Below are 110,727 nucleotides of genomic sequence, written 5' to 3'. Positions count from 1 at the left end.
AGGGCGAGCCATCTGCTCATCGGTCAGGTGCGCAAGATGAGCACCCTGGTCGGCGGCGTGAAGTTCGCGGTCATCGACCTCGATACCAACCGACCGACCTGCGACCGCTTTCTCAGCTACCGGGGCGATACGGACGAGGCATGGAGCCGCGCCGCGGCTTACGCGGCGCAGGATGTCGCAAGGCACTGCCTGCCGGGGCCCTGAGGCTGTCGATCAGGGCTGCTGAGGGATGCGGGCGATCACCTTGATCTCGAAGTCGAAACCGGCCAGCCAGTTGACGCCGACCGCCGTCCAGTTGGGGTAGGGGGCTGCGGGGAAGACCTCGTTCTTCACGGCCATGATCGTCTCGAACTGGTTTTCCGGATCGGTGTGGAAGCTCGTGACGTCGATGATGTCGTCGAAGCTGCAGCCGGCGGCCTCCAGGACCGCGGAAAGATTGGCAAAAGCGCGTTCGACTTGCGCCTTGAAGTCCGGCTCAGGGCTCCCGTCCTCGCGGCTGCCGACCTGGCCGGAGACGAACAGGAGGTCGCCGGAGCGAATGGCGGCGGAATAGCGGTGCGCATCATAGAGCGCGTGCCTGTCGGTCGGAAAGATTGCCTGGCGCTGGGTCATCCCCCGGCTCCTTTCTTGATGGTTGTTGAAAACGGCCGAGCGCGGCCTTCACTCCGGCCACGCACGCTGGTATACGGTTCGTATGTGAAATAGAAACATACGTGGCGTATGTCAACTCAAATACGTCTCGTATGTGAGATTGTAGGGCAGCCATGGCGAACAAGCGCGCGCAGACGATGGAGGAGAACCGTGCACGGCTGATCGCTGCTGCACGAAAAGCCTTCGCCGAGCAGGGCTATGCCGCCGCATCGATGGACGAGCTGACCGCGCAAGCGGGCCTCACGCGCGGGGCGCTCTATCACAATTTCGGTGATAAACGGGGACTGCTCGCCGCCGTCGTCAACCAGATCGACGCGGAGATGGCCGCGCGGGCGCAGGAGATTGCCGCAAAGGCAGGTAACGGCTGGGAGGCTTTGCTGGCGGAGGGCGCCGCCTATATCGAAATGGCGCTCGAGCCGGAAGTGCAGCGCATCGTGCTGCTGGACGGGCCTGCGGTTCTCGGAGACCCGTCGCGTTGGGACAGCCAGAACAAGTGCCTGGAGGTGACGATAAGCACCCTCGAGCGTCTGCTTGCCGAGGACGTGGTGAAGCCGGTGGATCCCGAAGCTGCGGCCCGGCTGATCAACGGGGCGGCGCTGAATGCCGCGCTCTGGGTCGCTGCGTCCGATGAACCGCGCGAAGTGCTTGCCAAGGCCATCGACGCGTTCCGTGCTCTGGCAACGGGCCTCCTTGCCAAGCCGGCCTGATCTCGCGCCGGCCGCCTGCATTCGTCCAGCTGTATACATTGTGGGCGCCAACCTGCGCCGTCACGCAAATATGAGATGCTTTTCCCATTGCGTGCCGGTGTGGCTAAGAGCAGGATGAATACACGCGGGAGGCGGAGAGGCTTCCCATTTACGGCTGTCGGGAAACGGGGAGGAGAAGTTTTTCGCGCCGGATTTTCACTGTCTGCCAGAGGAGGAGCACGCATGAATGTCATGGCCACGCCCGGGACGGCGTTTCGCGCCCCGGAGAAATTCTTCATCGGCGGCGAGTGGGTGGCCCCCCGCTCGTCGGCCACGCTCGACGTGGTCTCGCCGGTCACCGAGGAAACCATCCTGCGCTATCCCGAGGCCTCGGTGGAGGATGTCCATCTCGCGATCGCGGCCGCCCGCGAGGCGTTCGACAAAGGACCGTGGCCACGCATGTCGCCGCGTGAGCGGGCGGGCTATCTGCGAAAGGTGGCGGAGCACCTGAGGGGCCGGCTGGACGAGATCGCTCGTGCCTGGACGGTACAGGTCGGCGCGCCGATCATGATAACCTCCAAGCTGGTCGGCCAGAATGCTCAGCTTTTCGATTTCTACGCCGATCTCATCGACGGCAATGCCTATGCCTTCGAGGAGGAGCGCACGCGGCCTGGCGGAGGCAGGACCCGGATCGTCAAGGAGCCGGTCGGCGTCTGCGCGGCGATCACCCCCTGGAACGCGCCCATGGTGCTCCTGAGCTACAAGATCGCCGCGGGCCTCGCAGCCGGCTGCACGTTCGTCGCCAAGCCGTCCCCGGAAACGCCGCTCGAAGCCTATATCCTGGCGGAGGCGATCGAGGCCGCCGGGCTGCCGCCGGGCGTCTTCAACCTCGTCCCGGCAGGACGGGAGGTCGGCGACCATCTGATCCGTCATCCGGCCATCGACAAGGTGGCCTTCACGGGCTCGACGCCTGCGGGACGTCACATCGCCGCTGCCTGCGCCGAAAGACTGACCCGCGTCAGCCTCGAACTCGGTGGCAAGTCCGCCGCCATCCTGCTCGATGATGCCGATTTCACGGCGGCACTGCCGAGCCTGATGGTCTACACCATGCCGATCACCGGGCAGGTCTGCTTCGCGTTGACCCGCATCCTCGTGCCGGAAAGCCGGGCACAGGAATTCACCGACCTCTATGTCGGCGCCGTCGGCAATATCAAGGTGGGCGACCCGTCCGACCCGAGCGTGCACATGGGCCCGCTCGCGCTTGGCCGCCAGCTCGACCGGGTCATGGATTATATCGAGACCGGCCGCAAGGAAGGGGCGAAGCTCGCCTGCGGCGGCGGACGGCCGGAGGGGCTGGAGAAGGGCTATTTCGTCCAGCCGACGGTGTTTACCGACGTGACGCCGGAGATGACGATCGCCCAGGAGGAGATCTTCGGCCCTGTCGTCTCGATCATCACCTATGCGGACGAGGAGGATGCGATCGCCAAGGCGAACGACAGCATCTACGGGCTGAACGGTGCGATCTATTCGGCCGATCCGGAACGGGCCTACGGGGTGGCGCGGCGCATCCAGTCAGGGCATCTGTCGATCAACGGCAATATCGTTGATATCACCATGCCCTTCGGCGGCGTCAAGCAGTCCGGCCTTGGCCGCGAGGGCGGTATCGAAGGGCTGGACAATTATGTAGAAGTGAAGACCGTCAACTTTGCCTGACCAGACGGCTGCGCCCCGTTTAGCACGGGACGCAGCCTTTAGCTCTATGGCGCATGAAGCGCGGGAGTGGCGGGCCCTAGAAATCCTGCCACTGGTGGGCGGCTGCCGCAGCGCTTGCGCCCATGCCCCGCCCTATCCTCTGCGTCAGCTGGTGCACGGGGGAGGCGGCAGCGGCACGATGATTGTCCTGCGCAGGTGAGGCCGCAGCCGGTTCGCCGGCCTCGACGCGGAATTGCGCGAGCAGCTGGAACAGCGCCTGGGCTTCGCTCGCGAGGCTGTGACTTGCCGCGTTCGACTGCTCGACCATGGCGGCATTCTGCTGCGTGCCCTGGTCCATGGTGTTGACGGCGACGTTGATCTCCCGCAGGCCGACAGACTGTTCGCGTGCACCCTCGACGATGGCCGCGACGTTGACGTTGATCTCCTTGACCTGCTCGACGATCCGCGCAAGCGCTTCACCAGTCTCACCGACCAGGCCGACGCCGGTCTTGACCTGTTCGCCGGACTGGCTGATCAGCGCCTTGATCTCCTTGGCGGCGGTGGCCGAACGCTGGGCGAGTTCACGCACCTCCTGCGCAACCACTGCGAAGCCCTTGCCGGCTTCCCCCGCGCGCGCCGCCTCGACCCCGGCATTCAGGGCAAGCAGGTTGGTCTGGAAGGCGATATCGTCGATCACGCCGATGATGTTGGTGATCTCCTTCGACGACTTCTCGATTGCGCCCATGGCGTTGATCGCCTTGCCGACGATCTCGCCGGAGCGTTCCGCATTCTGCCGTGCATCGATCACGAGCTTGCCGGCTTCGTCCGCGCGGCGGCTGGAATCGGCAACCGTCTGGGTGATCTCCTCCAGAGCTGCCGCGGTTTCCTCGACGGAGGCGGCCTGCTGCTCCGTGCGGCGCGACAAGTCGTCGGCTGCTGACTTCATTTCACCCGACCCGGCCGCGATCGCCTTGGCGTTCTCGCGGATACCGCGCATCGCCTCCCGCAGGCGGGCTGCTGTCTGGTTGAAGTCGACGCGAAGCTGCTCGAGGCTCGGGATGAAGGCACGGGGGATGTCGCAACAGAGATCGCCCGATGCCAGCGACTGCAGGCCGTTGCCGAGGGTGGTGACGCTCTCGACCCGGCCGGTGACGTCGGTTGCAAACTTCACCACCTTGATGACCTTGCCGTCGGGACCGAGGATCGGATTGTAGGAGGCCTGGATGTAGATCCTGTTGCCGGCGCGGCCAATGCGGGTGAATTCCTCGGAGAAGAACTCGCCGTTGCGCAGCCGCTCCCAGAAGCGCTTGTAGTCGTCAGTGCGGACGTAGTCCGGTTCGCAGAACATGGCGTGATGCTTGCCGACGATTTCGGAGAGCTGGTAGCCGAGCGTCTTCAGGAAGTTCTCATTGGCGGTGAGGATGTCGCCATTCGGCGTGAACTCGATCACGGCCTGGGCACGCGAGAGGGCGGCTAGCTTGCCGGCATCCTCGGTGCTTCTCAACTTGCTCTCGGTGATGTCGGTCGCGAACTTGACAATCTTGACCGGCTTGCCGCGGCGGAAGACCGGGTTGTAGGAGGCCTCGATCCAGATCTCGCGACCGCCCTTGGCGATGCGGCGATACTGGCGCCGGTCGAAATGGCCCTCGGCGAGACGATCCCAGAAAGTCTTGTAGTCAGGGCTTGCAGCGTCTGCCGGATCGACGAACAGCCGATGGTGCTGACCGACGATCTCGGAGAGCTCGTAGCCGAGCGCCTTGCAGAAGTTTTCGTTGGCAGTCAGGATGCGTCCCGTCAGGTCGAATTCGATGATGGCCTGCGAGCGGCCCACCGCATCGAGGATCGCCTCGGCGTCGCGGTTGTTCATGAACGGTATTCCCATAGATCACTCCTCTGTACGCGGTATTGCGGTCGCGCTTGATCGCCGCTGTCGCGTCGGCGACAGGCGTCGTGGTTGCTTTGAAGGCGTCCCGACGGCTCATCAGGCGGCGGTACGCGGATATTTGCTGGGTAGTCTCCCGCTGCGGGCGGCAGGTTGCGGACAATCATCCGCCTCCGGGTCCTCGGGCCCGCACTGCAAGAACTAGTAGTGAGTCATTGACGGATGATTAACGAAGTTGCTTGTGCCTGCGAAGGAACATTTTTCCGAGACATCGCCTGCATCGGCGACCGTGTTCAATGCAATCTACGGCCATTGGTTGCGACCGGATCAGATCGCGATCAAGCTGGGTTAACAGACACTTATCTTCCTAGCGGTACTTCGATCGATGCGCGCCAGATGGAGCGCCCGCCCAGCAGGTCAGCAGGGTTCGGTGGAAATATTCCGGCGCCAAGCCATTGGCTCGTCCTCACCGGCGTCGTTCGCGCGGGTGCCACAACCGCCGTCTCAGGTCTTCGCGGCGAGATAGTCCACTGTCACGGCATGCAGGGGCTTGCCGCTGTCGCGGAAGCTCAGGATGTTGCCGATGGTCGTCTCGGCAATTGCGTCGAGTGCCTCGCGGGTGAAGAAGGCCTGGTGGCCGGTGATCAGCACGTTGGGAAAAGTCAGGAGACGGGCGAAGACGTCATCGCGCAGAACCTCGTTCGACAGGTCCTCGAAGAAGAGGTCTGCCTCTTCCTCGTAGACGTCGAGGCCGAGGCTGCCGATGGTGCCGTCCTTGAGGCCGGTGATTGCCGCATGGGCATCGATCACCGCGCCGCGGCTGGTGTTGATGAGCATAACCCCCGGCTTCAGGAGCGGCAGGGTTTCAGCGCTGATCATGTGACGGGTTTCAGGCGTCAGCGGGCAGTTCAGGCTGAGGATGTCGGACTGCCGGAAGAGTTCCTCCCGCTCCACGTAATGCATGCCGAGCGCCTCGCATTCCGGGTTCGGCCGGACATCATGGCCGAGCAGCCTGCAGCCGAAGCCTGCGGCGATCTTCGCCAGGACCGCGCCGATCTTGCCGGTTCCGACAATGCCCATCGTCTTGCCGTCGAGGTCGAAACCGAGCAGGCCATCCAGCGCGAAGTTGCCTTCACGGACGCGGTTATAGGCGCGATGGATCTTGCGGTTGAGCGACAGGATGATCGCCATCGTGTGTTCGGCCACCGCATGCGGCGAATAGGCGGGAACGCGGGCGACGGCGATGCCGATCTCGGCGGCCGCCTCGAGATCGACATTGTTGAAGCCGGCGCTGCGCAGGGCGACCAGCCGCACGCCAAGCTGCGCCAGCCGCTCCATGACCGGGCGTGAAAGTTCGTCGTTTACGAAGGCGCAGACGGCTTCCGAGCCCTCAGCCAGCGCCGCCGTGTCCAGCGAAAGGCGTGATTCCGAATAGCGCAGCTCGACCCCGCGTGCGGCAGCACGGTCGAGGAACAGCCGGTCGTAAGGCTTGGTGCTGAAAACGGTGACTTTCATATTCCCCTCGTTCGCTTCGCCGGGACGATGCCATGTCGCTCGCCGCCAGTCCATCAGTGGCAGCGAGCGACATGCCGGCCGCCGGGGAGAAGGCAGCCGAAAGGAAGGACCCTGATCAGCCGCCCGGCTGGACGGCAGCTTCGGGTTCAGTGGCCGGCACGTCCGTCTGCGGCGGCGCCGGGCGCTCGCCACCTGGTGCGGCTTCGGGAGCCTCGCCGGCCGGCTGGGTTTCAGGGTTCGCAGGCTCGGCCGGGACGACGCCCGGGGTTTCCGCAGGCGGCGTGTCCGGAGCTGATGCAGGCGGAGCGGCTGCGGGTGCCGTGCCCTCAGCGGTGCCCGGTTCTGTCGCCGGAGAGGGCGCGGCCGTGCCTGTTCCGGCCGGGGCAGCGCCGCCCGCTGCACCCTGCAGGGGCTGGTCCGTTGCGATCGGCTCCGGAATGGTCGTGCCGTCGGCCGGTGCAACGCGCCAGACCGTGTTGCCGGAATCATCGGCAACGAGCAGTGCTCCCGTACCGTCGATCCCGACACCGACCGGCCGGCCGCGGGCATTGTCGCCATCGAGGAAACCGGTCACCACGTCCTGCGCCATGCCGGACGGCTTGCCGTTCTCGAAGGGGATGTAGATGACCTTGTAGCCGTTGAAGGCGCTACGGTTCCAGCTGCCGTGCTCGCCCACGAAGGCGCCGTTGGCATAGGGCTCCGGCATGGCCGATCCATTGGTGAAGGTCATGCCGAGGGCAGCCACATGGCTCGACAGCGCATAGTCGGGTTTGATTGCCTTCTCGACCAGGTCCGGCCGCGGCGGGTGCACGCGCTCGTCCACGTGGTCACCGAAATAGCTCCAGGGCCAGCCGTAGAAGCCGTCTTCCTGGACCGAGGTCATGTAGTCGGGAACAAGGTTCGGACCCAGTTCATCGCGCTCGTTGATGACGGCCCAAAGTTCCCCGGTCTCGGGATGAAAGGTGAGGCCGTTCGGGTTGCGCAGCCCCGAGGCAAAGATGCGAGAGGCACCGGTTTCCCGGTCGACCTGCCAAATCGCGGCGCGGCCCTTTTCCGCCTCCAGCCCGCGTTCGCCGGCATTGGAATTGGAGCCGACGGAGGCGTAGAGGAAGCGGCCGTCCGGGCTGAGTGCCAGGTCCTTGGTCCAGTGGTGGTTGATCGGCCCCCCGGGAAGCGGGGTCAGCACGCCAGGTTCGCCGCCAACGGTCGTCTCGCCGAGCCGGTAGGGATAGGCGAGGATGGCGTCGGCAGCGGCGACGTAGAGGGTATCATCGGCCCAGGCCACGCCGAAGGGCGAGTTCAGCTTGGTCAACAGGTCGTGGCGCTCATCCACCTCGCCATCACGGTTCGTATCGCGCAGCAGAGTGATGAGATTGCTCTCCTTCTGCGCGCCACCGCCTCCGCCACGGGCCATCGACATGATGAAGCCGCGCACGTAGTCCTTCGGCCGCTCGGTCGGCTTGCCTTCCGGTGCCTTGCCCTGCACCACGAGGACGTCGCCGTTCGGCAGCGTGTGCACGGTGCGCGGATTGGCAAGATCGGTGGCGTAGGCGGATATCGTCAGCCCTTCGGGTACGGTGGGGGTCTCGCCGTCCTGCCAGCCGACCACTTCGGCGACCTTCAGGTCCGGGAGGAGCTCGGTCGACGGCTCCGGCAGCACTGGGTCGGGTCCGATCTGCTGGGTGACGTCGAAATCGCCGTTCTCTTCACTGCAGCCCACAAGCGCGAGCGCCAGGAGCGAGACTGTGGCGAGGGTGGAGGTTCTGGTCATAAAAGTCATCGTTCGACACTCCAGATCACGCGGGACCGTCGGCGGGCGGCAAGGACCACGGTCAGGAACGCTAGCACGACGGTGACGACGGAAAGGATGAGGCCGTTCGGCACGACCGCGGTCCAGCCGTCGCCTGCATGGACGAAGCTGTTGACGACGGCCACGGCGAGCATCAGGGCATAGCCGATGGCGGCTGCCCAACCGGGGCCCAGGATGCGCGTCGAGCGGCGCAGCATGTCCACGAGCCCGGCCAACAGACCAACGGCGCCGACGACCAGGCCGAAGAAGAGAAGCCAGGACGAGAAGTTGCTCCACATCAGGAACGAGGTTCGCCAGTAGGCGATGTCGGTTACCAGTGCGAGCGTGAAGCAGACGAAGGGAAAGGGCACGAAGAAGGTCCGTAGCGGAAATCCGGCCCTTCCGGTCGTGGTGGTGGTATAGGTGGTGGTCATCTCGGCGCCTCGATGCGAGTGGGTCGGACACGACAGTTACGGCTGACGACGACTTTTGTTCCAAGTGCTGGGACCGCTTGCTCCCATCCGCTTTGATGCCGGGCTATTGGAGCGGCCCGGACTCATGCTAGAGAGGCGCCAATTGCACCTGCGCCCGGCAGGCCGTCCGGCTCGTCCGGCGGCGGATCGAACGGCCATACCTTGAACGCGACCCTCTTTCGCTCCGTCCTTCACATTTCAGCATTGTGCGGCCTCTATCTGTCCGCTGCCATGTTCGTGCCCGCCATGGCCGATCTCTATGTCGGCCATCCGGACTGGCAGGTGTTCGCGATGTCGGGAATTCTCTGCGGCGGCATCTTCACGCTTGCGGCCGTTGCCACGAGCGGCCCGCCGCCCGTCTTCACCCGACGTTTCGGCTTCCTGCTCGTCAATGTAATGTGGACGACCTTCACCATCGTCGGCGCCATTCCCTTCTACCTGTCGAGCTACGACCTGACGCTGGCGCAGGCTGTCTTCGAATCGGTCTCCGGCATCACCACGACCGGAGGAACGGTGCTCGTGGGGCTGGACAATCTTCCGCCCGGCCTGCTGCTCTGGCGTTCTCTGATCGTCTGGCTTGGGGGCATCGGCATTGTCGGGCTTGGGCTTTTCATCCTGCCGGACCTGCGCGTCGGCGGATTGTCCTTCTTCAAGCTCGAATCCTCAGACACCAGCGAGAAGACGTTCTCGCGTCTTGCCAGCTTCACGCGCGCCTTCATGGCAATCTATTTCGGCATCACGCTCGCCTGCGCGATTGGCTATGCCTGGGCCGGCATGAGCGTTTTCGACGCCGTCAATCACGCCTTCACCACCGTCGCGACCGGCGGTTACTCGACCCACGACGCTTCGTTCGGCTATTTCCAGAGCCTCCCGCTTCTTTGGGTGGCAACCTTCTTCATGACGATCAGCAGCCTGCCTTTCTCGGTGATGATCCTGCTTGCGCTGCGCAAGCGGATCTCCGTGCTGCGCGATCCGCAGATCCTCGCCTTCCTTGGCTATCTGACGGTGCTGTCCACGCTCGTCGGCATCCATCACCACCTCACCAGCGACGTGGAAATCGGGCAGGCGCTGACGCACGCCTTCTTCAACATCAGTTCGCTTCTGTCGACCACCGGATTTGCCAGCCAGGACTATACGCTGTGGGGACCGTTTGCAGTGACTGTCGCTTTCTTCGCGACCTTCATCGGCGGCTGCACAGGGTCGACGGCGGGCGGCATCAAGGCCTATCGCTTTGTCGTCCTGTACGGCGTGGTGCGGGCAGGCCTTCAGCGGCTGATCTATCCCAGCTCGATCGCCATCGTCCGCTACGGCCGCCACACCGTGGAGCCGGAGGTTCAGCGGAGCATCTTCCTGTTCCTCGCCCTATACATGCTTCTCTGGGCTCTGGGTGCGATCGCCCTCGGGGCGCTTGGTTACGATGTGGCAACCGCGCTCTCCGGTTCGATCACCTCGCTCTCCAACGTCGGGCCGGGGATAGGCACGATCATCGGCCCCGCCGGCAATTTTTCCACCATCAGCGATCCCGCCCTCAACGTCATGTCGGCTCTCATGCTGCTGGGACGCCTGGAGGTGTTGACCGTGCTGGTGCTCCTGGTGCCTGTCTTCTGGCGCGATTGAGGCGGCAACCTGCAACCCGTTGACAGCCCTTCTGCGCATCTGCTCAAACCTTGGCCAGGAATGAGGAGCATGAGGAGGGCTCTATGGCTGGTTATGTGCTGGCGATCGACCAGGGAACGACGTCCAGTCGCGCGATCGTTTTCGACGAGAACATGAAGATCGCCGGGGTCGGCCAGAAGGAGTTCACGCAGATCTTCCCGAAATCCGGCTGGGTCGAACATGACCCCGAGGAAATCTGGGGGAGCGTCGTCCTGACGATCCGCCAGGCGATCCGCAAGGCCGGCATCCGGGCCTCCGACATTGCCGCGATCGGCATCACCAACCAGCGCGAGACTGTCGTGGTCTGGGAGCGCGAGACGGGCCAGGCGATCCACAATGCCATCGTCTGGCAGGACCGGCGCACCGCGGGCGACTGCGAGCGGATGAAGGGGGAGGGGCTGGAGACCCTCTTCACGGAAAGGACCGGTCTGCTGCTCGATCCCTATTTTTCCGGCACGAAGCTCTCCTGGCTGCTCAAGAACGTCGAGGGCGCCAGGTCGCGGGCGGCGAATGGCGACCTCTGCTTCGGGACGATCGACACCTACCTCATCTGGCGGCTCACCGGTGGCCGGAGTTTCGTCACCGACGCCACCAATGCCTCGCGCACGCTGATCTACAACATCGCGCAGAACCGCTGGGACGATGACCTTCTCGCGATCCTGGACATTCCCGCCGCCATGCTGCCGGAAGTGAAGGATTGCGCCGATGATTTCGGGGTAACCGACGAGCGGCTGTTCGGCGCGGCGATCCCGATCCTCGGGGTTGCCGGCGACCAGCAGGCGGCGACGATCGGTCAGGCCTGCTTCGAGCCCGGCATGATCAAGTCGACCTATGGGACCGGCTGCTTTGCGGTGCTGAACACAGGCTCCGAGATCGTGCCGTCGAAGAACCGCCTGCTGACGACCATCGCCTATCGCCTGGATGGCGAGACCACCTATGCGCTGGAAGGCTCGATCTTCATCGCCGGCGCCGCCGTGCAATGGCTGCGCGACGGGCTCGGGATCATCCGCAAGGCGGAACAGACCGGGCAACTGGCCGACAGTGCCGATCCGGAGCAGGCCGTCTATCTCGTGCCGGCCTTTACCGGCCTCGGCGCCCCCCATTGGGACGCCGAAGCGCGCGGCGCGATCTTCGGCCTCACCCGCAATACGGGGCCGGCGGAACTGTCGCGGGCTGCGCTGGAGGCGGTCTGCTACCAGACCCGCGACCTCCTCGATGCCATGCACAAGGACTGGCAGAGCGATGGCCGGCAGACGGTGCTGCGGGTGGACGGCGGCATGGTCGCCTCCGACTGGACGATGCAGCGGCTCGCCGATCTGCTCGATGCGCCCGTCGATCGTCCGACCATCCTCGAGACCACGGCGCTCGGCGCCGCCTGGCTTGCCGGTTCAAGGGCAGGCGTCTGGCCGGGGAGGGAGGAGTTTGCGCGCCGCTGGGCCCGCCAGCGCTGCTTCGAGCCGCAGATGGACGACGATGTAAGGGAGGCGAAGATCCGCGGCTGGAAGGATGCCGTCAGGCGGACGCTGACCGGAGGATGACGGCCACCGGGTCCTACTTGAAGCGTTCGCCGGGATAGACGCCCCAGAGCGACGACTGGTCGACATAGCCTTCGACGCTGTTGCGGGGCAGGCTGACCTCGCACCAGCGGCCGTCGCAGGTCTTCACCTGCATCAACACCCGGGGGGAGAGCTGTGCCCGGACCGATGCGCCGGACGAAGCGGATCGCCTGAGCGGGATCGGTTCGTCGAGCCATGGCCCGACGATGGCGGTCCGGTCTCCGGACAGAAGCGCGCCCGACATCCAGCCGCTGACGCCCTCGAAGTCGCGTACGCGGCGCCAGTTGCCGTATTCCTCCGTGATTTCCAGCGGCAGCCCTCGCTGCGTATAGAGCCAGCTGGTCGCATAGTCGGTGGACGGACCGATGCGCATGCGCGCCTTGGCAGCCTTCAGCGAGACGAACCGGGGAACGGCGTAGCCGGTTTCCCGGCCGCTGCGGAAGCCGGAGCCGGCATCCGCAGCGATTGCCGGCGGCAGGCCGGCCACCAGGGCGGCGACTGCAACGAGACCGGCCGCGCAATGGCGTGTGAATCTTGTGCTGATCATGCGGGTGCGAATGTCGTGCAGGCGAGCTTCGCCGCGATCAGTTGCACTTGCGCACTTCGTTCAGCGCCGCGGTCACGCCCTTCAGGGAATAGGCATAGCTGGTATTGGTGCCACGCTGCGAGGTCGCCTCGATGACGAGTTCGCGACCGGCCCGCATGGCGTTGACCATTTCCGGCTCATTCGCCTGGTTCTTCACCCAGGCAGCGTTGTCCTTCGGCGCCATGGTGAAGCTCTTGTCGTCCACGCGTACCCTGACCTCCGCCGACGGATTGAGGGTGTAGCCCATGATCGCCTGCGGCGCGTAGCTCGATCCCTGCGGCGCCACCAGCACGAAATTGTCGCCATGGTTGACGTTGCCCGGCTGCTTGGTCACGGGAACCGACAGCGCGTAGCAGTTCTTCTGGCCGTTCTGGGTATAGGAATAGACGCCCCAGGCATCGAATTGCTTTATCCTGGTGGGCTGTGCGCTGGCGACCGCGGCCGAGCCGAGCATGAGCGAAAGAGCAAAGCAGCACGTCCGGGTGAACATCTTGCCTCCATCTGTTTGCGTGCGTGGATGATGGCCCGCATGTCGCTGCGCAGCCGTCTGTGATAGGGCTCTAATACAGATGGTGAGGGTTACCGGGAAGTTAAAAGCCGACCCGGAATAGTGCATCTCCCGCTCACAAAGGGGTGAGGAGCAGCGTGAAGAGGGTGGGCGGCGCGCGCCATCCACCCTCTCTTCAGGACATGAGCCAACTTATGACTTCACGGGCTCGTTCATCGCCCAGAGGACCCCGAAAGGGTCGCGCAGCTGGCCGTAGCGGTCGCCCCAGAACATCACCTGAAGCTCCGTCACCACCTCCATGCCGGCGTCCACGGCACGCTTCCACCAGGTGTCGATACCTTCGACCGGCAGCATAACCGTGAAGGCCTGCGGTTTTTCGAGCGGATAGCCGTAGTCGGGGTAGGGGTCGCACAGCATCAGCGAACCACCGTTGATGTAGAGATGCACGTGCATGGTCCGGCCCTGATCGTCCGGCGGATGGGCGCCCGCGAATGTGGCACCTAGAGCGCGCTTGTAAAAATCGGCCGCCTTCATTGCTCCGTCCACCTGCAGGTAGGCGACAATACCGCCCTTTACCGGTTCGGCTTCCTGCTGTGGCGTATTGGCTTCGACAGTCGTGTCCATCTCATTACCCTCCTGTTGCTCGCCCGCGTGGGCGGGTGCTTCAAGGACGGCTCAGGGGCGGCCGCGCCGACACGTCGGAGCGAATTTTTCAACCGCGCGCCAGGAACTCCTTGGTCAGCGCCTCATAGGCTTCCATGGGCGGGAACTCCGGGAAGCTGTGGGTGGCGCCGGTCGTGGCCCAGGGAAGCTTGGCGCTGGTGTAGGTTTCGACAAAGGGGGAAAACCATGAGGCGTCGTCGAGCATAGTCGGGCGGATGTTGACGAAGGCATCGAGGAAGGTCGCCTTCGTGAACATCCAGCTCTTGCAGTGCGGGCAGTGATAGTGATGTAGGTCATCGCCATGAACGCCGCCGATCACCGGTTCGCCCTCGAGTACCTCGAAACCCTCAGAAGGAATGGCGGCGCTGCAGGAAAAGGCGCTGGCGCTCATCTTCTGGCAGCCACGGCAGTGGCAGGCCATGGTCAGAAGCGGCGGCGCGCTGATGCGGATGCGTACCTGACCGCAGCGGCAGGAACCCTCCATCGGCAGGACTGGCATGGGCATGAGGTCTCCTCCCTACGATCTGGCCGGAATGGTCAGCCCACGGTCCACCGCGGGTCTCGCGAGACCTCGCTCCAGCCATCGGGGCACGTGCTTCAACTCGTCGTACTGTACGAGTTCGCCAGCGCCATAGAAGCCGATCAGGTTGCGAACCCAGCCCAGCATGGCGATGTCGGCGATCGTGTACTCGTCGCCCATGATCCAGTCGCGGCCGCCGAGCCGGGTCTCCAGTACCCGGATCAGACGGGCGCTCTCCTTGGCGTAGCGGTCGCGCGGGCGCTTGTCCTCGTAGTCCTTGCCGGCGAACTTGTGGAAGAAGCCGAGCTGGCCGAACATCGGTCCCATGCCGCCCATCTGCCACATCACCCACTGGATCGCCTCGTAGCGTGCGGCTGGATCGGCAGGAAGGAGCTTGCCGGTCTTTTCCGCCAGGTAGACCAGGATCGCGCCGCTCTCGAACAGCGCCAGAGGCTGCCCGTTGGGGCCGCCAGGATCGAGGATCGCCGGGATCTTACCGTTCGGGTTCAGCGACAGGTATTCCGGACCCCAAGTCTCGTCCTGGCCGATGTCGATGTAGTGCGGTTCGTAGGGCAGGCCCGCCTCCTCCAGCATGATCGACACCTTCACGCCGTTCGGTGTCGGTGCCGAATAGAGCTGGAGGATGTCCGGGTTCTTCGCCGGCCAGCGGCTGGTGATCGGGAACATGGAGAGATCGGCCATAGGGTCCTCGCAGGCGTTGCAGTCGTGCAGAACTATAGAGCGCCGGGCAATGGATGCCAGTCGAGCGCCTGACGTTTTGCGGCCGAAATGTGGCGGAAGGGGTTGTCCTTGCGAGGCGGCTGCGCCATCTAGGCCCTCCTGATGCCGGCCGCCTCCCGCTTCGCGTGGGCAAGGCGAGGCTGCAGCGATTGCGTTCGTGCAACGTGCCCCGGCTTTCGCCGACCCTATCCGGACGACCCGAAGGTCGTGGCACCGGCCGAAGAAAATGGAGCAGATGATGACGGACCTGAGCGCTTCCAGCGCAGACGAAGCCATTCCCGCGCCGGAGGGCAGAACGCAGATCATCGATACCGAGTACGAGATCGGCCAGGACAACATCAACTACCGGCGACGCTTCGTCTTCGAGCTCGACATCCACAACATCGTGTTCAGCGTCTCGGCGCTGACCATCGTCGCCTTCACCTTCCTGACGCTGATGTTCCAGACGACGCTCGGGCCGGTCTTCACCGCCATTCGCGACACGCTGACCTCGAACCTCGCCTGGTTCTTCCTTCTGGCCGGCAATATCTTCGTGATTGCCTGCGTTGCCCTGATCTTCCTGCCGGTCGGGCGTGTCAGGCTCGGCGGACCCGATGCAACGCCGGACTACAGCCGCATGTCTTGGTTCTCGATGCTCTTTGCCGCCGGCATGGGGATCGGGTTGATGTTCTACGGCGTGTCCGAGCCCCTCGGCAATTACACCGCCGCCTTCGAAGGGCCGGTGGTGGAGGATGGCGTGCGGACGGACTGGGCGCCGCTCGGTGGCGTTCCAGGTGACGAGGAGGGCGCACGCCGTCTCGCCATGGCCGCCACGATCTTCCACTGGTCGCTGCATCCCTGGGCGATCTATGCGGTCGTCGCGCTGTCGCTGGCGCTGTTTGCCTACAACAAGGGTCTGCCCCTGACGCTCCGCTCCGTCTTCTACCCGATCTTCGGCGAGCGCGTCTGGGGCTGGCCGGGCCATGTGATCGATATCCTGGCCGTCTTCGCCACCATCTTCGGCCTGTCCACATCGCTTGGCATCGGTGCCGAACAGGCGGGGGCAGGGCTTAATTTCCTCTTCGGGCTACCCTCCGGCGTCGGCATGACCGCGTTCCTGGTGATCATCATCACCGGCGTCGCCACTGCTTCGGTCATCGCCGGTATGGACAAGGGCGTGAAGCGCCTGTCCGAAATCAACATGGCGCTGGCCTTCCTGCTCCTGATGTTCGTCATTCTCGTCGGCCCGACGCTGCAGATCCTGCGGAACTTCTTCCTGAACCTGCTCGCCTATGTGGAATACCTGCCGGCGCTGTCGAACCCGTTCGGCCGCGACGACGACAATTTCCGGCAGGGCTGGACGGCCTTCTACTGGGCCTGGTGGATCAGCTGGTCGCCCTTCGTCGGCATGTTCATCGCCCGCGTCAGCCGCGGCCGCACGGTGCGCGAGTTCCTGATCGCGGTGCTGCTCATCCCGTCACTCGTCTCGACGATCTGGATGACGGCGCTCGGTGGAACGGCGATCAGCCAGGTCGCTTCGCAGGGGCTCACCTCGGTGCAGGACGCGGCGCTCGAGATCCAGCTCTTCGAGATGCTGGCGCACCTGCCGCTGACGCAGCTGACCTCGCTGATCGGCATCATACTGGTGATCGTCTTCTTCGTTACCTCGTCCGATTCCGGGTCGCTGGTGATCGACACGATCGCGGCCGGCGGCAAGGTGAATGCGCCGGTTCCGCAACGTGTCTTCTGGGCGACGTTCGAGGGACTGGTTGCGATCGCCCTGATGCTGGGCGGCGGGCTTGCGGCGCTGCAGGCCATGGCGGTCTCCACCGGCTTTCCGTTTGCCATCGTGCTGCTCGCGGCGACCTGGTGCCTGTTCAAGGGCCTGATGGCGGAACCGCGGCCGCTCTCCGGGACGCCCAAAGCCGCCTGAGGCAGGCTGCCGGCCGCAGATTTTTTTGCTGCGGCCGGTCGGCGGTGGCGCCACTCCTTCGTCTTCCAATGGAGAAGGAGTTGACGATGCTTTACGCAATCCTCTGCTATGCCGACGAGGAAAAGGTGTTTGCCTGGTCGAAGGAGGAAGAGGCGGCCGTGATGGGGCGCCTCCAGGCCGTGCAGGAGCCGCTCGCAAAGGCCGGCAAGCTCGGGCCGACCGGACGGCTGATGCCGACGACGGCGGCCACCACGGTGCGCAAGGGCAGGGACGAGCCGCTGGTCGTCGATGGCCCCTTTGCCGAGACGAAGGAAGTGCTGCTCGGCTTCTATACCGTCGACGTCGAGAACCTCGACGAGGCGATCGCCTTTTCCAAGGAGCTCTCTGCCGTCAACCCTGGCTCCACCTCCTATGAGATCCGCCCACTCTACGTCTTCCATCCCGGGAGTTCCCCCACATGAAGGACCTCGCCTGGATCGATCTTGCGCTCACGGCGGCCCGGCCGCAGGCCATGGGCGCGCTCTTGCGCTATTTCCGTGACCTCGACACGGCGGAAGAGGCGTTTCAGGAGGCGTGCCTGAGGGCAATCCGGACCTGGCCTGACAAGGGGCCGCCGCGCGATCCAACCGCATGGCTGATCTTCGTCGGCCGCAACAGCGGCGTCGACCAGATCCGCAAGACGGCGCGCAACACTGCGTTGCCGGACGAGAAGGTGCTGTCCGACCTCTCCGATGCCGAGGCCGACATGGCTGAGCGGCTCGACAGCTCGCATTACCGCGACGACATCCTGCGGCTGATGTTCATCTGCTGCCATCCGGACCTGCCGGCGACGCAGCAGATCGCGCTGGCGCTCCGGATCGTGTCCGGCATCAGCGTCGCCCAGATTGCGCGCGCCTTCATCGTGTCGGAAAGCGCGATGGAGCAAAGGATCACCCGGGCGAAGGCGCGCGTCGCCAAGGCGGGGCTGCCGTTCGAGGCGCCGAGCGCCGCTGAGCGCGCCGAGCGGCTGCCGCCGGTCATGGCGATGATCTACCTCGTCTTCAACGAGGGCTATTCCGCGGGCATGAGCAATCCCGATGTTGCGGCGCTTTGCGAGGAGGCCATCCGGCTCGCCCGCCTGCTTCAGCGGATATTCCCGGCTGAGCCCGAGATCATGGGGCTTGCCGCGCTGATGCTGCTGCAGCATTCCCGCCGCGAGGCACGCTATGACGGAGAGGGGCAGATCATCCTGCTCGAGGATCAGGACCGCTCGCTCTGGGACCGACGGCAGATCGACGAGGCGCTGGCGCTGCTCGACAAGGCGATCCGCCACCGCAAGCCAGGGCCCTACCAGGTGCAGGCGGCGATCGCCGCGCTGCATGCACGTGCCGTGACGGCAGGGGAGACGGACTGGAAGGAGATCGAACTCCTCTACCAGCTCCTGGAAAAGCTCAACCCGTCGCCGGTCGTCTCGCTGAACCGGGTCGTCGCCTTTTCGAAGCTGCGCGGGCCTGTCGAGGCGCTCGCCATGCTGGAACCCCTGGCGGATGCGCTGGACGGCTACTTCTATTTCCATGGCGTGCGCGGCGCGCTGCTTGCCCAGACGGGCGAGACTAGGGAGGCGAGGGAGGCATTCGGCCGGGCGATCTCCCTTGCCCGCTCGCCAGCGGAGGCCGCCCATGTGCGGCTGGAACTGGACAAGCTGAAGGAAGAAGCCATCCCCTCCTGAAATCTTAACCTCGCCATGTCGGCAAACGCCACGGTCATTCGTCCTTGGAACATCACCAGATCATCGGAGGGATTGAAGATGGACATGACGAACAAGACACCGGGCCACGAACTCGTTCTGGTGCGCGAATTCGATGCGCCGCGCGAGAATGTCTACAAGGCCTGGACCACGCCGGAACTGATGAAAGTGTGGTTCTGCCCGGAGCCCTGGAAAGTGACCGAGGCCGATCTCGATCTTCGCGCCGGCGGGCGCTGCAATATCGTCATGGAGGGGCCGAACGGCGAGGTCATCCCGAACCGGGGCGTTTACCTCGAACTGGTCGAAAACGAGAAGCTCGTGGTGACTGACGCCTTTACCGAAGGCTGGGTCCCGACGGACAAGCCCTTCATGGTGGCGACCGTGCTCCTGGAGGAACTGCCGGGCGGGCGCACCCGCTATACCGCCAGGGCACTGCACTGGACGGAGGAGGACAAGAAGGCCCACGAAGAGATGGGCTTCCACGAAGGCTGGGGCAAGGCAGCCGACCAGCTGGCCGCGTTGCTGGCGCGGATGTGAACGGGCGCCAGTCGAAGACGAGAGGGAAGGGGTGATCCCTTCCCATCTTCCGGTTGAAGCGGTTGGTCTCCAAGTGTCCGCTAGGCCATGCCCACCGCGCCAAGGCCTAATCTGGTTCATGAGAGACGCAAGAAACGGTCTGTTGAGCCGAAGCGAAACTCATGCAGACATGGGCGGCACTCGTTTCGACAACTTCGGCCCGACCATGAAAGCTCTGCCTCTCGCTATCGCATCGTTTCTTGTGTTTGCCGCTGCGGCCTCCGCCCAGCCTGCGCCATCGCTCTACACGACCTGCGAGAAGCTGGTGGAGGATTTGAAGGGTTTCCATCCACCCGAGGGCGATCTCATTGTTATCGAGGTGACCGGCCCGCTGGAAGTGGCCGAGACCGGTGACGGCCTCGCCTATATGGGCGTCTGCGGAAACCAGGCGCCGAAGGTCATGTGCGTCACCTACAAGCTGAACGGGTTCGACGTCGGCGATCGCGTCACCGTTACCGGCTCCTTTCGGCGGCTGGAGCCGGACTTCATCGTGCTCGACCCCTGCCTGAACTCGCCTCCGGGACGGGAGTAAGCCAGTTCCGGAAGCACATGAACTGCTTCTCGCTTCGATTCCGCTGTCATGCGCAAGCGATTGACGACGCTTGTCTATTCAGCCCATTTGATCCAGCTGGACCTGTCGCGTCTCTCGCCTTGCGCGGTCGCTGCGGGCGAGGTAGAGCTCGGCGAGGATCAGGTTCGGCACCCAGGCCAGGAAGGAGATGATCGGGTAGCTGACATCGAAGGGGATGGTGAGCGCCCCGGCAATTGCGAGATAGACGCGCAGGTTGACGGCCGCAAAGGTGAGGGCCCAGGAGCGGATCATCCAGCGGCGGTGGTCGGGGAAGCGGCGCTCGCGAGCCCGCTGCCAGCCATAGCCGATCGTGAGCGCCCAGATCACCGACAGGCTGCCGAAGCCGGCGGTGGCGACCGGACCCATCGTGGTGCCAAGCGCGAGGACCAGCCCGGTGACGGCGCCGATCAGGCAGGCGACGGCGTAGACGCGGCCGGTCCACCGGTGTACCGCGGGCCGCGTTCGCAGCAGCCGCCCGACGAACTGGAAAGACCCGATCAACAGGGCCGTGGCGGCGGCAGCCGCGTGGAGGGGGAGCCAGGGCATGGCAAAGGCGTTGGCGACAATCTTCGGCGGCATGGGGCCGACGCCGATGACGTAGCGGTAGGAGGCGGCTGCGACCGCTACGCTGGCGAAGGTAGCGATAAGCCAAGTGACATTCCCAAGCGCCGGTACGCGTTGAATGACTGCATTCATGGGTCGATCTCCACAGGTTGCTGCCAGAAAACTCGCTCCCTACCGAAGCCGGCGCCAGCCGGATTTCGCCAATGGTGCCATGGCTTCGCGAGCGGTGCGGGATCGGGTAGGCTCGCATCTCGACTTCCGTCCTTCCCTGGGGCAAGAAACGGCAATGCGGCATGTCTCGGAGCTTGGCCTCTTCATCCTGATCGGCGCGGTTCTCGCGGTCCTTGGGCCCTATGGCACGGTGGAGGATCCAGTCCTTCCGCGAGCGCTCTTCTGGCTGGGAACGATCACGGCCGGCGGTGTGGTCGGGATCCTGTTCGACATGGTCGTGCAGCGAAGGCTGAAGGAGCCCTGGCTGCGCATGGCGGTCGTCTCGGTGGTAATGACGCCGGTGGTGACGCTGATCGTGCTGCAGGCGATGAACCTGCTGCTCGGTCACGACCACGCCGTCATGTCCCCCTTCACGCGGCAGCTGCTGTGGCAGGTTTTCATCGTCTGCCTCATCGTCATGGGACTGCGGACGCTCGTGCAGCGGAAGCCGGAGGCCTTGGTCGAAACGCGTACCGTGATTGCGCCGCCGTTGCCGGAGGCGGAGGCGAGGCTGCGCGGCCGGCTTTCCGCCCGGCGGCGGACGGCGCGGCTGATCGCGCTGGAAGCCGACGATCATTACGTGCGGGTCCATACCGATGCTGGCATCGAGCTCCTCACCCTGCGTTTCTCCGATGCGGTGGAGGAGCTCTGTAGCGCGCATGGCTATCGCGTCCACCGGTCCTGGTGGGTGGCGGCCGATGCCATCCGTTCGGCCCGCTGGCGGCGGGGAAGCGGAGAGCTGGAGCTGGAGGACGGGTCACTGGTTCCGATCAGCCGCAGCGGCGCGCCCTTGCTGCGCGCTGCGGGCTGGCTCTGAGGCCAGGCGACGGCCGCGGGGGAGGTCCTTCCCGCGGCCATCATCCGGTCCGCCGCCGTGGTCAGAGGCGGGCTTCGAGGATCAGGTTGAACGGCGTCTGCATCGCCCGGCGGAAGCGGGTGAAACCCGCCTTGCGGAAGATGTCCTTCAACCTTGCCTCGCCGGCCTGGGCGCCTAGGACGGTGTGGCCGCCATCCGAGATCGCATGGGCGCAGCAGATCGTCGTCGAGGCTGCGTAGTAGAGCCGGCCGACGGGCGAGATGTTGTCCTCCACCCGGTCGTTGGCGAAGGGCTCCACCAGCATCACCGTCCCATCCTTGGCCAGGGCCTTGGCCGCATGCGTGGCGGCTGCCACCGGATTGCCCATGTCGTGCAGGCAGTCGAAGAAGCAGATGAGGTCATAGCCCGTCCCCGGATAGTTCTCCGCCCGTGCGCTGGAGAAGGTGGCGCGATCGGAGACGCCGGCTTCCCTCGCCACCTGGCGGGCCTCCTCGACCGACTTGTCGTGCGTGTCGAAGCCGTGGAACGTTGAGTTGGGGAAGGCTTCTGCCATCAGCACGGTGGAGTGGCCGTGGCCGCAGCCGACATCGGCCACACGTGCCCCGGACTTCAACTTGTCGACCACCCCGTCGAGCGCCGGCAGCCATTCCGGCACGAGGCTGGCGCGGTAGGCGTTGCGGTAGAAGGACGCGACCCCGCAGAAGAGCCGGCCGTCATGGTCACCCCAGGGAATGCCGGCGCCGGTGCGGAAGGCCTCCACCACCTTTTCCTCGTCGGCCCACATCGAGGCCGGAGTCGCCCAGGCATTCGGGATGAACACCGGGCTGTCCTCGTTCGCCAGCACGAAGGCCTGTTCCGGCGTCAGTTCATAAGTGCCGCTGACGGCGTGGTAGGTCACATAGCCGCCCGCGACCTGCGAGTTCAGCCACTCGCGGACATAGCGTTCGGCGCAGCCGGCGCGGCTGGCGATCTCGCGCGAGGTGAGCGGCCCGCGGTCGGCCATCGCCTTGTAGAGGCCGAGCCGGTGGCCGAGGCTGACCATGACACCGCCATAGCCGGCGGAAAGGTCGCTGACGACGCGGCCGACCAACGTGTCGAGCTTGGCGCTGTCGATTGCCCTGGTTTGCAATGTATCCATTATGTTTCTCCTGGTTAAAGACCTCCGTTCGAGGTGAGGGGACCATCGCAGGCCGAGAGGTCGTCCGGCAGAGCGGTGCCGGCCAGAACCGGGCCATTTGCGCCATCGGATGATGAAGCGCTTCATCTACGCCATGGTGCCCGATGCGCTTCGGGCATAAGATGGTCGTCGGGGACGGATGATGGACAAGTCAGTCGGAGAAAAGAACGGCGGGCCGCAGCCGCTTCATGTCAGCCTCCTGGCGTTGCCTGAGGCGGCGGTCTCGACGCTGAGCGGCATCTTCGACGTCATGAACGCCTTCTCCATCGTGCCTGCCGGCGTGGGCATCCCGAAGACGCCACCGTTCCACGTCGAGATCGTCGGCGAGCGGGCCGGTCCGCTGACGCTTGCGAGTCACGTGCCGATGATGGTGCAACGGCCAATCTCAGACATCGAGCGCACCGATATCCTTATCGTACCGTCGGTGGTGCTCTCGGCAGATGGCTGGGCCAAGGGTCGCTATCCCGAGCTGGTCGACTGGTGCCGCAGGATGCACGCTAAAGGCGCGCTGATCTGCTCTGCCTGTTCGGGGATTTTCCTGCTTGCCGAAACCGGAATCTTCGATGGCGCCGACGCGACCGTCCATTTCGGCTATGCCGACACCTTCCGCCGCGCCTATCCGCAGGTGCCGATCCATCCGGAACAGGTGCTGGTGGTCGCAGGGCAGAGAGACGAGTTGATCACCTCAGGCGCGTCGATGACGTGGCACGATCTCGTGCTCTACCTGATCGCCCGTCATGCGGGGGCGACGGCGGCGCAGACGGTGGCGCGCTACTTCGCGCTGCAATGGCACCAGGACGGGCTTTCTCCCTACATGGTGTTCGAGGGCAGGCGCGACCACGGCGACCAGGCGATCCAGACGGCGCAGGATTGGCTGGCAGGCCATTTCTCCGTCGCCAATCCGCTGGAGGAGATGGCGAGGAAGGCGGGGCTGACGGAGCGGACCTTCAAGCGACGCTTCAGCCAGGCGACCGGCATGAGCCCGATCGCCTATGTCCAGCGCCTGCGGATCGAGGAGGCCAAGCGCCGGCTGGAACGAACCGAGGCGTCGGTCGACGAGATCAGCTGGCAGGTCGGCTACGAGGAGCCCGCCTTCTTCCGCCGCCTCTTCAAGCGGGTGACGGGGCTTTCGCCCGGCGTCTACCGGCGCCGGTTCCAGGTGCCGGATTTTGCCCGCCCTACCGCGAAAGAGTAGCCCGACCAAAACCGCCGTTGTATTTCTTTTCTCTCATCTTCCCCTATGATGTCAGCCAGCAAGCTGCTGGTGGTGGGTGAGATGAACGAGGCTTCCCGGCATGATGCCTGGCAGTCAGGCGGGAACTACGACAATTATATGGGCCGATGGAGCAGGCGGATCGCGCCCCGCTTCGTGGAGTGGATTGAGCCGGCCCCTCGCGGTGACTGGCTGGATGTCGGATGCGGCACGGGCGAACTCTCGAACGCGATCGTGGCGCATTGTGACCCAAAGAGTCTGATCGGAATAGATCCATCGGACGGGTTCCTGTCGAAAGCTCGGGACAAGGTGCGGGACGACCGGGTAGATTTCGTGGCAGGACAGGCTGAGAAACTTCCTTTTCCTTCCGAAAGTTTTGATGTCGTCGTGTCCGGTCTCATGGTTAATTTCGTTTCGGACAGGCTTTTGGCCGTGAGCGAGATGAGGAGAGTGGCCAGACGCGGTGCTACTGTCGCCTTCTATGTCTGGGACTATCCCGGGGGTGGAGTGGAATTCATGCGTGCCTTCTGGGCCGCGGCAGTAGATCTAGACCCAACTGCACGTGACTTTGGCGAGGACAAGCGCTTCCCATACTGCACCAGGGACGGGCTGGCAGCCCTGGCGGAGAATGCCGGTCTCGCGGGCATCGATGTGACTGCCATCGAGGCGCAGACGCTTTTCCGCGACTTCGACGATTTCTGGCGTCCGTTCACCTTGGGAACCGGCCCTGCACCAGGATATTGCGCAAGCCTCTCCCCCGGCGCGCGGGAGCAACTCAGAAGCCGGCTGCGCACGGTACTGCCTTATGACCGAGATGGGTCAATCCCACTCAAGGTCAGAGCGTGGGGCGTACGCGGACGCGCGCCCTGATCAAGCAACCATCCAATCCTTCGAACGGATCGTTCGAAGGAATAGAGTTTGCCGATTGCCTTGGGGCTCTCTATCTCCGGGAAACCTTCGGATCGGATGCTGCCCCATGGAACTTGGCCTTTATACCTTTGCTGATGTCGACCCCAATGCCGCCGACAAGGGTGCGGCGGGGGCAGAGCGTTTGAAGAATCTGCTGGAGGAGATCGAACTGGCCGATCAGGTGGGGCTCGATGTCTTCGGGCTCGGCGAGCATCACCGGCCTGACTACGTGGTTTCCTCGCCGGCGACGGTGCTGGCGGCAGCGGCGGTGAAGACGAAGAACATCCGGCTGACGAGCGCCGTCTCCGTGCTCTCCTCCGACGAGCCGGTGCGGGTCTTCCAGCAGTTTTCCACCCTGGATCTTCTCTCCAACGGCCGGGCAGAGATCATGGCCGGGCGAGGCTCCTTCATCGAATCCTTCCCGCTGTTCGGCTACGACCTCGGCGATTACGACCAGCTGTTCGCCGAGAAGCTCGACCTGTTGATGGCGATCCGCGACCAGGAAGTGGTCACCTGGACCGAAGGGCAGTTGCGGCCGCCGATCAATGGCCGTGGCGTCTACCCGCGTCCGCTGCAGGAGAAGCTACCGTTGTGGATTGCCGTTGGCGGCACGCCGCAATCGGTGGCGCGGGCGGGCGCGCTCGGCCTGCCGGTGGCGCTCGCCATCATCGGCGGCGAGTACCCACGTTTTGCGCCGCTCTTCCACCTCTATCGCGAGGCGGCGCGGCGGGCCGGTAACGACCCCGCGACGCTCAAGACCAGCATCAACGTGCACGGCTTCATCGCCGACACGACCGAGCTTGCGGCCGACCAGTTCTACGGACCGCAGGCGGCGGTGATGGACCGCATCGGCCGCGAGCGCGGCTGGGGGCCGACCAATCGTGCGCATTACGATGCTGCGCGCGGACCCATCGGCAACCTCTTCGTCGGTGATCCGGAACTGGTGGCGGAGAAGATCGTCGCGGCCCACAAGGTGTTCGGAAACGACCGGTTTCTGATCCAGATGGCGATCGGGCTGATGCCGCACGACCAGATCATGCGCGGCATCGAGCTCTACGGCACGAAAGTCGCGCCGCTGGTCAGAAAGGCATTGACCGGCTCGGCGGATGGCGGCAAACCCGCCGCCAAAACCGGATGATGGAATGATCGTTAGAACGGAAGACGAGCTCGCCAAGCTCAAGGATGTCGGGCGCCTCTGCGCCATCTCGATCGAGACGATGGCGAAGGCGCTTGAGCCGGGCATCACCACCGCCGAGCTCGATGCGATCGGGCGCAAGGTGCTGGAAGATAACGGCGCCCAGTCCGCGCCGGAATTCTGCTACAAGTTTCCCGGCGCCACCTGCATCAGCGTCAACGAGGAAGTCGCCCATGGTATTCCCGGTGCGCGGGTGATCCAGGCGGGCGACCTCGTGAATATCGACGTGTCTGCCGTCAAGGACGGCTTCTTCGGCGATGCCGGCGCGTCCTACGCAGTGCCTCCGGTGACGCGGCAGGTCGAAAAGCTCTGCCGTGACGGGCGCCGGGCGCTCTGGACCGGGCTGCAGCAGGTGAAGACCGGCCGGCCGCTTGCCGGGATCGGCAATGCCATCGGCGCCTTCGCCAAGAAGAACCGCTATACGCTGATCCAGAACCTTTCCAGCCACGGCATCGGCCTGACGCTGCACGACGAGCCCAAGGAGGTACCGACCTGGCCTGACCCGACGGAGACGCGGGTCATCGAGGAGGGGCTAGTCTTCACGGTCGAGCCCTTCCTGTCGCTCGGTGCCGACTGGGCCGAGGATGGCGACAACGGCGATCCCTGGACGCTCTACAGCCATCCGCGGGCTCCAACGGTACAGTACGAGCACACCATTGTCGCCACGAAGAACGGGCCGATCATCCTGACGCTGCCGGATTGAGCGAAGAATGCGGGTCCCGGCGAAGGGTTCAGTCATTGAACCGACTTCGCCAGGGGTGTCCCGCACTGCTGCGGGGCGGGTGGTCCGGGGCGGCTTCATGCCGTCCCGTCGCTGGCGACATCATGTCGCTGATCCGAATCGATTCGACGTCCTGACTTTAAGTCACAACCGCCGCTGAGGTTCAGACGCCGCAGTGGCGGTCCGCGGTCGCGGTTAACGGGCCCCTAAGGCGGGCCCCACTTCCTCTGCCATCTCGTGCATGCCGTGCCGAAGTGAGGCAGACGTGGCGCGCTTCTGAGCCTTTGGCGTTCGGGGGGTTGTGGAAAACCGTCCACGCGGGAACGGCAGACCAGCAAAAGGCCACGGAAGCGGAGTTCCGCGGCCTTATTGTGCTCGTGTACTTGAGCCGGATCAGGAGGACGCCATCCAGTGGACCTGGCTCAGGTCCTTGTCGAGATAGACCTGGAGCGCGATCTCCGAACCGCCCGTTTCGGGCAGCGTGGTTGCGTAGGCACCAAAGCCCTGGTCCAGCAGTGCCGCCAGAAGTCCGGCCGAGGCGGACGGAAGATAGCCAAGCTGGCTGCCGTCGCCACGCAGAACCGCGATGCTGGCTGGGTCATAGGCCCGCTCCGGGCGCCGCTCCAGCTGCAGGATTTCGTTCGGCTCAGGCGCTTGCGCCTGAGGGAACTGGTCCCGGTTGGCGACATAGGAACGCAGCAATCCGACCCCGCCCGTCGGTCCGGATGCCGCCGCGGCGGCACCCGTTGCGAAGGGAAGCGCAGCCAGGGCCCCGCCTGCTCCCGCAAGGAAGGAACGCCTTTCCATGACGACCTCCTAGAGCTGTTCTGCCTGGGCGCCGCTGTTGGGCTTGGCCCGGCCGAGGTTCGGCTTTTCGCCCAGCGGCTGCATCGGACGGCTGGAGAAGGAGCCGTTGCCGTCGATCGACTGGCCTTCGGTCCAGCGGCCCTGCACCGGCTCGCTGCCGTCGTTCTGGAAGCCCAGGAAGGCGTAGCTGAATTCCTGGTTCTCCTGCTCCTGCGGGAAGCTGTTGGGGATCGGGAAGACATCCTGCGCGCCGCCGAGTTCCTCGAGAGCTGCCATCCACTGGTTCTGGTGCATGGTATCGCGGGCGATCAGGAAGGACAGCATGTCCTTCATGCCTGGATCATTGGTCATGTTGTAGAGGCGAACCGCCAGGATGCGGCCCGTCGACTCCGCCGTCACATTGGCCGTCATGTCGGCGGCGATATTGCCGCTGGCGTAGATATGCGACATGTCGAAGGGCACGCCGTCGGAATCGACCGGCATGGCAGAGAGACCGGCAGACAGCAGGTTCTTCAGGTTGATGCCGCCCAGCACGGCGCCGCCGACCGGGTCATTGGCGACCTCTTCGCGAAGGCTGAGCGGAGCGCCTTCAAGATTGAGGGCCACGGCCGTTGCCAGCATCTCGATATGGCCGAGTTCCTCAGCTGCGGTGTTCATGAGCAGGTCGCGGAACTTCGGGTTGCCGCGGGCCCCGCAGGCCTGGAAGAAATACTGCATCGCGACGCGGATCTCGCCCTCGACGCCGCCGATCGCCTGCTGCAGCGCACGCGCGAACAGCGGATCGGGATTTTCGACACGCACGGGATATTGCAGCTTGCCGTCGGTATAGAACATGACTCTCTCCTTCATGTTGGGGACGGGCGCCGAACAAGACGAATCCAGCAAGGTTCCTGATCGATTTTTGGCGGGCGCGCATTTTTGTGATGCTGGCTGCGACCGCGATCGCGGGTGGCCCGATATGCGGGCCACCTCATTTGCTCATGAGATGGGCAACGGATGCGTTTTAGGTCCCGAAGCGCTCGATTACATCCGCCAGAGAGACGTGGCCGAGGCAGGCATTGCTCGGTGGCGCATCTCGGCCCTCTTCAAGTGCGGTGGCGTAGGCGACTGCTGGATCGGCTTCCAGCCTCCGCCGCAGTGCCGAGAGTCTTGGCCAGCGCTCCCGGTCGGTCACCTCGTGGATATCCAGCCATCTTGCTACTCCGACGAACAGCGCATCGGCCAGCGTCGGCCGGTCACCGACAAGGTAGGGCATCTGCTCGATCATCGCCTCCAGCTTGTCGTGGCGCTCGATGACCGCCTCGCGCCCCGCCCGGCGCAAGGCGGCCTGATAGACCGGATCGGGATCGGCCAACTCCATCGCAGTCCAGAGCGGGGAGAAGGCGCCGGTGAAGCCGGTGTTCACATAGGCCATCAACTGGTGCATGCGATCCGCCTCTTGCGAGAGCGGATCGAAGCTGATGCGCCGCTGCGTATCCCGCGCCTCCAGCCAGGCTGCGATGGCCATTGTCTCGGACAGCGGGTGCCCGATATCGGTGACCAGTACGGGTGTCTCGTGGCGTGCGTTGATGCGAGCGTAGGAGGGGTGCCGCATCTCGCCCAGCATGTCGACCCGGCACAGGCGGTAGGGCCTGCCAAGCCATTCGAAGGCCGCGACAAGGCCGAGCGAGCTTCCGGCAGGGGAGCCATAGAGGAGGATCGGTTCCATTCTTTCGTTCTCCGTGATTTCTGATGATCACGCTGCGCAGCGAACTGGAAGCTAGCCGAATCGCGACTTAAGTAAATTACGCACATTTCTGTAACCGCGGAGGATCATCATGAAGGACCTCGTCTCCCGCTGCCCGATCGAGGAGGTCATGCAGGTCCTGAGTGGCCGTTGGCCGACGCTGCTGATCTACTACCTGAAGGACGAGACCAAGCGGTTCAGCGACCTTCGCCGGGATAATCCGACTGTCTCGCATCGCATGCTGGCGCTCGAACTCCGCAAACTGGAGAATGCCGGTATCGTGCGGCGGACCAGTTACGCGGGCTATCCGCTCCGGGTGGAATATGATCTGACGCCTGCCGGGCGGCAGCTTGTGCCGCTGGTCGACGCAATCGGCGACTGGTGGGAGGACCTGCATCCCTTGAGTGGTGAGGTTGCCGAGGCCCGGCCCGTCGCGTGAGTCAACCTGGCGAGTAGGGGTGATCGATCATCTCCCACGGCGAGATGCATGAGGATTTGTGGTTTGTCGTGCCGGCGCGAGGGTGCGATAAGCCGTTCATGGCAGCACGCTTTCCTGGCGAACACGCTTCTCCCTTCCTGATCGGCCTTGCCGGCGGTGCCGCCATGGCCGCGGCGATGGGTTTCGGTCGCTTCGTCTATACGCCGATCCTGCCAGGCATGATGGAAGGGGCCTCGCTCTCCGCCGCCGATGCCGGGCTGATCGCGGGTGCAAACTTCGCCGGCTATCTCCTGGGTGCCGTTCTTGCCGGGTTCGGATGGGCAGCGGGGCGGGAGAGGGCGGTGGCAGTGCTCGGCCTCGTGGCGACGGTTGTCCTGCTCGCGGCCATGGCCATGGTCGAGGGCCTTGCCGCCTTCACGGTCATCCGCTTTCTCGCCGGACTGGCGAGTGCACTCGCCATGGTCTTCACGTCGTCCATCGTGCTGGCACAGTCGGCACGCGGCGAGTCGGTGCAGATCCTGCATTTCGGCGGCGTCGGCCTTGGCATCGCGCTTTCGTCGGCGCTGGTCTTCGTCTTCAACCTGATTGCCGGAGACGGCGCCCATGGCTGGCGGAGCGAGTGGATCGGCAGTGCGGTTGCCGCTGGTATCCTCGTGATGCTTGCCATGCGGTTCCTGCCGCGCCCGACCGGCGGGCAGGCGACGGTGCGCGAGCCGCAACTTGTCTGGGACCGGCCGCTTCTGCTGGTCACCGCGTCCTACGGACTGTTCGGCTTCGGCTACGTGATCACGGCCACCTTCCTGGTGACCATGGCGCGCGCGGCTGATGCCGGCACCTCTATCGAGTTCCTGGCGTGGCTGGGGACAGGTCTTGCGGCCGCCCTGTCGCTCGTTCTCTGGCGCGGGTTCGTGCGGCGGTTCGGCCTGATCGCAACCTATGCCGCCTGCATCGCCGTCGAGGCGGTCGGGGTTCTGGCTTCGGTGCTGCTGCCACCGGCGGCGGGCGCGCTTGTCGGTGGCGTATTCCTGGGCCTTACCTTCATGGCGGTGACGGCTTACGGGCTGCAACTCGGACGTCGGTTGGCGGCGGACAGCCCACGGCGGGCGCTTGCATCGATGACGGCGGCCTTCGGGACAGGTCAGATCATCGGGCCGCTGGTGGCGGGTTGGCTGGCCGAGGCGAGCGGCTCCTTCACCTGGCCGACGGTGCTGGCGGCATCCGTGCTGGCGGTTTCCGCGGCGCTGGTTGCTCCGCTTCTCGCGCCCGGTCCTACAATCCGCTGAGGGTATTGCCGTCGTCTGGACGGTGCCGCTGATTACAATTGGGTAAGGGAGCGGCGACGGCATTGCTGGTCACACAGTTCTGCCCTAGTTTGCGGCCACCTAGCAGAGGCCCTGACGGGCGAAATCCAGCCAAGCGAGCCTGCCCCACGTGTTCAAGTCATTCTTCCCGCAGCCGAAGCTGTTCTTCACGTCCACCGCCATCTGGTCCATTCTCGCCATCGTGTTCTGGTACACGATGGGCGAAGACCTCGGCGCCGCCTTCGGCATGCCGCCGGTTCCCGTCAACGACGCGCCGGAGGTCGGCATATCTACCTTCTGGTCGCCGGCGTTCCTGTGGTTCTACATCTACTTCGCCCTGGTCACGCTGGTCTTTGCGGCGTTCTGGTTCTGGTACCAGCCGCATCGCTGGCAGATGTGGTCGGTGCTCGGCTCTGCGCTCATCCTCTTCACGACCTATTTCCAGGTGCAGGTGAGCGTTGCGATCAACAACTGGTACGGGCCGTTCTGGGATCTCGTGCAGCAGGCGGTATCGCAGTCGGCGCCGGTGACGGCCGAGCAGTTCTACGGGCAGATCGCCATCTTCCTCGGGATCGCCATGGTGGCGGTGGCGGTGGCGGTCATGACGCGCTTCTTCGTCAGCCATTACATCTTCCGCTGGCGCACGGCGATGAACGAATACTACATGTCGCAGTGGCCGAAGCTGCGCCATATCGAGGGTGCCTCCCAGCGTGTCCAGGAAGATACGATGCGCTTCTCCTCGACCGTGGAAGGGCTCGGCGTCAGCTTCATCGATTCCATCATGACGCTGATTGCGTTCACGCCGGTGCTGATGCGCCTGTCGCAGAACATCACCGAACTGCCGCTGGTCGGCGAGATTCCTTACCCGCTGGTGACGGCCGCCATCCTCTGGTCGCTGTTCGGCACAGTGTTCCTGGCGCTGGTGGGCATCAAGCTGCCGGGGCTCGAATTCCGCAACCAGCGTGTCGAGGCCGCCTACCGCAAGGAGCTCGTCTATGGCGAGGACCATGCGGATCGCGCCGAGCCGATGACGGTGGCGGAGCTGTTCGACAACGTGCGCCGCAACTACTTCACGCTCTACTTCCACTATCTCTATTTCAACATCGCACGGATCTTCTACCTGCAGATCAACAATATCTTCTCGCTGCTGATCCTGGCGCCGTCGATCATCGCGGGGAAGATCTCGCTCGGTGCGCTGAACCAGATCTCTGGCGCCTTCGGCCAGGTGACGTCGTCCTTCCAGTACCTGGTTTCCTCCTGGCCGACGATCGTCGAGCTGCTATCCATCTACAAGCGCCTGCGCGCCTTCGAAGCCGCGATCGACAACCAGCCTCTGCCGGAGATCGACCAGCATTACCTGGAGCGGGAAGCAAGAGGCGGCGAATTGGAAGCCGACCGCCCGACCTGACGGCAGCATGCTTGGCCGCGCCGGAGCGATCCGGGCGGTTGGGTGGGGAGAGGGCAGGCGGTGGCATAAGGGGTTGGTGTTTCAGGCGTTCCGCCTGCCCCGGCTGCATATTCTGTCGGAAATCGTACCTGCACTTCCGGCAGTCCTCACAGCCGTCACCGGCGCCGAGCCTTGAACCCAAGTGGGCAGCCGGTTCGCGACCCGGCATCCCCTTCCGATGACGCTGCCATTGTCGCAGCATCGGCGGGCGGGGGGATGAACAGGGAGGATGGCGGTCGCTATGTCGTTGAAGATGCAGGACTGAGGCTCCGCGACGGACGGAAAACGTCCCCGCACCGAACCTGTCTAAGCTGGCTCCGGGTCGATAGCACTGACGACCCGGGCAACGATTTCCGCCATCGTCGCCTCGTCCAGTGTTTCGATGTATTGCGCCGTCCGCTGCTGTATCCGAGCCTGGATGTCGAAGCTTCGCACCTGGTTACAGACGGCGACACCGGTGGTGTCGTGGCCCGTCACCGGAACAGCGAGACCGACGTCGCGCGACAAGGCTCCGCCTGTCGTTATCGGGACCATCATCGAGACGCCCAGCGCATTGATCTCGCGCGGGGTGATGACAACATAGCGATGCCTGTTCTTCATCTCGCGCCCGGCGACGGGATTGGGAACGATCCAGTAAACGTCGCCGCGCTTCGGCACGTTGCTGCGGATCATCAACCGATCTCACGACCGACGGGATCGCCGTCCAGCGGTGTCGTTTCCGCAAGTTTGGCCATCTCGTCGGATCCTTTCAGCAGTTCGCCGAGCGTGTACCGTTTCCTTGCCGCCTGGACCGGGCGGGCGACGAGGGCTCCGTCGGTCACGACCAGGGACAACTGATCGCCGACTTGCGTCTGCATCAACTGCAGGAGCGCCGGCGGGATTGTGACGACTGCGGCCCCGCCCTGTCGCCTGATCTTCGTGGTGATGGTCATTGTGTCGCTCCGGGTATGCTACATATGTAGCACATTTGGAGCCCATATCCAGTCAGCTGCTACAGGCCTGAGACATCTTGGCCCTCGCGACCCTCCATCTCCTTTATCGCCTCGCGATAGGTGACGCAGCCGACGTCCGGTTGGCCGCAGACCTCGGTGACGAGGCGCTCCATGGCCCGCCAGTAGGCGCCCCCGTTCATCTCGACGAAATGCAGACCGATTTGCAGGGGAATGCGGTCACCTTCATATTGCCGGTCGAAGGCCGCGCGGAAGGCGACATAGGCGCGCTGCTCGAATTCGGCCGAGCGGCTCCGGTTCTCGACGCCGGCCGAGTGGCGGATGAAGAGATTATAATCCATGGCGATGATCGGGCGGCTCTTCGGTCCTTCCGGAATAAGGGGAAGACCAAACGCAAGCACGCCCTTCCGCTCCTTCGGCATCAGCGGCCCCTTGGTCACCGTGCTGGCGTCATAGACGAAGCCTTCGGCGCGCGCGGCCTCGAACAGGCTGTCGGGGGCGGAGAGATAGGGCGCGCGAAAACCGTCGATGCCGGCCACGAAGCCGTTCCAGCCCTCCGGTTCCTCCGCCGCCGCGTCATTCGCCGCCCAGGCGCCCGAGAGGATGGCGCGAAAGCTCTGCATCTCGTTCTTCCAGTCGGATACCGACCAGTCCGCGCCATCGAAATGGCCGCAGGTGTGGCTGGCGATCTCATGGCCTTCCCGGTGAGCCTGCCAGACATGGGAAAGCCGGGTGCGGGCTTCCTCGCGCGTTTGCGCAAAGCCGATATTCGAGCGTCCTGCCTTGTGATGAGGGCCCTTGTAGGCGGTAGCGTCCTCGCGGGCGATGACCAGCGAGCAGGAGAGGAAATAGGTGAAGCGGATATCTGTCTTGCGGGCGAAGTCGCGGCTGCGCTGCCAGAGCCCATTGTCGCCTCCGCCGTCGAAGGAGACAAGCAGGAGCTGGCGCGGCCGATTCGCCTCTTCCGCGATCGAAAGGGTGGAAAGGCCGAGGAAGAGGGCGAGGCAGAGGGAAAATCGATAAAGCATGGGCACCACGGATACAAAGGCAGGCTGCCTTGTGTGGCGCGAATGCGGCGAAGCTTTGGAGAGGCTGGCAGGTCGCGGCGTTTCCGGGTAATTCGAGAGCAGGGATTCACATCAACGGGGACGTCCGCATGCTCCTGCTCGTCATCAGCCTCATCCTGTTCCTCGGCATCCACCTGACGCGCGTGATCGCGCCCGGCTGGCGGGCCTCGGTCATTGCCGCCAAGGGTGAGCGGGCATGGAAGCTCGGCTATACGCTCGCCAGCATCGCGACGCTCGTCCTGGTCGTCTATGCCTTTGGGCAGGCGCGGCAGGTGACGGGGATCCTCTACACGCCACCGGTGTGGATCGCGCATCTGTCATCGCTGCTGATGCTCGTCGCGATGATCTGTCTGGTCGCGAGCCTGATGCCGCCCGGCCACATAGCGACCAAGACGAAGCACCCGATGGTGTTGTCGGTGAAGATCTGGGCCTTGGCGCATCTGCTCGCCAATGGCGAAACCTTCTCCGTCATCCTGTTTGTAGCCTTCCTGGCCTGGGGTGTGGTGCTGAGGATTGCCCTGAAGCGGCGCGAACGGAACGGCGAACTGGTGCGTAAGCCCTTCGTGTCGGCGCGCTATGACGCCGCTGCCGTGGTGATCGGCACCGTGGTCTACCTGCTGTTCATCTGGCGGCTGCATGTCTGGCTGATCGGCGTCCAGCCGCTGCCGATCTGAGAATCGCTGCTTCACCCCTTACATCATGCGGAAAATGCGCTAGAAGGCGCCTTTCCGCATGATCGATGATGATGGGCCCTGCGGGGCCGGAGACTTTGATGGCGCAAGACAACGACAGCTTTATCCGCGAGGTGAACGAGGAACTGCGTTCCGACCAGTTCAAGAACGCCTGGAGCCGCTACGGCAAGATCGCCATCGGCGTCGCCGTCGTCATCGTGGTCGCCACGGCGGGCCATCGCGGCTACGAATACTGGCAGTCACACAACGCATCTCAGTCGGGCGACCGCTTCCTGGCGGCGTTAAACCTTGCTTCCGAAGGCAAGCATGACGAGGCGCTGGCGGCCTTCCAGGCGCTCGAGCAGGATGGCACCGGCGATTATCCCGTGCTGGCGCAGATGCGGGCGGCGGCCGTTCTGGCGGAAAAGGGCGACACGGCAGGCGCAGTCACGGCGTTCCGGGCCGTTTCCGCCCGCAGTTCGGCACCCGACGCCATGCGCGACGTGGCGAAGCTTCGCGCTGCCTGGCTGCTGATCGACACAGGCACCTATGAAGAAGTCTCGGCCGAGGCGGAGGTGCTGACCGGGGGCAACCACGCGCTGCGCAACTCCGCGCGCGAGGCGCTGGGGCTTTCTGCCTACAAGGCCGAGGACATGGCGCGCGCGAAGGAGTGGTTCCGGGCGATTGCCGACGACGCGACCGCGCCACGCAATGTCGCAAGCCGCGCGCAGATCATGCTCGACAATATCGCCGCATCCGGCAAGGCGCCCTAAATCCTGCATAAGGGAAGGGCTGAAGGAATAGACGCATGAGCTTCACCGTCGCGATCGTCGGACGCCCGAATGTCGGCAAGTCCACGCTGTTCAACCGGCTGGTCGGCAAGAAGCTCGCGCTGGTCGACGACACGCCGGGTGTGACGCGCGACCGCCGTCCGGGCGACGCCAAGCTCGTCGACCTGCGCTTCACCATCATCGATACGGCAGGGCTTGAAGAGACAGGGCCGGACACGCTGGAAGGCCGTATGCGGGCACAGACCGAGATGGCGATCCAGGAAGCCGACCTGACGCTCTTCGTCGTCGACGCCAAGATGGGCCTGACGCCGCTCGACAAGACCTTCGGCGAACTCTTGCGCCGCAGCGGCAAGCCGGTGGTGCTGGTCGCCAACAAGTCCGAGGCGCGCGGCTCCGACGGCGGCTTCTACGACGCCTTCACGCTGGGGCTCGGCGAACCCGTGCCGATCTCGGCAGAGCACGGGCAGGGCATGATCGACTTGCGTGACGCGATCGTCGAGGCAATCGGCGAGGAGCGCGCCTTCGGCGATGACGAAGAGGACGAGGCCGTCACGGACGTCGCCGTTCGGGCTTCCGAGGTGGAAGGCGACGAGGACGAGGAGATCGAGCCGGCCTATGACGAGACGAAGCCGCTGCGCGTGGCGATCGTCGGGCGGCCGAACGCCGGCAAGTCGACGCTGATCAACCGATTCCTCGGCGAGGACCGGCTGCTGACGGGGCCCGAGGCGGGCATTACCCGCGATTCCATCTCGGTGGAATGGGACTGGCGCGGCCGCACGATCAAGATGTTCGATACCGCCGGCATGCGGCGCAAGGCACGCGTGCAGGAGAAGCTGGAAAAGCTCTCAGTCGCCGATGCGCTGCGGGCGATCCGCTTTGCCGAAACGGTGGTGATTGTGTTCGACGCGACCATCCCCTTCGAGAAGCAGGACCTGCAGATCGTCGACCTCGTGCTGCGCGAAGGCCGCGCCGCCGTGCTCGCCTTCAACAAATGGGATCTCGTCGAGCATCCGCAGGAAGTGCTGGCGGACCTGCGCGAAAAGACGGAGCGGCTCCTGCCGCAGGCGCGCGGCATCCGCGCCGTGCCGATCTCCGGGCAGACCGGCTACGGGCTTGACAAGCTGATGCAGAACATCATCGACACCGACAAGGTGTGGAACAAGCGCATCTCGACCGCCAAGCTCAACCGCTGGCTGGAAGGGGTGCAGGTGCAGCATCCGCCACCGGCGGTTTCCGGGCGCCGGCTGAAGCTCAAATACATGACCCAGGTGAAGGCGCGACCGCCGGCCTTCATGATTTCCTGCACGCGCCCGGATGCGGTGCCGGAACACTATCTGCGCTACCTGACCAACGGCTTGCGCGCCGATTTCCAGATGCCGGGCGTGCCGATCCGCATCCATCTCAAGGCTTCCGAAAATCCTTTCGAATCAAGGAAGAAGCGACGCTAGCGCAGAGGCAGGTTCAGGCACCGGAGGCGCCAATGCGGCGGGGGGAACCTGCCATCGCCGCGCGTCGTACGTTGTCCAGGAACTGGCGCGTCGCGGCTTCCCATGTGAACCTCCGTGCCAGCGCCCGAGCGTCTTCCCTCGAGCACTCCAGCGCAGCAATGCAGGCTTCGCGCAGATCCTCCCGCAGCACGCCGGCCCGGCTTTCTGGTTCGATGATGTCGATCGGACCGGTGACCGGATAGGCGGCGACGGGAACCCCGGAGGCCAGCGCCTCGAGGATGGTGTTGCCGAACGTGTCGGTGCGCGAGGGAAAGACGAAGACATCCGCCTGCGCATAGGCTTCTGCGAGCTCCGTTCCCGTCTTGATGCCGGTGAAGAGGACGTCCGGATAGCGCTGCTGCAAGTCTGCCCGCGCAGGCCCATCACCCACGACGACCTTGGAGCCTGGCAGGTCGAGGTCGAGGAAGGCCGGCAGGTTCTTCTCCGGAGCGATGCGTCCGACGGTCAGGAAGATCGGCCGTGGCAGACCGAAGGGCAGGTGAGCCATCGGGCGCGGATAGAACACACCCTGGTCTATGCCGCGGCTCCACCGCCTGAGATTACGAAGCCCCAGTTTCGAAAGCTCGCGCTCCAGGCTGGCTGTCGCCACCATGCAGCCGTTGCCGGCATTGTGGAACCAGCGCACGAAGGCCTGCACGCAGCGGATCGGCACGGGGAAGCGGGCCGCCACATATTCCGGAAACCGCGTGTGGTAGCTCGTCGAGAACGGGACCCTGTTCTTCAGGCACCAGCGTCGTGCGAGCAGGCCGAGCGGGCCCTCCGTCGCGATATGGACCGCATCGGGCGTGGAGGCCTCGATGGCGCGCGCGACCTGCCAATAGGTGGCCACCGACAGGCGGATCTCCGGATAGGTGGGGCAGGGGATGCTGTGGAAGGTCTCCGGCGTAACCATGGTGACCTCCAGACCCATCCGCTCGAGGTGGCAGCAGGTGTTCTGGAGAGAGCGGACGACACCGTTTACCTGCGGATACCAGGCATCGGAGACGATGGTGATCTTCTTCACGACGGCAGCCTCGCTCTGCGGGCGTCGACTCAATAAGTCAGCGACGCCGATGCGGGCATGCTAAAGGCGGGATTGTTACAGGCGGATGTCAGCCGGGGTTCAACTCGGCAGCAGCGCCGGATTGATCAGCGCGCCGTGGTGGCCAATGACCACGGAGGCGACGGCAGCACCATAGGCGGCGGCATCTTGCGGGGAAGCACCGCATACGAGGCGGGAGAGAAAGCCGCCGTTGAAGCTGTCGCCGGCGCTCGTCGTGTCGACCACCTGAGGAGCCGCGACGGCGGGTACGTATGTCCGGTCGCTGCCGAAGCTCAGGGTCGCGCCGTCTTCGCCGTTCTTGACGACGACGCCTTCCACGCCGAGGCCGTGGTAGCGGGCAACGGTCTCCTCCACCGAGGAGTCGCCGAAATGGGTGGTTTCGTCGTCGAAGCTCGGCAGGACGAGCGTCGCGGCGCGTGCGCCGTCGCTGATCGTCTTCAACATGGTGTCCTTGTCGGACCAGAGCCGCGGGCGGATATTGGGGTCGAAGGCGACGCGCTTTCCGGCCGCCTTGGCGCGGCGCAGTTCCGCCAGAAGGGTGTCGTTCGCTTCCGGCGTCAGGATGCCGAGCGTGATGCCGGAGAAATAGACGATATCGGCGGCCTCGATGCACCTGCGCAGGTGATCGGCATCATCGGCAAGCCGGCGGGCGGCGGCGGTATCGCGCCAGTAGCTGAAGGTGCGCTCGCCGTTCTTCAGGGTGATGAGGTAGAGGCCCGGCGTCTTGCCGGGGATGCGGCGGATCGCTTGGGTACCGATTCCCGCCTCCTTCATGAAGGTCAGCATCTCGGAGGACATCGGGTCGTCGCCGAGGGCGGTGAAGTAATCGACCGTCCACTCCGCTGGCAGGCAGGCGCGGGCATACCAGGCAGTGTTGAACGTGTCGCCGGCAAAGCCGCGGCGCAGCAGGCCTTCGCCCGCCTGCGATAGCTCGACCATGCATTCCCCGATGGATAACAGACGTCCCGCCACGCGCTCTCTCCCCTCAACAGTGTGGGGTCTGGCAATATTCTGAACTTCCCGCCAAGGCAAGCTGGCGGCGAGGCATCAGGGTACGCTCGGAATGGGTTTGTCTTTTCGTGCCATGGCTCTAGGTTGCCATCCGACACGAGACAGGAGGCCGGAATGGCGATGGACAGAAGCAGGGTGGAAGACGCAGACTGGTGGCGCGGCGCCGTGATCTACCAAGTCTATCCGCGCTCCTTCCAGGACACCAATGGCGACGGGATCGGCGACCTGAAGGGCATCACTCAGAGGCTGCCCTATATCGCCTCGCTCGGCGTCGATGCGATCTGGCTGTCGCCCTTCTTCACCTCCCCAATGGCGGACATGGGCTATGACGTCTCGAACTATTGCGACGTCGACCCGATGTTCGGCACGCTTGCCGACTTCGACGAGATGATGGCGGAGGCGCATCGCGTCGGGCTGAAGGTGATCATCGACCAGGTGATCAGCCACACCTCGGACAAGCATCCGTGGTTCGTGGAGAGCCGCGCCAGCCGCACCAACGGCAAGGCCGACTGGTATGTCTGGGCCGATCCCAAGCCGGATGGTACGGCGCCCAACAACTGGCTGTCGATCTTCGGCGGGCCGGGCTGGGAATGGGACGGCGTGCGCAAGCAATACTACATGCACAACTTCCTGACCTCGCAGCCGGACCTCAACTTCCACAATCCGCAGGTGCAGCAGGCGGTGCTGGATGCCGTGCGCTTCTGGCTCGACCGCGGCGTCGACGGCTTCCGTCTCGACACGGTGAACTATTACTTCCACGACAAGCACCTGCGCGACAACCCGCCGATCATCTACGATGCGGAAACGGCGGGGCTGGAATCCGACACCAATCCCTATTCGATGCAGAATCACCTGCACGACAAGAGCCAGCCGGAGAACATCGAGTTCCTGAAGCGGCTGAGGGCGCTGATGGACAGCTATCCCAACCGTACGACCGTGGGTGAGGTGGGGGACGGGCCGCGTTCCCTGACCACGCTTGCGATCTATACCAGCGGCAATGACAAGCTGCACATGTGCTACACCTTCGACCTGCTGGGACCGGCGTTTTCCGCGCGCTTCATCCGCCGCGTCGTCTCGACCTTCCAGGATACGGTGGTGAACGGCTGGGTGTGCTGGGCCTTCTCCAACCATGACGTGGTGCGTCACGTGACGCGATTTGCCCAGACGCCGGCGGAGCGCGAGCAGGTGGCGAAGCTCTCGATCAGCGTGCTGGCCGCACTGCGCGGCTCGATCTGCCTCTACCAGGGCGAGGAACTGGGTCTGACGGAGGCGGAGCTTGCCTTCGAGGACCTGACCGACCCTTACGGCATCCGCTTCTGGCCGGCCTTCAAGGGGCGCGACGGCTGCCGGACGCCTATGCCCTGGGAGGTGCAGAAGCATCATGCGGGCTTCACCGACGCGGGCCGCTCATGGCTGCCGGTGCCGCCGGAACATGCCGCCGCCGCCGTCGATGTGCAGGAACTGGACCAGGATTCGGTGCTGCACCACTACCGGCAAGCGCTGGCGTTCCGGAAGGCGCATCCACCGCTCCTTGATGGGGAGATGACCTTCGTCGACACGCACAACCTTGACCTCCTCGCCTTCATCCGCGAGCGGGACGGCGAGCGGCTGCTCTTCGTGTTCAACCTCACTCGCGAACCGCAGGATTTCCCCCTGCCGGTGCCGATGCGGAACTGCCTGCCGATCCCCATGCCGGGCTTTGCGCCGGAGGTGGACGGCGGAGTGGTCAAGCTTTCGGCGCTGGATGCCTTCTGCGGGAGGGTTTGAGGTCGGGCCTGCTTCTAAAGCCCTTCTACTATTGATTTTGGCTTTCAGCCTTACTCAGAGCCCTGATCTCGAACGGCGCCAAGAACTGGCGTTAGGGGTCGACTGTAACAAGTTCGTCGCCGGTCATGCGGTAGATTGTACGGCCTTGTGTCAATGGGAGCATGCTTGCAGCCAAGAGGGCGGCGCTGACGTCCCTCCGCCCTGCAGTCCAGCGGTAATCAATCGAGCCCCTCGAGAACTCGAAGAACTTTCCGCCGATCTCCTGTCCGTTGCCCGAATAGGAGACGTGGAGGATTGCCGTCTTGCCGCTGGCAGGAGACCGGGCGCTGTCCTGAAGCCGGCGCAGCGCGTGCCGGCTCTGGCTCGCAAAGACGAGGTCCTGGGTACGGCCGATGGCCTCGTCCATGGAGTGCGGGACTTTGCCTGTGGCAGGGACCAGATCGATTGCCAGGCACAGCACGTCGTCTTCGCTTTCCTCCGTGAACAGCGGCGCGATCGGCAGGTTTGCCGAGACGCCGGGATCGACATAGACCCGCCCCTCGATCCTCACCAGCGGAAAGGCGATCGGGAAGGCCGTGCTCGCCCTGATGTGCTCCACCGTAATGCCGCCGGCATGACTGTCGAAGGTCACGTCCTCTCCGGTCTCGATGTCCACGGCAGTGACCAACAGCCGGACGGGTCCCGCATTCAGTCGGCCGAAATCGATAAGTTCCGTGAGTGTCCGGCGCAGCGGCGAGGTGTCGAAGAGGAATGGTGGCGACGGGACGCCGGGAAGGAGCGCCGACAACCCCGCGAGCGTGGGGTGGAACAGCCCGGGGCGGCCGCCCGCGAGGGTTCGCGACAGCGACAGCCATTTCTCCTGCGAGTGCGGAAGCGCGGAGGCCATGAAAGGGAGAAGGCCATCCTGCGCGGACGCCCTTTCCCAAAACCGGCGCAGGCGGTCCAGACGATCTTCCGGAGCATTGCCGGCAATCAGGGCGGCGACGACAGCGCCGACGGACGCGCCCGCGACGCGGGAAGGGCCGATACCTGCCGCCTCAAGCGCCTGATAGGCGCCGGCATGATAGGCCCCTAGCGCATTGCCGCCGGACAGGCACAGCCAGATGTCCCGCTCTTGTTCGCTCATGAATGCACGCAAGCTCCCTGTGTGGCCGTATTGGCCAAGGATGGATCATGCGTAAAGGCGGGATCGCTAGGGAAGTTCCTTCGGGAGTTGCTGACCGGCCCCTTCATTCCTACCAAACTTATGTCATGGCACCTTACCCTGCCGGCGGCATGCGCGGGAAGCTGGCGGCGGTGGGGTCGACATGGTCCCATGCCTGGGCTGCTTCGGTCCAGGTGACCAGTGTCGGCTTGTAGTGCTCCGGCTGATCCAGGCTTGCGGGGCGGAGGATGAAGATATCGGGCGTGGCCGGGAAGGTCATGAAGACGGGAGAGCCACAGGTCGGGCAGAAGGCCGGGCGCTTGAGGGTGCCTCCGTCGCCGGTCATCTCCCAGGCAGAGGTGGCGCCATGGATTTCCACCTCCGCCGCCACGAAGACCATGTGCGACTGGTGGCCGGTTCCGCTCTCGCGCTGGCACTGCCGGCACTGACAATCGACCATGGCGACCGGTTCGCCGGATACATTGTAACGGACAGCACCGCAGCCGCAGCCGCCGGTGTAGGGGATGTTCATGGCATTTTCTCCTCACGTGTTCCGGCTTCCGGCGGGGCTACCCCCGCGCGGAAGCCGGAGCGGATCTCAGGCTGGGATGCGTTGCTCGTATTCCTGCCTGAGGCGGTTCCAGCCCGCCCAGAAGGATTCCGGCGTCGTATCGCTGAGGCGGGCGGTCAGGACATCGAGATGCAGGTGCCAGCCAGCGCCGACCATGACCATGTTCGAGCGATTGGAGATGCGGCGGTGTGTGATGGTCAGAAGGATCTCCTTGCCTGCCGGCTGAAGCTCGAAAGAGACTTCTCCACCCGGTGGCCAGGAAAAGGCCAGACGATGGGGCGGATCGAAGGCAATGATCTCGCTCCGCATCGTGTGTTCGGCGCCGAAGCCATCCGGCCTCTCATCAGAGCTGTCGCTCAGCTCGTCGTTCCGCCAAGTGAGGTCGAAGGGTCGGCCCACCTCCTGGGGCATGATCCCCGAGGCGAGCCACTGTCTGCGCAGGTCGCTGTCCGTCAGATAGGCCCAGATCCGTTCGGCGGGACCGGGGAGCTTTCGCTGGATTGTCAGGGTCATGGGGCCGGTAACCTTGCCATAACCGTTCATGGGGCTCATGTCGTTCATTGATGTTCTCCCGTTTCTGTCTCTTCCGTGGAGGGGGCCGCTGATGTCGGCGGGGCCGGGGCCTTCGACGCATCGGCATCCTGCGTGCGCAGGAGACCCTCGAGGATGTCGAGCCTGTCGGTCCAGAACCGTTCGTAGAAGGCAAGCCATTCATGGGCAGTGGCGAGCGGCCCGGGCTCAAGCCTGCAGATATGCGTCCGGCCGTTGATCTCCCGGCGGATCAGGCCGGCACCTTCCAGCACCTTGATGTGCTTGGAGGCCGCTGCAAGCGACATCTCGTGTGGTTCCGCCAACTGGCCAACGGTTCGCGCTCCCGATGAAAGTTCGCGAAGCATCCTGCGGCGCGTGGCGTCGCTCAGGGCGTGGAATACGGAATCGATCCGCGTATCTAATAATTCAACCATGTGGTTGAATATGCGCGTTGCAAGAGTGAATGTCAACCGTTTGGTTGAATTTTGTCTCTACAGATAGCCTGGAGGTCAGGCCTCGGCGAACCGCTCCGGCTCCTGCCTCAACCGCGCGACGTCCTGGATGGGAGGGGCGCCGAAGAGGCGGCGGTATTCGCGGCTGAACTGCGAGGGGCTGTCATAGCCGACGCGCTGGGCCGCCGTGGCGGCATCGACCGCGCTCGTCAGGATCAGGCGGCGGGCCTCCTGCAGGCGAAGCTGCTTCTGGTACTGCAGCGGGCTCATGGCCGTGACGTCGCGGAAATGCTGGTGCAGCGAGGAAGGGCTCATGCGGGCTTCCGCCGCGACCTGCTCGATGGAGAAGGGGGCGGCGTAGTTCTGGCGGATCCAGGTGATCGCCCGGGTCACCTGCTGCAGGCGGCTGTCCGGCATCAGCATGCGGCGCACCTTGTGGGCCTGCGGCCCGCGCAGGAGGCGGTACATCAGTTCCCGTTCGGCCAGCGGAGCGAGGTAGGCGATATCCTCGGGGCTCGCCAGAAGACGCAGGAGCCGCAGCGCGGAGTCGAGGAATTGCGGCGAGGTATCGGCAAGGCAGACGCCCTTGCTGCAGCCGCCCGCCGGCTCCCCCGTCGCGGGGGTAATCTCCATGAACATCTCGCCGAGCGCCGGCAGATCGAGATCGAGACGCATGCAGAGATATGGCTTTTCCGGGGTCGCCTCGATGATCTGGCCGGTCACGGGCAGGTCAACGGAGACGACGAGATGCTTTGCGGGGCCGTAGACGTAGATTTCGTCTGCCAGCATCACCTGCTTGGAACCCTGCACGACGATGCAGAGCGCCGGATGCTGCAGCGTCTGGCACGGCTCCGTCTGACGGGAGAAGCGAATGAGGGAGAGGCGCGGGATGCTCGTCTCGAACACACCATCGTCGCCGGTGTTTTGTGCAACGATAGCGGAGAGCTCGTCCAGCTGCGGCATGTGGGTCGGCGTAGGGAGCATTGAAATCTCCAGATTTTCGGCGCTTTTCTGCGATAATCAATACGTTCGGTTCAGGCGCGAAGGAAGCGGAAAATTACCGTTTCGGAGAATCGTGCAATCACTTCGGAGCTTTTGTCTACCGCCTGTTGCCGTAGATGCTCCATATTCCGCCTCGTCCGAACGAGCCAACCCGGACAGAAATGGAGATGGTGATGGACAATTTCCAGCGTCTACTCGAAACCCCATTCCGCTGGCTTGCCGGCCTCGGCGGCCGCCTTTTGCGGCTGATCGGCCAGGCGCTTTTGCGGCGCCAGCAGCACTCTGTCAGACGGAAATACATGAATGGCTGAGTGTGGTCTTCGCCACCACCTCGCCATGGCCGCCTTTGCCGCGGCCTTCGTCTTCATTGCCGGCGTGACGGCATTCGCCGCCGACAGGAACCAGGAGATCACCATGAGCAAGCACCCCTATGTCGGCCTGTGGGTCAGCCAGGACGACTACATCCGCTACGAACTGCTGCCGAACGGCCGCTATTTCGAATCCCGCGGCTTCCGCGAAAGGGTCTATCACGGCGAGTACCGCGTGACCGGCGATCATATCGACTACAAGGACGACAGCGGCTTCATCGCCGACGGCGAGTTCCGCAACGACGTGCTGTATCACGCCGGCGTGCGGCTGATGCGGGGGTGATCACGCATCAATCAGGACGAAGGGAAGGCCGGCCGATGCGCCGGCCTTTTTCATCACATCAGTTCGAACCGGTCCACATCCACCATGCCCTTGTCGGAGATTTTCAGGTGCGGGATGACGGGCAATGGCAGGAAGGCGACCTGGAGGAAGGGTTCTTCCAGCGTGGTGCCGAGGGCGTAGGCGGCCTTGCGCAGGTCGTGCAGCGTATCGCGGACCACTTCATAGCGTTCGAGGCTCATCAGGCCCGCGACGGGAAGCGCGATTTCGCCGGTGACCTTGCCGTCCTCGACGACGACGAAGCCGCCCTTGATCTCGCCGAGGCGATTGGCGGCGAGCGCCATGTCATCCTCTGAGACGCCGACGATGCAGATGTTGTGGCTGTCGTGGCCGACGGTGGAGGCGATGGCACCCTTCTTCAGCCCGAACCCCTGGACGAAGCCGTTGGCGTGGTTGCCGTTCCTGCCGTGGCGCTCAATGACGGCAACCTTGATGATGTCGCGGTCGAGATCGACGCTGGTCTGGTTGCCGGAGGCGGGCAGGCGGTAGCGGCGGTGCTCGGTAATGATCTTGCCCGGCATGACGCCGATCACGGGCACCTCGCCCTCGCTCACGGGCACGCCGAAGTGCATGGCCTGGACGGGACGCGCCTTGACGCTGTCGAGACCGACCGGGGCGACGGGCCTGCGGGTGGCGAAGAGATCGTCGGTGACGCGGCGGCCGGCGGCGAAGACCATCTCCGCCTTGCAGTTCTCGAGGCTGTCGAGCACGACGAGGTCGGCCCGCCAGCCGGGGGCGACGAGGCCGCGATCGCGCAGGCCAAAGGCGCGGGCGGCGGAAATGGAGGCGGCGCGGTAAACCGCGATGGGCTCCACGCCGTTCGCGATGGCTGTGCGGATCATGTAGTCGAGATGGCCCTGCTCGGCGATGTCGAGCGGATTGCGGTCGTCGGTGCAGAGCGCCAAGAAGGGCGACAGCCGCTCGGTCAGGATCGGCATCAGCGCGTGCAGATCCTTGGAGACGGAGCCCTCGCGGACGAGGATATGCATGCCCTTGCGAATCTTTTCGAGCGCCTCTTCGGCGGTCGTGCACTCGTGATCGGTGCGGATGCCGGCGGCGAGATAGCCGTTCAGGTCATTGCCGCGCAGGAGCGGCGCATGGCCGTCGATATGGTCGTCCCAGAAGGCGTCGAGCTTGGCCAGGCAGCCGGGGTCCTTGTGGATGACGCCGGGGAAGTTCATGAACTCGGCAAGCCCAATCACCTTCGGATGGTTGCGGAAGGGCAGAAGCTTCTCGATCGGCAGGTCTGCGCCGGCGGTTTCCAGATGTGTGGCCGGGACGCAGGAGGAGAGCTGGACGCGGATGTCCATGATCGTTTGTTCAGCGGACTCCAGGAAGAAGCGGATGCCTTCCTCGCCGAGCACATTGGCAATCTCGTGCGGATCGCAGATGGCGGTGGTGACGCCGTAGGGCAGGACGCAGCGGTCGAATTCGTGCGGGGTGACCAGCGAGCTTTCGATGTGAAGGTGCGTGTCGATGAATCCGGGCACGACGATGCGGCCGGAGATGTCGATCTCGGTTCTGCCGGCATAGTCGCCGCAGGTGCCGACGATGCGCTCTCCGCAGATGGCGATATCGGATTCCACGAGTTCGCCGGTGACGAGATCGAAGAAGCGGCCGTTCTTCAGGACGATGTCGGCCGGCTCACGGCCGGTGCCCTGGTCGATCAGCTTTTCGAGACGCTGGCTCATTTCGGTTCTCCGCATTGTTCTTCTTGAGGGTTCTAGGGTCTGCAGGGCGTCGGGGGAAGTGCTGCGGCGGCGCTTGCGAGCCAAAACCACTGGATGCGGCATGGCGGATCGACTAAGGATCTGCGGATGAGCAAGTCCTGGAAAAATCCCGTGCTGATCTCGATCGGCGAGCCGCGGGTGGAGACAGCCATCGATAGCGTGCAGGCGGCCTCCTGGGCCATGATCGAGGATTGGCCGCTGGACGAAGGGCCGGCACTCGACAGGGCCCTTCATGCCTGCACCTGCGTGATCGAAGGCAAGCGCAAGGCGGAGGATGCACGGGCGGCCTTCGTGGCCGCGGCGGAAGAGGCGGGAATCCTGATCCGGGCGTAGACGGCGGCGGCACACGCGACGCTCGACATCAGGTCGGCGGTTCCTATGTCACGCCAGATGAAAAGAGCGATCGTGACAGGTGGTGCCGGGCTGATCGGCACAGGTTTATGCGCAACACTCCGGAAAGCCGGCTTTGAGGTGGCATCCTTCGACCTGGAGCAGGGGCCGGAGGGAACGCGCCAGATCCACTGCGATGTCGGTGACGAGACGTCAGTCGCCGGTGCCTTCGAGGAACTCGGCTGGGACAGTCTCGACCTGCTGGTCAACAATTCGGGGATCTCCGGGCCGGGCAACGGGCCGATCTCGGACTTGTCGCTGGAGGACTGGCGAAAGGTGATCGACAGCCACCTGACCGGCGCCTTCCTGATGACGCGCTCGGCCGTGCCACTGATGGGCGAGGGTGCATCGATCGTAAACATGGCATCCACCCGCGCCTTCATGTCGGAACCGCAGACGGAAGCCTACGCGGTGTCGAAGGGCGGACTGGTGGCGCTGACCCATGCACTCGCCGTCAGCCTCGGGCCGAAGATCCGCGTCAACGCGATCGCGCCGGGCTGGATTTCAGATGACGACGAACTGCGGCCGGTTGACCACGAGCAGCATCCCGCCGGGCGTGTCGGACGGCCGCAGGATGTGGCGGATGCGGTGCTCTATCTCGCTTCCGCTGGTTTCATGACTGGCCAGGTGCTGGTTCTCGACGGCGGCATGACGCGGAAGATGATCTACGCGGAGTAAAGCCTGAGAGGTCAATCAAGGTCCGTCTGAATCCAGCGCGGCGAATGGTGGATGTCGATTGTCTGCAGCCGACCCTGCCCGATATTCTCGAAGCGGTGCGGAACGCCGGCGGGCCCGAGGACGGCTTCTCCCGCGCCGGCCTCGATGACCTCGTCACCGACGAAGAACCTTGCCCTGCCTTCGACGACGACAAAGGTCTCGTCGTAGGGATGGATATGCAGCCGCGGACCTTCCCCCGGTGTGTCGTTTCCATAGGCGAGAACGGTTACCTCTCCACCGATCACCTCTCCGGCGAGAAAGCCGCGCCAGGGACCATCCGCCCCGGCGTCGAAGACGGCGCCCTTTGCCGCGACGCGTCCGTCCGGCTTCACGGTCTCAGGATCAAAATCTCTTCGCGCCATCGAAACTCTCCCCCGCTGTGACGGTAGCAAGATGGCAGCGACCAGCCCGCCCGCCAACAAAAAAGCGGCCGTCTCCGGCCGCTTTTCGTTGTGCAGATGGCTTGTCGTTACTCGACGGCGACGATCTTGCCGTCTTCCCACTTGAAGAGCGAGAAGCTCTGCGAGGTGAGGTCGCCGGTTTCGCCATAGGTGACTTCGCCGATGGCCGTCTTGATCGGCTGTCCGTCCTTGAGTGCTGCCGCAACCGCCTCGGTGTCCTCGGCGCTGCCCGCTTTCTCGATGCCAGCCTTGATGACCTCGACAGCCGCATAGGCATTCAGCGTGAAGGCCTCGGCCGGGATGTTCTTGGCGCCAAGAGCATCGGCAGCGGCCTTGGAATTGGGGTTCTTCGTCGCGTCTGTAGCGTTGGTGAAAACGGTGCCCGCGGCCTCCTCGGTCGCAATGTTCCAGTACTCGCTGTTCGACAGGCCATCGCCGCCGATGATCACCGCGTCAACGCCGGCATCTGCCAACTGGCGCGCGAGCAGACCGGCTTCCGGGTGGTAGCCACCGAAATAGATGAGCTCGACTCCATCCGACTTCATGCGGGTGGTCAGTGCGCTGAAATCCTTGTCGCCTGGGGTGAGGGCATCGTTGAAGACTTCGGTCACGCCGCCGGCATTGAGGGTCGCCTTGAAGGAGTCGGCGAGGCCCTTGCCGTACTGACCCTTGTCGTTGATGATGGCGATCTTCTTGTCCTTGTGGTTTTCCAGAACATAGTTCGCCGCCACTTCAGCCTGCTGATCGTCGCGACCGCAGGTGCGCAGCACGTTGGTGAGGCCGCGGGCGGTCAGGTCCGGTGCGGTCGCGGTGGGCGTGACCATGAGAATGCCGTTTTCGGCCAGGACGTCAGATGCCGGGATGGCGACACCCGAGGTGACGGGGCCGACCACGAAGCGCACGCCTTCGCCAACAAGCTGGTTGGCTGCGGAGACGCCCTGCTTCGGCTCGCCGGCGTCGTCGGCGATCTTTAGCGTGACCTGCTCGCCGTTGATGCCGCCGGCCTTGTTGATCTCTTCGACGGCTACTTCGGCGCCGTTCTTGACCTGCTCGCCATAGGCGGCGACTGGGCCGGTCAGCGGTGCGATGAGCCCGATGACGATTTCGGCATGGGCGAGGGGGGCGAAAGCCAGCGAGGCGAGCATGGTCGCGCCGGCAAGTATTTTCCGGTTCATCTTGGTTCTCCTTCTAGGGTCGAAGACCCGTCAATCCGCACCTCGTCCGCAGCGCGTCGACCGGGAGAGGTCGTGCCAAGACGCGCGGCCGGTGCAGGCTTCAATCCGGCGCGCCATGTTTGGCTGCGGCGCGGACCTCACAAAGTCGTAGAGCGTCCCCGGAGGCTTCGCAAGGATATTGCCGAAAATGTAGTCGCAGACCTCAAGAGGATGCCGAAGATTTGAGCGAGGATGCGAATTCTGTCGCCACTGAGCGGTAGTGGAGTTGGCCAAATGGATCGTTTTGGCGCGGATCTGGGGACATGTTGGGATAAGAATTGGTTTGCCCCGCCCCGCCCGTCTTCTTATTCCTGCCGAGCTACGCTAATCTCTGGGGTGCTTATCGCACATACTGGATTGAACGATGGCTCATAATTCTCCCGAACAAGTGCGTGAAAAATACGTCGCGAAACTCGGGGATGAACTCGGTGTCATTTACCATCATCTCTTGAACGAGTGGTGTAGCGTCTGGCTCGTCTGGAAACAGTTCGAAAATCTGTTTGGTCATGGGCAGGAGCGTATCACGTTGTTGAATAAGGCCGGCGGGAGCTTCTTCTACTTGGTAGATCAACTTTTCTTTGAAGCGACAATTCTTGCAATTTGCCGTCTATCCGATCCGCCAAGATCCGCTGGTAAGCGAAATCTGACGGTATTTAGCCTGCTAAACTTCATGGATACAAATCAGCGTCGAGCGGAACTGCAATTGCGCCTCCGGGCAGCCCAAGAAGCTACAATGTTTGCGAGAGACTGGCGCAACCGCCGCATCAGTCATAATGACCACGCATTGCTTACCAATACTTCCGCTGAGCCGCTCAAAGAGGCCACTCGAATTAAAGTTAGTTCCGCTATCAAATCTCTACACGAGGTGCTGCGTTACATAAGTATTGAGCTAATGCAGACTGATTTACATGATGAGGTGATAGATCAATTGAATAACGAAATGGTGTTGCTGGACCTACTGTATTTGGGCCAGTTAGCGCATGAGAAGGAGCTTCTTGACCTCAGGTTGGATCAGGACACTCGACTCGAACGACCACTGTGGCTAAGAAACAAGAACTAAGCGACCCGTTTTAAGGTCGATAACAAGAACGTTCTATTTCGTTATTCAAACAGTCCCTCGGCTGTTGCTTCTCCGAGAGCGGCAAGACGCCGGTAGTGCTCGCTCCGCACGCTGCCCCGGCGCCAGAAGAAGCCGATGGTACGGGAGCCGGGCCAGCCATCGACAGAAAGCAGATGCACGTTCTGCTCGCCCTGAAATTCGGACCGGACATAGAGTTCCGGAAAGAGCGAGAGGCCCATGTCGATCGACACCATCTGCCGCAGCGCGTCGAGGCTGGTGCCTTCGTAGTCCTCGACCAGATGAGCGCCGGAGGCGCGGGCGAGGTCGCGGACGGTATCCAGGAGGCGATGGCCGCGGCCGAGGGTGAGGAGCGGCTCATGAGCCAGCGAGGCAAGGTCTACCGTTTCCCGGCCGCCCAGCCGGTGTCCGCGTGGAACGCCGAGAAAGATACGCTCTTCAAAGATCTCCGCGAACTCGAACATGTCTTCGTCGGGCACAGGCCCCAGTCCGCAATCGATGCTGCCGTTCAGGACCTGTTCCTCCAGCAAGAGCGGGCGCTCCTCCCGGATGTGGAGCTTGAGCTGGGGGTATTCCTGGCGAAGCCGCGGCAACAGGTGGGGCAGGAAATAGGGTCCAAAGGTTGGAACGGCGCCGAGCCGGATCAGCCCGCCCAGCGAATCCCGATTGGCGGAAGCCATGGCCACCATGCCGTCCAGCGTGTTGAGCACCGTACGGGCGGAGGCGATGATGTCGGCGCCTGCGGGGGTCGGCGCGATCAGGCCCCGCGTCCGATCAATGAGGGCGCAGCCCAGCCGCTGTTCGAGGAGAGCGATCTGCACCGACAGCGTCGGCTGCGAGACGTGACAGCGCTTTGCGGCCTCGCCGAAGTGGCCGGTCTCGCCTAGCGTCACGAGATATTCAAGCTGACGGATCGTCGGGCGATAAGGCATGATGATAGATATAGACTATCGATTCCATATCATCAATCAATTTGATTAATGATGGCCTACCGGGCATCCTGACCGCGTAAGAAAGGAGATCGACATGAACCGACTGTTGAGAGCGCTCAAAGCCAGGCACGCGATCATGGAGACGCGCGTGATGGAGGAACAACGCAGGCCGAAGCCTGATCCCATCCGGTTGAAGTCGCTGAAGACGATCAAGCTTCAGCTCCGCGACCAGATCGCCTCGCTCGAACGACTGATCGGAGAAACCACGGCACCGGTGACGAACCGTCTGCGACCGAAGCGCCGCACCCTCACGTCCTGACTGCGTCCCGCCGTGACCGACCGCCAGCCGGTATCCGCCCCGGCTGGCGGTCTTTCGGCGCGGTGAGCGAATGCAGACTTCTTCTCGACGGATCCGGCGACAGCTGCCGGTTTTCCGCACCCACTTCGAACAATATCCAGCCGGCTGCGCCTGACGGATGATTCCGGCGGGCGATGCAGCGCGGCCTTTCGCGCGAGCTCACCCATGGATCTCTACCTCGATCTGGCCGCCCAGAACCTTCTCTCGGCGCCCGTCCTCTTCTTCGCACTCGGCTTCTTTGCCACACTCGCCGGGGGACATCTCGCGCTGCCTGGAGGGGTGGGCAAGATGATGGCGCTCTACCTGATGCTGGCCATCGGCTTCAAGGGCGGAGCCTCCGTCGGCGCCCACGGCCTCAGCCCGCAAATCCTTGCAGCACTTGGTATAGGTATCCTCCTGTCGGCGAGCATGCCGCTGCTGGGCCACGTCATGCTCGGCGCGATGACCAGGCTGGGGCCGCGGGACCGGGCCGCGATCGCCGCCCATTACGGCTCGATCTCGATCGTCACCTTCGTGGCCGGCAGCGACGCGCTGACGCGGCTCGGGATAGGCTTCGACGGCGGAATGGTGGCGGTGGCCGCGGCCATGGAAGCGCCGGCGATCCTGACGGCGCTGTGGCTCATCCTGCGCCATCCGATGCCGGGAGCCGATCCCGAGATGGCGCAGAGCCGGCAGAAGGCGGCTCTGCGGGATGTCATACTCAACGTCACCATCGTCATCCTGATCGGCGCCTTCGCCATCGGCGCGGTGACCGGGGAGAAGGGGCTGGGCGAGCTTTCCGGCTTCGTCATCGACCCGTTCCGCGGCGTGCTCTGCCTCTTCCTCCTGGACCTCGGTGCCGTGGCGGGAAGCGGCATCCGCAAGGAGTGGCGGCTCCTGTCCCCGGGTCTCCTAGGTTTTGCGCTGGCCATGCCGCTGATCGGCGCTTCGCTCGCGCTGGTGCCGGCATTGGCTGCCGGACTATCGGTAGGAAACACGGCGCTTCTCGTCACGCTCGCAGCCAGCGCGTCCTATATCGCCGTACCCGCCGCGATGCGGATCGCGGCACCTGATGCACGGCCGGAGATCTATCTCAGCCTGTCGCTGGGGCTGACATTCCCGTTCAACCTCGTTGCTGGCCTGCCGATCTACGTCCAGCTGGCAAGCCTCGGCGCCTGAGAACGAAGCGGAGCGGGCGGCCCAGCGGCCGCTCTTTCAGGATTCAGGATGCTTTGTTCAGATGTTGCTCTTCCGGATGCCGGTGTCTCGTCAGCCCTTCGTCTGCTCTGGGTCGAAACGCGCATCGACCGGTACGCCGAGCGCCGTCGCCAGGGCATTTGTCTGGCTCGCCATGGCGACGACCGCCAGCAGCTCTGCATGCATGTCCGGCGTCATGCCCTTGGCCCTTGCGGATGCGGTGTGCGAATGGACGCAGTAGCCGCAGCCATTGGCGGTGGAGACGGCGACATAGATGAGTTCCTTTACCAGCGGATCAAGCGCTCCGGGCGCCATGACGGACTGGATATTGTTCCACACCGACTTGAGCTGAACAGGGTCGTGGGCAAGCGCCCGCCAGAAATTGTTGACATAGTCGGTGCCGCGCACCTGGCGGATCTCGTTGAAGACGGCGAGCGCTTCGACGCTCGCCTCCTCGTCATTCACCAGTGGAACGACGGCCATCGGATCTTCCTCTAGACCAGCGCCAGGACGCGAGCCGGGCCGCCGGTGCCGCCACGATGCTTCGGTGCGCCCACCACGATCGTTGCCCCTTTGACCGGTAGTTCCTCGAGGTTGGCCAGCGCCTCGATGCCGTAGCGGCCGGCGGGCAGCCATGTGTTGTGCACGGCGAAGTCTGCCGAATTGCCGGGGTCGAGCGATAGCGTATCGACGCCGATGGCGACGACGTCGAGCGTCAGCAACAGGTCGGTCGCCGACTTGCCAAAGCCGGGGAAGGCAAAATTGCCCTCGGCATCGTTGCGGAAGGACGCCTCCTTGACCTTCCCCGCCCAACCCGAGCGCAGGGCGACGATAGCCCCTGCCGGGATGTCGCCATTGGCACTGATCCAGGCTTCGATATCGGCGGCCTCGACCGCGGAGTTGGCCTCTTCCTTTGCCCGATCCGTAATGTCGACGATGACAAGCGGCGCCACGAGTTTTTCCGGCTCGATCTGGTCGACGCTGGTGCCGTCGGCGCTGAAATGGAACGGAGCGTCGATATGCGTGCCGGTGTGTTCGAAGATGGTCAGCTTGTGTAGCTGGTAGCCGTTCTGGGCGAATTCAACGGCCCATTCATACTCGATTCCCGGGTTGCCGTCGAAGGTCGGGAACGTCGAATCATAGGCATGGGTGAGGTCGATGACCTTGCTGGTGGGCTGGGCGAGGACCTCGCGCGGCGTAGTCGTCGCGACCATGGCGGCAGCCCCGGCGAAGGCTGCTCCCTTGAACAGCGACCGGCGCGACAGCATGTTCCGCTTCACGTTTTCGATGACGCAGTGATTGCACATTGGACTTCCCCTCTTAATTAGGCTTTGCGCCGCCTGAGAGTAATCCAGAACCGCCGGGGAGCAAGGCCGTCTCGACGAAGGCGTGCCCAGAGGGAGGAAGAGATTCCTCAGGTGGGGACCAAAATTGAAAAGAGGCCCCGGAGGGCCTCTCGATGGTGCAGATCTTGGGCCGGCATCCGAACTGGCGGACGCCGGGCGAGACGGTTCAGATGTTTGACTTCAGGATCTCGCGCAGCTTGCCGAAGATCTCGTCGATATGGTGCTTCTCGGCGATCAGCGGCGGAGACATGGCGATGATGTCGCCGGTGGTGCGGATCAAGAGGCCGTTCTCGTAGGCCTTGAGGAAGGCGGAGAAGGCGCGCTTGGTGGGCTCGCCGGCGATCGGATCGAGTTCGATCGCGCCGATCATGCCGATGTTGCGGATGTCGATGACGTTCGGCAGGTCCTTCAGCGAATGCAGGCCATCCTCCCAGTAAGGCGCCGTGTCGCGCGCCCGGTCGAAGAGGCCTTCCTCCTTGTAGGTTTCCAGCGTTGCGAGGCCGGCGGCGGCGGCGATCGGATTGCCCGAATAGGTGTAGCCGTGGAAGAACTCGATCATGTGCTCCGGGCCACTCATGAAGGCGTCGTGGATCTCGGAGCTGACGAGAACGGCACCCATCGGGATGACCCCGTTGGTAAGGCCCTTGGCGGTCGTCATGATATCGGGCGTGACGCCGTAGTATTGCGCGGCAAACGGCGTTCCCATGCGGCCGAAACCGGTGATGACTTCGTCGAAGATCAGTAGGATGCCGTGCTTCGTGCAGATATCGCGGAGCTTCTGCAGGTAGCCCTTCGGCGGGATGAGCACGCCGGTCGATCCGGCCACCGGCTCGACGATGACAGCGGCGATGGTCGAGGCGTCATGGAGGGTCACGATCCGCTCCAGCTCGGAAGCAATGTCGCCGCCGTGCTCGGGTTCGCCGCGGGTGAAGGCGTTCTTGCCCGGAACGTGAGTATGCGGCATGTGGTCGACGCCCGTCAGCAACGTGCCGAACATCTTGCGGTTGGCGACAATGCCGCCGACGGAGATGCCGCCGAAGTTGACGCCGTGATAGCCACGCTCGCGGCCGATCAGGCGGAAGCGCGAACCGTTGCCCTTCACGCGATGATAGGCGAGGGCGACTTTGAGGGCGGTGTCGACCGACTCGGAGCCGGAATTGGTGTAGAGAACGTGGTTCAAGCCTTCCGGTGCGATGTCGACCAGGCGGTTGGCCAACTCGAAGGCCTTCGGATGGCCGAGCTGGAAGGCTGGAGCATAGTCCAGTTCGCCGGCCTGTTCGCGAATCGCCTCGGTGATCTTCGGTCGGCAGTGGCCGGCATTGACGCACCAGAGGCCGGCCGTCGCATCGAGAACCTGGCGCCCGTCATGCGTCGTATAGTGCATATCCTTTGCACCGACGAAGAGGCGCGGCTCCTTCTTGAACTGGCGGTTTGCCGTGAACGGCATCCAGAACGCGCGAAGATCGTTCGGCGTGGTGTTGAGGCGGTTGGACATGACATGCTCCCCGTCCGGCAGAGGCCGGCTTTTTTGACTACATGGTCAAATTATCAGGGGGCGTTGCGCCGTCAAGCGTGACGACGCGCGCATCAGAGAGTTGAGTCAAGCAAGATCGAGGCACAGGCGGCGCTTCAGAATGCCTTCTGTGCCGTTATGTCAGCGCTATCATCAGGCCGCTGCGAATTTCGCCTGAAGCGGCTTGCAGTAGATGTCCTCCAATGATTCGAGGATCTTCAGTACGGCCGGCGAAGAGCAGGAATAATAGATCGTCTGGGCATCGCGCCGCGTCTTGACCAGCTTCTGTGCCCGCAGCTTCGACAGATGTTGAGAGAGAGCTGATTGGCTCAGTCCGACCCGAACCGCAAGCGCACCTACCGCGACTTCTCCCTTGACGAGGCAGCAAAGGATCATCAGGCGCTTCGGGTTTGCCATGGCAGAAAGCAAACCGGCGGCGGCGAGCGAATGCTCGGAAAGTGGCAGCGTGTCCATAAGTCTTTATTTCCCCTCGAAGCGGGAACGCTTCAATAATGCCCTTGAACTGGAAAGCCAAAGATTAACAATTGTGAACGAGCCTTGTATATCCCTAAATTTCGGGTCGAGAAGCCCCTTGCGTGGCCGAATCGGCGATTTTTGAAATCGTTGTAAACGCGGCTTCCGGCGACAAAACCGGCCCATCAAACTCGTATCGGACCTGAACATCGCCCGAGACGAGATCGAAACCGGCCGGATCGGTCCCGGCGAAGCGCCATTTCGCAGATTTCGGCGCCGAGATCACCCTTGCCAGTGTCGCTGCAAGTTCTTGCATCTCACGCAATTTTGCCTGCAGCACCTGCCATGCGGTCACGTCGACTGGAACTGGCGTGACGAGATCGTTACCGGGCAGAGCGTAGGCGCGACCGAAGCCGCCGTTCAGCGAGGCGGATTGCGGTTCGAGGCGGAAGAACCGGAAGTCGGGGAAGTCGATGTAGAGGGACGCCTTGGGGTGGCGGTCGAGAAAGCGTTGCCGGAGGCGGTCGTGAACCTGGTCGCCGCGAGGAACAGAGGCGGCGCGGCATTGCAGCGTGATGCGCGGATGCGCCAGGGGATCGCCCTTGCCGGGCTCTCCTGCAAGGAGCGAACAGCGGGGATCCGCCAGCAGGGCCTTCGTGTGGGTCGAGAGCGCGGAGGCGAGGATGACCGGGGTGCCGTCGAGATCGGTTGCCGTTAGCGCGCGGCTGGCGGACGGGAAGCCGGTTTCGGGATCGATGACCGCGAGAGCCATGTGTCGTGCGCCGCGAACCAGCATGCGGGCGAGGCGCCGCGCCTCCTCGTCGGTCTCACGCAGGACTGCCGGCTTATCGGTCTTGTCGGTCATGTCGCGTCATTCCTGTGCCGGTGCCGTGTCAGGCCATAGATGACGTCGTCGGCGCAGATCGTACCGATCACCGTACCCTTCTCGACCACGCCGATCACGCCCGGCTGGCGTGCCAGCGCGTCGAGAATATCGACCAGGGGGGTCTCCCGGGGGGCGGTGGCGGTCACGCCGTTGCCCGAATGGGTTTCGGCAACGCCCGGCCGCATGACATCCCCGGCCGTCAGCATGGCGATCGGGTTCATGTTCTGGACGAAATCCGCCACATACTGGTTGGCAGGGGCGCGGACGATCTCCTGCGGGGTGCCGCACTGGATGATGCGGCCGCCATCCATGATGGCGATGCGGTTGCCGATGCGGAAGGCCTCGTCTAGGTCGTGGCTGACGAAGAGGATCGTCTTCTTCAGCCGCCGCTGGAACTCGAGGAGTTCGTCCTGCAGGCGGGTACGGATCAGGGGGTCAAGGGCCGAGAATGGCTCGTCCATCAAAAGGATCGGTGCGCCGGTGGCAAAGGCGCGGGCGAGACCGACACGCTGCTGCATGCCCCCGGAAAGCTCGCCCACCCTGCGGTCCGCCCATTGATCGAGGTTGACCAGTTCGAGCTGCTCGGCGACGCGCTTGCGGCGCTCCGCTTCCGGGACGCCCGCGAGTTCCAGTCCGAAGCCGACATTCTCCTCGACGGTGCGCCAGGGCAGGAGGCCGAACTGCTGGAACACCATGGAGACGGTATGGGTCCGCAGCCTTCGCAGGGTTTTGGCGTGCGCCTTGTAGGGATCGATCGGTCCTTCGGGCGTCGTCACCTCCACCTCGCCGCGCGCCACGGGAGCCAGCCCGTTGACGGCGCGCAGGAGGGTGGACTTGCCCGAGCCGGAGAGGCCCATGAGGACGAGGATCTCGCCCTCCTTCACCGACAGCGACGCATCCGCCACGCCAACGACGATCCCCGTCCTTTCGCTGATCTCGTCGCGGCTCATGCCCTGGTCGATCAGTTCGAGGATGCCTTGCGGCTTTTCGCCGAAGACGATGTCGATGTTCCTGAAGACGACTGCGTCGGTCACGTGGCGTCTCCGGAGGCGGGGCGGAACATGCGGTCGAGGATGATCGCCAGGATGACGATGCATAGGCCGGCTTCGAAGCCGCGGGCGATGTTCACCGTGTTGAGAGCGCGCACGACGGGGACGCCCAGACCGTTGGCCCCGACGAGGGCAGCGATCACCACCATGGAAAGCGATAGCATGATGGTTTGCGTCAGGCCGGCCATGATCTGCGGCATGGCGTAGGGCAATTCCACCTTGCGGAGCACCTGGCCCGGCGTTGCACCGAAGGCGATGGCGGCCTCGGTGAGCGCTTCAGGGGTCGAGACGATGCCGAGCCGGGTGAGGCGGATGGGCGCTGGGATGGCGAAGATCACCGTCGCGATGAGGCCTGGCACCATGCCGAGCCCGAAGAGGATGAGTGCGGGGATCAGGTAGACGAAGGTCGGGATGGTCTGCATCAGGTCGAGGACCGGGCGCATGACCTGGTAGATCCACTCACGGCGGGCGGCGATGATGCCGAGCGGCACGCCGACAAGCATGCTCACCGTGGTTGCGGCCACAACGAGCGCAAGCGTCTCGGTTGTTTCCTTCCAGTAGCCCTGGTTGATGATGAGAAGCAGGCCGAGAACAGTGAAGAGCGCAATGCCGATCGAGCGGCGAAACCACCAGGACAGCGCTGTCATGGCCGCGACGATCACCAGCGGATGGGGGGCCTGGAGCACGTAGAGCAGCGCATCGATGATGGTGGCAAGCACGTTCGACAGCCAGTCGAAGAACCAGGCGCCGTTGTCGGTCAGCCAGTCGACGAACTGTTTAGCCCACGTGCCGAGACGTAACTGGCCGTCGTCATCCACGAGCCATTCGGGAAGCCAAGTCACGCGATGCTTGCCTCTTCCGTAAGTGTTGCGCGAGAAATGGAGAACGGGCCGCCGTTAGCGACCCGCGGACGAACGTCAGAGGCCGAGTTCGGCCTTTACCGCAGCCACGGCGTCGCCGCCGTCCTTGGTGGTCACGCCGGTGAGCCAGGGAGTGACGGCGTCGGGATTGGCCTTCAGCCAATCCTTGGCGGCATCTTCGGCGTCCTCCCCGTCATCGAGGATGGCGCTCATGATCTCGTTTTCCATTGCCAGGGTGAACTTCAGGTTCTTCACGAAGGCACCGACATTGGGGCATTCCTCGGCATAACCGGCGCGAAGGTTGGTGAAGATCTCCGCACCGCCGAGGTCCGGGCCGAAGATGTCGTCGCCACCCTTGAGATAGGTGAGATCGAAGTTGGCGTTCATCGGATGCGGTTCCCAGCCCAGAAAGACCACCGGCTCTCCCGCCTTGTCCGCCCGCGCCACCTGCGCCAGCATTCCCTGCTCGGAGGATTCGACGACGTCAAAATCCTTGAGGCCGAAAGTGTCGTTCTCGACCATGCCGAGGATCAGGCGATTGCCGTCATTGCCGGGTTCGATGGCATAGATCTTGCCGCCCAGCTCATCGCTGTGTGCCGCGATGTCCTTGAAATCCTTGATGCCGAGTTCGGCGCCCTTAGCGTTGGTCGCAAGGGTGTATTTTGCGCCCGTCAGGTTGGGGCCGTAGGATTCAACGGACTTGTCTGCGCGATAGGGAGCGATATCGGCCTCCATGGTCGGCATCCAGTTGCCGAGGAAGACGTCGATGTCCTTGTTCTTGAGCGAACTGTAGGTGACCGGAACCGAGAGAACCTTGATGTCGGTTTCATAGCCGAGTGCTTCAAGGATGACCGAGGCCGTGGCCGTGGTGGCCGTGATGTCGGTCCATCCGACGTCGGAGAAACGGACCGTCCCGCAGGATTCGGGCTCCGCTGCATGGCCTACCTGGGTCAGGACCAGCAGCGATACGGCTCCGGCAAGCAGGATCTTCATCGGATGGTTCATGGTTGGCGCTCCCTGTCTTTGTTCCCGGCCATTTATAAGTATATGGGAAGTCGAGGCAAGCTGGCCCGCCGGGATCGTCCTCTCCGGAGCAAGCAGATACTGCTCGTCGCGCCCTCCCTCCCTACGGTTTTCTGTGGTTTCAGCTTTCTGTGGACTTTTCCCGCACGCCGATGCGGAGGAGAAGAGCAGGCATGGCAAAACTCTATTTTCACTATGCGTCGATGAACGCCGGCAAGTCCACGCTGCTCCTGCAGGCTTCCTATAACTATCAGGAGCGGGGGATGCGTACGCTGATCCTCACCGCCGCACTCGACAGCCGAGCCGGCGTCGGGCGCGTCGCCTCGCGCATCGGGCTTGGTGCCGATGCCATCTCCTTCGAGGCGGCCGACGACCTGTTCGCACTGGTCGAGCGCATGCACGGCGAGGAGACCGTCGCCTGTGTGTTCATCGACGAGGCGCAGTTCCTGGCGCCGGAGCAGGTGTGGCAGTTGGCGCGGGTCTCGGACCGGCTCGGCATTCCGGTCATGGCCTATGGGCTGCGAACGGACTTCCAGGGCAAGCTCTTCCCCGGATCGCAGGAACTGCTGGCGATCGCCGACGAATTGCGGGAGGTCCGCACGATCTGTTTCTGCGGCAGCAAGGCGACGATGGTGGCGCGGCTGGACGAGGAAGGTCAGGTCGTTCGCGAGGGGGCCCAAGTCGACGTAGGCGGCAACGAGAAATACGTCTCCTTCTGCCGGCGGCACTGGGAAGAGAAAATCCGCTACGGTGAAGATACTTGATCTTCGTCAAAGAGGGAGGGGGCGGATCACCCTATTAAGGTCCTCGACGCCTCCCAAGGCTCACTTCAGGAGATTGAAAATGTTCAAGACTGCAAAGACCGCCTTCGTCCTCGCCACCAGCCTCGCCATCTTCTCGTTCCCGGCGCTCGGTGCGGAGATCGAAGTGAAGATGCTCAACAAGGGCAGCGACGGTCAGGCAATGGTATTCGAGCCTGCCGCCATCAAGGCAGCGCCCGGAGACACGATCAAGTTCGTTCCTACCGACAAGGGGCATGATGCCGCCGCGATGAAGGGGATGATCCCGGACGGCGCCGAAGAGTTCAAGGGCAAGATGAACCAGGAGTTCTCCGTCACGCTCGACAAGGAAGGCGCCTATGTCGTGAAGTGCACGCCGCACCTCGGCATGGGCATGGTTGCGGTGGTTGTCGTCGGTGACGGCGCTCCGGCCAACCTCGACGCCGTGAAGACCGGCAAGCTGCCTAAGAAGGCCCGCGAGCGCGTCGACGCCGCTATTGCGGAACTCGGCCTCTGACAAGAGCCTGCCGCTTTACATCGGGCCACCATGGTATAAGTCCATGGTGGCCTTTTTTTATGGATTTGCGGTGGACGGAATGGGAAGGGCGGATCGCAGCCGAAGCGAGCTGGAGGCACTCCAGTCAGAGCTGGCTGAACTGGAGGGGGTGATCGCGCAGGCGGCTCAGGCCGTCTCAACGATCGCGCGCGCCAGAGCGATTCCGGCATTGGACGACCCGCTGCCTGGTTCTGCGGGAGCGCTGGCAGACGGATGGTCTTCGACCGGCCCTCGCATCGCTGCGAAGCTCAGCGCACTCTCTACCCGCATAGACGCCGCCATGGCGCCGCTGGAAGACGAGCCGCAGCGTACACTCAAGGAGCGTGTGTGGATCGCGCTCGTTTCCCTGTTTTCTCTCCGCTGGACCAGACCTGCGAAAGTGCCGGCGGACGAATTGAGCACGGTACTTGCCGATCTCGATGTCCTGCAGTCGCTGCTCATCACCTACCGGGAGCGGCTCGTTGCGGTGAGGCATTCGGTGGAGGCGGATCTGATCGACCTCAGCGGACACCGGGGCATGCTGGCGGACAGGCTGGCGGAGCATGGGGCGGCGCAGGGTGAGCCTATCACCGGGACGGCGGTCGAGGTGGAAACCCGCTTGCAGTCCATCCAGGACCTGACCATCGAACTCAACCGCCAGGTCAATGACGCCAATATCCTGCTCAACAAGCTGGCGATCGAAGCGGAACGCGCGATCCTCCTGAAGGACGTGCTTTCGCCGGACAATCCGGAACTGCTGGTCCGGCAGGAATGGCCGGTCTTGCCACACCTGGCGCCGCTGATGGGCCTTCGCGAGAAGGACATGCTTTCCAGCGTCGAGATCGACCGACGAAAGCAGAAGATCGATGCTCGTTTTAGCGAGCGATTTGCGATGAACAGGAGCCGGGCGGAGCGAGCCGGGCACGGCAGGCCCCTGGAGCCGGAGGTACACCATGCTTGACCCGATCGTGCGTTTTTTCCAGCGTGCCTTTGCGGCGCTCGGCCGTGGTATCGGCCTGCTGGTCGCCTGGCTGGTCTGGCCCTTCATGGCCGCTCACGGCTGGTATTCCGGTCGCAGCTGGATCATCAAGGGCCCGCTTCTGGCGCTGCTGGTCCTGTTCGTCGGGCTCTATGGCTATTTCTTCTGGCAGACCCAGGTGTGGAGCAGGTTCGATCCGGATTTCGTCGAGGAATACCGGCTGTCCGAACGTACAGTGCCGGCCGGGCAGGAGATCCCCGCTCCGACGCCGGCGGCGACGGATGCACCGTCGGCCGGCGGGGCGCAGTGCCAGTCGTCCGCCATTGTGGACGTCGTCGCCGATCTGACCGACCTCAACGTCAACCAGAATGCATGGATTTCCTCCATGCTGCTCTACCGGCTGGGCCTGTTCGGGATCGACTGGGACCATACGCCATTTCTCGACAATAAGGCGTCATTCCAGCGCGGCGTCAACCAGGCGGTGCGGCGGACCTCGGTCGAGCTCGTCGACACGTTGGCGCGTGTGCGCGGCACCTCCGGCATCAACAACGACCTGCAGGACGCCCGCAACAACCTGCAGTTCGACGAGTATTCCTGGTATTTCGGTCTCAGCCCGTTCGGACCGAAGACGCCGACACCGAGCTACTATCGGGCAGCGATCGACAGTTTCCGGAAGTTCAACACCGACCTTGCCGCCTGCCGCTCCACCTTCGACAGCCGCGCCGACAATCTGGTGCAGTTTGTCGACCGGATCGCCAATGATCTCGGCAGCACGTCGGCGATCCTGCGCGAGCGCTCGGAGAACTACAACGGCGGCTGGTTCGACACGCGCGCGGACGATCGGTACTGGTTCGCCTATGGCCAGCTCTACGGCTACTATGCTGTCCTGTCCGCAGCGGGCGCCGACTTCTCGCAGGTGATCCGCGAGCGCAATCTCGGGCCGCTATGGGCCGAGACGCTTTCGCAGTTCCGCTCGGCGCTGCGCATCCAGCCGGCAATCATCTCCAACGGCCGCGAGGACGGCTGGATCATGCCAACGCATCTGGCGACCATGGGCTTCTATATCCTGCGGGTGCGCTCCAACCTGGTGGAAGTGCGATCGGTGCTCGACCGCTAAGACGCTTTGTCTTTTCGCACTTCCCTACGCAAAACCGCTTCACACTTTTGCTGGAAATGCTCTCGGGCAGGTCAGGGGATCAGGCCGAGGCGGATCGCCTTGGCGACGAGCTGCGTGCGGTTGACGCAGTCGAGCTTCTTGATGGCGTTCGTCAGGTGCGCGTTGATCGTATGATCGGAGAGCGAGAGGATGCGACCGATCTCCACCGAGGTCTTTCCCTGTGCCGTCCAGCGCACGACTTCCAGTTCGCGCAGGGAAAGAGGGCGGGGGATGGCGATCTCCTCGGTGCGCCGGATCCTGTCGAACACCTCGAAGGCATGCAGGGAGATCACGGCGAATTCGTTGATCTCGGACTGGCGCAGGGATGGCCGCTTGCCGTCAAAGCGGAGCAGGAAGCGGGCGCCGTCGAAGCTATGGAGGGGCATGACGACTGTCGTGAACAGGCTGAAGCGGCGCATCAGCCGGGTGATCGGCGCCGGCACGATTCCATCCCGCTCGAGACCTTCCAATGTCCAGGCCTGGGGCAGCATGGTGTCGAACAGCGTCGGCATGACCGGACAGGCGACGAGGAAGCGATTGCGATCGAACTGGCGCACGAAGTCTTCCGGCAGGGTCGTCTGGATGATCAGCCGTGACATGTATTCGTCGTCGTCACCCGGCTTCGCCATCAGGGTGACATGCGCGAAACCGAAGGCTTCAGCCGCATCCTCCATGGCGGTCAGGACTTCGGAGCGCGTAGCGGCCGCGGCAATCGCGCTGCTGAGCGCTACCTGTCTCTCGACTGCTGCTGAGGGCACTGCCATGGTCCGTGAGGTAGGTTCCAATACCGCTGACATATCAGGGCGCCCCTTCCACCCGTTTACGATAGTTCGTCAGATTTTAGCTACTTAGCGGGTCTGTATGCATCTGGCAATCTGACTTTGGTTCAGGGGATACACCCGACATCCCGCCAGCGACCTAACATCAAACATGACAAACTCCATCCACTTTTATCTTGACTACATAAATCATGTTTTTTAGATGGCGAAGTCACGGCAGGGCCTGCCGCCCGCCATTGTGATCGTCAAACCGGACCGCTTCCACCAGCGGCGTGCCTTTGCGCGCCGATGATGGTGCGTGCCCGCTACAGGGGAACAAGATGAATATCCGCGCCACCCGATGCTTCCTTCTTACCTGCACCGCCATCGCGGCATTGTCGCCGCTGTCCGCTGCGGCGCAGGGCCTCCCGGCAGATGCGACGGCGCTCCAGACGATCGTACTGAAGGGCAAGCGGGTGAAGGCCGGCGATATCGTCAACACCCCGCTGGCCTCGCAGACGACCGAGGAGGAGATCGACAAGAAGCAGGTCCAGAGCATTGAGGATCTCGGGCGGAGCCTGGAGCCGGGCGTGAACTACAGCCGGGGAGCCACGAACTCCCTCAATATTCGCGGGCTTGAAGGCAACCGCGTCGCCACCGTCATCGACGGCGTGCCGCTGACCTATCTTCAGGACACGGCCCGCAGCACCGCCGGCGGGGCCGAGAGCTTCGACTTCTTTGCACTGACATCCGTCGATGTCGTGCGCGGAGCCGATTCCAGCCGAATCGGCGATGGCGGACTTGGCGGAGCCCTTGTGCTGCGAACGCTCGAGCCGGATGACCTGATCGGCGAAGGCCGCGACTGGGGCGGCAAGGTCGGGACCGGTTACGACAGCATGGACAACAGCTGGTACGGCGGTGCCGCGGTGGCCAAGCGGGTGGAAAACACCTCGGCTTTGTTCCTCGGCTCCTACAAGACGGGCCATGAGCGGGACAACAAGGGGGATGTCGGCGGCTATGGCGCAACGCGCACCGAGCCCAATCCGGCGGACTACGACCAGCACAACCTCCTGTTCAAGCTGCGGCAGGACACCGAGTTGGGCCATGTCTTCGGCCTGACGGCAGAACGGTTCCGGTTCGACAAGGATACCGATCTCCGCCGCGACCAGACGCTGACGGGCAATTATCGGCCGGGCAACCATTCCAACGGGCAGCTCAACGAACGCGACCGCGTTTCGCTGGATTACTTCTATGAGGCTCCGACTTCCGATGGCCTTGTCGATGCGGCGGAGGCCACGCTCTACTGGCAGCGGCAACTGCGCCAGGACAGCCAGGATTCCATCCGCTGGACGAGTGTGCCGGGTATCTACAAGCGCTGGAACGACATCGAGGAGAGCGGTTTCGGCTTTAACGGCTTCTTCGACAGCGGCTTCGAGACGGGCGGCGTCAGCCATGTGCTGACCTTCGGTACCGGCATCTTTATCTCGCAGGCGGAGCAGTATTCGGCAGGCGTCGATTCCTGCCCGGCATCACCACCCTATACCGGCGTCTACGGGGCCTGCGGCAACCTGCATACCAACCAGGCGGACATGCCCGATGTCGCCAGCAAGCGAATGAGCTTCTACGTGCAGCACCGCATGAGCTTCGGCGACAGCGGTTTCACGCTCACCCCCGCTCTCCGTTACGACTGGTTCGATCATGACCCGCAGGCGACCGCGGCCTATCTCGGCAACGCGATGAAGCCGGACACTCCCCTCGGCTCCAGCGGCGACGCATGGTCTCCGAAGCTCCTGGCGGAGTATGAACTGTCCGACACGTTCACGCTCTTCGGACAGTGGGCCATGGGCTTCCGTTCCCCGACCGCAAGCGAGCTCTACATGACATTCGGTGCGCCGGGCACCTATCTGCGGACGGGTAATCCTGATCTCGAGCCGGAAACCAGCAGCGGCTTCGATGTCGGCGCGCGCTTCGGGGACGGCGATTTCGGCGGCAGCCTGACGTTCTTCTATACCCGCTACAAGAACTTCATCGAGAACCGCAACCTGACGGCGGCGGAGCAGATTGCCCGCGGGATCGACCCGGGCGCCGGCTACATGTTTGTCCAGACGCCGGTCAACGTCTCGCGCGCCGAGATCTACGGCATCGAGCTTGCCGCTCACAAGCGTTTCGACAACGGCTTCAACATGCGCGCCGGCCTTGCCTATGCGCGGGGCACGAACCTCGAGACCGATCAGTTGCTGGCGTCCGTGCCGCCCTTGAAGGGGATCATCGGCGTCGGCTACGAGACCGATGCATGGGGTATCGACCTGTTATGGACCGGCGTCGAGGGCGTGGACGACCAATCCGCCGCCAGCTTCAAGGCGCCGGGCTACGGGATCTTCGATCTCACCGGATGGTGGGAGCCGGAACAGGTGAAGGGCCTTCGCATCCAGGCGGGCGTCTACAACCTCTTCGACCGGACCTATTACGATGCCTTGAACACGAAGGATTACACGACGATCACGGCGGCCAACGAGGAGTATTATTCGGAGCTGGGGCGGACGTTCAGGATTTCGCTGACGCAGCGGTTCTGAGGGAAGTGGCAGCAATGTGGAAAGGGGCGATGCGCCACTACGCATCGCCTCTTCTGTTGTCCCCGCCGGTCAGGCTTCCCGGATCGACAGCTGGACGCTGCCACGATTGTTCTCGTAAGCATGCCAGGCGTCGTTGGCGAAGCAGTAGAGATAGCCGGAGCCGCCCGGGGTAAAGGTGACGCCGGTGCCGATCTTGAAGACTTCGTGGGGGAGGCGGTCTATCCTCTGGTCCTCGTCCGTCCTTGGCGGCGGCACGTCATTGGCAACGAGACCGACGAGGCAGAACCACGGCATGTTTTCCTCGCGCCGGGTCCACCAGAAGTCGATCTGCTTGTTGCCGGTGACCTTCTTCCAGACGGTCTCGACCCCGCCCCAGACGGAGGAGGCGATGTGGGCGATTTCGGCGGCCTGCAGCTTGCCGTCGTTGGCCCCACCTGGACCGCACTTGATGGACGCGCCATCCATCCATTCGCCGGTCGCTTCGAAGACATAGGTCCTGCCGCTCTCCAGGTAGATGCCGGTATGGTTCCAGTGTTCACGGGCGAAGATGTCGATCGAGGCCGGCAGCGACTTGCGGGGCCGGTAGCGCCCCTGAGTGAGGGGCGGGTTGCGATGCCTGTCGGCCGCGGATGCGTGAACATCGTGTGCCGGATCGTCCGAAACGAGCGGCGTTGCGCGTGGTCGCGTCTTCAACGCCTTGAAGAGGCCCTGCACCGAGTCGTGCAGCAGCCCGCGCGGATCCGGCTTCAGCTGATTGATAGCGCCGGAGCTGAAGCACAGGCCCTCGGCCTCCCCCTCCTGCATCATCCAGTAGAGAGCGCCATCGGAGAGCCCCACCTGGCTGTAGCCGCCGCCGACGTCGCCGTGGGCGCCGGGAAACCAGACCTGCTTCAAGGTTCCATTCCAGCCCGCTGGTCTCTCCCAGAGCGTCGGCAGGAAGCTCTGCCGGAATTCGTCCAGGGCTACCGCGTGACGCGCATGGCGGACGGCAGGCCCGAGCGTGGTGTTGTGGAACCGGTGGTTTTCGGGATCGTCGAGGAGGTTGAGGAGCGCCATGTCATCCGGGATGCCGAGTGAGCCGACCGTGTCCCAGACGCCGATGAAATGGATGGGGGTGCGGCCGCCCGGTTGCTCGCCAGGCGCTGCGTGATGGAAGTTCTGCCGGGCGGTCGCCTTGATGCGCTGAGGCTTCTCGTCGCGATAGGCGTCGAAGATCTTCTGGACCTGGTCCCAGGCCTCCTTCGGCTTCCCCGTGAAATGCGTGAGGTCGAGCAGCCCGCACATGGAGATCATGCCGCCGAGGCTGCGAACCGTATAGGCGCCGCGGCTGAAGCCGAAGAGCCAGATCTTGTCGCCCTCCCTGTAGTTTCTGGCCAGCCAGTGGTAGGCGCTCATGATGTTGAGGCCGAGCCCCTTGCCGGTGCCGCCGCCGAGCGCGCGGTTGATCCACGTACCATCCGTGCCGACACCCGGATGGTAGTAGAACTTCTGCTCCTGCCCGTCTGCATCCACATGCGCCAGCGCATTGTAAAGCTTCACAACATTGGTGGGGCTGGGCAGCCCGTCTTCCATCGCATCGGGTGTATTCCAGGTGCCGTCGCAGCAAACGATGATGTTCATCGATCTCCCCTCCAGGGCCGCAGGACAAGACTAACTGCATCCGCAGGTAACAATCAAGTGCAAATACACCAAAAGGTAGAATCTCCAAATCGCATACGACTGCGAGGGGAGCTTGCCATGCTGCAGGCTCTGTGGCCAATTCGGCGGCGAGATGCGACGGGGAACGATAGTGGCAATGCAGTCTGACATCGAAATCGCGCGGGTGGCGCGGAAGAAGCCGATCCTGGAAGTGGGGGCGGTACTCGCAATCCCGCCGGAGGAGCTGGCGCCCTACGGGCACGACAAGGCCAAGGTGGGAGCGGGCTTCATCCGCTCGCTGGGCGAGCGGCCGGATGGTAGTCTGATCCTCGTCACGGCCATCAATCCCACACCGGCCGGGGAGGGCAAGACGACCACCACGGTCGGGCTCGTCGATGGGCTGAACCGCATCGGCCGCAGGGCGGTAGTGTGCATCCGCGAGCCTTCGCTCGGCCCGTCCTTCGGCATGAAGGGTGGTGCCGCCGGCGGCGGCCATGCACAGGTGATCCCGATGGAGGAGATCAACCTCCACTTCACCGGCGACTTCCACGCTATCACCTCGGCGCACAACCTGCTCGCGGCGATGATCGACAACCATGTCTACTGGGGCAACGCGCTCGACATCGACGTGCGGCGGATCACCTGGCGGCGGGCGATGGACATGAACGACCGGTCGCTGCGCCAGATGGTGGGCGCCCTGGGCGGCGTGGCGAACGGCTTTCCTCGCGAATGCGGCTTCGACATCACCGTCGCTTCAGAGGTGATGGCAATCCTCTGCCTGGCGGAGGATTTCGCCGACCTGGAGCGGCGGCTAGGATCGATCATCGTCGCCTACCGCCGCGACAAGACGCCGGTCTTCGCGCGCGACCTGAAGGCGGACGGGGCGATGGCGGTGCTGCTCAAGGACGCCATGCAGCCGAACCTCGTGCAGACGCTGGAGAACAACCCCGCCTTCGTGCATGGCGGGCCCTTCGCCAACATCGCCCATGGCTGCAATTCGGTGATCGCCACCAAGACGGCGCTGAAGCTTGCCGACTATGTGGTGACGGAAGCGGGTTTCGGCGCCGATCTCGGCGCGGAGAAGTTCTTCGACATCAAGTGCCGCAAGGCGGGCCTGACGCCTTCGGCCGCCGTGATCGTCGCGACGGTCCGGGCGCTGAAGATGAACGGCGGGGTGAAGAAGGAGGATCTGGGGAGCGAGGATGTGGCGGCGTTGACGCGGGGCTGCGCCAATCTCGGACGACACATCGCCAATGTCCGCCGCTTCGGGGTGCCGGTGGTGGTGGCGATCAACCACTTCACCTCCGACACGGAAGCGGAGATTGCCGCAGTGAAGGACTACGCCTCCCGCCACGGCGTCGATGCCATCCTCTGCCGGCACTGGGCCGAGGGCGGCGAAGGCATCGAGGAACTGGCGCAGCGCGTGGCGGAAATGGCCGATGGCGGGCAGGCGGACTTCCGGCCTCTCTATCCGGACGACATGCCGCTGATGGAAAAGATCGAGACAGTCGCCTCGAAGATCTACCACGCCGGCGAGGTGACGGCCGACAAGGGGGTACGCGACCAGCTGAAGGCATGGGAAGAGCAGGGCTACGGCGGCTTGCCGGTCTGTATGGCCAAGACGCAGTACTCCTTCTCCACCGATCCCAACCTGCGCGGTGCGCCGGAGGGCCATGTGGTGCATGTCCGCGAGGTACGGCTCGCCGCCGGCGCCGGCTTCGTCGTCGCCATCACCGGCGAGATCATGACCATGCCGGGCCTGCCGAGTTCACCCTCGGCGGAACGGATTTTCCTGAATCAGGAGGGGCACATAGAGGGGTTGTTTTGAGGCGATCTTCTACCCGGTCCCACTGTTCCCTGTCGGCCCGAGTTTGGGCTGGGACAGGGGCGCGGTCCAGAGCGTCGCCTCAATCGCACCCCTCCTGCGAGGGTCGCTGCAGCATATTCCTGACCCGCACACACGGGAGCATTGGTGACGCCTGCGGGAACAATCCCTGCGACCGGCAACTCCATTGATGTGCCATGCTGCGACGTGTTCCACATGAGGGACGGAAAGATCGTCTCCTTCCATTGCTACAACGCTGCGTCCATTCTCCAGCGCCAGTTGGATCTTGCCGACAGCCGAAACGCTTCTTGATGACACAGCAGATCCCGTTGCGTTGATGCGGCCGGCTGCCTTCGTTCAAGAAAGCCGGTCGCCCTTTTTCCAGCCGCGCCTTTGGTTACTGGAAATCACCACGCGGTCCTTGCGGAATTGCATTGCGGGATAGACCACTTCGTGGATCGTGCGTAGCGTTAAGAGATCTGAGCCTCGAATGGGAGTGCCTTACCTACAATACCTGTACCCGCTCTCTCGCTCCAGCACGTCAAGATGCAGGTGGTCCTGATGGGCGGCGTCGCTGCCGGGGGAGAGGACGGTCGAGAAATGCAGGCAGGCGCCGGCTGAGGCGGTGCGCTGGAAGGCGCCTTCCATCGTGCCGTCCTCGGCGCGCGGCTTCATGGTGATCTCCGTGCCGTCGTCCAGCCGGAAGGCGGCGATGTCGATGGCGTTGCCGCGGGCGTGCTCTGAAATCTTGCCCTCCGAGGCCCCATTGCGCAGCCGGCAGGCATAGGTGGAGCCCGTGGTGAGGCCGGTGATCTTCCGGTCGGGCAGGGCGATATTCAGCGCCGGATTGACCGTATCCTTCAGCCAGTGGCCGAGGGCGCGTGCGGTTTCGCAGCGCATCTGCGCGCCGCCGGTATCGACGCCGGGCAGCACCTCTGCCACCTCGAGCGGCTGATCTATGCCGCAGCCTTCGCCGTCGTCGATGCGGGTGGCCGTTTCATACTTCGTCCCCAAGGCCGCGAGATCGGCGAGGCAGGCCTTCAGGTCCTCGGGGTCTTCCCTGGCGATCGGCGGTGGAGGAGGGGGCGGCGGCTCCTTTGGCTCCCTTGCCGGCTCTTGGGGCTCCTCTCCCTTCTGTTCCGTCTCTTTCTCTGGCCTTTCCGTGGCTGGTTCGGCCTCGGCCTCCTTCCGGTCGGCGGTCGCGGGCGGGCTCTTTCCGCCTGGGCCTTCTTCGGGTGGCGACCCAGCGGATTGGGTGTCTGAGGGTTCTTCCGGAGCTGGGGACGGTGCGGCAGGCGCTTGCGTCTCCGGCTTCGGTTCAGGCGTCGGAACGGCCGCGGCACCCGGCGGAGGTGACGCGGCCGGAGTTCCCGCTTCCGGCGACTTCTCCTGTCTGTCCTCCTCGGCTGCGGGCTTCGACGCCGGTACCGGACCGGTGCGCGGCAGGGCGGCGGCGGCCAGAAGGGGAAGCGCCAGGAGGAGGACGAGGGCGGGACGCAGCATGGGGCAGGCTCCGTGGATTGGCCATAGCCAACGCTCGAAACCGGATTTGGTCTCACCCGCTAGAAATCCGCTTGCGGAGAAACGAGACCCGCTGTATTTCTTCGCGCATGATCAATTCGATGAACATCGGTAACTGGTGGTGGGCACGCTGACGCGGCCTTGACTAGTCATGTCCATCGACAAGACCCCAAAGCCGCCCGAGAACCGAGGCGGCTTTTTTGTTGTCCGCGGTTTCGGGTGAGGGAAACGGAGAGCAGGAAATGGTGACGATCATTCGGGACGACGGTTCGGAGACCTACGAGACCAAGGGCGGTATCGCCGTCAGCCGGATGCGCCGGCCGACGCCCTATGCGGATGCGGTCTCCGGCTATGTGGACAAGCTCGACGAGCGGCGGGGCGCCGTCTTCTCCTCCAACTACGAATATCCGGGCCGTTATACCCGCTGGGATACGGCAATCGTCGATCCGCCGCTTGGCATTTCCTCGCACGGCCGCAAGGTCTGGATCGAGGCCTATAACGAACGCGGCGAGGTGCTGCTCTCGTTCGTGGCGGAGAGGCTCTCAACGGTGGCAGACCTGACACTCGGTGCGCGGACCGCCCGCCGGCTGGACCTGACGGTCAACGAGCCGTCCCGCGCCTTCACGGAAGAAGAACGTTCCAAGATGCCGACGGTGTTCACCGTGCTGCGCGCGGTGATCGACCTGTTCTACTCCGACGCGGATTCGGCGATCGGTCTGTTCGGCGCCTTCGGCTACGATCTCGCCTTCCAGTTCGACGCGATCAAGCTTTCGATGCAGCGCCCCGAAGACCAGCGCGACATGGTGCTGTTCCTGCCGGACGAGATCCTCGTGGTCGACCACCATGCGGCCAAGGCCTGGATCGACCGTTATGACTTTGCCAAGGACGGCGTGACCACTGCCGGCAAGTCAGGCGAGATTGCGCCGGAGCCGTTCCAGCGCACCACCGTGACGCCGCCGAAGGGTGACCACAAGCCCGGCGAATATGCGGAGCTGGTGCTGAAGGCGAAGGAGAGCTTCCGCCGCGGCGACCTGTTCGAAGTGGTGCCCGGACAGAAGTTCATGGAGCGCTGCGACTCGAAGCCTTCGGAGATCTCCAACCGGCTGAAGGCGATCAATCCGTCGCCCTATTCCTTCTTCATCAACCTCGGGCACCAGGAATATCTGGTGGGCGCCTCGCCGGAAATGTTCGTGAGGGTATCGGGCCGGCGGATCGAGACCTGCCCGATCTCTGGGACGATCCGACGTGGCGAGGATGCGATCGCCGATAGCGAGCAGATCCTCAAGCTGCTCAATTCCAAGAAGGATGAGTCGGAGCTGACGATGTGCTCCGACGTCGACCGCAACGACAAGTCGCGCGTCTGCGAGCCGGGCTCGGTGAAGGTCATCGGGCGGCGGCAGATCGAGATGTATTCGCGGCTGATCCACACCGTCGACCATATCGAGGGGCGGCTCCGCGAGGACATGGACGCCTTCGACGGTTTCCTCAGCCACGCCTGGGCCGTGACCGTGACCGGCGCGCCAAAGCTTTGGGCAATGCGCTTCATCGAGAACCACGAGAAGAGCCCACGCGCCTGGTATGGCGGGGCGATCGGCATGGTCGGCTTCAACGGCGACATGAATACGGGCCTGACGCTCCGGACCATCCGCATCAAGGATGGGATCGCCGAGGTGCGCGCCGGCGCGACGCTTCTCAACGACAGCGACCCGCATGAGGAAGAGGCAGAAACCGAACTGAAGGCATCGGCGATGATTTCCGCAATCCGTGACGCACGTGCAGGCAATTCGGGCAAGGTGGCGCGCGACGTCGCGCGGGTCGGGCAGGGAGTGAAGATCCTGCTCGTCGACCACGAGGACTCGTTCGTCCACACGCTCGCCAATTATTTCCGCCAGACCGGCGCGGAGGTCTCGACCGTCCGCACCCCTGTGCCGGAGGAGATTTTCGACCGAGTCGACCCGGATCTCGTCGTCCTGTCGCCGGGGCCGGGCAATCCGAAGGATTTCGACTGCAAGACGACGATCAGGACCGCACGGGCGAAAAACCTGCCGATCTTCGGCGTGTGCCTGGGCCTGCAGGCGCTGGCGGAAGCCTATGGCGGGGAACTGCGGCAACTCGCCGTGCCAATGCATGGCAAGCCGTCGCGCATCCGCGTGCTGGAGCCTGGAATCGTCTTCTCGGGACTCTCCAACGAGGTGACGGTTGGTCGCTACCATTCGATTTTCGCGGACCCGAAGACCTTGCCGACCGATTTCACCATCACGGCGGAAAGCGAGGACGGCACGATCATGGGGATCGAGCACGTGAAGGAGCCGATCGCCGCGGTACAATTCCATCCGGAATCGATCATGACGCTCGGCCAGGATGCCGGCATGCGCATGATTGAAAATGTCGTGGCGCATCTGTCGAGAAAGCGGAAGGTGCAGGCGGCCTAAAGCGGGGAGCGCAACTTTCGCCGTCACTTCCGGGTTAAGAGGTCGATCGACCTCAAACCGGGAAAGACAGATGAGCAGAAATGTATTGATCGGACTAGTCGCCGTCCTCGTGATCGTGGTGATGGCGCTGACGATCATGCCGGAATCCGGCGACAACACCACGCCGCCGCCGGCAGTCGGAGACCAGCAGCAGAACCCGGCGGCACCGGCGCAAAATTAGCGTAGGACGCCAACCAGCGCGTCTTACGCTTTGACAAACAAGCTGTCGTACGCCATACGCCCATCATTCGAAACCGCCCGGGTCCCGCCCGGGCGGTTTCGCCGTTCAGGGGCGGGGCTCCTGCAAGTGGTTTGCATGCGCAGAGGGGTTTTGGGCGTGACAGCGAGAACCGATCCGATCGTCGAGAGGCTGGCATTCTGGGGCATTCCGCTGGCCTTCGGTGTGATGGGGCTGAAGCTCGTCGCCTGGTGGGTGACGGGGTCGGTGGCGCTGCTTTCCGACGGGCTGGAATCCATCGTCAACGTGGTCGCCGCCTTCATCGCCTACTTCCTGATCCGCTACGCGGCGCGCCCGGCCGACGACGACCATCAGTTCGGTCACCACAAGGCCGAGTACATGTCAGCGGTGCTGGAGGGCGCGTTGATCATCGTCGCGGCACTGCTGATCGTCCAAGAGGCATGGGGCGAGCTCTTCGCGCCGAAGCTTCTCGAAGCGCCGGTTCTGGGGCTCGGAATCAATGCTGCCGCCGGCGTGATCAACCTTGTGTGGGCGCGTGTTCTGATCCGGGTGGGACGGCGGCATATGTCGCCCGCTCTTGCTGCGGACGGCCACCACATCATGTCGGACGTCGTCACCTCGGCGGGCGTCTTCATCGGACTGGTGCTCGCCGTTTCGACCGGTTACGCGATCCTCGACCCGCTGCTTGCCTTGGCCGTTGCGGTCAACATCCTCTACCAGGGCTACAAGGTCATCAGCCACTCGCTCGGTGGTCTGATGGACCGGGCCGTGACGCCCGAGGAAGAAGCTGCCATCCGCGCGGCGATCAAGGCCAATTCCGCGGGTTCGCTCGGCGTGCACGATCTGAGAACCAGGCGGGCGGGTGCGGCCGCCTTCATCGATTTCCATCTTGTCGTTCCAGCCGACATGCCGGTGGCGGAGGCGCACGAGATCTGCGATCGCCTTGAAGACGCCATCAAGGAGGTCATACCGGGCGCCAGTCTCGCCATCCATGTGGAACCCGAAGGGGAGCGTGCGCATGGCATCAAGGTCAAGGTAGAAGGAACGCCCAATTGAGCATGACTGACACTTCGAGCCTCTCCCAGCTCGGCCGGCAGGTGGATGCGCCTGCAAGCCCGGAGGAGGCGGTGCTGGAAAAGGTGCCGAACGGCAATCAGGGGATGGATTACGTCGTGCGCTTCACGACACCGGAATTCACCTCGCTCTGCCCGATGACAGGTCAGCCGGACTTCGCCCATATCGTCATCGACTACATTCCCGATGCGCATCTCGTGGAATCGAAGTCGCTGAAGCTCTTCCTGCACTCGTTCCGCAATCACGGCGCCTTCCATGAGGACTGCTCGATCTACATTGCCAAGCGGCTGGTGGAGCTTCTGGAGCCGAAGTGGCTGCGGATCGGCGCCTACTGGTATCCGCGCGGCGGCATTCCGATCGACGTCTTCTGGCAGACGGGCGAGGCGCCGAAGGGCGTGTGGCTGCCGGAGCAGGGCGTGGCGACCTATCGCGGTCGCGGCTGATCTGCGGCGGTTGAACTGAAGATAGGAAGGGCACCTCGTCGGGTGCCCTTTTTGATGTGAGGTTCAGCCGAAGGCGAGGGTAAGACCGGCAAGGGCGGTCAGACCGCCGGCGAGGCGCGTTGCCCAGGGGGCGAGGCGGCCGATACCGAGGCCAAGTCCGATACCGGCGGCATGCAGCAAGGCCGTGGCAGCCATGAACCCAATGCCGAATTGCAGGGCGCCGGCCGTGCCGAGTTCGCCGCCATGCGTATGGCCATGAAAGAGGGCGAAGACGGCGACGACGGCGGCCGAGGCTGCGACCGGCAGGCGAGCCGCCATCGCGACGAGGAGGCCGAGCGCCACCACCGAAGCGAGGATGGCAGGCTCGACGAAGGGAAGACCGATGCCGGCCACCGCAGCCAAGAAGCCGAGTGCCATGGTGCCGACGAAGGCTGCCGGGACGATCCAGAGCGGGCGGCGATTCCCGGAGTTCACAGCAATCTGGCTGGCCCAGAGCCCGACAGCCACCATCGCAAGAATATGGTCGGCGCCGAAGAGCGGGTGCGAAACGCCAGCCATGAAAGAGCCGTGTTCTGTGGGGTCGAGATGCGCAAAAGCCGGTGCGGCGAAAGTAACGGACATAGTTGCGGCGATGAAAAGGCGTTTCAACATTTCTCTGACCCCTCTGGAAGACGCCTCGGACGCTGTCGGGCGCGAGGCAGCAATATCGGCGGACACGATAAGACAGGCCGAGGGCGCGTGTCCATGCCGGTACAGACCCGGTGAGGCGCTGCACCTACGTCATTCACCTTAGTCGGTTTCGCGCATTGTTTTACCGGCACGAAGGCATTATGTCCGTGAAGACAAATCCCATACTGGAGATGCTGATGAACGACGAAAACGACGACGACAAGGTCAAGGAATTGCCGCTCGGCAAGGAAACGGAAGCGAACCTCTTCAAGTCGCGTTCGATCTTCATTTATGGTCCGATCACCCAGGAACTGGCGCAGAAGGTCAACACGCAGCTCGTGGCGCTTGCTGCTGCCAGCGACGAAGACATCCGCATCTACGTCAATTCCCCCGGAGGCCACGTGGAATCGGGTGACTCGATCCACGACATGATCAAGTTCATTAAGCCGAAGGTCTGGATGATCGGCACGGGCTGGGTCGCCTCCGCCGGCGCGCTGATTTACGTGGCTGCTCCGAAGGAGCGTCGCATTGCGCTTCCGAACACGCGCTTCCTCCTGCACCAACCGTCCGGCGGCACGCGCGGCATGGCCTCCGACATCGAGATCCAGGCGCGCGAGATCATCAAGATGAACGAGCGGCTGATCAAGATCTTCGCCAAGGCCACCGGCCAGAGCGAAGAGAAGATCGCCAAGGACATCGACCGCGACTACTGGCTTTCGGCGGAAGAGGGCGTGGCCTACGGGCTCGCTTCCCGCGTCGTCGTGAACCAGTCCGAGATCGGCTGAACCACTACCGAAAGATAGAGATTGAACCCCGTCGGCCCCTGCCGGCGGGGTTCTTGTTTGGCAAAGACCCTCCCGCGGAACGGGCAGGGCGAACCGCTCGATGCCTGCGGCGACTTGCCAATAGCGCGTTTCTCTGGTCTCGGTAGCGACTTTCAAAGCTGCCATTGCCGAGTCTTCCGTGCTCAAAGATCTTTCTCCACAGAGCTTCTTCATGGGCTGCCTGACAGCCTTTGTCGGTTTCGCCAGTTCGTTCGCCGTCGTTCTTCAGGGGCTGAAGGGCGTCGGGGCGAGCGATTATCAAGCGGCCTCGGGGCTGATGGCGCTGTCGGTGTCCATGGGTGTCTGCGCTATCGTGCTCAGCGCCTGGACGCGGCTGCCGGTCTCGATCGCCTGGTCGACGCCGGGTGCGGCACTGCTCGCGACAGCCGGTGCGGTAGACGGCGGTTTCCCGGCCGCAGTCGGAGCCTTTCTCGTCTGTGGCGTGCTCATCGTTATCGCCGGCCTATTTCGGCCGCTGGGCCGGGCCGTTGCTGCCATCCCGGCGCCGCTCGCCAATGCCATGCTCTCCGGCGTCATCCTCGGCCTCTGTTTCGCGCCCTTCAAGGCGATCGCCTTCGATCCGCTGCTCGGCCTGCCGATCCTCGTCGCCTGGGCCGTGGTGCTCATGGTGAAGCGACTCTATGCCGTGCCTGCGGCGCTTGCAGCCTTCGTCGGCGTCATGGTGCTCGGTGTCGATCTGCCCGAAGGTGCGATGGCTGAGTGGTCGCTGGCGCCGCCGGTGGAATTCGTAGCGCCTCTCTTCACACTGCCGGCGCTGATTTCGATCGCGCTGCCGCTCTTCATCGTCACCATGGCGTCGCAGAACATTCCGGGTATCGCTGTGCTGAAGGTCAACCACTACGAGCCAAACCCGGGTCCGCTGTTCGCGACGACCGGGGTCTTCTCACTGCTGTCGGCACCGTTCGGGGGACATGCAGTCAATCTCGCCGCCATCACGGCTGCCATGTGCGCAGGCGAGGATGCGCATCCCGACCCTGCCAGGCGTTACTGGGCGGCGATCATTGGCGGCATCGGCTATGTTGTCCTCGGCCTGCTGGCCGGGGCAGTGACAGCCTTCGTTTCGCTCGCGCCGCCGATCCTCATCCAGGCAGTGGCGGGATTGGCATTGATCGGCGCGTTCTCGGGGTCGGCCGTGGGCGCCTTCAGGGAACCGGAGACGCGCGAGGCGGCGGCGGTTACCTTCCTGATCACAGCATCCGGCGTCTCGTTTGCTGGAATTTCCGGCGCCTTCTGGGGACTGGTCGCGGGCGGGCTGATGATGGGGTTGCAGCGGGTGATGGAACGGCGTGCCGGGTGAGGGCGTACCGGAATGACGTCCTCCGCCTTGTCAGGGCTGCTCTCTCGGCGTATAGATTCGCCCATGACCATGACAGGCGCGATCATGTCCGACCGTTTTGCCGCCCGCTGCACCGCAGCCGGGGCGACGGTTCTCGCGCCTCTCTCGCTTCTTAGCCTCGACCTTACGCGCGGTTGCCGGGTCCGTTGAGGAGCGCCCGGCGGCCGAAAAGCCAATGCCGGCGCAAGAGCTCCTCTTTCAATCATTCAAGACGGACCAAATGAAGACCCGCGAGGGTCCGCACCTGTAGTGGCACATGGCCGGCGGTGCGTGAGCGAGAAGAGACGACGACAATGGATGCAAAAACCCCTATTTCAGCCAAGGGCATGCCGGACGCGGCAGTGAAGTACCGGCCTTATCCGCAGATCAATATTCCTGACCGTACCTGGCCGTCGAAGATAATCGACAAGGCGCCGATCTGGTGCTCTGTCGACCTGCGCGACGGCAACCAGTCGCTGGTCAACCCGATGGGCCACGACCGCAAGGCGCGCATGTTCAAGCTGCTGCTCGACATGGGCTTCAAGGAAATCGAGATCGGCTTTCCTTCGGCCTCGCAGACGGATTTCGACTTTGCGCGCTGGTGCGTGGAAGAGGGCGGGGTGCCGCAGGACGTATCGCTGCAGGTCCTGGTCCAGTGCCGGCCGGAGCTGATCACCCGCACCTTCGAGGCACTTGAAGGTGCGCACAGGCCGATCATTCATTTCTACAACTCGACCTCGGAGCTGCAGCGGCGCGTCGTGTTCGGCAAGGACGTGGCCGGGATCAAGCAGATCGCGGTGGATGCGGCGAAGATGATCACCGACATGGCGGCCAAGGCCGGCGGCGGCTATCGCTTCGAATATTCGCCGGAAAGCTTCACCGGCACCGAACTGGAAGTGGCGCTGGAAATCTGCAACGCGGTCATCGCCGAGGTGAAGCCGACGGCCGACAACAAGCTGATCCTCAACCTGCCGTCCACGGTCGAGATGGCGACGCCGAACATCTATGCCGACCAGATCGAGTGGATGTGCCGCAACATCGACAACCGCGAGAACATCATCGTATCGCTGCATCCGCACAATGACCGGGGCACCGGCATCGCGGCCACCGAACTGGGGCTGATGGCTGGCGCGGACCGCGTGGAGGGCACCCTGTTCGGCAATGGCGAGCGGACCGGCAATGTCGACATCGTGACACTGGCGCTCAACATGTACACGCAGGGCGTCGATCCGGAACTGGACTGCACCGACATTGAGCGGATCAAGGCCGTCTACGAGTATTCCAACGAGATGACGATTCCGGAGCGCCACCCCTATGTGGGCGAGCTGGTCTACACGGCCTTCTCCGGCTCGCACCAGGACGCCATCAACAAGGGCATGAAGGCAATCCGCAAGGCAAACTCGCCGGTCTGGGAAGTGCCGTACCTGCCGATCGACCCGCAGGATGTCGGCCGCTCCTACGAGGCGATCATCCGCATCAACTCGCAGTCGGGCAAGGGCGGCATCGCCTATATCCTGCAGCAGGACTACGGGCTGAACCTGCCGCGCAACCTGCAGGTGGAGTTCCGCGAGGATATCCAGCGCATTACCGACGAAGAGGGCGTGGAGCTTCCTGCCAAGCGCATCTATGACCGGTTCATCGAGCGCTACGTGGAGCAGCCCGGCGCGCGGCTGAAATTTGTGGATCATCACACCTATCCTGCCGGCACCGATCACAAGGGTGTGCGGATCGTGGCGGCGGAGATCACCGATGGCGGCGAGACGAAGCGGATCGAGGGGACGGGTACGGGGCCGATCGACGGTTTCATCAACGCGCTTTCCTCCTACCTGGGGATCGAGCTCACCGTGAACGACTACTCCGAGCACTCGCTGCAGCACGGCTCGAACGCGTCGGCGATCGCATATGTCGAGGTCGAGCATCCGGGCGGGAAGCTGTTCGGGGCAGGCATCAACAAGAACATCGTGGCCGCGTCGCTCGAGGCGATCGTGTCTGCGGCCAATCGCGTGCTGGAAGAGCGGGCGGCAAAGCGCTGAGCGGTGTACTGCATTGCGAGACCTGGGGCAGGACAGATGCCGAGGCGCTTCCGCTGGTCCTGCTCCACGGCTTCGGCGGCAGCGCCGCCATCTGGCACGCGCTGGCACCGAAATTGGCGACAGAACGCCAGGTCCTCGCCTTCGACCTGCCCGGACATGGCGGCTCGCTGAGTGTGCGGGCCGGTGGTGCAGGCTCCATGGCGAAGGCCGTAGGTCAGGCCCTGCAGGAGCGGGACATTCCGCGATTTCATCTGGTAGGACATTCCATGGGTGGGGCGGTGGCCGCACTGCTCACCCTGCGGCAGCCAGAGAGCGTGGCAAGCCTGACGCTTTTGGCGCCGGGCGGGTTTGCACCGGCTATCAATGGAGCTCTGTTGCGCCGCTATGCTTCGGCAGATGACCATGAGACCATGGCCGCTGTTCTGCAGGCGATGTGCGGACCGGATCATTCGGTGGATCGTGGCGGCGTTGCCGCCTTGCTGGAAGCCCGGGCGCCTGCCGAAGCACGTGCTGCGCTCGCTGCCATCCTGGATGTCATCCTGGTCGATGCCGCGGGACGGACGCAGGGTGTCTTGCCGGTTGACGCGCTGGGAGCGCTTGCCCTGCCGATAACCGTTCTTTGGGGCGATGCCGACCCCATCCTCCCGGTCGCGCAGGCCGATGGCCTGCCCGCGAATGTTCAGGTCCGGAAGCTTTCCGAAACAGGTCACATGCTGGTCGAAGAGCGCCCGCGGGACGTTTTGAGCGCTATCTGCGAGACGATCGCTCGGGCCGGCTGACGCACGGTCAGATCAGCCCGGCAGCCTTGGCGGCAATCTCGTCGAGGGACGCCGCGGAGGAGGGGCCGACCACGACATAGGTCGCGGTCGCACTTCTCCACGAGACCAGCGCGATGTTGTCGCGGATCAGTTCGGAGAATCCGTCTTCATCGGGTCGATTCTTGCGGAAGAGCAGACTGATGACCTCTCCGTCGTCCGATGTATAGACCAACTGGCCGACGGGCATTCCGCCTGCCACCAGCATGCGGGCGCCTTCGAAGGCCAGCCCGTTGTCCGACAGGTCTGGGATGCGGAAGTTCACGCCGGTATTGCCCAGCAGCCATTCGATGATAGCCGCCGGCTCGGACGCAGGCAGTTCCGCAAGTCGGCCGTCCATCCGCGAGAACGTCCGATAGTGGGCGACGACGTCGTCCAGCCATGCGTCTCCGGCATCGGCGATCAGGGGCGAGACGGCTGAAGCAGGCTTCAACGCGAGCATGTAACCGAGGCCGCCGCCGAGCACGAAGGTCAGGAGACAGGCGGCCGCCACGCGCGGAAGCGTCAGCTTCGCCTGCCGACGCGGCGAGGGGAGCCGGACCGCTTTCCGGCCCTGCGGGCTCGTCCTGATCCGGCGAACAAGGTCGAGGGGCACCGGCTCCTTGAGAAGGTCCTCGAAGATTTCACGGCCACGGAGGTTTCCGAGCTTCAGAGCCTCCTGCGCTTGGTGAAGGTGGGCCTTCTGTTCGGCGAGGTCGAGATCCGTGTCCGCGCGTTCACCATCGAGCTGTCGACTGGCGGCCAGCCTGAATGCGTGGGTGTCTCTGGAGTGCTTCACGCTCGTCTCTCCGTCACGTCCGAGGGGAGGGTGGAGAAATAGAGGCGAGCCTCGCAGAGCTGCGACGCGACTGCATCGCTCGAAATGTCGAGGACATCGGCAGCCTCGGCATATGACAGGCCCTCCACTTCGACGAGCAGGAAGCTTGCGGCAAGGTTTTTCGGAGCAGCCAGGACAAGCGACTGACACTTCGAGGGCGCCGACGCTCCGCGTTTGGGTGACGTGCCGGCATGGGCGTTGGCGAGCGTTCGAATGGCGGCGAAGAGGTGGAGGTCCAGCCTCGGCGCATCGCCCGGCAGCCCATCTGCCAGCACGGCCGAACAGGCGCCGAGTACCAGATCCTCGGCCTCGGAAACGTCCGAGGCCAAGGTCAGCGCGAACCGCCGGAGGCGCGGAAGCAGGGAGACCAGGTCGCGTCTCGGATCAATGGATGCAGCGGGTTGCGCCATGCTAGGAGGGAAGCCTTGGTTCATGTTCGAGGCGGGTTAGCCCGAATTTATGAATCGAATGTGGCGATTCGACAACTTCGTGCCTCAAATCATCCTTGCCGCTTCGGGCACGGCCATCGGCCGCACCGCTTCGCCATAGAAGCGGTGACTGTGGTCAAGGGCCACCGCGTCGCCCGGTTCCGTCAGTCCGTAACGGTCGCAAACGAGGTTCCAGGCTCCAGGCTCGCCGCTCAGGGTGAAGAGGTTGTATGCCGCACGGGGCTTGTGACCGCCCGGTCCCTGCGAGGCGGAGGCAATGCCGACCACCGGCACCTGGCCATTCTGGCTCTTCAGCCAGTAGACCGTGTTCAGATGGGTATGGCCATGCAGGACGAGTTCGGCGCCGCCGGTGGAGATGGCGGCAGCAAAACGGCGGATGCCGATCATCCGCTTGTGCGAGGAGGCAGCGCCATGGATCGGCGGGTGATGGATGAGCACGACCCGAAACAGGCCTTCATCGCCGGCCTTCTTCAGCAGGTTGACGGTCTCGCGCGCCTGGCGGGGGCTGAAATATCCGGACGCCGAGAAGGGCGGCGTGGCGACGGATGTCGAGCAGCCGACGATGGCAACGGGACCGCGACGACGGATGGTCGGAAAGACCTTCGTCTCGTCATCCCAGTCGCGCGTTCCCTCGTCGCCGATGATGAAGGGGTACCAGGCCTTCACCGACCGGTCGTGGGCGCCACGCACGTAGGCGTCATGGTTCCCCGGCACGACGGTGGTATCGGCCGGATCGCCGATCGTCTCGAGCCATTCGGCAGCCAGCCTGGTTTCGATGCCGGTCGCGAGGTTGACAAGATCGCCGGTAATGACGAGGTGATCGGGTTCGCGGGTGCGCAGATCGCTCAGCAGCAGGTCGAGCGTATTGACGAAGAGGTGCTTGCGCCGGTTCCGGTGCCAGTTCACAAAGCCGGTGATCCGCTTCGAGAACAACTCACGGAGCGTGAGTTTTGGCAGCGGCCCCAGATGGATGTCGGAGATATGGGCAAACTTGAACATGTCGCAGACATAACGCATGAGCGGGCAATTCGTTATCCCTTTTCTCCAGACACGAGGACGTGAGATGTCAGGGCCGGGCATTCCAGAGGTGAGCGGGCTGCGAAGCCGCCTGGTGGTCTGGCTGTTCCACCACTTCTTCTTCCTCAGGCGAGGCATGACGCTCGGCGTCCGCGCCGCCTGCTTCGACCGGGAGGGGCGCATCTTCATGGTGCGACATACCTATGTGCCGGGATGGTATCTTCCGGGCGGCGGGGTTGAGCGGCACGAAACGGCACTCGACGCGCTGGAAAAGGAACTGCGCGAGGAAGGCAACCTGGTGATGACGGGGCCGCCGGAACTCTTCCACGTCTACTACAACCGCGGGGCCAGCAAGCGCGACCACGTGCTCTTCTATCGGGTCGAGGTGGAGCAGACGGAACCCAGGAAGCCCGACCGGGAAATTGCCGAAAGCGGCTTCTTTGACCTCGCAAGCCTGCCCGAGGATGTCACCTCCGCCACCCTCAGACGAATCCGCGAAGTGACGGGGCAGGAGCCGCCATCGGATATGTGGTAGGTCAGGCGCCGATGCCGCCCCGCTCGTGGGGCACATCCAGATCCAAGGCTGGACCGAGCGGAACTACGCCCGTCGGATTGATGGTCTTGTGGCTGCGGTAGTAGTGGCCCTTGATATGATCGAAGTGGACGGTCTCGGCCACGCCCGGCACCTGATAGAGATCGCGAAGATAGCCGTTAAGGTTGGCGTAGTCGGCGATCCGGCGGATATTGCACTTGAAGTGACCGACATAGACCGCGTCGAAGCGGACGAGCGTCGTGAAGAGACGCCAGTCGGCCTCCGTGATCCTGTCGCCGAAGAGATAGCGGCTGCTGGCGAGGCGCTTCTCCAGCATGTCGAGTGTCTCGAACAGCGGGACCACGTTCTCCTCATAGGCTTCCTGCGTCGTCGCAAAGCCCGCCTTGTAGACGCCGTTGTTGACGGTATCGTAGACGAGCGCGTTGATCTCGTCGATTTCCTGGCGCAGGTCCGGCGGGTAATAATCGTCGGTCGAGCCGGTCAGATCGTCGAAGGCGGTGTTGAACATGCGGATGATTTCGGCGCTCTCGTTCGAGACAATCGTCTGCTGTTGCCTGTCCCAGAGAACCGGGACGGTGACCCGGCCCGAATAATCCGGGTCCGCCTTGAGGTAGACTTCGTAGAGGAAATCGGACGCGAACAGCGCATCGCCGGTCGAGCCGCTGCCACGCTTAAATTCCCAGCCGTTCTCCAGCATGACGTAGTCGACGACCGAGACCGATATCAGATCTTCGAGCTGCTTCAGCGTGCGGAAGATCAGCGTCCGGTGCGCCCACGGACAGGCATAGGAGACGTAAAGGTGATAGCGTCCGGACTCGGCCTTGAACCCGTCGGTGCCGCTCGGCCCGGCAGAGCCGTCCGCGGTGATCCAGTTGCGGAACCGGGACTCTGAACGCTTGAAGCGTCCCTTCGTCGCCTTCGTGTCATACCAGACGTCCTGCCATTCACCGTCGACCAACCTGCCCATCATGATCTCCTCTTGCTGCAGGCATAATTGCGTCACGGGACCGAAATTGCGAGGGCAGGTCCGATGAACGGTGCGTTTTGACCTTGGCGGCGAAAATATTTGCTGCTATTGGGCTTGCCATCATTCAGGAACCCTCGATGACCGAAGTACGGGCACTGCGACGACGCTGATCCTCCGACGTGACGCTCCACGAGCGCCGCCACGATCACCTGTCCCATCCGTATTCTCCAAGGCTTCGGTTCACCATGGCTCCGCAACTCTCGCCCAAGCACGATCTTGTCTACCTCACCGAGGACGCTTCGCATGACGACGTCATCGAACTGATCAATGCGGAGGCCTTCGGGCCCGGACGGCATACGCGTGCCGCCGCCCGCATCCGCGAGCAGGGCGCCCATGACCGGTCGCTGTCCTTCGTCTGCGCCGACGACGGAGAGACCATCGCCTCGGTCCGGATGACACCGGTGATGGCAGGATCGGTGAAGGGGCATCTGCTCGGGCCGCTTGCCGTCCGCCCGTCGCACAAGAACCGGGGGATTGGGCGGGAACTGGTCCGGATCGCCGTCGAGGCGGCCCGGCGGCGGGGTTCGGAAGCGGTCATCCTGGTGGGCGACCCGCCCTATTACATGCCGCTGGGCTTCGAGAAGGTCGCCTATGGCGCGCTGGCTTTCCCAGGTCCGGTCGACCCGGCGCGGGTGCTCGTCGTTCCCATGGCTGCCGATGTCCATGACCGGCTCAAGGGCACAATTTGCTGGCACGACTGGGACACATCCTCTATGGGGGCTTGAGCCGCGGGAGTTCCGGGGCCTTCGTCAGCACAGGGGACGGTGGAATGACGACGCTTACCATAGACGAGGCGCTGGATCGCGCCGGGGCAGGGACATACCAGAAACGACTGATCGGCATCTTCGGGCTCGTGTGGACGGCCGATGCCATGCAGGTGCTGGCGGTCGGTTTCACCGCAGCCTCGATCGCTGCAACCTTCGGCCTGACGGTGCCGCAGGCGCTCCAGACGGGGACGCTCTTCTTTCTCGGCATGCTGGTCGGCGCGATCGGCTTCGGCCGACTGGCCGACCGGATCGGCCGCCGCAACGTGCTGATCGTGACCGTGCTCGCCGATGCGATCTTCGGCACGCTTTCCATCTTCGCGCCGGACTTTACCATCCTGCTTCTGCTCCGCTTCCTGACGGGGGCGGCCGTGGGCGGGACGCTTCCCGTCGACTACGCGATGATGGCGGAGTTCCTGCCGGCGCGGAACAGGGGGCGCTGGCTCGTCATGCTCGAAGGCTTCTGGGCGATCGGCACCCTGATCGTCGCCCTTGCCGCCTGGGTGTTGAGCCTCCTGGAGGTCGAGGACGCCTGGCGCTACATCTTCGCCGTGACCGCGCTTCCCGCACTCATCGGCTTTGGCCTGCGGTTCCTGGTGCCTGAATCGCCGCTCTACCTGATGCGGACCGGAAGGAGCGACGAGGCGAAGTCGATCATCGACCAGATCCTCGTGACCAATGGCAAGCACATGCTGCCCGCCAGCCAGCAACTTGCACAGCCGGCGCCGGTGCCGGAGGTGAAGATCTTCTCCGGCCCGCTTCGCCGCCGCAGCATCCTGATCCTGGCGGTGTGGTTCCTGGTCTCGATTTCCTATTACGGTGTCTTCGTGTGGATGCCGCCGAAGCTTGCCGGGGAGGGCTTCGGATTTGTCCGCGGCTACGGCTTCCTGGTGCTGATCGCGCTCGCCCAGCTTCCGGGCTACGCCCTTGCGGCCTATGGCGTCGAGAAGTGGGGTCGACGGCCGACGCTGGTCGGCTTCTGCCTGCTCTCGGCAGCGGGATGTTTCCTCTTCGTCGTGGCGAGCGGAAGCATCCTGATCGGAGCCTCGCTGCTGATCATGAGCTTCGCCCTGCTTGGGACGTGGGGCGCTCTCTACGCCTTCACGCCGGAACTCTACCCGACGGCGTCGCGGGCAACGGGCATGGGCGCGGCAGGCGCCATGGCCCGTTTCGGAGGGCTGATCGCACCTTCGGCGATGGCCTTCGTGGTGGCGCAGAGCTTCGGGCTGGCGATTGCGGTCTTTGCAGGCCTGCTGGTCCTCGCTGGGCTGGCGGCCTTCCTGATCGACGCGGAAACCCGCGAGGCCTCGCTGGCCTAGGTCAGGGTCAGAGGCGCTTCTTCAGCCAGGTGACGGAATGGCCTCCGGTGAGGCCTTCCAGCCTGCCGATGGGTTCATACCCCTGCTTCAGGTAGAAGGGCAGCGCCAAGGCGTTCATCGTGTCGAGATAGGCACCGACGCAGCCACGGCTGCGTGCCTCCTCTTCCGCCATGGCGAGCAGTCGTTTCGCAATGCCCTGTCCGCGAAGGTGTTCGGGAACGAACAGCATCTGCACGTAAAGCCAGCCGCGCCCGGTGCGGCCGAGAAGCCCGCCCTCCGGTTCGCCAGCGCCGTCCCGCAGGATAATGGCGAGATCCTTGCGGTCCATCGGCCCGAAGTTCTCGATATTGTAAGCCTGCAGGCGGTCGAGGATCGCCTGTTCTTCCTCGGGCGTGAAGTGGTCGGTAATCGTCAGTTCGGGTAACATGGGGCAGCCGGTCGGTTTCAGCGGCGTGCGCAATAGCAGCCGCGATGGCGTGGCGAAACCCCAAAAGCAGCTTATCCCTAACGACCTTCGCGCCACCACATCGCCGCCACGGCGAAGAGCAGGATGGACAGCCCGCCAAACCCTGCAAACAGCGGGATCGTGTTGATGCCCCGCAGCACGGTCTCGTCGGTCAGGCGGATCACCATGCGGTTGCGATCCTGCACCCGCACCTCGCCGCGCACCGGCAGGATATCCGGCAGCGAGAGGTTTTGCCCGTCGGAGACTCGCGTCACCAGGCCTTTGGTTTTCTCGGCATAGGGAGCAAGTGTCTCCTCTGTCGAGATCATCGCCTTGAACTCCGGCGCATCGACCGTCCCGACATGGACGAGGGTTGAAAACTCGCCGTTGGTGACTTCGAAGAGACCCGTTTCCTCCATGCGCCGCTCGAAGCGGTAGAGCCCGGGACCGGCTTCGACAAGCGGAACGGTTTCGCTGCGGCCAGACGGATAGGTGATGGTGGCCGGACCCGGATCATCCCCGATGGTCTGGCGCGTCGCCTCGAGCGTACGGCCGACGGCGCGGGCTGTAAGCGCCTCCTCTTCGAGGTCTGGCTCCTTCATCAGCCAGTGCGCGATTCGCCGGTAGAGCGAGACATGCGGGCCGCCGCCTTCGAATCCGCGAGCCCAGAGCCAGCCATGGTCGGAAAGCAGCATGGCGACGCGGCCCTCGGCCTCGCGGTTGAGGACGAGAAGCGGCCGTCCCTGGTCTGCGAGCATGACAGTCTCGCCCTGGGGCGCCGCCACGTCGATGGAGCGAAACCAGCGGCCCCAGGCGGGTGGCTCCTGTCCTGCGCCGTCAAGCCCGCGTGTCACGGGATGCTTCTGGCCATCCTCCGACAGGCGCGGATAGAAGCCGGCATTGTGGACGTCGCCGGTCGGCTCTGCCGGCAGGATCTGCGAAAGCGGCGTCGCCGCAATGGAGTTGTCGCCGGCATGCTCGGGGCCGGCCGCAATCAGCAGGGCCCCACCGTTCTGCACATATTGGGCGATGTAGTCATAGTAGAGGATCGGCAGCACGTTGCGGTGCGTGTAGCGGTCGAAGATGATGAGATCGAAGTCCTCGATCTTCTCGACAAAGAGTTCACGCGTCGGGAAAGCAATCAGCGACAACTCATTGATCGGCGTACCATCCTGCTTCTCCGGCGGGCGCAGGATGGTGAAGTGGACGAGATCGACCGATGCGTCGGATTTCAAGAGGTTGCGCCAGGCGCGTTCGCCGGCATGGGGCTCACCCGAGACCAGGAGCACGCGCAGGTTCTGCCGGATGCCGTCGATGACATGGACGGCGCGGTTGTTGACGGCGGTCACTTCGCCGGGGACTTCGGCGACGGAGAACTCCATGACATTGCCGCCGCCGCGCGGGACGGTGAAGGAAAACGGCGTGTCGGCGCCGGGAGCCGCCTGAAGTGTCGCAATCTCCTCGCCATTCATGCGGACGGTGACATCCGCCACCTCGCCGGTGCTGCGGCCGTCGTCGAAGACACGCAGGGTCATTTGCTGTTCTTCGCCGACAATGCCGAAACGGGGTGCGCGAACAACCTGCACGCGCCGGTCGAATTCCTCCGGCTGACCGGTGATCAGGCCGTGCATCGGGGCGTCGATCGTGAGTTCCTGGTTGACGCCGGGCAGGTCGTGGATCTGCCCGTCCGTCAGGAATACGGCGCCGCCGATACGTCCCGGAGGCACGTCGGACGTGGCCGAGGCGAGGGCGGAAAACAGACGCGTGGATGGCGTCTCCGTATCCGGGTCGTCCGAGACTTCGACTATGCGCGTCTCGATCCGCGGGAAGCGGGCGAAGCGGTCCTGCAACCCGGCAAGCGCCGAATCGGTCTGCTCCTGTCGCCCAGCCATGGCCTGGCTCTGCGACCTGTCGACGACAATCGGCACGACCGTCGAGAGCTGCTCGCGGTCTTCCTGCATCAGCAGCGGATTTGCGAGTGCCATCAGCAGTGCCGCGAGCGCCACCGTGCGGAGGCCGGCACCGCGTATGCCGCGCCTGAGGCTGAGCGTCGAAAGGAGGGCGGCCGCTATGGCGAGTGCCGCCAGGATCGGCCAGGGAAGGAAGGGGGCAAATTCGATGCTCACGACGCTGCTCCTACTGGCCGAGCCGTTCGAGAAGATCCGGGACGTGGACCTGGTCGGACTTGTAGTTGCCGGTGAGCATATACATCATGATGTTCACGCCTGCTCGGTAGGCATATTCCCGCTGCATTCCGTCCGGCACCGTTGGAAGCACGGAGTTGCCCTGGCTGTCGATCGCCCAGGCGCCGGCGAAATCATTGGCAGTGATCAGCAAGGGCGTCACGCCGTCGCCGGAGGATGAGAGTTCGCTGCTCGTCTCGGCGGCTTCCTGCCTCGCCTCCACCCAGAGGGGGCTGCCAGCGTAGCGGCCGGGAAAGTCCTTCAACAAGTAGAAGGCGCGCGCCAGGACATGATCCTCCGGGGTCGGTTCCAGCGGCGGGATGTCGATATTGGCAAGGATGACCTGCAGCCGCTCGCCATTGGCGGTCGTGGCGCCGAAGCTGTCGAGGCTGGAGAACTGGTCCCGCGTGTCGAAGAGGACGGTGCCGCCGTTGCGCATATAGGCATCGATCCGCGATATCGCAGCGGCAGACGGCATGGGGGCATTGGCGGAAATCGGCCAGTAGATGATCGGATAGAAGGAGAGCTCATCGGTGGCGATGTCCAGCCCGACCGGCTTTCCCGGTTCAAGCGTTGTGCGGTAGGTCAGGAATTCCGTCAGTCCCGCAAGCCCCTGCTCGGACAGGCGGTCGACCTCTGCTTCTCCGGTCACGACATAGGCGAGATGCGTCGTGTCGAGGCGCTGCATGAGGAGATCGTCACCGGGCCTTGCATCCTGCGCCAGTCCGGAGTCGGGGGCAGCGAACCAGAGGGCGGCCAGAGCCAGGACGGCGGCAGTGGCCCGGCCGGGGCGCCGCGGCAGACGGGAGAAGGCACCGTTCATGAAGAGAACGACGAGGCTGTCGAGCAGGATCAGTCCGAAAGCGAACGCGAAGAGGAGCGGGCGAAGCGAGGCCGCCTCTTCCCCGATCAGTGTCTCGCGGAGGACCTGCTGACCCCAAAGCTCGGGATTGAAATGAGAAAGCTCGGTGCCGGCGGCGAGCAGGTTGACCGCGGTAAAGCCGTCCTCGCTGCCATAGAGACCGGGGGGATGGTCGAAGCTCGCGACCGGCGTCTGGCCGGCCGTGATCGCGATCGGCTTGGCCGTACCCGTCTCGGTCGACAGGATCCCCTCGGCGTCCAGCAGGCGGTAGGGTGGAAGGGCGGCGGCAGCCTCAGTTCCGCTGGTCGTGGTGGTAGCACCGCCCGCGCGTGCCATCTGCACGAGGCGTCTCAGCATCTCGACGAAGTTTCCGGACAGCGGCATGTTCGACCATGTGGCTTCGGCGCTGGTATGGAAGAGAACGATGCGGCCTGCGTCCTGTTCCCGGGTCGTCACCAGTGGCGTTCCGTCGCCGAGGCTGGCCCAGGTGCGCTCGGCAAGATCTGGTGTGGGCTCCGCGAGCACCTGCCTGTTGATGGTGATGTCCGCGGCCCGCGGCATTCCGGTGAAGGGCCCGAAGTCGGGGAAGTCGGCGAGCGGCTGGGGTTCAGACCAGGAAAGCGCCCCGCCAAGGGCTCGTTCCCCCTGGCGCAGGATCACTGGCACCAGCGGATCATCGGCCGGAGCCGCGGCGAGGCGCGGACCGGCAAAGCGGATCAGCATGCCGCCGCGTGAGATCCACTCCTGCAGCGGTCCGTAGGTTTCGGCTGGGAGGCGTCCGACATCGGCGAGGATGATCGCCGAGGGGTTGCGTTCGAGGATCTGGGGGATGGAAACCGAAAGATCTGCCGTGGTCGGCTCGATCAGGTCCGCATAGGGCTGCAATGCCCGGCTGATGTAGTAGAGCGGTTGAAGCAACGGCTGGAAATCGCTGCCGCTTTCGCCCGCGAGCAGTGCGACCCGGCGACGCTTGAAGCCGTCGTCGAGGAGATGCGCTGCGCCGGCTGTCGCAAGGCCTTCGATGCCGAGACGGGCGAAATCATTGCGCAGTTCGAAGGGCGCTTCAATCTCGGCCGTGGCCGTTGCCGCGCCGGCCGCGAACTCCAAGGTTCCGGACGCAAGCGGACGTCCCTGGATGTCGAGAGCATTGACCGAGATGCTGCGGGGAGCCGGCGTCGGCAGGCGCGTCGCCGTCACCGACATGGCTTCGGCGCTGTTGCTGGCGGCGGTAAGCGCGACGGCACTTTCGCCCTCGCCTTCGATCAGCCGCAGTTCGGCGGGGGAAAGGGCCCCGAAGGCGCCGAGTGCTGCCTCGTCGGCGTCCGTGGCGATCCCGTCGGAGATGTAGGCAAGCGTCCCGGGCGTCGTGCCGTTCAGCGCCTCGCCGATGGCGGAGGCAGCTCTTTCCCGGTCCGGCACGAGTGGCCGGGGTCGGGCGGCTGCGAGCTTCTCGCGTGCCGTCACTGCGTTGCCCGGCACGGCATCATGCGAGGCATCGGCGGTGAAGGCAATGGAGACGGGAATGTCCGCGGTCTCGGCATCTGCGATCAGAGCCTCCGCAGTCTCGATCCGTCGCTCCCAGTCTGTCGACGTCGCCCAGCCATTGTCGACGATAAGGACCAGCGGCCCACCGGCATCGAGCGAGCCGGCGCGCGGATTGAGGACCGGATTGGCGATCGCAAGGATGAGGGCCGCCGCCAGCAGCATGCGCAGCAGCGTCAACCACCACGGGCTTTGCGCCGGCGTTTCCTCCCGCTTGAGGACGCCGGCCAGGATGCGCAGCGGCGGGAAGACTTCCGTCTTCGGCCGCGGCGGGGTCAGCCTCAGCAGCCACCAGATGAGCGGCAGCGCCAGGAGGCCGAGGAGAATCGCCGGATTGGCAAAGGCGAAGGCACTCATGGGCGTCCTCCAACCAAGCCACCGGCCGGCATGCCTGAAAGATAGCCATGCACAGCGACGAGCGCCTCTGACGCCAGGTGGTCCGTGCGATGGAAGACAAAGCTCCAGCCCAGCCGGCGCAACGCATCTCCCAGCATCTCCCGGCGAAGAAGATAGGCGCGGCGGTAGTCGTCGCGGATCGTTTCGGCCCGGCCGGACACAAGCTTCTCGCCGGTCTCTGGATCAGTAAATTCGGTGCGGCCGGAATAGGGAAAACTTTCCTCCGCCGGGTCTGCGATCTCGACAACGTGGCCCCGCAGGCCGCGCCGTGCCAGCGGCGAGAGGCGGGACATGATCAGGTCGGCATCATCAAGGAAATCGCCGATCAGCACGAGGTCGCTGTGGCCGCGGATCATTGTAGTCTCCGGCAGGCCGCTGGTCGGTGGCGCATGCATGATGGCAGAGGCCAGCCGCTCGGCGGCATTACGGGCCGAAACGGGTTCCATGACGCCAGGGCAGCCGATGCGTTCGCCGGAGCGGGCGAGGATTTCGGCAAGGGCCAGCATCAGAACCAGCGCACGGCTTTCCTTGGAGACCGTACCGAAGGTGGATTTGTACATCATCGAGGGCGACAGGTCGCACCAGAGCCATACGGTATGCGCGGCTTCCCACTCACGGTCGCGGACATAGGTATGGTCGTCCCGGGCAGAACGACGCCAGTCGATGCGCGAGAGGCTTTCGCCTTCCGAATAGGGGCGGAACTGCCAGAAGTTTTCCCCCACGCCCCGCTTGCGGCGGCCGTGCCAGCCGGCGATCACGGTGTTGGCGATCCGCTTCGCCTCGACCATGCAGTCTGGCACGAGGGCGGCACGCGCCTGGGCGCGCGACAGGACCCGGCTGCCGGAAGTCTGCTGGACGATCTCGCCAATGGGTGCCACGCGCGATCCCTTCTATGGACGCAGGTTCAGCCGCGAGCCTGCCTGACGAGGCCGGCGATCACGTCGCGGACGGACATGCCTTCTGCGCGCGCCGCAAAGGTCAGCGCCATCCGGTGCTGGAGGACAGGTTCGGCCAGCGCATAGACATCATCCAGCGATGGGGCGAGACGTCCCTGGTAGAGGGCGCGGGCGCGGGCGGTGAGCATCAGCGACTGACCGGCGCGGGGACCAGGTCCCCAGGCAACGTTCTTGTCTGTCGTGGCATTGCCATGGCCGGGACGCGCGGAGCGGACGAGTTGCAGGATGGCGTCCACCACCTTGTCGCTGACCGGCATCTGGCGGATCAGCGACTGGATCTCCTGGAGACGTGCAGCGTCGATGATGCCCCGTGCCCTTGCTTCCGCCGAGCCGGTGGTCTGAAGCAGGATCTCTCGCTCCGCGGCAAGTTCCGGGTAGAGCACGTCGACCTGCAGGAGGAAGCGGTCGAGCTGGGCTTCCGGAAGGGGATAGGTGCCTTCCTGCTCCAGAGGGTTCTGCGTCGCGAGCACGTGGAAGGGCGAGGGCAGGTCATAGCGCTGGCCCGCGACGGTGATGTGGTATTCCTGCATGGATTGCAGCAGGGCGGACTGGGTGCGGGGCGAGGCGCGGTTGATCTCGTCAGCCATCAGCAGCTGCGCAAAAACCGGACCCTTCACGAAGCGGAAGGAGCGGCGGCCGGTATCATCCTGGTCCATCACTTCCGATCCGAGGATGTCGGAGGGCATCAGGTCGGGCGTGAACTGGATGCGGCTGGAGTCGAGCCCGAGGACGGAGCCGAGCGTCGTCACCAGCTTCGTCTTGGCGAGGCCGGGAACGCCGACGAGCAGGGCATGGCCGCCGGAAAGGAGCGCAAGCAGGGTATTCTCCACCACGCGTTCCTGGCCGAAGATGACCTTGGCAACCTCGCTGCGAACCGCGGCAATGTCGGCCAGTGCCTGTTCGGCTGCCGCGATCACGGCCTTTTCGTCCGCAACAGTCTCGTTGGAATTCATCAGACCCATGTCGCTCTCCTTGAGCCCTACCGGATAATCCCTGGTGGCGGACGAATCGTTGCGCTGGGGCAACCACTTCCTGTCCAACAACTTATTACCGCATAAGCGGCTGACAAGAACGCCTCGAATGACTATCTCGTGACAGAAATTGCTTAGAGCGGAACCGGGACTGAAAGATGGCAGGCGAAACCATTCAGACAGCGACTGACGCCGCCGGACTGGCCGCCCTGATCTCCAGGGCCGCGGACCAGAAGGCGGGCGGGAAGCCTAGTCTGCCCCCGGTCGACAAGTGGAATCCGCCCTTCTGCGGCGACCTCGACATGGAGATCCGCGCCGACGGCACATGGTTCTACATGGGTACCCCGATCGGCCGGCAGCCGCTGGTCCGGCTGTTCTCGACGGTGCTCCGCAAGGACGAGGACGGCAAGACCTATCTGGTTACACCGGTGGAGAAGGTGGGGATCCGCGTCGAGGACGCGCCATTCCTGGCCGTGGAGATGAGCCGGTCGACCCGGGACGGCCAGCAGGTGCTGACGTTCCGAACGAATGTCGGCGACGTGGTGGAAGCCAGCGCCGAGCACCCCATCCGCTTCGTGATCGAGGGCGAGAACAGCGAGTTGAAGCCCTATTTTCTCGTGCGGGGACGGCTGGAGGCGCTGGTGTCGCGCCCGGTCATGTATGACCTGGTCGAACTCGGTGAAACCGTCGACATCGACGGCGTGCCGATGTTCGCGATCCGGTCGGCGGGAGAAGTCTTCCCGGTCATGCCCGCCTCCGAACTGGAAACCCTGTCGCATGACTGATGCTCCGCTTTATTCGGCGGCTGGTTTCAAGGCGCGGGCCTTGAACCAGAACGGCGGCCCGATCGAGCATGCCTGGCGCGAGCATGGCGACCATCTGCTCAATCCCGACCTCCTGCCGGTGATCGAAGGCCTGCATCTGAAGGATGCCGCCGTTCTCGTGCCCGTCATCGACGATGGCGAGGAGGCCAAGGTGATCTTCACGCAGCGCACCGCGACCCTTCGCAAGCATTCCGGCCAGATCGCTTTCCCCGGCGGGGCGATCGATCCCGAGGATGCCTCGCCGGAAACGGCGGCGGTACGGGAGGCGGAAGAGGAGATCGGGCTGTCGCCCATGTTCGTCGAACCGGTCGGGCGACTACCGATCTATCTTGCGCCGAGCGGGTTCCGGATCACGCCAGTGCTTTCAGTGGTGCGCCGCGGCTTCCATCTGAAGCTCAACCCGCACGAGGTGGACGAGGTGTTCGAGGTGCCGCTGTCCTTCCTGATGGACCCTGACAACTATCGCCGCGGCAGCCGCATCTGGGATGGTCGGGAGCGGCATTTCTACGAACTGCTCTATGGAGACCGCAATATTTGGGGCATTACCGCGAGCATTGTCCGCACGCTCTACGAAAGGCTTTACGCATGACATCGGTTGCCGGCGAGGCCTGGTTCCGTGACCCCGCACTGCGACGCATCATGGACGTGCTGAACGCCGAAGGCGGCGAAGCGCGGGTGGTGGGCGGTGCTGTCCGGAATGCACTGATGGGTATGCCGGTCGGGGATGTCGACATCGCGACGACGCTTCGGCCCGAGGAGGTCGTCGAGCGTGCCAAGACGGCGGGCATCAAGGCTGTCCCGACCGGGATCGACCATGGGACGGTGACGCTCGTGCTGGACGGGCAGGGCTTCGAGGTGACGACGCTCCGCCGTGACGTTGAGACGGACGGGCGCCGCGCGCAGGTGGCCTATGGTACCGACTGGACGGTGGATGCCGAACGGCGCGACCTGACGATCAATGCCCTGTATGCGGATGCAACGGGTGATGTGATCGACCTCGTCGGCGGCCTTGCGGATATTGAAGCGCGCAATGTTCGCTTCATAGGCGATGCGGCGGCACGGATTGCCGAGGACTATCTGCGTGTCCTGCGCTTCTTCCGGTTCTTTGCCTATTATGGCAACGGGCGCCCGGATGCGGACGGGCTGCGGGCCTCCGCGAGAGCGAAGGACAAATTGGGCACCCTGTCGGCCGAGCGCATCTGGAGCGAGACGAAGAAGCTGCTTGCCGCTCCCGATCCGTCGCGCGCCCTCCTCTGGATGCGCCAGACGGGGGTCCTCACCGAGATCCTGCCGGAAACCGAGAAATGGGGCATCGATGCGGTGCACGGGCTCGTGGCCACCGAGCAGGCGATGAGGTGGGGGCCCGATCCCGTGCTGCGTCTTGCGGCAATCGTGCCCGACGATCCCGAGCGTATGGAAACGATGGCGAAGCGGCTGCGCATGTCGAATGCGGAGGCTGCAAGACTGCAGGCATGGTCAACAACGCCTGTTCTTCCTGACGAGGTGACGGATGTGGGTTTTGATCGTCTGCTCTACCGCTATGGTCGGGAAGGGGTGCGCATGCGGCTGAGGCTTGCGCTCGCCAGTTCACGCGCTTCCGGCCAGGGTGACCCAATGGGCATGCGCAAGACTGCGAGGCTGAGCGCCCTCTCTGCTCGCTGTGACGCGTACAAGCGTCCGAGCTTTCCGTTGTCGGGAAGTGACGTGCTTGCCGCCGGCGTTCCCGCCGGCAAGCGTGTCGGCGAGGTTCTGGCGGCGCTCGAGACGCTCTGGGTGGAGCGTAACTTCACGCTTGGCCGGGCAGAACTGACTGCCCGGCTGGAGCAGATGGTCAAGGATATGGGCTGAGGCCGACGTCAGGCTGCGGCCGCTTCGTCGCGGATCCGTGCCTTGATGTTCTCGACCATGTTCTCGCGGATGATCTCTTCGCCATGGGCGATGCGCAGGTGCTCGACTGCGCGTCGGACGATTTCCGCATCTTCATTGGCGCGGGTGTGCCAGGAGCATCCGGGAACGAGGGTTCCGCATTCGAAAAGTCTCATTGCGTCCTCCTTGTGATGGGCGACGAAAACTATCCGAGGATACCTCGTCGCCCTAGCGTAACTAGAGAGATCGGCAGGCGTTCCCTTTCACCTAATCGCGTAGCGCCCAGGCATGGAAAACGGAAGCCGACTGCAACGGCATGTGCCGCCGTCCGAAGATCTGCTCCCTGGCAGCCGCGTTGGTGAGGCCTGTACGGCCGGCCAACTGCCGCCTTACCTGCTCGAGATAGTACTCCCTGGGCAGGCACGGGTCGCTGCGCGAACGAAGTTCGTCAGCGAGATGCTCGATCATGTCGGGGGTATCCAGGAGACGTGCCCTTTCCGAAGTCCTTTCGGTCGGGGTCCTCTGCGGCACAGGCATGCTATTCGACGCAATCATCGCGTTCCTCCTCCGGTGCAACCAAGGAGAAGACTAGCATCAAAGATATTGCCTGAACATGTCAAATGTTAGCGATGCGACATATTGCGTGATCGTACCGACGGCCGCACCATGTGAAGCCTTCGGTTTCCCGTCCCCTCAGGGCCAGCGCACGACCGGGGGCAGGGACGAGAGGATCGATTCGACGTTGCCGCCGGTCTTCAGACCGAAGATCGTGCCGCGATCATAGAGAAGGTTGAACTCGACATAGCGACCGCGACGGACCAGCTGTTCGTCCCGGTCCGCCTCCGTCCAGGCCTGGTTGAAATTCGCCTCGACGATCTTCGGATAGACGAGGGCGAAGGCCCGGCCGACATCCTGGACAAAGGAGAAGTCAGCCTCCCAGCCGCCCTTTTCCTCGCCGGAATGCAGCCAGTCAAAGAAGATGCCACCGATGCCGCGTGGCTCGTTGCGGTGCTTCAGGAAAAAGTACTCGTCACACCACTGCTTGTAGCGCTCGTAGTCGGCGACCGCTTCGTGGCGCCGGCAGGTGATCTCCATGGCGCGGTGAAAGAGGGTCGCGTCCGGATCGGTCTGCACCCGCCGCCGGTCGAGGACGGGCGTAAGATCGGCACCGCCCCCGAACCACTGGCTGGTGGTCACCACCATGCGGGTGTTCATGTGGACCGCGGGGACATTGGGATTGACCGGGTGCGCGATCAGGGAGATGCCCGACGCCCAGAAGCGGGGGTCTTCATCCGCACCGGGCATCTGCGCGCGAAAGTCGGGAGAGAATTCGCCGTGCACTGTGGAGGTATGGACGCCGACCTTTTCAAAGACGCGACCTTCCATCATCGACATGCGGCCGCCGCCGCCGAGGCCTTCCTCCCGCTGCCAGTCCTTCGCAACGAAGCGTCCCGCCGGCTGGTCGGACAGGGGACCTTCCAGCTTGTCCTCCAGTGCCTCGAAGGAGGCACAGATCGTGTCGCGCAGGCTTTCGAACCATGCGCGCGCCGTCGCCTTCTTCTCTTCGATGTCCTCCGGCAGACCTTTCGGCAAAACTGGACGTTCCATGTGCTTCTTCCCGCTCGGCGATTCTTTTTCTAACAATTTCCCTTAGCAGCAACGGCTCAATGCAGCCAATCCGATGGCGTCCGACCCAGCTTTTCCGACTCGCAAAGCGCGCAATGCCGCATTATCTTCAGCCCAGAGAGGTAGACCCATGGCGAAGTTCACGCCACCGCCGCTCGACGGCCTGAAGAGAAGGATCGACCGGCACCGCCAGGAAAAGGCCGGACGTTCGTCGATGTTCGTGCGGGAAACCTTCTGCCTTTCTCGCGACGAGGCCCGACAGAAGGCGCGGGAGTGGTTCGACGAGTATCCGAAGGCGGCCTACTGGACCGAGGTCGAGAGTTGGCGCCAACTGGACGGTGACCGGATCGAGTTCACCATGCGCCGGCTGCCAAGCGCGGACTGACTATCCGGCAAACTCCCTTCCGGCTTCTTCTTCTAGAATGACCGGCCCTGGCCCCTTGTCACCCATCACGTCGTACGGATTGCGCAGGGGACAGTCGGTCATCGAAAGGCAGCCGCAGCCGATGCAGCCGGTGAGATGATCGCGTAGTGCCGTCAGGCTGGAAATCCGTTCATCCAGTTTCTGCCTCCAGGTCTCCGACAGTCTGCGCCAGTCCTCCGCGGTGACCGGGCGATCGTGCGGCAGAACGGAGAGGGCATCCCGGATCTCCGCCAATGGAATGCCGGTCTTCTGGGCGACCTTGATGACGGCAACACGCCGCAAGACGGAGCGCCGGTAGCGGCGTTGATTGCCCCTGTTCCGATAGCTCTCGATCAGCCCCTTTGTCTCGTAGAAGTGCAGCGTCGAGACCGCAACGCCGCTGCGCCGGGCAATTTCTCCGACCGACAGCTCTCGCCGGATACCTTCGTGAATCGTCTCGCTCATTTTCTCGATTGCCGCTGTTGACCTCAACTATGGTTGAGGTTTTATAGCAGGTGCTCTCTTGAACGCAAACCAGGGAGCAACCCCATGAAACCAACACTTACGCTCGCCCTCATCTATGGCAGCGCGCGCGACGGCCGCTTCTGCGACACCGTCGCAGACTGGCTACTTCGGCACCTGCCGGATATGATTGAAGCCGATATCGTGACTGTGGATCCTGCCCATCTGAACGCTGGATCTTCAATGGCGCGGACCGAGGTGGAGCGGCGGATCGGTCGCGAGCTTGCCCGCGCGGACGGTTTCCTCGTCGTGACGCCGGAATACAATCACGGCTATCCCGCAGCGCTGAAGGAGCTCATCGATTGCTACCAGAAGCCCTGGTCGGCGAAGCCCGTGGCCTTCGTGAGCTATGGCGGTGTGTCGGGCGGCTTGCGGGCGGTCGAGCAGTTGAGACAGGTATTCGCCGAGGTTGGCGCTGCGACCACCCGCGAGACGGTCAGCTTCTCCAACGCCTGGGAACGGTTCGATGCCAAGGGAAATCCCCGTGAGCCCGAGGATGTGCTGCGACGTCTTCGCGCGCTCGTCGTCCAACTGGAGTGGTGGATGACGACACTGAAACACGGCCGCGAGACGGTCGTCTTCAGGGAGGTGGCGTGATGGCCTTCCGCTCCCTTCCGTCTGCCGGACCTGTCCTGGCCCCGGAGACGCACCGCGCCCGAAACGCAACCATGTTGGCCGTCAGTTCGCTGACGATCATGTCCGGCGCGGCGATTGCCGCGTCGCTGCCAAGCATCGAGGCCAATTTCCAAGGTACGCCGAATGTCGAACTGCTGAGCCGTTTCGTCCTGACGCTGTCGGCGATCTTCATCGCCGGGTTTTCGCCCGTCGCCGGCTTCCTGATCGACCGGTTCGGGCGCAAGCCTCTGCTGATCCTCGCGCTGGCGACCTTCGGGCTTGCGGGGTCGTCGGGACTGTTTGCGGAGACATTGCCCGGCCTGTTGATCGGGCGTGCGGTGCTGGGCATCGCCGTCGGCGGCATCATGACCTCGGTGACGGCGCTTGTCGGCGATTATTTCGCAGGCACTGCCCGCGACCGCTACATGGGCCTGCAGCAGGCGTTCATGGGCCTCGGCGGGACGCTGTTCCTGACGGGCGGCGGGTTGCTCGCCGAAATCCACTGGCGCATGCCGTTCCTGGTCTATGCGCTGGCCTTCCTGCTTCTTCCGGCCGCGCTGTTCTTTCTCACCGAGCCGCAACGCGCGTCGGCGGCACGGAGGACGCTGGAGGCGCGGCCGCTCGACCGGCGAAAGACGATCCTTCTCGGATTGCTGCTGGTCGGCGCGGTCTTCAACATGGTCGTCTTCTACATGATCCCGACGCAGCTGCCGTTCTTCCTGAAGTCCATGGGACTTTCATCGCCGAGCCTGGCAGGCGGAGCGATTGGCCTCGGGCAGGGGGTCGGCGTCGTCAGCGCGCTGCTGTTCGCAAGGGTGCGGCAACGATTGGGTGTGATGGGTGTGTTTGCACTGGCCTTCGGATCAATCGGATCGGCTTTCGTGCTGCTGTCGTTCGCAGATAGCTATCCTGGGGTGCTGATGGCGCTGGCAATCTCGGGCATCGGCATGGGAACCGTGATGCCGAACTTCGCCGGCGCAGTGATGCTGCTTGCGCCGCCACAGATCAGGGGGCGGATCTCGGGCCTTCTGGTCTCCAGCATCTTCCTAGGCCAGTTCGTGTCGCCGCTCATCTCGCAGCCGGTGATTGGGGCGGCGGGATTTTCCGCGGCATGGGGACTGGCGGGACTTGCGGCTCTCGCCGTCGCCTTCGGGTCGCTCGCCGTGCGCGTCGGCATGCCGGTCCTGGCGCATGTGCGGCGGGGAGGGCTGTCATGACAAAAGACGGGAAGGGATCAGGCGCCGGGCTCCGCCTGGCGCAGCCGGCTCTCACGAAGCAGCCCGCTATCATCGAGGATCGGATGGGCGACCGAGACGATATGGGCGTTGATACGCTTAAGGTCGCGGAGGATGTCCAGATGCAGGGAACTCGTCTGCAGGCTTTCCAGTCGGCCATCGCGAAGCCTCTCGAGGTGCCGCTCCGCCGACAGCTTCTCAGCCTTTCGCACGTCGACCTTCATCTCCATCAGGCGCAGTGCGAGGTTGAAGTCTCCGGTCACGAAGATGGTCTGGGCGATGCGCAGGTTCTCGATCGTGAGGTCGAAGAGGTTCTTCAGCTCCTGGTAGCCGTCCTCGGAGAACTTGAGGCTGCCCGATATCTTCTTGCGGACCTGCTCGCCCAGGCCCTTCTCGATGATGTCGCCCGTATGTTCCAGATTGATGGCATAGTCCATCACCGCGAGAGACCGGCGCAGGTTCTCGCCTTCGAGGCCCTCGCGGCCGAGCTTCGAGAGGTAGATCTTGACCTCCTGCTGGAGGTTGTCGACCCGCTTCTCCATCGCCTCTATCTCGGCAAGCGGCGCGAGGTCATTGTGCCGGAAGGCATTTTCCACGCGGACGAGCATACGTTCGATGAGATCGCCGACGCGAAGGACCTCGCGGGTGGCGTTCGCGAGAGCGACCACGGGAGTGGACAGCGCCTGGGCGTCAAGGAACTTCGGACCGGTATCCGGGTCTTCGGCGGTCGGAATGAGGCGCTTCATCAAGTCGGAGAGAAGGCCTGAGAAGGGCCATGCAAGAAGTGCCAGTGCGATGTTGAAGGCGAGATGCGCGTCGACCGGCAGTTTTGCCGGATTGAGCGGCAGCGTTTCCAGCAGTTCGGCGGCAAAGGCGACCAGCGGGAGGGTGATCAGGCAGCCGATGGCCCGGACCACAAGATTGCCGGTGGTGATGCGGCGGGCGGAGGCAGGTCCCGAAAATGTTGCAAGCACCGGTGGAATGGCGCCGCCGAGATTGGCGCCGAGGATCAATACTATGATGAGTTCAGTGGACAGGGTCCCGGTGGAAGCGAGCGACAGGACGAGCACGACGACCGCGAGGCTGGACGAGGAGACGACGGCCAGCAATGCCGTCAAGGCCAGCGCCACGGGCCATGCGCCATCGAGGAGCCGGATGAAGGCCGAGAGTGCCGGCGATTCCCGCATAGGCTCGGTCGCCATGGACAGGAGGTGGAGCGACAGGAGCATGAGGCCGATGCCGATCAGCGCCGTGCCGCCGCCCTTGCGGGCGGTCGAGCCGCCGCGGTGGACGACGAGGCCGACAAGGATCAGCAACGGCGACAGCCACTCGATGCCTGTAGCGACGATCCAGGCCGTGACGGCAGTTCCGACATTGGCGCCGAGCAGGACGATCTGCGCCATTCGCGCGCGGATCAGGTCACGTTCGACGAAGGAGGCAACGGTAAGTGCCGTGGCAGTCGAACTTTGCAGAGCCACGGTTGCGACGAAACCCGACACGAAAGAGCGGAGGCCACTCTGCGTTCCGGTGGCGAGACCTGTGCGGAGCCGGGTGCCGAATGCACGGGTGACGCCATCCTTCACCTGGGCAAGGCCAAAGAGCAGCAGGGCCACTGCGCCGAAGAGATTAATGATGACGATCGTCGATTCCATGCCGAATTCCGAAATGCCCCTGCAGGACAAGGTAGTTCTCTTGCCGGCTAAAGAAAATATGCCGGAAGAGTGGTTAAGGAAGATGTCGCCTGCGACGGTTTTCCGTGCAGTTCCGTTCTCAGGCCCAGACGGTCTGACGAAGCGCCTCTCCGGCGATCATGGCCGCCGACATGGCGACGTTGATCGACCTCTGCCCCTCGACCATCGGGATCAGGATGCGCGCATCCGCGGCCCCATGGACATTGTCCGGGACGCCAGCGCTCTCACGGCCGAAGAGGAGCACGTCGCTCGGACGATACTCGAAGCTAACATAGGGCAGGGCGGCCTTTGTGGAAGCCAGGATCAGCCTGCGACCGGAGGAGTGCCGCCAGTCCTGAAACGCCTGCCAGGTGACGTGGCGGGTCAAGGAGGCGCTAGCCAGATAGTCCATGCCGGCCCGCTTGAGATTGCGGTCGGAGATATCAAAGCCGGCCGGCTCGATGATGTGAACCTTCAGTCCGAGGCAGGCGGCAAGGCGCAGTATGGTTCCGGTATTGCCCGGAATATCAGGCTGGTAGAGGGCGATGTGAAGATCCGGCATGATCTGCCCTTAGGCGATCCGGCCTTGGCAGTCAAAGCCGGTGAGGGGGACTCAGGCGTTGTGGCCGGGCCTCAACAGACAAGCATCGGCAGCGTGTGCGCCGAGGGATGCGACGATCGGCCCTTCCAAATTCCGGTGAACGGAGCTAAAAGACCTCCGTCTTCAACGCCAGCCCCAGGAGGCCCCCATGGATATTGCCGTGAATTCCCGCCTTCTGCCATGGGCACCCTGCCTTCTGGCATAGGCGTATCGCGGTCTTCCGCATTCCATTTCTTTCCTGATTTGTCTCGCGGCCGGTTGTGGCCTCGTCTTTTATTTTCTGCCCATCCGACTACCCGTCTCAGAACGGGCGAAGCTCGGTCCGGGCCTATCGTTTCTGGAGAATGACGATGTTTTCGTGGTTCGAGCGTCGCGTCGACCCCTATCCCCAGGATCCGCCGGGTCTTCCGCCAAAGGGACTGCTTGCCTTCTGCTGGCACTACACGAAACCCACGGCGCCCTGGCTCCTGCTGCTCGGCATCTGCTCAATGGTCATCGCCATCGCCGAGGTCTTCCTTTACCAGTTCCTCGGCAACATCATCGACTGGCTGTCGAACGCCGACCGTGCGACCTTCCTTGAGCAGGAGAGTGGCCGTCTGTTCTGGATGGGCGTGGTGCTGCTTGTCGTTCTGCCGCTCGCCGGCGCCATTCACACGATGACGATGCACCAGGTGCTGGCCGGCAACTTCCCAATGATTGCACGCTGGCAGATGCATCGGTTCCTGCTGCGCCACTCGATGACCTTCTTCGCCAACGAGTTCGCGGGCCGTGTTTCGACCAAGGTCATGCAGACCTCGCTCGCCATCCGCGAGACGGTGATGAAGATCATCGACGTCTTCGTCTACGCGATCAGCTTCTTCGTGTCCATGCTGGCGCTGGTGATCGTGGTGGACTGGCGGCTCGTCGTGCCTCTCGTCCTGTGGTTCGTGTTCTACAGCCTGATCCTCTGGCACTTCATCCCGAAGCTCCGGAAGCTTTCCAGCGAGCAGGCCGATGCGCGCTCGATGATGACGGGCCGGATCGTCGACAGTTACACCAATATCGGCACGGTCAAGCTGTTCTCGCATGCGGGCCGTGAGGAGACCTATGCAAGGGAGGGGATGGACGAGTTCCTCGGCACCGTTCACCGGCAGATGCGTCAGATCTCGCTCCTCAACATCTGTGTCGACGTCAACAATGCGGTGACGATCTTCGCCGTGGCTGCTGCGAGCATCGCCTTCTGGCTGACGGGCGAGGTGTCCGTGGGCTCCGTCGCGGTGGCCATCGGCCTTGCCATGCGCATCAATGGCATGTCGCAGTGGATCATGTGGGAGGTGTCAGCCCTCTTCGAAGCGATAGGCACGGTCTATGACGGCATGTCGATGATGACGAAGCCGCACGAGGTAACGGACAAGAAGGGCGCGCCGCAGCTGCAGGCGAAGAAGGGGCATATCCGCTACGAGAATGTCCGCTTCCACTACGGGAAGAAGAAGGGCGTGATTGAGGACCTGACGCTCGATATCGCAGCGGGCGAGAAGGTCGGCCTGGTGGGACGTTCGGGTGCCGGCAAGACGACGCTGATGAACCTGCTGTTGCGCTTCTACGACCTGGAGGCGGGCCGCATCACGATCGATGGGCAGGACATCGCGCATGTCTCGCAGGAGAGCCTGCGCTCGCTGATCGGCGTGGTGACGCAGGATACCTCGCTGCTGCACCGCTCGATCCGCGACAACATCGCCTACGGCAAGCCGGAGGCGAGCGATGCGGAGATCATCGAGGCGGCGAGGCGAGCCAATGCCTGGGAGTTCATCCAGGGCCTCTCGGACATGCAGGGCCGGACTGGCCTCGATGCCCATGTCGGCGAGCGCGGCGTAAAACTCTCCGGTGGCCAGCGGCAGCGAATCGCAATCGCCCGCGTCTTCCTCAAGGATGCGCCGATCCTGGTGCTCGACGAGGCGACATCGGCGCTCGATTCCGAGGTCGAAGCGGCGATTCAGGAGAACCTCTTTGCCCTCATGCAGGGCAAGACGGTAATCGCGATCGCCCACCGGCTGTCGACGCTGACGGAGATGGACCGGCTGATCGTGCTCGACAAGGGGCGGATCGTGGACACCGGGACGCACCAGGAGCTCGCTGCCTCGGACGGGATCTATGCCGACCTCTGGAGCCGCCAGTCCGGCGGCTTCCTCGGCAACCACGACCTGGAGGAGGCGGCGGCGGAATAGAGTCGGTCCGCCTTCCACACCGTCAGATACCTGTGAGCCGCGCGTGGGCGCGGCTTACCTGTGGTGGCTCAATTCTTGCAGTGAGGGTTTTGTCCCGCAACCGGAAGCGCCTATATCCCGCCAATGATCAGATCCGTCGTCCGCTATTTCGAGAACTGGATTAGGCCCTTCGAGCGGCGGGACGACCTCAATCCACCTGCCGGTCTCGCGGCCTTCATCTGGTTCTATGTGCGTCAGGCGAAGCTGCCGTTCCTGGCGATGCTGGTGCTCGGAGGGGCTGCCGCCGGTGTCGAGGCGGCGATGTTCTGGTTCGTCGGTCGCGTCGTCGACATCCTGGCCACGGTGGATCGAGGTGCCGGATGGGCGGGCTTGATGGAAGCCCACGGCAACGAGCTGCTGCTGATGGCCCTGGTCATCGGCTTCGGGCGCTTTGCAATCGCCTCGCTGACGGCCCTCGTCGACCAGCAGATCATCACGCCCGGCTTCTACAATCTGGTGCGCTGGCAATCCTATGTGCATGTGTCGCGGCAATCGCTGTCCTTCTTCCAGAACGACTTTTCCGGCCGCATCGTCACAAAGGTCTGGTCGGCGGGCCAGGCGACCGGCGACGTCCTGACGACGCTGATGGAGAGCCTGTGGTTCGTGGTGATCTACTCGGTGTCGACGCTGGTGCTGGTGGCGCAGCTGGATCTGCGCATGGCGGCCGTGGTTCTCGTCTGGCTGACCATCTTCGCCTTCCTGGCGAAGTACTTCGTGCCGAGGATCCGCGAGCACGCCAAGCTTTCGGCCGAGGCCGGGTCGATGATCAGCGGGCGCATGGTCGATTCCTACTCCAACATCCAGACGCTCCGGCTGTTCGGCAGTGATGAAGCGAACGACCGCTACATGCGCTCCGGGTTCGAGAGTTTCCAGTCCACCATCATCCGCTTCACACGCCTGCTGACCGGTGTGCGCGCCTCCATGGCGCTCCTGTCCAGCACGATGATCGTGATGATGGGAGCACTCAGCATCCACCTGTGGCTTGCGGGACTGATCAGCTCAGGTGCGGTTGCCTTCACCATGGCGCTGATGCTGCGGCTGAACTTCCTGCTCGGCCGGCTGATGACGCAGCTGAACGGTTTGATGCGCAATCTCGGCACCGTCCAGAACTCGGCAGAACTCATCTCGCAGCCGATAGGCCTTTTCGACAAGCCGGATGCCGAGAGGCTGACCGTGCGGGCGCCGGAGATCCGCTTCGAGAACGTCAGCTTCCACTACGGCAAGGGCAGGAGCGTGATCGACGACCTGTGCCTCACCATCCGGCCAGGCGAAAAGCTCGGCATCGTCGGGCGCTCAGGCGCTGGAAAGTCGACGCTGGTCAACCTTCTGCTTCGCTTCTACGAGATCGAGAAGGGCCGCATCCTGATCGACGGCCAGGATATCTCGCGGGTGACGCAGGAATCGCTGCGGGCGCAGATCGGCATGGTGACGCAGGACACATCGCTGCTGCACCGGTCGATCCGCGACAACATCCTGTTCGGGCGGCCGGATGCGAGCGAGGAGCAGTTGCGCGAGGCCGCCCGGCGGGCGGAGGCCGACGGTTTCGTCGCCGAGCTGGAGGACCAGCGCGGCCGCCGTGGCTATGATGCGCATGTCGGCGAGCGGGGCGTCAAGCTTTCCGGCGGCCAGCGGCAGCGCATCGCCATCGCCCGCGTCATGTTGAAGAATGCGCCGATCCTGGTGCTCGACGAGGCGACGTCAGCGCTCGATTCCGAAGTGGAGGCTGCCATCCAGTCGAACCTCGAGCGCCTGATGCAGGGCAAGACCGTACTCGCGATTGCCCACCGGCTCTCCACCATCGCGGCACTCGACCGTCTGATCGTGATGGATGAGGGACGCATCGTGGAGCAGGGGACGCACGCGCAGCTAGTCGCGGCGAATGGAATCTATGCCGATCTGTGGGCACGCCAGTCGGGAGGCTTCCTGGCGGCAGACGCCGCACAATAGGCCGTCACGGCGCGAGGACGATGTCGGCGACCAGCCCGTAGTGGTTGGAGCCCAGTGATGACGGCAACCGCTGCAGCGATCTTATATGCAGCGGTTCGCGGACATAGACGTGATCGATCGGCACGCCGAACCATCCTCCCCAGTCCGGCCATGTGGGAGGCTCCCAGGATGCGGTGCGAAGGCCGGTCCAGCGCAGGAACATGCGGATGTTCGGCGCCAGGCTGGAGGCGTTGAAGTCTCCGGCAACGAGCAGGGGACCCTCGAGCCGATCCAGCATGCGGGCGGCGTTGGTGAGCTCCAAGGTCTGGAAGTCGTCGAAATAGGGCTTGGTCGTATGGATGGCCGCCAGATGAACCATGCGTCCCTGCCATGACAGATCCGAAAGGATCATCCGGTTTTCGAAGATCGTGCTGAGCGAGTGAACGGAGGGCGAGGTCAAGGGTGTCTTGGACAGCACCATGAGGTCGCAGGTCTTCGTCATCTCGCCACAACCGATACGGTAGGGATAGATCTGTGAGAGGGCGCCGAGCTCCCCCCGCAGCGGCATCGCCTCAAGGACGTTCACAACGTCGGCGCGGGAGGCAAGGATCAGGTCGCGGATCGCGCCGGCATTCTCCCTGTTCTTCGACAGGATGTTGAAGGACATCAGCCTGAGCGCAGGAGCATCGACATTGTTGCCAGCAAGCGGTTGCTGGACCATCTCCCGGGTCATCCAGAGCGCGTGCAGCCCAAGCGCCAGCGAGGCTGCAACCAGCAGCGCGGGAAGCAGGCTACGGTGAAGGACGAAGGCAGCGACAGCCGCCAGCGTGCAGGTGACGGCAAGGTGAAGCTGCAGGCTGCTGATGGCCGTGAAGATCCAGATGCCGACCACGTAGCGTGCAGCCGCGATGAGGATCACGAGCGACACGATGACGCATATTGCGACCGACAGAAAATACCTCATTCCGCCCTGTTCCCATTGATGCGCCGGCGCGTTCGGGCCTAGCATGCGGGTTGCTGCACCGCAACGCGAAGCCTGCGCGGAGGTTAACGTGCGAAGCGGGAGAGGAAGGCCGGGAAAGAGGGCATGCATCGCTCATGTCACAGCCCCGGAAAAGCTTGCGGAAAGGCCGCGACAAACTGGCTCCTATCCACTTGCCAAGACTGGACATAATTTGCGATCAGGCATAGAAGGCGCCGAATTGCCGGGGAATCTGTGTTCCAATTATGGCCAGTTCCACATCTCCGGTTGAGGGGCAAATGCGGGTTTTCGCGAATTGCGTGAGAAGGATGTTTGAGCCGTGAGCGAGCACGAGACACACAGCGAAGCACTGGGCGAGCCCACTCGCCGTGATTTCCTTTACCTGACCACCGGCATGGCCGGCGCGGTCGGAGCGGCGGCAGTGGCATGGCCTTTCATCGACCAGATGCGGCCCGATGCCTCGACGCTGGCGCTCGCTTCCATCGAGGTTGACGTCTCGGGGGTCGAGCCGGGCATGTCGCTGACGGTCAAGTGGCGCGGCAAGCCGGTCTTCATCCGTAACCGTACGGAGCAGGAGATCGAAGCCGCCAACGCCGTAGCGCTCGACGAGCTCAAGGATCCGATCGCAAGAAACGACAATATCGATGCGACCGCGGAAGCGACCGACCTGGCTCGCTCGGCCGGTGAGGGCAAG

General features: G+C 64.0%; 112 protein-coding genes (2 of these 112 running past the window's edge). 55 read left to right on the top strand and 57 right to left on the bottom strand.

All coding sequences use genetic code 11. From position 1 onward, the window contains the following. Positions 1-204 carry the end of a DUF2380 domain-containing protein gene (locus FN060_RS11500; protein WP_142588144.1) on the top strand. Its footprint begins 336 nt before the window's first position, so only the last 204 of its 540 coding nucleotides appear in the window; the start codon falls outside the window, past its left edge; it ends in the stop codon at positions 202-204. A gap of 9 nt (positions 205-213) precedes the next feature. Here the strand turns inward: FN060_RS11500 and FN060_RS11495 are convergent, their stop codons facing one another. After that, complete coding sequence (locus FN060_RS11495; RefSeq protein WP_142588143.1) at positions 214-612, bottom strand: RidA family protein; 399 nt, start codon at positions 610-612, stop codon at positions 214-216. Positions 613-764: 152 nt separating this feature from the next. Here FN060_RS11495 and FN060_RS11490 point away from each other — a divergent pair, with 152 nt between their 5' ends. Then, positions 765-1,358, top strand: coding sequence for a TetR/AcrR family transcriptional regulator (locus tag FN060_RS11490; RefSeq protein ID WP_142588142.1), 594 nt, complete (start codon positions 765-767; stop codon positions 1,356-1,358). A 222-nt stretch (positions 1,359-1,580) separates the two neighbouring features. Next, entirely contained in the window at positions 1,581-3,050 is a 1,470-nt protein-coding gene (locus tag FN060_RS11485; protein ID WP_142588141.1) for an aldehyde dehydrogenase, read from the top strand. Between the two features lie 76 nt (positions 3,051-3,126). Here FN060_RS11485 and FN060_RS11480 read toward each other — a convergent pair whose 3' ends face one another. The 4 genes from FN060_RS11480 to FN060_RS11465 form a co-directional block, all read right to left on the bottom strand. After that, on the bottom strand, positions 3,127-4,896 hold the full coding sequence (locus FN060_RS11480; protein WP_244665751.1) for a methyl-accepting chemotaxis protein: 1,770 nt from the start codon (positions 4,894-4,896) through the stop codon (positions 3,127-3,129). Between the two features lie 519 nt (positions 4,897-5,415). Continuing rightward, positions 5,416-6,426, bottom strand: coding sequence for a 2-hydroxyacid dehydrogenase (locus FN060_RS11475; RefSeq protein ID WP_142588139.1), 1,011 nt, complete (start codon positions 6,424-6,426; stop codon positions 5,416-5,418). A gap of 115 nt (positions 6,427-6,541) precedes the next feature. Then, positions 6,542-8,197, bottom strand: coding sequence for a PQQ-dependent sugar dehydrogenase (locus FN060_RS11470; RefSeq protein WP_077546918.1), 1,656 nt, complete (start codon positions 8,195-8,197; stop codon positions 6,542-6,544). Positions 8,198-8,202: 5 nt separating this feature from the next. Continuing rightward, positions 8,203-8,649: a DUF2231 domain-containing protein gene (locus FN060_RS11465; RefSeq protein ID WP_077546827.1), complete on the bottom strand. Its 447-nt coding sequence runs from the start codon at positions 8,647-8,649 to the stop codon at positions 8,203-8,205. A 201-nt stretch (positions 8,650-8,850) separates the two neighbouring features. Here FN060_RS11465 and FN060_RS11460 point away from each other — a divergent pair, with 201 nt between their 5' ends. Both FN060_RS11460 and glpK read left to right on the top strand, forming a co-directional pair. Beyond that, positions 8,851-10,305 (top strand): TrkH family potassium uptake protein, encoded by a 1,455-nt coding sequence (locus tag FN060_RS11460; RefSeq protein ID WP_077546826.1) that lies wholly within the window; start codon positions 8,851-8,853, stop codon positions 10,303-10,305. Positions 10,306-10,388: 83 nt separating this feature from the next. Then, a complete protein-coding gene (gene glpK / locus FN060_RS11455; RefSeq protein WP_142588138.1) occupies positions 10,389-11,882 on the top strand; it encodes a glycerol kinase GlpK in 1,494 nt (497 codons plus the stop codon). 13 nt (positions 11,883-11,895) lie between these two features. Here glpK and FN060_RS11450 read toward each other — a convergent pair whose 3' ends face one another. From FN060_RS11450 to FN060_RS11430, 5 genes are all read right to left on the bottom strand, one after another. Beyond that, positions 11,896-12,447, bottom strand: a complete 552-nt coding sequence (locus tag FN060_RS11450) for an SH3 domain-containing protein (protein ID WP_142588137.1) — start codon at positions 12,445-12,447, stop codon at positions 11,896-11,898. A 37-nt stretch (positions 12,448-12,484) separates the two neighbouring features. Further along, the gene (locus FN060_RS11445; protein WP_052638988.1) at positions 12,485-12,976 is read right to left on the bottom strand and encodes an invasion associated locus B family protein; all 492 of its coding nucleotides are present in this window, start codon (positions 12,974-12,976) and stop codon (positions 12,485-12,487) included. Positions 12,977-13,186: 210 nt separating this feature from the next. Then, entirely contained in the window at positions 13,187-13,618 is a 432-nt protein-coding gene (locus tag FN060_RS11440) for a VOC family protein (protein ID WP_142588136.1), read from the bottom strand. An 88-nt stretch (positions 13,619-13,706) separates the two neighbouring features. Next, positions 13,707-14,162, bottom strand: coding sequence for a GFA family protein (locus tag FN060_RS11435; RefSeq protein WP_077546821.1), 456 nt, complete (start codon positions 14,160-14,162; stop codon positions 13,707-13,709). A 12-nt stretch (positions 14,163-14,174) separates the two neighbouring features. Beyond that, on the bottom strand, positions 14,175-14,879 hold the full coding sequence (locus FN060_RS11430; RefSeq protein WP_142588135.1) for a glutathione S-transferase N-terminal domain-containing protein: 705 nt from the start codon (positions 14,877-14,879) through the stop codon (positions 14,175-14,177). A gap of 277 nt (positions 14,880-15,156) precedes the next feature. Here FN060_RS11430 and FN060_RS11425 point away from each other — a divergent pair, with 277 nt between their 5' ends. The 5 genes from FN060_RS11425 to FN060_RS11405 all read left to right on the top strand — a co-directional run bounded on the left by FN060_RS11425 (position 15,157) and on the right by FN060_RS11405 (position 19,664). Then, complete coding sequence (locus tag FN060_RS11425) at positions 15,157-16,830, top strand: BCCT family transporter (protein ID WP_183949620.1); 1,674 nt, start codon at positions 15,157-15,159, stop codon at positions 16,828-16,830. An 86-nt stretch (positions 16,831-16,916) separates the two neighbouring features. Then, a complete protein-coding gene (locus FN060_RS11420) occupies positions 16,917-17,291 on the top strand; it encodes a YciI family protein (protein WP_142588133.1) in 375 nt (124 codons plus the stop codon). Further along, positions 17,288-18,538 carry an RNA polymerase sigma factor gene (locus FN060_RS11415; RefSeq protein ID WP_142588132.1) on the top strand — a complete coding sequence of 417 codons (1,251 nt, stop codon included), beginning with the start codon at positions 17,288-17,290 and terminating at the stop codon, positions 18,536-18,538. The genes FN060_RS11420 and FN060_RS11415 overlap by 4 nt, the downstream gene beginning before the upstream one ends. Before the next feature lie 84 nt (positions 18,539-18,622). Further along, on the top strand, positions 18,623-19,093 hold the full coding sequence (locus FN060_RS11410; protein ID WP_142588131.1) for an SRPBCC family protein: 471 nt from the start codon (positions 18,623-18,625) through the stop codon (positions 19,091-19,093). Between the two features lie 142 nt (positions 19,094-19,235). Then, positions 19,236-19,664: a hypothetical protein gene (locus FN060_RS11405; RefSeq protein WP_142588130.1), complete on the top strand. Its 429-nt coding sequence runs from the start codon at positions 19,236-19,238 to the stop codon at positions 19,662-19,664. Between the two features lie 78 nt (positions 19,665-19,742). Here FN060_RS11405 and FN060_RS11400 read toward each other — a convergent pair whose 3' ends face one another. Further along, positions 19,743-20,399, bottom strand: coding sequence for a DUF2306 domain-containing protein (locus FN060_RS11400; RefSeq protein WP_142588129.1), 657 nt, complete (start codon positions 20,397-20,399; stop codon positions 19,743-19,745). Between FN060_RS11400 and FN060_RS11395 the strand changes: the two genes are divergently transcribed. Further along, the gene (locus FN060_RS11395) at positions 20,386-21,294 is read left to right on the top strand and encodes a LytTR family DNA-binding domain-containing protein (RefSeq protein ID WP_211181471.1); all 909 of its coding nucleotides are present in this window, start codon (positions 20,386-20,388) and stop codon (positions 21,292-21,294) included. The two genes, FN060_RS11400 and FN060_RS11395, sit on opposite strands and share 14 nt — an antisense overlap. A 61-nt stretch (positions 21,295-21,355) precedes the next feature. Here the strand turns inward: FN060_RS11395 and FN060_RS11390 are convergent, their stop codons facing one another. Next, positions 21,356-22,432, bottom strand: a complete 1,077-nt coding sequence (locus tag FN060_RS11390; protein WP_142588128.1) for a class I SAM-dependent methyltransferase — start codon at positions 22,430-22,432, stop codon at positions 21,356-21,358. Between the two features lie 181 nt (positions 22,433-22,613). On the opposite strand from FN060_RS11390, the gene FN060_RS11385 reads away from it, so the two are divergent. The 4 genes from FN060_RS11385 to map all read left to right on the top strand — a co-directional run bounded on the left by FN060_RS11385 (position 22,614) and on the right by map (position 26,491). Then, positions 22,614-23,666, top strand: a complete 1,053-nt coding sequence (locus FN060_RS11385) for a GlxA family transcriptional regulator (RefSeq protein ID WP_142588127.1) — start codon at positions 22,614-22,616, stop codon at positions 23,664-23,666. Between the two features lie 81 nt (positions 23,667-23,747). Continuing rightward, positions 23,748-24,554 (top strand): class I SAM-dependent methyltransferase, encoded by an 807-nt coding sequence (locus tag FN060_RS11380; protein ID WP_142588126.1) that lies wholly within the window; start codon positions 23,748-23,750, stop codon positions 24,552-24,554. Positions 24,555-24,660: 106 nt separating this feature from the next. Further along, complete coding sequence (locus tag FN060_RS11375) at positions 24,661-25,731, top strand: LLM class flavin-dependent oxidoreductase (protein ID WP_052638976.1); 1,071 nt, start codon at positions 24,661-24,663, stop codon at positions 25,729-25,731. Positions 25,732-25,735: 4 nt separating this feature from the next. Then, a complete protein-coding gene (gene map, locus FN060_RS11370) occupies positions 25,736-26,491 on the top strand; it encodes a type I methionyl aminopeptidase (protein ID WP_142588125.1) in 756 nt (251 codons plus the stop codon). Positions 26,492-26,902: 411 nt separating this feature from the next. On the opposite strand, the gene FN060_RS11365 is transcribed toward map, so the two are convergent. The 3 genes from FN060_RS11365 to FN060_RS11355 form a co-directional block, all read right to left on the bottom strand. Further along, positions 26,903-27,316 (bottom strand): HIRAN domain-containing protein, encoded by a 414-nt coding sequence (locus FN060_RS11365; protein WP_142588124.1) that lies wholly within the window; start codon positions 27,314-27,316, stop codon positions 26,903-26,905. 9 nt (positions 27,317-27,325) lie between these two features. Further along, positions 27,326-28,150, bottom strand: a complete 825-nt coding sequence (locus tag FN060_RS11360; protein ID WP_142588123.1) for a manganese catalase family protein — start codon at positions 28,148-28,150, stop codon at positions 27,326-27,328. 169 nt (positions 28,151-28,319) lie between these two features. Continuing rightward, positions 28,320-29,024 (bottom strand): glutathione S-transferase family protein, encoded by a 705-nt coding sequence (locus FN060_RS11355; RefSeq protein WP_142588122.1) that lies wholly within the window; start codon positions 29,022-29,024, stop codon positions 28,320-28,322. A 109-nt stretch (positions 29,025-29,133) separates the two neighbouring features. Between FN060_RS11355 and FN060_RS11350 the strand changes: the two genes are divergently transcribed. From FN060_RS11350 to sbmA, 3 genes are all read left to right on the top strand, one after another. Beyond that, a complete protein-coding gene (locus FN060_RS11350; RefSeq protein ID WP_142588121.1) occupies positions 29,134-29,481 on the top strand; it encodes a winged helix-turn-helix transcriptional regulator in 348 nt (115 codons plus the stop codon). A gap of 98 nt (positions 29,482-29,579) precedes the next feature. Beyond that, positions 29,580-30,764, top strand: coding sequence for a YbfB/YjiJ family MFS transporter (locus FN060_RS11345; protein ID WP_244665749.1), 1,185 nt, complete (start codon positions 29,580-29,582; stop codon positions 30,762-30,764). A 148-nt stretch (positions 30,765-30,912) separates the two neighbouring features. Further along, entirely contained in the window at positions 30,913-32,190 is a 1,278-nt protein-coding gene (gene sbmA / locus FN060_RS11340) for a peptide antibiotic transporter SbmA (RefSeq protein ID WP_142588120.1), read from the top strand. Between the two features lie 345 nt (positions 32,191-32,535). On the opposite strand, the gene mazF is transcribed toward sbmA, so the two are convergent. From mazF to FN060_RS11325, 3 genes are read right to left on the bottom strand one after another with little or no spacing between them, the layout of a single operon-like run. Further along, the gene (gene mazF / locus FN060_RS11335) at positions 32,536-32,901 is read right to left on the bottom strand and encodes a type II toxin-antitoxin system toxin MazF (protein WP_142588119.1); all 366 of its coding nucleotides are present in this window, start codon (positions 32,899-32,901) and stop codon (positions 32,536-32,538) included. After that, a complete protein-coding gene (gene mazE, locus FN060_RS11330) occupies positions 32,901-33,161 on the bottom strand; it encodes a type II toxin-antitoxin system antitoxin MazE (RefSeq protein WP_052638969.1) in 261 nt (86 codons plus the stop codon). Before mazE ends, mazF begins: the two co-directional genes overlap by 1 nt. Positions 33,162-33,220: 59 nt before the next feature. Continuing rightward, a complete protein-coding gene (locus tag FN060_RS11325) occupies positions 33,221-34,207 on the bottom strand; it encodes a polysaccharide deacetylase family protein (RefSeq protein ID WP_142588118.1) in 987 nt (328 codons plus the stop codon). A 128-nt stretch (positions 34,208-34,335) separates the two neighbouring features. On the opposite strand from FN060_RS11325, the gene FN060_RS11320 reads away from it, so the two are divergent. From FN060_RS11320 to der, 3 genes are all read left to right on the top strand, one after another. Then, complete coding sequence (locus FN060_RS11320) at positions 34,336-34,920, top strand: NnrU family protein (protein ID WP_142588117.1); 585 nt, start codon at positions 34,336-34,338, stop codon at positions 34,918-34,920. Positions 34,921-35,018: 98 nt separating this feature from the next. Further along, positions 35,019-35,690 carry a tetratricopeptide repeat protein gene (locus tag FN060_RS11315; RefSeq protein WP_142588116.1) on the top strand — a complete coding sequence of 224 codons (672 nt, stop codon included), beginning with the start codon at positions 35,019-35,021 and terminating at the stop codon, positions 35,688-35,690. Positions 35,691-35,725: 35 nt separating this feature from the next. Beyond that, complete coding sequence (gene der / locus FN060_RS11310) at positions 35,726-37,156, top strand: ribosome biogenesis GTPase Der (protein WP_142588115.1); 1,431 nt, start codon at positions 35,726-35,728, stop codon at positions 37,154-37,156. Between the two features lie 13 nt (positions 37,157-37,169). On the opposite strand, the gene FN060_RS11305 is transcribed toward der, so the two are convergent. Together FN060_RS11305 and FN060_RS11300 are read right to left on the bottom strand one after the other, a co-directional pair. Continuing rightward, the gene (locus FN060_RS11305) at positions 37,170-38,219 is read right to left on the bottom strand and encodes a glycosyltransferase family 4 protein (protein ID WP_142588114.1); all 1,050 of its coding nucleotides are present in this window, start codon (positions 38,217-38,219) and stop codon (positions 37,170-37,172) included. A 99-nt stretch (positions 38,220-38,318) separates the two neighbouring features. After that, on the bottom strand, positions 38,319-39,230 hold the full coding sequence (locus FN060_RS11300; RefSeq protein WP_142588113.1) for a sugar kinase: 912 nt from the start codon (positions 39,228-39,230) through the stop codon (positions 38,319-38,321). 159 nt (positions 39,231-39,389) lie between these two features. On the opposite strand from FN060_RS11300, the gene bglA reads away from it, so the two are divergent. Then, complete coding sequence (bglA, locus tag FN060_RS11295) at positions 39,390-41,036, top strand: beta-galactosidase BglA (protein WP_244665797.1); 1,647 nt, start codon at positions 39,390-39,392, stop codon at positions 41,034-41,036. Positions 41,037-41,127: 91 nt separating this feature from the next. On the opposite strand, the gene FN060_RS11290 is transcribed toward bglA, so the two are convergent. The 5 genes from FN060_RS11290 to FN060_RS11270 form a co-directional block, all read right to left on the bottom strand. Next, positions 41,128-42,162 (bottom strand): patatin-like phospholipase family protein, encoded by a 1,035-nt coding sequence (locus FN060_RS11290; RefSeq protein ID WP_142588111.1) that lies wholly within the window; start codon positions 42,160-42,162, stop codon positions 41,128-41,130. Between the two features lie 133 nt (positions 42,163-42,295). Next, on the bottom strand, positions 42,296-42,712 hold the full coding sequence (locus FN060_RS11285; protein ID WP_142588110.1) for a GFA family protein: 417 nt from the start codon (positions 42,710-42,712) through the stop codon (positions 42,296-42,298). 66 nt (positions 42,713-42,778) lie between these two features. After that, a complete protein-coding gene (locus FN060_RS11280) occupies positions 42,779-43,312 on the bottom strand; it encodes an SRPBCC family protein (RefSeq protein WP_142588109.1) in 534 nt (177 codons plus the stop codon). Next, on the bottom strand, positions 43,309-43,716 hold the full coding sequence (locus tag FN060_RS11275; protein ID WP_077546797.1) for an ArsR/SmtB family transcription factor: 408 nt from the start codon (positions 43,714-43,716) through the stop codon (positions 43,309-43,311). Before FN060_RS11275 ends, FN060_RS11280 begins: the two co-directional genes overlap by 4 nt. A 75-nt stretch (positions 43,717-43,791) precedes the next feature. Further along, entirely contained in the window at positions 43,792-44,718 is a 927-nt protein-coding gene (locus FN060_RS11270) for an AraC family transcriptional regulator (RefSeq protein WP_244665747.1), read from the bottom strand. Between the two features lie 191 nt (positions 44,719-44,909). Between FN060_RS11270 and FN060_RS11265 the strand changes: the two genes are divergently transcribed. Then, on the top strand, positions 44,910-45,047 hold the full coding sequence (locus tag FN060_RS11265) for a hypothetical protein (protein WP_183949621.1): 138 nt from the start codon (positions 44,910-44,912) through the stop codon (positions 45,045-45,047). After that, positions 45,040-45,387 (top strand): Atu4866 domain-containing protein, encoded by a 348-nt coding sequence (locus FN060_RS11260; RefSeq protein ID WP_244665746.1) that lies wholly within the window; start codon positions 45,040-45,042, stop codon positions 45,385-45,387. The genes FN060_RS11265 and FN060_RS11260 overlap by 8 nt, the downstream gene beginning before the upstream one ends. A 53-nt stretch (positions 45,388-45,440) precedes the next feature. Here FN060_RS11260 and ade read toward each other — a convergent pair whose 3' ends face one another. After that, positions 45,441-47,135, bottom strand: a complete 1,695-nt coding sequence (gene ade / locus FN060_RS11255) for an adenine deaminase (RefSeq protein ID WP_142588108.1) — start codon at positions 47,133-47,135, stop codon at positions 45,441-45,443. 126 nt (positions 47,136-47,261) lie between these two features. On the opposite strand from ade, the gene FN060_RS11250 reads away from it, so the two are divergent. Continuing rightward, a complete protein-coding gene (locus tag FN060_RS11250) occupies positions 47,262-47,507 on the top strand; it encodes a DUF982 domain-containing protein (protein ID WP_142588107.1) in 246 nt (81 codons plus the stop codon). 57 nt (positions 47,508-47,564) lie between these two features. Beyond that, the gene (locus tag FN060_RS11245) at positions 47,565-48,242 is read left to right on the top strand and encodes an SDR family oxidoreductase (protein WP_142588106.1); all 678 of its coding nucleotides are present in this window, start codon (positions 47,565-47,567) and stop codon (positions 48,240-48,242) included. A gap of 11 nt (positions 48,243-48,253) precedes the next feature. Here the strand turns inward: FN060_RS11245 and FN060_RS11240 are convergent, their stop codons facing one another. Both FN060_RS11240 and FN060_RS11235 read right to left on the bottom strand, forming a co-directional pair. Further along, on the bottom strand, positions 48,254-48,643 hold the full coding sequence (locus tag FN060_RS11240) for a cupin domain-containing protein (protein WP_142588105.1): 390 nt from the start codon (positions 48,641-48,643) through the stop codon (positions 48,254-48,256). Positions 48,644-48,750: 107 nt separating this feature from the next. Then, positions 48,751-49,857 carry a branched-chain amino acid ABC transporter substrate-binding protein gene (locus tag FN060_RS11235; RefSeq protein WP_142588104.1) on the bottom strand — a complete coding sequence of 369 codons (1,107 nt, stop codon included), beginning with the start codon at positions 49,855-49,857 and terminating at the stop codon, positions 48,751-48,753. A gap of 403 nt (positions 49,858-50,260) precedes the next feature. On the opposite strand from FN060_RS11235, the gene FN060_RS11230 reads away from it, so the two are divergent. Then, positions 50,261-50,956: an AbiU2 domain-containing protein gene (locus FN060_RS11230; protein ID WP_142588103.1), complete on the top strand. Its 696-nt coding sequence runs from the start codon at positions 50,261-50,263 to the stop codon at positions 50,954-50,956. A 41-nt stretch (positions 50,957-50,997) separates the two neighbouring features. Here the strand turns inward: FN060_RS11230 and FN060_RS11225 are convergent, their stop codons facing one another. Next, complete coding sequence (locus FN060_RS11225; protein ID WP_142588102.1) at positions 50,998-51,906, bottom strand: hydrogen peroxide-inducible genes activator; 909 nt, start codon at positions 51,904-51,906, stop codon at positions 50,998-51,000. 94 nt (positions 51,907-52,000) lie between these two features. Between FN060_RS11225 and FN060_RS11220 the strand changes: the two genes are divergently transcribed. Beyond that, positions 52,001-52,225, top strand: a complete 225-nt coding sequence (locus tag FN060_RS11220; protein WP_077546790.1) for a YdcH family protein — start codon at positions 52,001-52,003, stop codon at positions 52,223-52,225. 204 nt (positions 52,226-52,429) lie between these two features. Then, positions 52,430-53,422, top strand: a complete 993-nt coding sequence (locus FN060_RS11215) for a sodium-dependent bicarbonate transport family permease (RefSeq protein WP_142588101.1) — start codon at positions 52,430-52,432, stop codon at positions 53,420-53,422. Positions 53,423-53,512: 90 nt separating this feature from the next. Here the strand turns inward: FN060_RS11215 and FN060_RS11210 are convergent, their stop codons facing one another. From FN060_RS11210 to FN060_RS11175, 8 genes are all read right to left on the bottom strand, one after another. Beyond that, positions 53,513-53,923 carry a carboxymuconolactone decarboxylase family protein gene (locus tag FN060_RS11210; RefSeq protein ID WP_142588100.1) on the bottom strand — a complete coding sequence of 137 codons (411 nt, stop codon included), beginning with the start codon at positions 53,921-53,923 and terminating at the stop codon, positions 53,513-53,515. A gap of 11 nt (positions 53,924-53,934) precedes the next feature. Continuing rightward, on the bottom strand, positions 53,935-54,747 hold the full coding sequence (locus FN060_RS11205; protein WP_142588099.1) for a cyclase family protein: 813 nt from the start codon (positions 54,745-54,747) through the stop codon (positions 53,935-53,937). 205 nt (positions 54,748-54,952) lie between these two features. Next, positions 54,953-56,281 (bottom strand): omega-aminotransferase AptA, encoded by a 1,329-nt coding sequence (gene aptA, locus FN060_RS11200; RefSeq protein ID WP_142588098.1) that lies wholly within the window; start codon positions 56,279-56,281, stop codon positions 54,953-54,955. A 171-nt stretch (positions 56,282-56,452) separates the two neighbouring features. Further along, positions 56,453-56,773, bottom strand: coding sequence for an ArsR/SmtB family transcription factor (locus FN060_RS11195; RefSeq protein ID WP_077546785.1), 321 nt, complete (start codon positions 56,771-56,773; stop codon positions 56,453-56,455). 94 nt (positions 56,774-56,867) lie between these two features. Then, positions 56,868-57,638, bottom strand: coding sequence for a HugZ family pyridoxamine 5'-phosphate oxidase (locus tag FN060_RS11190; protein ID WP_142588097.1), 771 nt, complete (start codon positions 57,636-57,638; stop codon positions 56,868-56,870). Next, complete coding sequence (gene choV / locus FN060_RS11185) at positions 57,635-58,693, bottom strand: choline ABC transporter ATP-binding protein (RefSeq protein WP_142588096.1); 1,059 nt, start codon at positions 58,691-58,693, stop codon at positions 57,635-57,637. Before choV ends, FN060_RS11190 begins: the two co-directional genes overlap by 4 nt. Next, positions 58,690-59,550 (bottom strand): choline ABC transporter permease subunit, encoded by an 861-nt coding sequence (choW, locus tag FN060_RS11180; RefSeq protein WP_142588095.1) that lies wholly within the window; start codon positions 59,548-59,550, stop codon positions 58,690-58,692. Before choW ends, choV begins: the two co-directional genes overlap by 4 nt. 75 nt (positions 59,551-59,625) lie before the next feature. Beyond that, positions 59,626-60,573, bottom strand: coding sequence for a choline ABC transporter substrate-binding protein (locus tag FN060_RS11175; protein WP_142588094.1), 948 nt, complete (start codon positions 60,571-60,573; stop codon positions 59,626-59,628). A 191-nt stretch (positions 60,574-60,764) separates the two neighbouring features. Here FN060_RS11175 and FN060_RS11170 point away from each other — a divergent pair, with 191 nt between their 5' ends. The 4 genes from FN060_RS11170 (at position 60,765) to FN060_RS11155 (ending at position 64,001) form a co-directional block, all read left to right on the top strand. Next, the gene (locus tag FN060_RS11170) at positions 60,765-61,355 is read left to right on the top strand and encodes a thymidine kinase (protein WP_142588093.1); all 591 of its coding nucleotides are present in this window, start codon (positions 60,765-60,767) and stop codon (positions 61,353-61,355) included. Between the two features lie 79 nt (positions 61,356-61,434). Further along, positions 61,435-61,887 carry a pseudoazurin gene (locus FN060_RS11165; RefSeq protein ID WP_142588092.1) on the top strand — a complete coding sequence of 151 codons (453 nt, stop codon included), beginning with the start codon at positions 61,435-61,437 and terminating at the stop codon, positions 61,885-61,887. Between the two features lie 43 nt (positions 61,888-61,930). Then, positions 61,931-62,866, top strand: a complete 936-nt coding sequence (locus FN060_RS11160; RefSeq protein ID WP_142588091.1) for a hypothetical protein — start codon at positions 61,931-61,933, stop codon at positions 62,864-62,866. After that, a complete protein-coding gene (locus FN060_RS11155; protein ID WP_142588090.1) occupies positions 62,859-64,001 on the top strand; it encodes a DUF2333 family protein in 1,143 nt (380 codons plus the stop codon). Before FN060_RS11160 ends, FN060_RS11155 begins: the two co-directional genes overlap by 8 nt. Positions 64,002-64,072: 71 nt before the next feature. Here FN060_RS11155 and FN060_RS11150 read toward each other — a convergent pair whose 3' ends face one another. Then, positions 64,073-64,798, bottom strand: coding sequence for a helix-turn-helix transcriptional regulator (locus FN060_RS11150; protein ID WP_425312153.1), 726 nt, complete (start codon positions 64,796-64,798; stop codon positions 64,073-64,075). 341 nt (positions 64,799-65,139) lie between these two features. Here FN060_RS11150 and FN060_RS11145 point away from each other — a divergent pair, with 341 nt between their 5' ends. Next, a complete protein-coding gene (locus tag FN060_RS11145) occupies positions 65,140-67,371 on the top strand; it encodes a TonB-dependent hemoglobin/transferrin/lactoferrin family receptor (protein WP_142588088.1) in 2,232 nt (743 codons plus the stop codon). 69 nt (positions 67,372-67,440) lie between these two features. On the opposite strand, the gene FN060_RS11140 is transcribed toward FN060_RS11145, so the two are convergent. Further along, a complete protein-coding gene (locus FN060_RS11140; RefSeq protein ID WP_142588087.1) occupies positions 67,441-68,991 on the bottom strand; it encodes a DUF2235 domain-containing protein in 1,551 nt (516 codons plus the stop codon). Between the two features lie 151 nt (positions 68,992-69,142). Here FN060_RS11140 and FN060_RS11135 point away from each other — a divergent pair, with 151 nt between their 5' ends. Further along, on the top strand, positions 69,143-70,837 hold the full coding sequence (locus FN060_RS11135) for a formate--tetrahydrofolate ligase (RefSeq protein WP_210310624.1): 1,695 nt from the start codon (positions 69,143-69,145) through the stop codon (positions 70,835-70,837). A gap of 498 nt (positions 70,838-71,335) precedes the next feature. Here FN060_RS11135 and FN060_RS11125 read toward each other — a convergent pair whose 3' ends face one another. Next, positions 71,336-72,337, bottom strand: a complete 1,002-nt coding sequence (locus tag FN060_RS11125) for an extensin-like domain-containing protein (RefSeq protein WP_142588085.1) — start codon at positions 72,335-72,337, stop codon at positions 71,336-71,338. A gap of 260 nt (positions 72,338-72,597) precedes the next feature. Between FN060_RS11125 and FN060_RS11120 the strand changes: the two genes are divergently transcribed. The 4 genes from FN060_RS11120 (at position 72,598) to queF (ending at position 76,542) form a co-directional block, all read left to right on the top strand. Beyond that, positions 72,598-74,787 carry an anthranilate synthase gene (locus tag FN060_RS11120; protein ID WP_142588084.1) on the top strand — a complete coding sequence of 730 codons (2,190 nt, stop codon included), beginning with the start codon at positions 72,598-72,600 and terminating at the stop codon, positions 74,785-74,787. Between the two features lie 70 nt (positions 74,788-74,857). Beyond that, positions 74,858-75,007, top strand: a complete 150-nt coding sequence (locus tag FN060_RS11115; RefSeq protein WP_183949623.1) for a hypothetical protein — start codon at positions 74,858-74,860, stop codon at positions 75,005-75,007. 156 nt (positions 75,008-75,163) lie between these two features. Further along, positions 75,164-76,081: a cation diffusion facilitator family transporter gene (locus tag FN060_RS11110; protein ID WP_483314344.1), complete on the top strand. Its 918-nt coding sequence runs from the start codon at positions 75,164-75,166 to the stop codon at positions 76,079-76,081. Next, the gene (gene queF / locus FN060_RS11105) at positions 76,078-76,542 is read left to right on the top strand and encodes a preQ(1) synthase (protein ID WP_142588082.1); all 465 of its coding nucleotides are present in this window, start codon (positions 76,078-76,080) and stop codon (positions 76,540-76,542) included. Before FN060_RS11110 ends, queF begins: the two co-directional genes overlap by 4 nt. A gap of 63 nt (positions 76,543-76,605) precedes the next feature. On the opposite strand, the gene FN060_RS11100 is transcribed toward queF, so the two are convergent. Beyond that, positions 76,606-77,193, bottom strand: a complete 588-nt coding sequence (locus FN060_RS11100) for a HupE/UreJ family protein (protein ID WP_142588081.1) — start codon at positions 77,191-77,193, stop codon at positions 76,606-76,608. A 215-nt stretch (positions 77,194-77,408) separates the two neighbouring features. Here FN060_RS11100 and FN060_RS11095 point away from each other — a divergent pair, with 215 nt between their 5' ends. The 4 genes from FN060_RS11095 (at position 77,409) to FN060_RS11080 (ending at position 82,183) form a co-directional block, all read left to right on the top strand. Further along, positions 77,409-77,996 (top strand): ATP-dependent Clp protease proteolytic subunit, encoded by a 588-nt coding sequence (locus tag FN060_RS11095; RefSeq protein ID WP_052642076.1) that lies wholly within the window; start codon positions 77,409-77,411, stop codon positions 77,994-77,996. 178 nt (positions 77,997-78,174) lie between these two features. Beyond that, entirely contained in the window at positions 78,175-79,353 is a 1,179-nt protein-coding gene (locus FN060_RS11090; protein WP_142588080.1) for a benzoate/H(+) symporter BenE family transporter, read from the top strand. Between the two features lie 332 nt (positions 79,354-79,685). Then, a complete protein-coding gene (gene leuA, locus FN060_RS11085) occupies positions 79,686-81,404 on the top strand; it encodes a 2-isopropylmalate synthase (protein WP_142588078.1) in 1,719 nt (572 codons plus the stop codon). Then, on the top strand, positions 81,401-82,183 hold the full coding sequence (locus tag FN060_RS11080) for an alpha/beta fold hydrolase (RefSeq protein ID WP_210310642.1): 783 nt from the start codon (positions 81,401-81,403) through the stop codon (positions 82,181-82,183). The genes leuA and FN060_RS11080 overlap by 4 nt, the downstream gene beginning before the upstream one ends. Before the next feature lie 7 nt (positions 82,184-82,190). Here the strand turns inward: FN060_RS11080 and FN060_RS11075 are convergent, their stop codons facing one another. From FN060_RS11075 to FN060_RS11065, 3 genes are all read right to left on the bottom strand, one after another. After that, a complete protein-coding gene (locus FN060_RS11075; RefSeq protein ID WP_142588076.1) occupies positions 82,191-82,997 on the bottom strand; it encodes an anti-sigma factor in 807 nt (268 codons plus the stop codon). Continuing rightward, the gene (locus FN060_RS11070; RefSeq protein WP_172973576.1) at positions 82,994-83,446 is read right to left on the bottom strand and encodes a sigma factor-like helix-turn-helix DNA-binding protein; all 453 of its coding nucleotides are present in this window, start codon (positions 83,444-83,446) and stop codon (positions 82,994-82,996) included. Before FN060_RS11070 ends, FN060_RS11075 begins: the two co-directional genes overlap by 4 nt. 84 nt (positions 83,447-83,530) lie before the next feature. Beyond that, a complete protein-coding gene (locus FN060_RS11065; protein WP_142588472.1) occupies positions 83,531-84,484 on the bottom strand; it encodes a metallophosphoesterase family protein in 954 nt (317 codons plus the stop codon). Between the two features lie 64 nt (positions 84,485-84,548). Between FN060_RS11065 and FN060_RS11060 the strand changes: the two genes are divergently transcribed. Further along, positions 84,549-85,037: an NUDIX domain-containing protein gene (locus FN060_RS11060; protein WP_142588074.1), complete on the top strand. Its 489-nt coding sequence runs from the start codon at positions 84,549-84,551 to the stop codon at positions 85,035-85,037. 1 nt (position 85,038) lies between these two features. Here the strand turns inward: FN060_RS11060 and FN060_RS11055 are convergent, their stop codons facing one another. Beyond that, the gene (locus FN060_RS11055) at positions 85,039-86,022 is read right to left on the bottom strand and encodes a glutathione S-transferase family protein (protein ID WP_142588073.1); all 984 of its coding nucleotides are present in this window, start codon (positions 86,020-86,022) and stop codon (positions 85,039-85,041) included. A gap of 245 nt (positions 86,023-86,267) precedes the next feature. On the opposite strand from FN060_RS11055, the gene FN060_RS11050 reads away from it, so the two are divergent. Together FN060_RS11050 and FN060_RS11045 are read left to right on the top strand one after the other, a co-directional pair. Further along, entirely contained in the window at positions 86,268-86,807 is a 540-nt protein-coding gene (locus tag FN060_RS11050) for a GNAT family N-acetyltransferase (protein ID WP_142588072.1), read from the top strand. Positions 86,808-86,851: 44 nt separating this feature from the next. After that, on the top strand, positions 86,852-88,165 hold the full coding sequence (locus tag FN060_RS11045; protein ID WP_142588071.1) for an MFS transporter: 1,314 nt from the start codon (positions 86,852-86,854) through the stop codon (positions 88,163-88,165). 7 nt (positions 88,166-88,172) lie between these two features. On the opposite strand, the gene FN060_RS11040 is transcribed toward FN060_RS11045, so the two are convergent. From FN060_RS11040 to FN060_RS11020, 5 genes are all read right to left on the bottom strand, one after another. After that, entirely contained in the window at positions 88,173-88,592 is a 420-nt protein-coding gene (locus FN060_RS11040; RefSeq protein WP_142588070.1) for a GNAT family N-acetyltransferase, read from the bottom strand. 77 nt (positions 88,593-88,669) lie between these two features. After that, complete coding sequence (locus tag FN060_RS11035) at positions 88,670-90,736, bottom strand: hypothetical protein (RefSeq protein WP_142588069.1); 2,067 nt, start codon at positions 90,734-90,736, stop codon at positions 88,670-88,672. 10 nt (positions 90,737-90,746) lie between these two features. After that, entirely contained in the window at positions 90,747-93,554 is a 2,808-nt protein-coding gene (locus tag FN060_RS11030) for a DUF4159 domain-containing protein (RefSeq protein WP_142588068.1), read from the bottom strand. Next, the gene (locus FN060_RS11025; protein WP_142588067.1) at positions 93,551-94,471 is read right to left on the bottom strand and encodes a DUF58 domain-containing protein; all 921 of its coding nucleotides are present in this window, start codon (positions 94,469-94,471) and stop codon (positions 93,551-93,553) included. The genes FN060_RS11030 and FN060_RS11025 overlap by 4 nt, the downstream gene beginning before the upstream one ends. A gap of 26 nt (positions 94,472-94,497) precedes the next feature. Next, positions 94,498-95,511: an AAA family ATPase gene (locus FN060_RS11020; RefSeq protein ID WP_142588066.1), complete on the bottom strand. Its 1,014-nt coding sequence runs from the start codon at positions 95,509-95,511 to the stop codon at positions 94,498-94,500. 167 nt (positions 95,512-95,678) lie between these two features. On the opposite strand from FN060_RS11020, the gene FN060_RS11015 reads away from it, so the two are divergent. The 3 genes from FN060_RS11015 to FN060_RS11005 are packed head-to-tail and all read left to right on the top strand — an operon-like array spanning position 95,679 to position 98,192. After that, a complete protein-coding gene (locus FN060_RS11015) occupies positions 95,679-96,305 on the top strand; it encodes a DUF1285 domain-containing protein (protein ID WP_142588065.1) in 627 nt (208 codons plus the stop codon). Then, positions 96,298-96,933: a CoA pyrophosphatase gene (locus FN060_RS11010; RefSeq protein ID WP_142588064.1), complete on the top strand. Its 636-nt coding sequence runs from the start codon at positions 96,298-96,300 to the stop codon at positions 96,931-96,933. Before FN060_RS11015 ends, FN060_RS11010 begins: the two co-directional genes overlap by 8 nt. Further along, positions 96,930-98,192, top strand: coding sequence for a CCA tRNA nucleotidyltransferase (locus FN060_RS11005; RefSeq protein WP_142588063.1), 1,263 nt, complete (start codon positions 96,930-96,932; stop codon positions 98,190-98,192). The genes FN060_RS11010 and FN060_RS11005 overlap by 4 nt, the downstream gene beginning before the upstream one ends. Before the next feature lie 8 nt (positions 98,193-98,200). Here the strand turns inward: FN060_RS11005 and FN060_RS11000 are convergent, their stop codons facing one another. The 3 genes from FN060_RS11000 to hemF all read right to left on the bottom strand — a co-directional run bounded on the left by FN060_RS11000 (position 98,201) and on the right by hemF (position 99,818). Then, entirely contained in the window at positions 98,201-98,386 is a 186-nt protein-coding gene (locus FN060_RS11000) for a DUF1059 domain-containing protein (protein ID WP_052638909.1), read from the bottom strand. A 91-nt stretch (positions 98,387-98,477) separates the two neighbouring features. Next, positions 98,478-98,765, bottom strand: coding sequence for a hypothetical protein (locus FN060_RS10995; RefSeq protein ID WP_142588062.1), 288 nt, complete (start codon positions 98,763-98,765; stop codon positions 98,478-98,480). Between the two features lie 138 nt (positions 98,766-98,903). Next, the gene (hemF, locus tag FN060_RS10990) at positions 98,904-99,818 is read right to left on the bottom strand and encodes an oxygen-dependent coproporphyrinogen oxidase (RefSeq protein WP_142588061.1); all 915 of its coding nucleotides are present in this window, start codon (positions 99,816-99,818) and stop codon (positions 98,904-98,906) included. 148 nt (positions 99,819-99,966) lie between these two features. Between hemF and FN060_RS10985 the strand changes: the two genes are divergently transcribed. Beyond that, positions 99,967-100,221 carry a hypothetical protein gene (locus FN060_RS10985; RefSeq protein WP_142588060.1) on the top strand — a complete coding sequence of 85 codons (255 nt, stop codon included), beginning with the start codon at positions 99,967-99,969 and terminating at the stop codon, positions 100,219-100,221. Here FN060_RS10985 and soxR read toward each other — a convergent pair whose 3' ends face one another. Then, positions 100,222-100,704, bottom strand: coding sequence for a redox-sensitive transcriptional activator SoxR (soxR, locus tag FN060_RS10980; protein ID WP_142588059.1), 483 nt, complete (start codon positions 100,702-100,704; stop codon positions 100,222-100,224). Between the two features lie 84 nt (positions 100,705-100,788). Between soxR and FN060_RS10975 the strand changes: the two genes are divergently transcribed. Both FN060_RS10975 and FN060_RS10970 read left to right on the top strand, forming a co-directional pair. Further along, positions 100,789-101,358: an NADPH-dependent FMN reductase gene (locus tag FN060_RS10975; RefSeq protein ID WP_142588058.1), complete on the top strand. Its 570-nt coding sequence runs from the start codon at positions 100,789-100,791 to the stop codon at positions 101,356-101,358. Further along, positions 101,358-102,593, top strand: coding sequence for an MFS transporter (locus FN060_RS10970; protein WP_142588057.1), 1,236 nt, complete (start codon positions 101,358-101,360; stop codon positions 102,591-102,593). Before FN060_RS10975 ends, FN060_RS10970 begins: the two co-directional genes overlap by 1 nt. A gap of 17 nt (positions 102,594-102,610) precedes the next feature. Here FN060_RS10970 and FN060_RS10965 read toward each other — a convergent pair whose 3' ends face one another. Then, positions 102,611-104,263 (bottom strand): Na/Pi cotransporter family protein, encoded by a 1,653-nt coding sequence (locus FN060_RS10965; protein ID WP_052638903.1) that lies wholly within the window; start codon positions 104,261-104,263, stop codon positions 102,611-102,613. 118 nt (positions 104,264-104,381) lie between these two features. Then, positions 104,382-104,843 (bottom strand): tRNA (cytidine(34)-2'-O)-methyltransferase, encoded by a 462-nt coding sequence (locus tag FN060_RS10960; RefSeq protein ID WP_142588056.1) that lies wholly within the window; start codon positions 104,841-104,843, stop codon positions 104,382-104,384. Between the two features lie 389 nt (positions 104,844-105,232). Here FN060_RS10960 and FN060_RS10955 point away from each other — a divergent pair, with 389 nt between their 5' ends. Then, the gene (locus FN060_RS10955) at positions 105,233-107,086 is read left to right on the top strand and encodes an ABC transporter ATP-binding protein (RefSeq protein ID WP_142588055.1); all 1,854 of its coding nucleotides are present in this window, start codon (positions 105,233-105,235) and stop codon (positions 107,084-107,086) included. A 123-nt stretch (positions 107,087-107,209) separates the two neighbouring features. Next, positions 107,210-109,072: an ABC transporter ATP-binding protein gene (locus tag FN060_RS10950; RefSeq protein WP_142588054.1), complete on the top strand. Its 1,863-nt coding sequence runs from the start codon at positions 107,210-107,212 to the stop codon at positions 109,070-109,072. A 4-nt stretch (positions 109,073-109,076) separates the two neighbouring features. Here the strand turns inward: FN060_RS10950 and FN060_RS10945 are convergent, their stop codons facing one another. Further along, complete coding sequence (locus FN060_RS10945; RefSeq protein ID WP_183949625.1) at positions 109,077-110,015, bottom strand: endonuclease/exonuclease/phosphatase family protein; 939 nt, start codon at positions 110,013-110,015, stop codon at positions 109,077-109,079. Positions 110,016-110,352: 337 nt separating this feature from the next. On the opposite strand from FN060_RS10945, the gene petA reads away from it, so the two are divergent. Next, positions 110,353-110,727, top strand: the 5' portion of a protein-coding gene (petA, locus tag FN060_RS10940) for a ubiquinol-cytochrome c reductase iron-sulfur subunit (protein ID WP_077546742.1). 204 nt of this gene lie beyond the right edge of the window; 375 of the gene's 579 nt are visible here — the first part of the coding sequence; the start codon lies at positions 110,353-110,355; its stop codon lies beyond the right edge, outside the window.

Origin of the sequence: Pseudorhizobium halotolerans, from assembly GCF_902153235.2 — a bacterium.
GTDB lineage: Bacteria > Pseudomonadota > Alphaproteobacteria > Rhizobiales > Rhizobiaceae > Neorhizobium > Neorhizobium flavum.
The sequence above is the reverse complement of the archived record's forward strand: the minus strand, read 5'-3'. Positions and strand labels throughout refer to the sequence as shown.

What these genes read in the sequence shown, in the direction of transcription:
- FN060_RS11495 (WP_142588143.1), bottom strand. Translation starts at nt 612, where the DNA reads ATGACCCAGCGCCAGGCAATCTTTCCGACCGACAGGCACGCGCTCTAT.
- FN060_RS11490 (WP_142588142.1), top strand. Translation starts at nt 765, where the DNA reads ATGGCGAACAAGCGCGCGCAGACGATGGAGGAGAACCGTGCACGGCTG.
- FN060_RS11485 (WP_142588141.1), top strand. Translation starts at nt 1,581, where the DNA reads ATGAATGTCATGGCCACGCCCGGGACGGCGTTTCGCGCCCCGGAGAAA.
- FN060_RS11480 (WP_244665751.1), bottom strand. Translation starts at nt 4,896, where the DNA reads ATGAACAACCGCGACGCCGAGGCGATCCTCGATGCGGTGGGCCGCTCG.
- FN060_RS11475 (WP_142588139.1), bottom strand. Translation starts at nt 6,426, where the DNA reads ATGAAAGTCACCGTTTTCAGCACCAAGCCTTACGACCGGCTGTTCCTC.
- FN060_RS11470 (WP_077546918.1), bottom strand. Translation starts at nt 8,197, where the DNA reads ATGACCAGAACCTCCACCCTCGCCACAGTCTCGCTCCTGGCGCTCGCG.
- FN060_RS11465 (WP_077546827.1), bottom strand. Translation starts at nt 8,649, where the DNA reads ATGACCACCACCTATACCACCACCACGACCGGAAGGGCCGGATTTCCG.
- glpK (WP_142588138.1), top strand. Translation starts at nt 10,389, where the DNA reads ATGGCTGGTTATGTGCTGGCGATCGACCAGGGAACGACGTCCAGTCGC.
- FN060_RS11450 (WP_142588137.1), bottom strand. Translation starts at nt 12,447, where the DNA reads ATGATCAGCACAAGATTCACACGCCATTGCGCGGCCGGTCTCGTTGCA.
- FN060_RS11445 (WP_052638988.1), bottom strand. Translation starts at nt 12,976, where the DNA reads ATGTTCACCCGGACGTGCTGCTTTGCTCTTTCGCTCATGCTCGGCTCG.
- FN060_RS11440 (WP_142588136.1), bottom strand. Translation starts at nt 13,618, where the DNA reads ATGGACACGACTGTCGAAGCCAATACGCCACAGCAGGAAGCCGAACCG.
- FN060_RS11435 (WP_077546821.1), bottom strand. Translation starts at nt 14,162, where the DNA reads ATGCCCATGCCAGTCCTGCCGATGGAGGGTTCCTGCCGCTGCGGTCAG.
- FN060_RS11430 (WP_142588135.1), bottom strand. Translation starts at nt 14,879, where the DNA reads ATGGCCGATCTCTCCATGTTCCCGATCACCAGCCGCTGGCCGGCGAAG.
- FN060_RS11425 (WP_183949620.1), top strand. Translation starts at nt 15,157, where the DNA reads ATGACGGACCTGAGCGCTTCCAGCGCAGACGAAGCCATTCCCGCGCCG.
- FN060_RS11420 (WP_142588133.1), top strand. Translation starts at nt 16,917, where the DNA reads ATGCTTTACGCAATCCTCTGCTATGCCGACGAGGAAAAGGTGTTTGCC.
- FN060_RS11415 (WP_142588132.1), top strand. Translation starts at nt 17,288, where the DNA reads ATGAAGGACCTCGCCTGGATCGATCTTGCGCTCACGGCGGCCCGGCCG.
- FN060_RS11410 (WP_142588131.1), top strand. Translation starts at nt 18,623, where the DNA reads ATGACGAACAAGACACCGGGCCACGAACTCGTTCTGGTGCGCGAATTC.
- FN060_RS11395 (WP_211181471.1), top strand. Translation starts at nt 20,386, where the DNA reads ATGACTGCATTCATGGGTCGATCTCCACAGGTTGCTGCCAGAAAACTC.
- FN060_RS11400 (WP_142588129.1), bottom strand. Translation starts at nt 20,399, where the DNA reads ATGAATGCAGTCATTCAACGCGTACCGGCGCTTGGGAATGTCACTTGG.
- FN060_RS11390 (WP_142588128.1), bottom strand. Translation starts at nt 22,432, where the DNA reads ATGGATACATTGCAAACCAGGGCAATCGACAGCGCCAAGCTCGACACG.
- FN060_RS11385 (WP_142588127.1), top strand. Translation starts at nt 22,614, where the DNA reads ATGGACAAGTCAGTCGGAGAAAAGAACGGCGGGCCGCAGCCGCTTCAT.
- FN060_RS11380 (WP_142588126.1), top strand. Translation starts at nt 23,748, where the DNA reads ATGAACGAGGCTTCCCGGCATGATGCCTGGCAGTCAGGCGGGAACTAC.
- FN060_RS11375 (WP_052638976.1), top strand. Translation starts at nt 24,661, where the DNA reads ATGGAACTTGGCCTTTATACCTTTGCTGATGTCGACCCCAATGCCGCC.
- map (WP_142588125.1), top strand. Translation starts at nt 25,736, where the DNA reads ATGATCGTTAGAACGGAAGACGAGCTCGCCAAGCTCAAGGATGTCGGG.
- FN060_RS11365 (WP_142588124.1), bottom strand. Translation starts at nt 27,316, where the DNA reads ATGGAAAGGCGTTCCTTCCTTGCGGGAGCAGGCGGGGCCCTGGCTGCG.
- FN060_RS11360 (WP_142588123.1), bottom strand. Translation starts at nt 28,150, where the DNA reads ATGTTCTATACCGACGGCAAGCTGCAATATCCCGTGCGTGTCGAAAAT.
- FN060_RS11355 (WP_142588122.1), bottom strand. Translation starts at nt 29,024, where the DNA reads ATGGAACCGATCCTCCTCTATGGCTCCCCTGCCGGAAGCTCGCTCGGC.
- FN060_RS11350 (WP_142588121.1), top strand. Translation starts at nt 29,134, where the DNA reads ATGAAGGACCTCGTCTCCCGCTGCCCGATCGAGGAGGTCATGCAGGTC.
- FN060_RS11345 (WP_244665749.1), top strand. Translation starts at nt 29,580, where the DNA reads ATGGCAGCACGCTTTCCTGGCGAACACGCTTCTCCCTTCCTGATCGGC.
- mazF (WP_142588119.1), bottom strand. Translation starts at nt 32,901, where the DNA reads ATGATCCGCAGCAACGTGCCGAAGCGCGGCGACGTTTACTGGATCGTT.
- mazE (WP_052638969.1), bottom strand. Translation starts at nt 33,161, where the DNA reads ATGACCATCACCACGAAGATCAGGCGACAGGGCGGGGCCGCAGTCGTC.
- FN060_RS11325 (WP_142588118.1), bottom strand. Translation starts at nt 34,207, where the DNA reads ATGCTTTATCGATTTTCCCTCTGCCTCGCCCTCTTCCTCGGCCTTTCC.
- FN060_RS11320 (WP_142588117.1), top strand. Translation starts at nt 34,336, where the DNA reads ATGCTCCTGCTCGTCATCAGCCTCATCCTGTTCCTCGGCATCCACCTG.
- FN060_RS11315 (WP_142588116.1), top strand. Translation starts at nt 35,019, where the DNA reads ATGGCGCAAGACAACGACAGCTTTATCCGCGAGGTGAACGAGGAACTG.
- der (WP_142588115.1), top strand. Translation starts at nt 35,726, where the DNA reads ATGAGCTTCACCGTCGCGATCGTCGGACGCCCGAATGTCGGCAAGTCC.
- bglA (WP_244665797.1), top strand. Translation starts at nt 39,390, where the DNA reads ATGGACAGAAGCAGGGTGGAAGACGCAGACTGGTGGCGCGGCGCCGTG.
- FN060_RS11290 (WP_142588111.1), bottom strand. Translation starts at nt 42,162, where the DNA reads ATGAGCGAACAAGAGCGGGACATCTGGCTGTGCCTGTCCGGCGGCAAT.
- FN060_RS11285 (WP_142588110.1), bottom strand. Translation starts at nt 42,712, where the DNA reads ATGAACATCCCCTACACCGGCGGCTGCGGCTGCGGTGCTGTCCGTTAC.
- FN060_RS11280 (WP_142588109.1), bottom strand. Translation starts at nt 43,312, where the DNA reads ATGAACGACATGAGCCCCATGAACGGTTATGGCAAGGTTACCGGCCCC.
- FN060_RS11275 (WP_077546797.1), bottom strand. Translation starts at nt 43,716, where the DNA reads ATGGTTGAATTATTAGATACGCGGATCGATTCCGTATTCCACGCCCTG.
- FN060_RS11270 (WP_244665747.1), bottom strand. Translation starts at nt 44,718, where the DNA reads ATGCTCCCTACGCCGACCCACATGCCGCAGCTGGACGAGCTCTCCGCT.
- FN060_RS11265 (WP_183949621.1), top strand. Translation starts at nt 44,910, where the DNA reads ATGGACAATTTCCAGCGTCTACTCGAAACCCCATTCCGCTGGCTTGCC.
- FN060_RS11260 (WP_244665746.1), top strand. Translation starts at nt 45,040, where the DNA reads ATGGCTGAGTGTGGTCTTCGCCACCACCTCGCCATGGCCGCCTTTGCC.
- ade (WP_142588108.1), bottom strand. Translation starts at nt 47,135, where the DNA reads ATGAGCCAGCGTCTCGAAAAGCTGATCGACCAGGGCACCGGCCGTGAG.
- FN060_RS11250 (WP_142588107.1), top strand. Translation starts at nt 47,262, where the DNA reads ATGAGCAAGTCCTGGAAAAATCCCGTGCTGATCTCGATCGGCGAGCCG.
- FN060_RS11245 (WP_142588106.1), top strand. Translation starts at nt 47,565, where the DNA reads ATGAAAAGAGCGATCGTGACAGGTGGTGCCGGGCTGATCGGCACAGGT.
- FN060_RS11240 (WP_142588105.1), bottom strand. Translation starts at nt 48,643, where the DNA reads ATGGCGCGAAGAGATTTTGATCCTGAGACCGTGAAGCCGGACGGACGC.
- FN060_RS11235 (WP_142588104.1), bottom strand. Translation starts at nt 49,857, where the DNA reads ATGAACCGGAAAATACTTGCCGGCGCGACCATGCTCGCCTCGCTGGCT.
- FN060_RS11230 (WP_142588103.1), top strand. Translation starts at nt 50,261, where the DNA reads ATGGCTCATAATTCTCCCGAACAAGTGCGTGAAAAATACGTCGCGAAA.
- FN060_RS11225 (WP_142588102.1), bottom strand. Translation starts at nt 51,906, where the DNA reads ATGCCTTATCGCCCGACGATCCGTCAGCTTGAATATCTCGTGACGCTA.
- FN060_RS11220 (WP_077546790.1), top strand. Translation starts at nt 52,001, where the DNA reads ATGAACCGACTGTTGAGAGCGCTCAAAGCCAGGCACGCGATCATGGAG.
- FN060_RS11215 (WP_142588101.1), top strand. Translation starts at nt 52,430, where the DNA reads ATGGATCTCTACCTCGATCTGGCCGCCCAGAACCTTCTCTCGGCGCCC.
- FN060_RS11210 (WP_142588100.1), bottom strand. Translation starts at nt 53,923, where the DNA reads ATGGCCGTCGTTCCACTGGTGAATGACGAGGAGGCGAGCGTCGAAGCG.
- FN060_RS11205 (WP_142588099.1), bottom strand. Translation starts at nt 54,747, where the DNA reads ATGTGCAATCACTGCGTCATCGAAAACGTGAAGCGGAACATGCTGTCG.
- aptA (WP_142588098.1), bottom strand. Translation starts at nt 56,281, where the DNA reads ATGTCCAACCGCCTCAACACCACGCCGAACGATCTTCGCGCGTTCTGG.
- FN060_RS11195 (WP_077546785.1), bottom strand. Translation starts at nt 56,773, where the DNA reads ATGGACACGCTGCCACTTTCCGAGCATTCGCTCGCCGCCGCCGGTTTG.
- FN060_RS11190 (WP_142588097.1), bottom strand. Translation starts at nt 57,638, where the DNA reads ATGACCGACAAGACCGATAAGCCGGCAGTCCTGCGTGAGACCGACGAG.
- FN060_RS11175 (WP_142588094.1), bottom strand. Translation starts at nt 60,573, where the DNA reads ATGAACCATCCGATGAAGATCCTGCTTGCCGGAGCCGTATCGCTGCTG.
- FN060_RS11170 (WP_142588093.1), top strand. Translation starts at nt 60,765, where the DNA reads ATGGCAAAACTCTATTTTCACTATGCGTCGATGAACGCCGGCAAGTCC.
- FN060_RS11165 (WP_142588092.1), top strand. Translation starts at nt 61,435, where the DNA reads ATGTTCAAGACTGCAAAGACCGCCTTCGTCCTCGCCACCAGCCTCGCC.
- FN060_RS11160 (WP_142588091.1), top strand. Translation starts at nt 61,931, where the DNA reads ATGGTGGCCTTTTTTTATGGATTTGCGGTGGACGGAATGGGAAGGGCG.
- FN060_RS11155 (WP_142588090.1), top strand. Translation starts at nt 62,859, where the DNA reads ATGCTTGACCCGATCGTGCGTTTTTTCCAGCGTGCCTTTGCGGCGCTC.
- FN060_RS11145 (WP_142588088.1), top strand. Translation starts at nt 65,140, where the DNA reads ATGAATATCCGCGCCACCCGATGCTTCCTTCTTACCTGCACCGCCATC.
- FN060_RS11140 (WP_142588087.1), bottom strand. Translation starts at nt 68,991, where the DNA reads ATGAACATCATCGTTTGCTGCGACGGCACCTGGAATACACCCGATGCG.
- FN060_RS11135 (WP_210310624.1), top strand. Translation starts at nt 69,143, where the DNA reads ATGCGACGGGGAACGATAGTGGCAATGCAGTCTGACATCGAAATCGCG.
- FN060_RS11125 (WP_142588085.1), bottom strand. Translation starts at nt 72,337, where the DNA reads ATGCTGCGTCCCGCCCTCGTCCTCCTCCTGGCGCTTCCCCTTCTGGCC.
- FN060_RS11120 (WP_142588084.1), top strand. Translation starts at nt 72,598, where the DNA reads ATGGTGACGATCATTCGGGACGACGGTTCGGAGACCTACGAGACCAAG.
- FN060_RS11115 (WP_183949623.1), top strand. Translation starts at nt 74,858, where the DNA reads ATGAGCAGAAATGTATTGATCGGACTAGTCGCCGTCCTCGTGATCGTG.
- FN060_RS11100 (WP_142588081.1), bottom strand. Translation starts at nt 77,193, where the DNA reads ATGTTGAAACGCCTTTTCATCGCCGCAACTATGTCCGTTACTTTCGCC.
- FN060_RS11095 (WP_052642076.1), top strand. Translation starts at nt 77,409, where the DNA reads ATGAACGACGAAAACGACGACGACAAGGTCAAGGAATTGCCGCTCGGC.
- leuA (WP_142588078.1), top strand. Translation starts at nt 79,686, where the DNA reads ATGGATGCAAAAACCCCTATTTCAGCCAAGGGCATGCCGGACGCGGCA.
- FN060_RS11070 (WP_172973576.1), bottom strand. Translation starts at nt 83,446, where the DNA reads ATGGCGCAACCCGCTGCATCCATTGATCCGAGACGCGACCTGGTCTCC.
- FN060_RS11065 (WP_142588472.1), bottom strand. Translation starts at nt 84,484, where the DNA reads ATGTTCAAGTTTGCCCATATCTCCGACATCCATCTGGGGCCGCTGCCA.
- FN060_RS11060 (WP_142588074.1), top strand. Translation starts at nt 84,549, where the DNA reads ATGTCAGGGCCGGGCATTCCAGAGGTGAGCGGGCTGCGAAGCCGCCTG.
- FN060_RS11055 (WP_142588073.1), bottom strand. Translation starts at nt 86,022, where the DNA reads ATGGGCAGGTTGGTCGACGGTGAATGGCAGGACGTCTGGTATGACACG.
- FN060_RS11050 (WP_142588072.1), top strand. Translation starts at nt 86,268, where the DNA reads ATGGCTCCGCAACTCTCGCCCAAGCACGATCTTGTCTACCTCACCGAG.
- FN060_RS11045 (WP_142588071.1), top strand. Translation starts at nt 86,852, where the DNA reads ATGACGACGCTTACCATAGACGAGGCGCTGGATCGCGCCGGGGCAGGG.
- FN060_RS11040 (WP_142588070.1), bottom strand. Translation starts at nt 88,592, where the DNA reads ATGTTACCCGAACTGACGATTACCGACCACTTCACGCCCGAGGAAGAA.
- FN060_RS11030 (WP_142588068.1), bottom strand. Translation starts at nt 93,554, where the DNA reads ATGAGTGCCTTCGCCTTTGCCAATCCGGCGATTCTCCTCGGCCTCCTG.
- FN060_RS11020 (WP_142588066.1), bottom strand. Translation starts at nt 95,511, where the DNA reads ATGGGTCTGATGAATTCCAACGAGACTGTTGCGGACGAAAAGGCCGTG.
- FN060_RS11015 (WP_142588065.1), top strand. Translation starts at nt 95,679, where the DNA reads ATGGCAGGCGAAACCATTCAGACAGCGACTGACGCCGCCGGACTGGCC.
- FN060_RS11010 (WP_142588064.1), top strand. Translation starts at nt 96,298, where the DNA reads ATGACTGATGCTCCGCTTTATTCGGCGGCTGGTTTCAAGGCGCGGGCC.
- FN060_RS11005 (WP_142588063.1), top strand. Translation starts at nt 96,930, where the DNA reads ATGACATCGGTTGCCGGCGAGGCCTGGTTCCGTGACCCCGCACTGCGA.
- FN060_RS11000 (WP_052638909.1), bottom strand. Translation starts at nt 98,386, where the DNA reads ATGAGACTTTTCGAATGCGGAACCCTCGTTCCCGGATGCTCCTGGCAC.
- FN060_RS10995 (WP_142588062.1), bottom strand. Translation starts at nt 98,765, where the DNA reads ATGATTGCGTCGAATAGCATGCCTGTGCCGCAGAGGACCCCGACCGAA.
- hemF (WP_142588061.1), bottom strand. Translation starts at nt 99,818, where the DNA reads ATGGAACGTCCAGTTTTGCCGAAAGGTCTGCCGGAGGACATCGAAGAG.
- FN060_RS10985 (WP_142588060.1), top strand. Translation starts at nt 99,967, where the DNA reads ATGGCGAAGTTCACGCCACCGCCGCTCGACGGCCTGAAGAGAAGGATC.
- soxR (WP_142588059.1), bottom strand. Translation starts at nt 100,704, where the DNA reads ATGAGCGAGACGATTCACGAAGGTATCCGGCGAGAGCTGTCGGTCGGA.
- FN060_RS10975 (WP_142588058.1), top strand. Translation starts at nt 100,789, where the DNA reads ATGAAACCAACACTTACGCTCGCCCTCATCTATGGCAGCGCGCGCGAC.
- FN060_RS10970 (WP_142588057.1), top strand. Translation starts at nt 101,358, where the DNA reads ATGGCCTTCCGCTCCCTTCCGTCTGCCGGACCTGTCCTGGCCCCGGAG.
- FN060_RS10965 (WP_052638903.1), bottom strand. Translation starts at nt 104,263, where the DNA reads ATGGAATCGACGATCGTCATCATTAATCTCTTCGGCGCAGTGGCCCTG.
- FN060_RS10960 (WP_142588056.1), bottom strand. Translation starts at nt 104,843, where the DNA reads ATGCCGGATCTTCACATCGCCCTCTACCAGCCTGATATTCCGGGCAAT.
- FN060_RS10955 (WP_142588055.1), top strand. Translation starts at nt 105,233, where the DNA reads ATGTTTTCGTGGTTCGAGCGTCGCGTCGACCCCTATCCCCAGGATCCG.
- FN060_RS10950 (WP_142588054.1), top strand. Translation starts at nt 107,210, where the DNA reads ATGATCAGATCCGTCGTCCGCTATTTCGAGAACTGGATTAGGCCCTTC.
- FN060_RS10945 (WP_183949625.1), bottom strand. Translation starts at nt 110,015, where the DNA reads ATGAGGTATTTTCTGTCGGTCGCAATATGCGTCATCGTGTCGCTCGTG.